The following is a 113,034-nucleotide window of genomic DNA, read 5'->3' as shown; positions in this document are numbered from 1 at the left end:
CAGCGCGCGGGAGCGGCCCAGTTGCAGGCGGCACTCACCCATGGGCATCCCACCGCGCTCGCTGCGAGCGATCTGACGGCCCGTGCCGTCTTCCTGCTGGCGCGCGGCGCGGAACCCATGGGACTGGTCGGCACCCTGCGGTCCTATGCGTACGAGAACCGGACCAGCTACCACGAGCAGTGGCTCGGTCGGCTGTGGGCGCACGCGGGGGACGCCACACCCGAGGAGTTCATCGCCCGCGGCTGGGACGACTGCCTCCTTGCGCTCGACCGGGTCGCCGCGGCACTGCGCGGGCCGAGCCCCGAGACCGACCCCTGTCTGACCACGGGAGACGGTTGGATCGCCGAAGAGGCCCTGGCCACCGCACTCCAGTGCTTCCTGCTCTTTCCCGACGAACCCTTGCTGGCACTGCGACGGGCGGCCTGTACGCGCGGTGACTCGGACTCCATCGCCGCATTGGCCGGGGCCCTGGCGGGAGCGCACCTGGGTGCCGGCGCGTGGCCCGGCGCGTGGGCGGACCGGATCGAGTACCGCAACGAACTGCTCTCGCTGGGGGCGCTCTGGGATGCTTGATCCATGAACGAACCCTTGGCGGTGGATCTCACGACCGTCGTAGCCGAGCAACCCGACCGTCTGCTCTTCGCCACCGTCTCCGGGGCGCACCTGTACGGCTTCCCGTCCCGGGACTCGGACGTGGATCTGCGCGGTGCCCATCTGTTGCCGGCGGCCGAACTGCTCGGCCTCGACGAACCGACGGAGACCCGGTCCAGGATGTGGGACCAGGACGGCGTCGAACTCGACCTGGTCTCACACGACCTACGGAAGTTCGTCCGCTTGATGCTTCGGCGCAACGGCTATGTGCTGGAGCAGTTGCTGTCCCCGCTCGTCGTCCACACCACCGATGTCCATGCGGAGATGATCGCGCTCGCACCGGACGTCCTCACCTTCCACCACGCACACCACTACCAGGGCTTCGCCGGCACGCAGTGGCGGTTGTTCGACAAGAGCGGCGAACTGAAACCGCTGCTCTACACCTTCCGCGCCCTGCTGACCGGCATCCATCTGATGCGCAGCGGGACCGTACAGGCCCATCTGCCCACCCTGATCGAGGCGATCGACGCACCTTCGTACCTGCCGGAGTTGATAGCGGCCAAGGCGGCGGCGGAGCACGCTCCGGCGATCGGACTCGATGTGGCCGCGGTCCACGACGACGTGGAGAAGTTGCACGACGTCCTGGAGCAGGCCCAGCGGGATTCAGCGCTGCCCGGTGAACCGCTGGCCCGCCGCGCCCTCTCAGAGCTGGTCGTGCGGGTCAGACTGGAGGGCTGACCTGCGGCGGACGCGGATCAGAAAGTCTTCGACCCGGGCCAGGTCCGGCCCCTTCGGGAGGGCGGTGGTCATCCCGGCGGCGGCCACTTCCTCGCTGATCCGGGCCATCCTGGCTTCGAGTTCGGACCAGGACACCTCACCGCGACGGACGGCGAGGAGCCAGTCCCGCTCGTCGCCGACGTCGAGGACGAGCTCCCCCGTGCGCAGCAACTGCCGACAGCTCATCAGCAACCGCGCCAGATGCATCGCGGGCTTCCAGCGCGGGGCTCCGCTCAGACGCACACCGGCGGTCAGCTTTGCGTACTGCCCCTGGGCGTAGCGGACGAAGGTGCGCTGGACCTCCTGGGACAGGAACGCGCTCCGCAGCGAGAGCAACTCCCGGCCCGTGTCGTCGATGTGCTCGACGAGGGGGGAGTGGAGGCACTCCAGGATGTTGGGATTGGCGCGCAGGGCCAACTCACAGAACCGCTCCAACTCCCAGGAGAACTGTTCCTCCGCGGGACCCTCCACATGGGTGGGCGGTTTGACCAGCCGCCAGTAGAGCGGGGTGGGTGCGAGGAAGATGCCCCGGCGGTCGGTGTCACTGTCCTCGGTGGCCAGACCGAAGGCCCGCGACCCCATCACACAGGAGTAGATGGTGTGGTGGCGCACCAGGTCCTCAGGGGTCATGGCCCCAAGGCTACGGGCCCCTTCACACAGGTCACCGAAGTGGTGCCGCCTCGGTGCGTACCCACTCGTCCGAAGCGCCGAGTCCTCGAAGAGGTCGGCAGCGGGGTCGGGGGCCGCTCCGGCTCACCGGGCCAGCAGGATCGTGTCCTGGGTGACCGTGATCTGCTCGGGCGGCAGCGGACGGGTCGCCGGGCCCCGGGCCACCGACCCGTCGGCCACCCTGAACCGACTGCCGTGGCAGGGGCAGTCGATCGTGCCGTCCGCAACTTTGTCGACAAGACACCCCTGATGCGTGCAGACGGCGGAGAACGCCTTGAACTCGCCCGCCGTCGGCTGTGTCACGACCACCTTGGGGCCGGGGAAGACCTTGCCGCCGCCCACCGGGATCTGGGACGTCCCGGCCAACTCCTGCCCGTCGCCGGTCCGCGTCGGCGTCCCGGTCGGCTCGTGGGACGGCTGAGAGGTGGAGCTGCGCTGAGCGGTGCCGGAAGGGGCGGGGGAATCATCGCCCCCGCAGCCCGTGGTCAGTGCCGCCGCGCCGGCCACCGCACCGGCTGCCAGCACCACATGTCGCCTTGTCGTCATCGTGTGCCTCCTCGGCCGTCAACCAGGGCCCCCGTGCATCTTCGCGCCCGGAGGGTCCTGGGAGAAGCGCGCCGCACAGCCGCGTCAGCACCCGACGGGGTGATGCGCCGGGCGCACGGTTGACGGCGGCGATGCTCCAGCGGCGCCCGCGCACGGCCCCGCCGCGGCGGGAGCAGGAAGGGGACATCACACGGGGCTGGTGTCACGGCGGTGATGGGCTCGTCCGCTCCGGGGCACCGTCCGCGCGGTCGCGGTGAGCTTCGATCGGCCGCGGAAGGACCGAGCGGCTACGGGAAAGGACCGAGCGGCTACGGGAAAGGACCGAGCGGCTACGGGAAAGGGCCGAGCGGCTACGGAAGGGTTGAGGCGACTTCTCGTTTCATCGCCCCATGCCCTTACCGACAAGTCACCGACCCGCCTCCACCCCGGGGCCGGGGCACACCACCGCACTTATCGACATACCGATCACATCGGTCGCCACTTCGCCCCCTGTGACGCCCAGCCCCCTGTCGGCTCTCGACCCCGGCTCTCGACCCCGTCTCGCGAGACGGTCGCCGCGGCGTCCCACCGGCCGGCTGACTACCCTGGAGGGAGCTGCCGCACCAGCGGTGGAGCCAAGGGAGATGATGTGGCGGTACGAGCGGTCCGTGGCGCCGTCCAGCTGGAACGGGACGACGCCGGACACATGAACGAGCAGGTCAGTGAGCTGCTCACCGCCATACTGGAGCGGAATGCGCTGGTGGCCGACGATCTGATCAGCGTCTGGTTCACTGCCACCCCCGATCTCCACAGCGACTTCCCGGCCGCAGCGGCCCGCGGCCTGGGCATCGTGGACGTACCCCTGATCTGTGCCCAGGAGATCGACGTCGACGGTGCGATGCCCCGGGTCGTACGGGTGCTGGCGCACATCGAGTCGGACCTGGACCGCGCCGAGGTCAACCATGTGTACCTCGGCGCCACCTCCTCCCTGCGCAAGGACATCGCCCAGTGAGAACCGCGCTGGTGATCGGCACCGGACTGATCGGCACCTCCGTGGCGCTGGCCCTGGCCAGCCGCGGGGTGATCGTCCACCTCACCGACCACGACGAAGAACAGGCCCGGACCGCAGCCGCCCTCGGCGCGGGCACCGACGAGCCGCCCGAGGCGACGGTCGACCTCGCGATCGTCGCCGTACCACCGGCACACACCGCCACCACGCTGGCCGCCGCCATACGGACCGACACCGCCCGCGGCTACCTGGATGTGGCCAGCGTCAAGGGCGGGCCGCGCCGCGAGCTGGAAGCCCTCGGCCTCGACCTCTCCGGCTACATCGGCACGCACCCCATGTCCGGCAAGGAGCGATCCGGCCCCCTCGCGGCGACGGCCGATCTGTTCGAGGGGCGCCCCTGGGTGCTCACCCCCACCCCCAGCACGGACACCGAAGTCCTCAACCTCGCCCTCGAACTCGTGGCGCTCTGCCGGGCCGTCCCGGTGGTCATGGACGCCGACGCCCACGACCGTGCCGTGGCCCTCGTCTCGCACACCCCCCAACTGGTCTCCTCCATGGTCGCCGCCCGGCTCCGCGAGGCCGACGAGACCGCCGTTCGCCTGTGCGGCCAGGGGATCCGTGATGTGACCCGCATCGCCGCGTCCGACCCGCGGATGTGGGTCGACATCCTCTCCGCCAATCCGGGCCCGGTGGCCGACGTGCTGTCCGGGGTCGCGGCCGACCTCGACGAGACGGTGAAGGCGCTGCGGGCGCTGGAGTCCGCCGACGAGTCGCGACGCAAGGACGGTGTGGAGGGCATCGAGGACGTGCTGCGCCGGGGGAACGACGGTCGGGCACGCGTACCTGGCAAACACGGTGCCGCGCCCACCTCGTACGAGGTCGTCGCGGTGCTCATCGGCGACCGACCTGGCGAGCTGGCGCGGATCTTCGCCGACGCGGGCCGGGCCGGGGTCAACATCGAAGACGTCCGCATCGAACATGCCACCGGGCAGCAGGCCGGTCTCGTGCAACTGATGGTGGAGCCGGCGGCGGCGACGATCCTCACCGCAGCCCTGCGGGAGCGGGGCTGGTCCATCCGCCAGTAGCTCGCCTCCCTCGGATCGCCTGGGGACCTCAGGTGTGGATCGGTGTGGATCGGTGTGGATCGGTCGAGGAAGCCGGGCGTGCCGTGGACGAGCCGTTCCGGACACCGCCGAAGAGGTTCCCCGCACAGCCGCTGCCCACGGTCCGGGGCGGCGGACATCGGCGTGTCCTTGACGGGTCCGGGCAATCGGTAACCTTGTCCGGGGCACGTCGGCATTCTCGCCAGGCCCGATCCATTACCTCAGGAAGGTGTCCGCCACCGTGGAATCCGTGATCGTCGCCATCGACGGCCCTGCCGGCACGGGCAAGTCGAGCACGTCCAAGGCCGTGGCCGCCGCACTGGGGCTCAGCTATCTGGACACCGGCGCCCAGTACCGCGCGATCACCTGGTGGATGATCACCAACGGCGTCGACGTCGCGGACCCCTCCGCCATCGCCACGGCCGCGGACAAGCCCGCCATCGTCTCCGGCACCGACCCGGCCGACCCGACGATCACGGTCGACGGTGTGGACGCGTCAGGCCCCATCCGCACCCCGGAGGTCAGCGCCAAGGTCAGCGCGGTCAGCGCCGTGCCCGAGGTGCGGACCGCGATCACCGACCTCCAGCGCACCATCGCGGCCTCCGCGGTCATGGGAATCGTCGTCGAGGGCAGGGACATCGGCACCACCGTCCTTCCCGACGCGGATCTGAAGATCTTCCTCACCGCCTCGCCCGAGGCCCGCGCGGCCCGGCGCAGCGGTGAGCTCAAGGGCGCCGATGTGGCCGCCACCAAGGAAGCCCTGATCAAGCGGGACGCGGCCGACTCCAGCCGGAAGACGTCCCCGCTGGCCAAGGCGGACGACGCCATTGAGGTGGACACGACGGAGCTGACCCTCCAGCAGGTCATCGACCGTGTGATCGCCCTGGTGGAAACGAAGCGGGCCGCCCGGTGAGCGTGCCGTCCGCCAAGGGCGCGGCCGTCGGGCGCCGCATCGGCATCGGACTGATGTACGGGCTCTGGAAGCCGCGGGTGCTCGGCGCCTGGCGGGTGCCGGCGGCCGGTCCGGTGATTCTCGCCGTGAACCACTCGCATATCCTCGACGGACCCATGCTGATGGGGACCGCCCCCCGACCGGTGCACTTTCTGATCAAGAAAGAGGCTTTCGTCGGTCCGCTCGACCCCTTCCTCCTGGGGATCGGCCAACTGAAGGTGGACCGTTCGAGCACTGATCGCACGGCCATCACCGGTGCGCTCGGCGCACTGGAGGCCGGTGGCGTCCTCGGCATATTTCCCGAGGGCACTCGGGGCGAGGGCGACTTCGCGTCGCTGCGTGCCGGACTCGCGTACTTCGCGGTGCGCACCGGGGCGCCGATCGTCCCGGTCGCCGTCCTCGGCAGCGCCGGGCGCGCCGGGCGGCTCGTCAAGGCCCTCCCCCCGTTGCGGGGCAGGGTCGACGTGGTCTTCGGAGACGCCTTCGAAGCGGGTGACGGAAGCGGCCGGCGCACCCGCAAGGCGCTGGACGAGGCCACCGTACGCATCCAGGAGCGGCTCGCCACCCATCTGGAAAACGCCAGGCGCGCCACCGGGCGCACCGGTTAAGACTTGAGCAGGGACCGCACGAACGCGGTCCGCCACGCGGCGGTAGCCGCACGATGATCTCGTGAGGAACGGACTTCATGAACGACCAGCACGACCACGGAGCGCTCGGCGATGCCGAGTACACGGAGTTCATGGAGCTCGCCGCGGAAGAGGGCTTCGACGCCGAGGAGGTCGAGGGCGCGATCGACGAGGCCGGTCATGGACCGCTGCCCGTACTCGCCGTCGTCGGCCGCCCCAACGTCGGCAAGTCGACTCTGGTGAACCGCATCATCGGTCGCCGTGAGGCCGTCGTCGAGGACCGTCCCGGAGTCACCCGCGACCGCGTCACCTATGAGGCGGAATGGGCGGGGCGCCGATTCAAGGTCGTCGACACGGGCGGCTGGGAGCAGGACGTCCTCGGGATCGATGCGTCCGTCGCCGCCCAGGCCGAGTACGCCATCGAGGCGGCCGACGCCGTGGTGTTCGTCGTGGACTCCACGGTCGGGGCCACCGACACGGACGAGGCCGTCGTCAAGCTGCTGCGCCGCGCCGGGAAGCCCGTCGTGCTGTGCGCCAACAAGGTCGACGGACAGAGCGGCGAGGCGGACGCCACCGCACTGTGGTCGCTCGGTCTCGGCGAGCCGCACCCCGTTTCCTCGCTGCACGGACGTGGTACGGGCGACATGCTCGACGCCGTCCTGGAGGTGCTGCCCGATGCGCCCGCACAGACCTTCGGCGTCGCCGTCGGCGGCCCGCGCAGGATCGCCCTCATCGGCCGCCCGAACGTCGGCAAGTCGTCCCTCCTGAACAAGGTGGCGAACGAGGAGCGGGTCGTCGTCAACGAGCAGGCGGGCACCACGCGTGACCCGGTCGACGAGCTCATCGAGCTCGGTGGCGTCACCTGGAAGTTCATCGACACCGCAGGCATCCGCCGCCGGGTGCACCTCCAGGAGGGTGCGGACTACTACGCGTCTCTGCGCACCGCTGCCGCCGTGGAGAAGGCCGAGGTCGCCGTCGTACTGATCGACGCCAGCGAGTCGATCAGCGTCCAGGACCAGCGCATCATCACGATGGCCGTGGAGGCGGGCCGTGCCATGGTCATCGCCTTCAACAAGTGGGACACCCTCGACGAGGAGCGGCGCTACTACCTGGAGCGCGAGATCGAGACCGAGCTGGCCCAGATCGCCTGGGCACCGCGGGTCAACGTCTCGGCCCGTACCGGCCGCCACATGGAGAAGCTGGTCCCGGCGATCCAGACGGCGCTGGGTGGTTGGGAGACCCGGATCCCCACAGGACGGCTGAACGCCTTCCTCGGCGAGATCGTCGCCTCGAATCCGCACCCGGTCCGTGGTGGCAAGCAGCCCCGCATCCTCTTCGGCACCCAGGCGGGCATCGCGCCGCCGCGGTTCGTCCTCTTCGCCTCCGGCTTCCTGGAGCACGGCTACCGACGCTTCATCGAGCGCCGGCTGCGCGAGGAGTTCGGATTCGAGGGCACGCCGATCCACCTCTCGGTCCGGGTCCGGGAGAAGCGCGGTCGCAAGAAGTGACCTTCGCCGCTCCGACGGCATGACAGAGCATTGCCCCGGACCCCTGAGCAGGGGGCCGGGGCAATGCTCGTGCCGGCCTGTTGGGTGTCGGCGCCTCAGACGCCCCGGCGTGGCCCGGGCGGCAGGGCGGCCGGATAGTGCCCGACGTGGGCGGGGCGAGGGAACGGGTAGGGCTGCCATCCGGTGCCGGGATAGTGCTGACCGCCACTGGGGAGGGCGCGCGTACTGGTCAACCCGGTTCCGAAGGACTCGAATCCGAGGTGCTCCTCGCCGGTCCGGTCGCCGGGCAGGGCCCGGAACGACCGGCGGTACTCGGCGTACAGCGCGTCATAGATGGGCGTGGGGGAGTGGCCCGTGTAAGCCTCACGCGCGGGACGCATCCCGGGGATATGGCTCTGGTACGGCTGACGAGAGGGGTCGTATGAGTGCACGTTACGCAAACGACTCATAGCGCTCCCCGTCACTGCCCACACCCCCCAGGGGTGGTCAGGTGCCCGCGAGCGGCATCGCCGCGGCCACCAGTCGACCGCCCGCCGCCGCCTTCTCCAGCGCGTCCCGCAGCAGGTCCTCCCGCGGCTGCTGACCGATCGCGCCGACCGGTGCGGCGAAGACCAGTACGGTGTGCGACTTATTGGCCGCGGTGCGCCAGCCCTCGGTGACCTGGAGTGGCTGGTGCGCCTGCCACCAGGCGGCCGGGCTGCTCCCGGTGGTGCCGGGCTGGAGCACGGCGTGCAGTTGACCCATGGCCAGCAGGACTGACCAGCCCTGGAGCTGACCGGGCAGCCGGTTGACGTCGTGCACCGGCTGGAAGCCCTGTTCGATCAGCAGCGGCAGGAACTCGTCGCCGTTCGTGCCGAGGGTGCCTGGGCGGGCGATGGGCCCGGTCGGTTCGACGACCAGGGCGGGATGGAGGTTGTCGTCGATCAGGATCAGACCGCTGGTGACCCCGAGCACGGCCTGCCCCGGGGCGGCATCGGTCGAAGGGGACGCCAGGGAACCCGTCTCCTCGCCGGTGATCGATCGGACGGCGCCCTGGAGCTCGGCTTCGGCGACCTGGACCACCTGGGAGGGGATGCAGGTGGCATGGGCGAAGGCGAGGACGGCGGTCTCCTCGCCGACGAACAGCACCGTGCTGGTGCGCTCGCGGCCGGTGTCGCCCGGGGTGCGGCAGGAGGTGCAGTCGTAGCTGCCCGGGGCGTTCTCGCCGGCGAGCAGCCGATCGGCTTCTTGGTCTCCGATCTCGGCGCGTACGTCCTCGCTGACGTCGAGCATCACGGGTGGCTCCTAGGACTCGATCGGGTGTGCCGGGCGGTTCCCGGCTCATAAAGAGTTCAACGGTGAGGTGTGGTCGGAGTCACGCTCGATGTGGACATCGGTGGGAGATCGGAGGGAACCCGCCCCAATCGACTCCGTCAACGATCAGAAATATCGACGAAATTGCCTACGCTGCGTCAACCATGGGTAAACGCAGAGAGTTTTGGTCAGTGAACCAACTCACAGGGGTGCGCGTGAACGGGGCGGTATTTCGGCACATCCAACGCCGAAGTGGGTGGCCTGAAAGGGCTGTTACCTGAGGTAATCGGCAACTGGCCTGCCCTGACCGCCGATTCATTGCCGCCCGCCCGTCGCGCTCTCTAGATTCCGCCCTGTGCAAAGCGCACCGCCCGGGACAGCCCGCCTCGACCGCATTGCCAGTGCGGCCCATCGCTGCAACACCGGAGAGTCGAACGGAGCTTCGGCCCCCTCGACGACCACCGCCTTCGGCGGGCTGGGCGGGGCGGTTCCCGACGCCGGACGCGTCGTGGGGCCGCGCCGTCGCAAGGCACCCCGGCGCCTTTGAGAGGGATTCGATGTTCACGAGTTCCCGTTCGACGCCCGCTTCCCCGCGCACTCCCCGGCGGGTGGCGGCACTGGTCGCCACCGCGGTGGCGGCGCCCCTGGCACTGCTCAGTGCCACAGCCGGACAGGCCAACGCCGCGGACAGCGGCGTGTGGGACCGCATCGCCCGCTGTGAGAGTGGCGGAAACTGGCACATCAACACCGGCAACGGCTACTACGGCGGCCTTCAGTTCTCGCCCTCCACCTGGCGGGGTTTCGGCGGGGCCGCGTACGCACCCACGGCGGACCGGGCCAGCAGGGCCCAGCAGATCGCGATCGCCACGAAGGTCCAGCGGGTGCAGGGTTGGGGCGCCTGGCCCACCTGCTCGGTCCGGGCCGGTGCCCAGGGCAGCCCTCCCTCGGCCGTAGCGCAGCAGAAGCAGCAGAAGCAACAGAAGTGGCAGCCGGCCAAGACCAAGTCCCAGAGCGGGACCGTGAAGAAGTCCGAGTTCAAGCCGCGGCCGGTGTCCGATGTGCGAGCGGTGAACCGGGCGGCCGACCGCAGTGGGCGCGACGGTGCACGCAGCGGTGACTACACCGTTCGCCCCGGAGACACCCTGGGGGCCATCGCCGACGCCCACGGGCTGTCCTGGCGGGCCCTGTACGCCGGCAACCGGGCGGTGATCGGAGCAGATCCCGACTTCATCCTGCCGGGACAGCGCCTCACGTTCTGACGTGTCGTCACCGTCTTCCGCCCGATCCTCGCCGGTTGAAGACGGTGACCGTCCAAGAAGTGGTGGCAGCGCCGGGATCCCTCCGCTGATCGACGAGGCCGGTCGCCCGGGAGGTTGGCCGGTCGACCGGGAGGCTGCGGTACGGGTCCTGTGTGACGGCAGGGCTCGGCTTCGGCGTTCTTCGTCTCGTTAAAACACCCTGACAGAAGTTGTTTTGACGATGAGTGGGTAACCGCGGCCGGCGCGGTGGGCGACAACTCACCGATCCCCCCAGCGACTCCATCAAAGGTGACGCACCAGTAAAGTCCATTCCTGACCGCATTTGATATCTGGGGGAACGGACGCTACGGCGTATGCGCATCTCTTTTCTGCTTCACAACGCCTATGGGATCGGCGGCACGATCCGTACAACTTTCAATCTTGCTGAGGTCCTTGCCGAACGTCATGACGTCGAGGTCGTATCCGTCTTTCGCCATCGTGAGGACCCGCTGATGGGGTCGCCCGAGGGCGTCACGATGAAACACCTCGTCGACCTCAGGAAGAAGAGCCCCGACTACGACGGCGACCACGCCGACTACACGAGGCCAGCACGGCTCTTCCCACGGGGGGACGGACGCCACAAGCAGTACAGCGTCCTCACCGACACCCGCATCGGGGAGTACCTGCGCGGCCTTCAGGCCGATGTCGTCATCGGGACCCGCCCGGGGCTCAACGTCCACATCGCCAGGGAAGCTCCCCGCGGCCCGATCCGGATCGCCCAGGAGCATCTGACGCTGGACAGCCACAGCTATCGGCTGCGCCGAGAGATCGGCTACCGCTATCCCCTCCTGGACGCCGTCACCACCGTCACCGAGTCGGACGCCCGGGCCTACCGGGCGCTGCGACTGCCAGGGGTGCGGATCGAAGCGGTGCCCAACGGGGTTCCCGCCCCCGCCGTGCAGCCGGCCGACTCCACCGCCAAGTGCGTGGTCGCGGCCGGCAGGCTCACCCGGGTCAAGCGGTACGACGTCCTGGTGGAGGCATTCGCCCGCGTTGTGGTGGAGCAGCCGGACTGGAAGCTGCGCATCTACGGCAGCGGCGACGCGACCGGCAATGAACGTGACGCGCTCACCGCACTGATCGAACGCCATCAACTGGGCGACCACGTCTTCCTGATGGGCAACGCCAACCCCTTGGAGAAGGAGTGGGTCAAGGGGTCGATCGCCGCCGTGACCTCGGCCCGGGAGTCCTTCGGCATGACGATCGTCGAGGCCATGCGCTGTGGACTGCCCGTGGTCTCCACCGACTGTCCGCACGGCCCGCGCGAGATCATCTCGGACGGGGTGGACGGCCGGCTGGTCCCGGTCGGTGATGTGGAGGCCGTCGCCGACGCGCTCCTGGAGCTGATGCGCGACGAGGACCTGCGCAGACGTACGGGAGCCGCCGCGCTCGCCGCATCCGAACGCTTCGACCCCGTACGGATCGCCGCCCGCCACGAGGAACTCTTCACCCGACTGATGGCCGAAGCCCGCGACAACGGTTCGCGCAGCGCCCTGAAGGACGCCGTGCACCGCGGTCGCGGCGTGCTCTACAGCGCCGCGTACGCTCTGCGGCACTTCGTGGGGGACGTGGTGCGCCGGGCCAAAGGGGCCAGGAGGCCGGCCAAGACCGCGTGACCACTCGGGCCTGTGAACAACCGCTCCCGACGGCCGTGACCCGTCGTCCCCTGCGATTCGGCGGGCCACGGCGTACGTCCGGCGCACATCCGGTTCTCATGGCGGGTCCCCCGTACGAGGGGGCAGCCACAACGAGCCGGTGAGATCTCCCGGCCTTCGCCCTTGCGGACTGAAGCTGTCCGCAAGGGCTGGCAGACTCTGCCCCATGCTGGAGACCTCCGCACGGCTGCTGCGTCTGCTCTCACTCCTTCAAGCCCACCGCGAATGGTCCGGGGCCGATCTCGCGGATCGACTCGGCGTCACGCCCCGAACCGTCCGACGCGATGTGGACCGGCTGCGCGAACTCGGCTACCCGGTGAACGCGAGCCCCGGCACGGGCGGTGGCTATCAGTTGGGCGTCGGCGCCCAACTGCCTCCGTTGCTGCTCGACGACGAAGAAGCGGTAGCCGTCGCCGTGGGGCTGCGGGCCGCCGCCGGGCAGGGCGTCGAAGGCATCGGCGAGACCTCCGTCCGCGCCCTGGCCAAACTGGAACAGGTCCTCCCGCACCGGCTGCGCCGCCAGGTGGGCGCCCTCAACGCCTTCACCGTGCCGATGATGCGATCCCCCCGCTCCCCGGTGGACGCCTCCGTCCTCGTCGAGTTGGCGCACGCCTGTCGGGACAGCGAACGACTGCGCTTCGAGTACCGCGACCACGCGGGGGCGACCACCCGGCGTACGGTCGAGCCGCACCGTCTCGTCTGTACGGAACACCGTTGGTACCTCGTCGCCTGGGACGTCGACCGGGCGGATTGGCGTACCTTCCGGGCGGACCGCATCACTCCCCGACCGCCGCACGGCCCGCGGTTCTCACCCCGGCCTGCCCCTGCCGAGGACCTCGCCGCCTATGTCTCCGCCGGGGTCTCCACCCGCACGTACGCGGCGCAGGCCATCGTTCGATTGAAGCTGCCGATGGCCGAGGCGGCGCAGGTGGTCGGTCCGTCCGACGGCGTCCTTGAGCCCATCGACGACCGGAGCTGTCTGCTGCGGACCGGGGCGGCGAGCCTGGAGGTGCTGGTGATCCACGTATTGCTGATGGGCGTGGACTTCGAGGTGATCGAGCCGGCCGAGCTGACCGAGTACATCAGACGGGCACGGGACCGGTTCTCCCGCGCGCTGGGGGAGGGGCCCTCCGTCGACGCGGAGGTCGATCGAGCGGTGGCCACGGGGGATGGGAGCGCGGCGCGACCGTGAGCGGTTCCGGGCCCGATACAAAGAGGGGAAGCTGTGCGGAAGGCGTGAATTCTCTGTGTCTCCACGGAGATGCCCCGGGGTCTCCCCGGTCGAATTCCACGTGGTAATTCCGCCCGCCACGCAAAGCGGTCTGAATTTCGGCGTGAATGGTGTTTGCTCACATGTTCGATTGAGTGTGCGCAGTACGGCCGTATGTCGGCGTCCTGTGACAGAAGCGTGACCACCGGGGGACCTGGGGCGGACCAGGCGGTTCCACTGCTCCGCTTCCGTCACCGTCCGCTGCCGCCTACGGTGGATGCCATGGCATCCATACCGTCTTCCGCCCCGCGCCCTGACGACGCGCCCGACTCCTATGTCGGCCTCCTGGTCGAGAATGCGCAGGAGCGAGCCCGGCAGCGAGGCTGGACCAGCGTCAGATCACTGCCGCCCGGGACGGTGATCACGCTGGAGTACGTGGCGGGTCGGCTGAACTTCGTTGTGCTTTAGGTTGGTGTCATGTGGTGCGGGGGGGTTGTATCTTTCCCGCGCAGCGCCGGGCGATGCTTGTGGGGTTGCGGCCGCCCCCACCTGTGGTCGGGCCCTCACCCCTTACTGCTCGGCGCGCGGTGTGCCGTTTCAGCCGCCGCGCGTGGCACGTGAGGCCGGTGGACGACGCCCGCCCGACGGTGAGACCGCGCCGCGCTCGGCCCGCCCCGCGTGCTGTCTGGGCTGGCTGAACTGCGTGGTGGACCGGCTGCTGGGCGCCGAGGGAACCACCATGCCGCCCGCCGCGACCGGCGAGCGCACCGGGGTCTCCGGGACCCCCGCGGAGCCGGGAGCCGGCCTCCGGGGCACCAGGGCGCCGCGCGGGCCGCCGGATGCGACCGGCAACGAGGGGGCGAGCCGTCGACGCGCACGCCACTGCTCGCGCTGCCCGAAGATCCAGGCTTCGGTCCGCCCGATCAGTGGCTCGCACCAGGGCAACGCCAGCAAGATCAACAAGCCGGCGGCCCAACCGAGGAGAACATCGCTCAGCCAGTGGGTGCCGAGATAGACGGTGGTGAGACCGACACCGAGGGATACCGTGGCGGAGAGCGCCGACAGATATCGCCTGGTCTTCGGAGTGGTGGCCAGATAGGCCAGGATTCCCCAGGTCACCACCGCATTCGCGGTGTGCCCGGAGGGAAATATATCGCCGCCGGCGAAGAGTTCGGGCGATCCGATCTGGGTCGCGTAGTGGGGTCCGAGTCGGCCGAGGCCGATCTTGACCGCGCCGACGGTCGTGTTGAGCAGCAACAGCGACACGCCGAGCACCAGCAGGGGCCGCAAGGTGTGCTGACGCCAGGAGCGCCAACCCAGCCACGCGGCGACCATCACGGCCGTGGGCCCGCGCTGGCCGAGTACCACGAAGTAGTCGAGAAACGCATGCAGCTCCGGCCACTGCTGATACGGCCGGAACAACATCACCTTCCAGTCGATGATCACCAGCCAGGTCGAGGCCAGCACGGCCACGACGATGGCGAGGTAGAACGCAGACGTCCCGCCGAAGAGGGCGAGACGGGTGCGGCTCATCCGCGGGATCTCTATCTTCGGCGGTTCCGGCTCCCGGTCCAAGCGGGCGAAGATGTCGGTACGCACCTAATCGACGTTACAGCGAGTGAGCTGTTGGCTAGCCCGATCCAGCGTCTTTGTGATGACGATGTGATGTGGAGTGGGTCTCACTCATGAGGGATATTCAAGGCCATCGGGAAAATCCCCCAAGGGTCACGTCTCATTTGCACTGACCCTTCTGTCGAATGTCCTTTCTGCGGTGTAAATCAGCGCCCCTGGGTAGTCGTATGAATTCTTTCTCATCTTGGGTGATGCTCTTCTCGGGCGCTCTCGGCGCCGTCCCGTGGCGGCGCTGTCGCCCTCTACCCCTACGGCCGGGGCTCGCACGGCACTGTCGGGGCGGCGCTGTGCAAGGCCGGGCCGTGTGACGACCGACGGCGTGGGCACCCGCGTGGTGGAGGCCACATACCTCGTCCCGGACGGTTCGGGAGCGAGCCACATGTCTTCGGCTGGAACTGGCGTACGCTGACGGATCACTCGCCCGTCGATGCCTGGACCGCCTGAGGGATGTCCCCGTTCCCGGCTGGCCCGCCGAGCGCGAGGGAACCACGGGAGGTAGTGCATGTCCGGGACGACGACGGCCGTGGCGCGTCTGCGTGTCATCGGCGGCGGTGGGAGCCGCTGGGTCGTCCTGCTCGTCCTGTGCGTGAGTCTGCTCCTGGTCGCGGTGGATGCGACCGTGCTCCACGTCGCCGTTCCCGCCGTCACCGAAGACCTGCGCCCCAGCGGAGTCGAACTGCTGTGGATCGTGGATGCCTACCCCCTGGTCTGCGCGGCCCTGCTGATCCTCTTCGGCACCCTCGGCGACCGGATCGGCCGCCGACTGGTCCTGCTGATCGGCTACGGGATCTTCGGTCTGGCATCCGCCCTGGCGGCGATGGCCGAAACCCCCGAGATACTCATAGCGGCGCGCGCCCTCCTCGGCGTCGGCGGCGCAATGATCATGCCGGCGACCCTGTCGATACTCCGGACGGTCTTCCCCGATCGGCGTGAGCGGGCGACCGCGATCGGGATCTGGACCGCGGTGGCCGCGGTCGGCGCCGCCACCGGTCCGGTCCTGGGCGGCTTCCTGGTCGAGAACTTCTGGTGGGGCTCGGTCTTCCTGATCAACATCCCGTTGATGCTGGTGATACTGCCGCTGGCCCGGTGGCTGCTGCCGGAGTCCCGGGGTGGCTTCGACGGCCCCTGGGACGTACTCGGCGCCTTGATGGCCGCGGTCGGCGTCCTCGGAGTGGTCCTCGGCGTCAAACGCCTCGGTGTGGGGCAGGGCCCGTTCGACATCGCGACGGCGGCGCCCCTCCTGGTGGGCGCCGTGCTGCTCGCGCTGTTCGTCCGCCGCCAACGCCGCCGCACCCAGCCGCTGATCGACGTGCGGATGTTCGCCACGGCCACCTTCTCCACCTCCGTGGGCTGCATCGTCCTCGCCATGCTCGCGCTGGTGGGACTGGAGCTGATCGCGGTCCAGTACCTCCAGCTCATCCTGGGGCTGGGTCCGATGGAGACCGGGCTGCGACTGCTACCCCTGACGTTCGCCGCCATGGCCGCAGGGGCCACCGGTTCGTACACCTTGCGGCGGGTGGGGCCGCGCCAGATGGCCGGGTGGGGATTCGTGCTCACCGCCCTGGCCGTGCTGCTCCTGATGATGATGGGACAGCAGGATCGTCCCCTCCTGCTCACCTCGGGCTTCATCCTGCTCGGCTTCGGACTCCAGACCACCCTGTTCGCGGCGTACGAGTCGATGCTCAGCGAGGCTCCGCCCGAGCACGCGGGCGGCGCGGCGGCCATCGGCGAGACCTCCTACCAACTGGGTGCGGGGATGGGCATCGCCCTCCTCGGCAGCGTCATGAACGCCGCCTACGCTCCTGCCTTTGAGTCGCTGAACGGAGTCCCGAAGCCGGCGAGCGAAGCCGCGTCCCATTCCCTGGGCGGTGCGTATCGGATGGCGGACCAGCTCGGAGGCACGGCCGGCGAGGTGCTGCGCACCACGGCCAGGGAGTCCTTCGTCCACGGTCTCCACGTCACCCTGCTCGTGAGCGCGGGGCTCCTGCTCCTCGGTGCGCTGGCCGCGCTCAAGCTGCCCCGGTTGATGGACTGCACCCAGGCCCAGCCGCACTGTCCGCCGCCCCGGCGATCCGATGCCATCGATCGGCGGTCGGCGGGCGCGCAGGTGCCCACCCGCCGCAACGCCCCCGATGATGTCGGTGCGCCCTGGCCCGGCACGGAGCCGGCACAGGTCCCGCGCCCCGGGAGCGACTCCGAGGCCGACGCCGCCGCGGCAGGCAAGGGAGCCAGGGACGCCAGGGACGCCAAGGGTGCCAAGGGTGCCCAGCGCATCAGGGCTGACAAGGGTGCCGCGCACATCAAGCACGCCGAGCACGCCCAGTACGGCGAGCAAGCCGACCACACGGAGTGCACGGGATGCGCCGATGAAACAGAGGTCAACGGTGCCTCGGAGCACGAGCCCTTCGAGGTGACCTGGTCTGGACGGACGACGCGCTGACCCGTACCGTCGGCCCGGAGACTAGCACTGCTAGTTTTTCTCCGTTCCGCTGTTTCCGAGTCCCTGTGAGTGTTGCCGGAGGCCGTCCGATGTCCGCACCGTCCAAGCCCGCCCCCTTCGATCCCCGCGATCCGCTCGGCCTTGACGAGCTCCTGAGCCCCGAAGACCTGGCGATCCGCGACACCGTCCGCACCTGGGCCGCGGATCGCGTACTGCCGTCCGTCGCCGACTGGTACGAGCGCGGGGAACTGCCCGACATCCATGAGCTGGCCAGGGAACTGGGCGCGCTCGGCGCGCTCGGGATGTCCCTGGAGGGCTACGGCTGCGCCGGTGCCAGCGCCGTCCAGTACGGACTGGCCTGTCTGGAGTTGGAGGCCGCCGATTCGGGCATCCGGTCCCTGGTCTCCGTCCAGGGCTCCCTGGCGATGTACGCGATCCACCGCTTCGGGTCCGAGGAGCAGAAGCAGCACTGGCTGCCTTCGATGGCGGCGGGCGAGACGATCGGCTGCTTCGGGCTCACCGAACCGGACCATGGCTCCGACCCCGCGGCCATGCGCACCCACGCGAAGCGGGACGGCACGGACTGGGTGCTGACCGGGCGCAAGATGTGGATCACCAATGGCTCAGTGGCCGGCGTGGCGGTCGTCTGGGCCCAGACCGACGACGGCATCCGGGGCTTCGTGGTCCCCACCGACGCCCCCGGATTCTCTGCCCCGGAGATCAAGCGCAAGTGGTCCCTGCGCGCCAGCGTCACCAGCGAGTTGGTCATGGACGAGGTCCGGCTGCCCGCGGATGCCGTACTCCCCGCAGTCACCGGCCTCAAGGGCCCGCTGAGCTGTCTCAGTCATGCCCGCTACGGCATCGTCTGGGGCGCCATGGGCGCGGCCCGCGCGAGCTTCGAGTGCGCTCTCGACTACTCCCGTACGCGGGAGCAGTTCGGCAAGCCCATCGGCGGCTTCCAGCTGACGCAGGCCAAGCTCGCCGACATGGCGCTGGAACTCCACAAGGGCATCCTGCTCGCCCACCACCTGGGCACGCGGATGGACGCCGGTCGGCTCCGTCCGGAGCAGATCAGCTTCGGCAAGCTCAACAATGTGCGGGAGGCGATCGAGATCTGCCGTACCGCCCGCACGATCCTGGGGGCCAACGGGATCTCCCTGGAGTACCCCGTGATGCGCCACGCGACCAATCTGGAGTCGGTTCTCACCTATGAGGGCACGGTGGAAATGCACCAACTCGTCCTCGGCAAGGCGCTCACCGGCCTCGACGCCTTCCGGTGAGCCCGTGCGCCACGCCGCTGCGACCGGCCGGCTCCCAGCGGCGCCGCGAAGCGCCTGTCGGGGGCCGATCGGCGTGCGACCGCGGCGGCTCGGGGACCGGCCGGCGAGGCCCTGCTCAGCTCTGGTTGTAGAAGCCGTCCTGCGCGCGTCCCGCGGGCTCGGCGTTGACGACATCGGTGTGCGCCGGGCTCAACAGGAAGACCCGGGCGGCCACCCGCTCGATGGAACCCTTCAGGCCGAACGTCAGCCCCGCGCAGAAGTCCACGACGCGCTTGGCGTCGGGGGAGTCCAGTGCGGTGAGGTTGACGATGACCGGCACGCCGTCCCGGAACAACTCCCCGATACCGCGGGCGTCCCGGAAGCAGGAGGGCGAGACCGTGGCGATCCTGCGGCTCTGTTCCTCCTGGACGGACTCGGAGGCGGCCACCCGCACCCGGGGGTCGGTGACCCAGGCATCACCCGTATCGGCGTACTCGGCGTAGTCATCGCCGTAGTAACGCTCGTCGTTGTCTTCGACGAGTCCCAGCCAGGCGCTGGCCTTGCGCACAGATCCCATCGACGCCTCCTTCCACTGCGGTCCGCTCACTAGCGGTCTCTTGTCTTTCCTGTCCCCATGCTCGTCCATCATGCGGATGGAGCGCCAAGTGGATAGTCGCCGCGCAGAGGTTTCGTGACGGTACTGGTGCAGAAGATGTGGTGATTCGTCAGAGTTCTTCCTGTACAAGGGCGGTCATCAGCTCAAAATATAAATCTCGGGCCAGATGGGTGATGTGGGGGACGGATGGGTGAACCGACCGTTCGGCCCGCTGGTTACGATGCGTTCGCACTGCTGAAACGATTCACGGGGGATCGCCATGTTTGGCATAGTCAGGCCCTGTAGCCACCGTCTGACGGAACGGCTCAAGACGGAGTGGATGGCGCATCTGTGCGGGCTCTGCCTGGCACTGCGCGCGGACCACGGTCAGTTCGCCCGGGTGGTCACCAACTACGACGGTCTGATCGTCTCGGTTCTGACGGAAGCTCAGTCCGAGCGCACGCCGGACGCGCGCCGTACGGCGGGACCCTGTCCCCTGCGCGCCATGCGGACCACCTCCGTCGCCCGTGGCGAGGGTGCGCGGCTCGCCGCCGCCGTCTCCCTCGTACTGGCCTCGGCCAAGGTGCGCGACCACGTGGCCGACCGGGACGGGCTGCTGGCGCGCCGACCCATCGCCGCCGCCGCGCGCAAGGTCGCCCGCGGGTGGGACCGCGCAGGCGCCAAGGCCGGCGCCGACCTCGGCTTCGACACGGCCGTCCTGCTCGACGCCGTCGACCGACAGCCGGAGATCGAGGCGCTCGCCGGCCCCGGCACCTCCCTGCTCACCGTCACCGAGCCCACGGAGACCGCCACCGCCGCCGCCTTCGCCCACACCGCCGTACTCGCAGGACAGCCCCACAACGCAGCACCGCTGGCCGAGGCGGGACGGCTCTTCGGTCGCCTCGCCCATCTGCTGGACGCGGTGGAGGACCAGCAGGCTGATGCCGCGTCAGGAGCGTGGAATCCCCTCACCGCGACCGGCACTCCCCTGACGGAAGCCCGCAGGCTCGCCGACGACGCCGTCCACGGGGTCCGCCTGGCCCTACGGGATGCCCGGTTCGCAGACGACCGACTGGTCCATGCGCTGCTCGCCCATGAGTTGGCCGCCTCCGTGGACCGTGCCTTCGGCACGGTCTCCTGCTCCCACCAGGGTCAGTCGGCCGTGCCCGGCTCGGGGCGCCCTCAGGACGGCTACGGCGCCGGTCCGTACGGAGGGAACCCGTTCGCGGGCGGCCCTGCCGGCGGTGCGCACGGCGGCGGAGCTCCGGGCGGTCCAGGCGGTCCGGGCGGTGGCTCGTCCCCGTACTTCGGTGGGGAGCCGCCCCGCCCAGGCCCCCGCTCGTTCCTCCCCGGCTGCGGCATGTTCGCGTACCTCTTCTGCACCTGCCAGATCTGCTGCGCCAAGGAGTACGAGGGGCCCTGGTCGCGCAAGAAGCGCCAGGGGTGCTGTCGGGACTGCGACTGCCCGGACTGCAACTGCGACGGTTGCTGCTGCCCCTGCGACTGAAGGACCAGCGACAGTCGAGCCAGTCGAGCCACGCGGGCAGGCGAAGGCCGCCTACCGCGTGGTGGACCCGTGGCGGGCGGTTGCCGATCGAGCCGGCATGAGCTGAGGGGAGGGGAGGGTGCGCGTCGTGTGGTGGGTGAAGTACGAGCATCCCGGGGCCGGTCCAGAGGGAAGGGGCGCCGGACCGTCACCGTCGAAGAGTACGAACGGCATCGATCACGGACGCTGGACGACACAGGGGACAAGGCGGCCATAGCGGCGCCTAATGAGACAACACGGTGGGGTCAACAGGACGCGGACCACACATGACCGAAGTCGATGTGGGAGCGCCTGACCAGCAACCGCTGTCGATACATGGCCCAAGTGGAACAGGCATCCCACGGTGCGTCAACTGTCCTGAGACAAACCGCTCACAGTATGGACAGCCTTGACAGCGGACCGTCGCCACCCTCAGCCTCGGACCAGGTCGTGCTGAGGGGCGCGGCCCATCGCGCGTCGTTCCACGGCACCGGTTCCACCCGGTGCGCAGGCTCCACGCTGCCCGTGTGCTGGGTGAAGACGAACTCCGAGATCGGTCCCGTATCGACGGAGCCTTTGCCATGGCCGTGTTCCCCGTTCTCCCTCCAACAGCTCTGCCAAGCAGCAGACTCCGATGCGCCCACCCTCATCGGTCCGTCGATCGGTCCGTCGGCTCGTGCCAGCCGGTGCGTCCGGTGGCCGACCGATGACCGAGGGGCGTGCGGTCGGCATCCGGCGTCCGATCAGAAGCGCCGGGCGACCGCCTCTCGCCGCGTGTTCGGAAACCCTGACGGCACACCGCCCGGCTGAACGACCGCATCCACGCCGGTGCTCACTATCCCGGCGCCACCCCGGCGTCCCCACCGCAGGGCGGACCCCGGCCCGGGCGTCGGGAACGCCGCCCTCGACCCGTGCGACGGGGGAGCCCCTCCCACCAGGTGAGACGACGCCGGCCCCTGGCCGTGTAGCGCCGCCACGGCCGAGGCGCCGTCGCGCTCGACCCACCGCCTGAGGCGAACCGCACCACCCGCCGTGCCTCGGGCTCTCCCCGGCCCGCGTCTCGTTGAGCCACCCCGAGTCCCATCGCTCTCTCAGTGCAACCCCAAGCCACGTAGAGCAGTTCAGGGCAGTTCAGGGCAGCTCAGCCATGTAGAACGTCTCCCCGCCCCGACCAGGCGCGGGAGTCGAGCCACCCCCTGTCTCCGTACACCCGTCGTTCCCTCCCGCACCCACGGGGCTGAACGACGGACCGGCGACCCCGTACGTCCCGGGACGAGCCCCCAGCCCGATCCCGGCAGCACGACCTTCGCTTCCACGCCCGTCCTGGAACGACCATCCGGAAAGGCATCCCCATGTCACGCACCCGTTCGCTGCACCTGGCCGTCGCGCTCGACGGCCCGGCTCGGTACGACGCCGACCACTACACCGATCTCGTCACCCTCGCCGAGCGCGGCACCCTGGACTTCGTCACCCTCGGCGACTCGTTCGCCCGCCCCGGCCTCGACGCCCTGGCCGTACTCGCCCGTGTCGCCCCCGCCACCCGGCGCATCGGCCTGGTGCCCACGGTCACCACCACACACACCGAGCCCTTCCACGTCTCCACGGCCGTGGCCACCCTGGACTGGGTCAGTCGCGGCCGGGCGGGGTGGGGGGTGGGGGTCTCACCGACCCAGGCGGAGGCCCGTCTCTTCGGCCGCCGCCCCGCCGCCCCCACCGACGAACTGTGGCGGGAGGCGGGTGAGGTCGCCGACGCCGTGGCCCGGCTCTGGGACAGTTGGGAGGACGGCGCCGAGATCCACGACAAAGAGACCGGTCGATTCGTCGACAGATCGAAACTGCACCACGTCGACTTCGAAGGCACTCGGTTCAGTGTCCGCGGCCCCTCCACCGTGCCCCGGCCGCCCCAGGGCCGACCGGTCACGGCCGTTGACATCACCGGAGCGGGCGACGAAGGCCGTCGTACGGCCGCCCGGCACGCCGACGTGGTCCTCATCAGGGCCTCGTCGCCGGAGCAGGCAGCTGCTCTGCGGACCGCGCTCCACCAGGACGCTGAAACGCATGGGCGTGACCCGTCGTCCCTGCGGGTCCTGCTCTCGCTCGCGGTCGACCTCGGCGAGAGCGAACCGAGGCCGGAACCGGGACTGGGCGGCTACTCCTGCGGACCCCGGCTCACCACCCCGGGCTCGCACTACAGCGGCGGTCCGGTGGAACTGGCCGAGTTGATCGCCCGCTGGTACGCCGCGGACGCCGTGGACGGATTCCACCTGGCCCCCATCGCACCCCACCGCGATCTCGAACGCATCGTCAACGGAACCGTCGCGCTCCTCCAGCACCGCAGTGTGTTCCGCACCTTCCACCCCGGCGGAACCCTCCGTGAACACCTCGGGCTCGCTCGGCCGGCCAATCGCTACGCACTCAGCAAGGGAAGCTCATGACCGACGAACGCCGCCCCACCCTCCACCTCGCCGCGCACTTTCCCGGGGTGAGCAGCAGCACCGTCAGGAACAGTTCCACCTCCGGTAGCCACATCGACTTCGCCACCTTCGAGCACCTGGCCAGAACCGCTGAGCGCGGCCTGTTCGACTTCTTCTTCCTCGCCGAGGGGCTGCGCTTACGGGAGCACAAGGGACTGATCCACGACTTGGACGTCACCGGGCGCCCCGAGTCGATCACGCTGCTCAATGCCCTGGCAGCCGTCACCGACCGGCTCGGTCTGGCGGCGACCGTCAACGTCAGCTTCAACGAGCCGTACGAACTCGCCCGCAGGCTCTCCTCGCTCGACCATCTCAGCGGCGGGCGGGCCGGCTGGAACGTGGTGACGGCGGCCGATGCCTTCACCGGCGAGAACTTCCGCCACGGGAGCTGTCCCGACCGGGTGGACCGCTACACCCGTGCCGCCGAGTTCGTGGCGACCGCGCGGGAGCTGTGGGACTCCTGGACACCCGATGGTCGGGCCAGACCCGTCGCCCGAGCGGGTCGGCACTTCGCGGTCGAGGGTGAGTTCACGGTGCCCCGCTCTCCCCAGGGACACCCCGTCGTCATCCAGACCGGAGACTCGGACGAGGGGCGGGAGTTCGCCGCGGCCTTCGCGGACGTCGCCTTCACCCGCCACGGCGATCCGAAGGCCGGCCGGGCCTTCTACCGCGATGTGAAGGCGCGGCTCGCCGCCTACGGCAGGGAGCCGGACGACCTCAAGATCATGCCCGGAGTGACCTTCGTCCTCGGGGACAGCGACGAGGAGGCACAGGAGCGGGCCGCCGCCGTCCGCCGCGAACAGGTCTCCCCCCAGCGCGCCATCCTCGTTCTGGAGCAGGTCTGGGGCCGGGACCTGTCCTCGTACGACCCCGACGGCCCGCTGCCCGAGATCGCCCCGGACCCCGAAGCCGTCCTGGCACAAGGAGGAGCTGGGGCCGGTGATCCCTGTCGCACCGCGACGCGCTGGCGGGAACTGTCCCGGCGAAAGGGACTGTCGATCCGGCAGACCGTGATCGAGGCGACCTCGGGGCAGTCCTTCATCGGCACGGCCGGGCGCGTGGCCGCCGAGATGGCCGGGTACGCCGGCTCCGGCGCGGCCGACGGGTTCCTGCTCGTCCCCCATCGCACCCCCGGTGGGCTGGACGAGTTCGTGGACGAGGTGGTGCCCCTGCTCCAGGAGCGCGGTGTCTTCCGTACGCGGTACTCCGGCACGACGCTCCGCTCGCATCTCGGGCTGACCGAACCGGTGTGGAAGGGTTGACGGCATGAGAGCCGATGAGCGAGCGGGCGACGGGGACGGGCGGGGCGGATCGGGCGGGACGCACGAGCGTTCCCCCGCTGGGGGCGGCCCCGGCACACCGGGCGCCCGGGTCGGCCCCGGCGGCCCGAGCGGCTCCGCAGGGACGGGCGAGCAGTCCGGTCGGCCCGGGGAAGCGGCGGGCGTCGATCTCCGTGCGCCGAACGAGTGGCAGCACTGGCACGAGCGGCGCACCGACACGATCTCCGCACCCCATGGACCGCTCTCGCTCACCGGCACCCACTGGCTTGACGATCATCCGGACGGTCATCTCCCGGGCGTTGCGGGGCACTGGAGCGACGACGGTGACCAACTGGTGCTCACGGCCACCGTGACGGACGGTCTCACCGTCGACGACAAGCCCTTCGCCGGCAGTGTCGGGCTCACCGCCGACCATGGGCCGATCGACGGCTCCCGGGTTGCCCAGGGCGCGCGACGACTGGTCGTGCTGCGCCGTGAAGGACTGTGGGCCGTACGTGACTTCGACCCTGACGCACCCGCGCGACGCTCCTTCCGCGGTATCGACACGACCGCCTACGACCCCCGCTGGGTGCTGCCAGGGCGCTTTCGCCGCTATGAGCGGACGCAGAGCATCCGTGTGGAGAACGCCGATGGACAGCAGCGCGGTCTCGGCCTCGACGGCGAGATCTCCTTCACCCTGGACGGACAGGCCCAGACCCTGCATGTGGCCGTGGAGGACAACGGTTCCCTCTGGGCGGTCTTCGCGGATGCCACCAGCGGGAGCAGTAGCTATCGCTTCCGCTTTCTGCGGCCGGCGGCTCCGGCCGCGGACGGGTCCGTGATCGTCGACTTCAACCGGGCCCAACTGCCCCCGTGTGCCTTCGCCGACCACTTCATCTGTCCCTTCCCACCACCGGGGAACACCTTGTCGGTGCCGGTCGCCGCAGGGGAGCGAAACCTCCTGGCCGACTGAGCCTGCGCCGCGTCGCAGGGGCGTTGCGCCCTCGTCCGCCGCAGCTCACCGGGGGCTCGACGGCGCATCTGCTTCTGGGACGATGTACGGGGCATCAGGTGCCGCGGACGAGGGGGTCACCCAGGAGTGAAGCGCATCGGAGTGACCGGTCATCGGAACATCCCCGTCGAGGCCGTGGGGCATGTGCGGACGGAGATCCTCGCCGTCCTGCACGAGCACGGCGGCGGGTTGGAGGCCCTGTCCAGTCTTGCCGTCGGCGCCGACCAGATCTTTGCCGACCTCGCGCTCGACTGCGGCGCCGAGTTGACCGTGGTGGTGCCGAGCGGTGACTACGCGGACGGGTTCGCCGCGCCGGGGGAGCGGGCGGGCTACGAGGCCCTGAGGCGGCGGGCCACCCGGGAAGTCCGACTGGAGTTCGCCCACGCCACCGATGAGGCGTACTACGCGGCGGGGGCGTTCATCGCTGACAACTGTGACCACCTTCTCGCGGTGTGGGACGGCTGTCCGGCCCGTGGTCTGGGTGGGACGGCGGACATCGTCCACTACGCCCGGCGGCTGGGTCGCCCGGTGACGGTCATCTGGCGCGAGGGGCTCGTACGGGACTGAGGCGGCGTGCCCTCGGCCGCCTCCGAGGGGGCGGCCGAGGGCCGAGGTGGTGTGCCGACCGTCGCCAAGTGCGGCGCGGGTCCATCGCGATCAACTGCGGTGCCGTGCCAGCCAGTCCGTGTGCTGCGGTGAGACGATGCGCTCGGTCTCGTACACCGCCGAAGGCCACTGCGCCTCCGTGACGGAGGACTCCATCGCCGTGTGCATGGCGGCCAAGTCCTCCTCCACGAGTGAATGCGCGGCGATCAACGGTTGGTGTCGACGCACCTCGCTCCACGCCAGAGAGCCCGCCGCAGCCGCGGACAGCGCTCCTGCGATATGAAGAGAGCCAGTCAGCGAAAAGGTGTGCAAAAGCGAAAGGAACAGTGCTGCCAGAGTCAGCAGACCGATCGACAACGACCATAATCGGGTGGCTCGTCGGGAGTTCACGGTGCTGCGGTGGTACCAGTTGCGCTGTTCAATCAAGCGGTCCCTGACATACGTCTCTTTGCGAATGCTGAATGGTTGGGATCGCAGCCGTCGCATCGCCTTCGTGATCATTTCCCCGTCCGTCATCGAGTTCCCATCGGTGCGAGGGTCTTCCCAGCCGACTTTCACCAGCTCCCGAAGTCCTTCTTCCAAGCGGTCGGCGAACAGTTCGTCCGATTGGGTGGCCGCCGTGGTGAAGGGTGCCCCGTGCACCGCGTAGCGCCAGCACAACGACTTGATGAACTCGGCTGCCGAACGATTGAGTTGCCAATGCGACTTTGCGCTGTGCCTACTGGCCCGGTAGCCGACGAGAAGTACCCCGGCATACGCCAATACCGCTAAAACACCCGAGAGTTGGATGGACTCTCCCACTTTCGTCGAGGCGGGCAGCGTGGAGGCGGCGGCACCCAGTACGAGGAGGAGGAGTTGGCGCTTCGTGGAGCTGACCGCCTGCCGCTGGTGGGAGATGGCCATGGCGTCGGTGTGATGGAAGAGAGCCGGTAGATCCCTGTTACGGAACACGATGCTGCCCGTTGGCCCGGGAATCCCGGTCATGTGCCCCCCGTCTGCGGTTATGACCTTCACCCTTTAGGCGGAATGACTTGATCCGCCCTCGGTTCAGGGAATGTGACGCAACTCTTTTGTGCCGTCACGTCGACCTGAGTTGCTGCGAGTGGCCATGAGAGTAAAGTCGTGCCGCCACCACCGCAATGGTGCGTGGTGATTCGCGTACGACACACGATCAAGGACGGCCCCCCATGGCAATTCACACCTCCGCATCCTTCGCATCTGCGAAGATCTCCCGCGTCCCGCTGGCGCAGATCGACGCCCGGGGCGGCGAGGCGGCCAAGAAGCTCGCGCGGATCATCCCCGTCACCGCCGACCGCGTCCTTCGGGCGTCGACCTTCAACTCGGCGCTCTAGACTGGCCGAATGACAGGACCACTGGTCCCATTCCGCGAGATCGTCCTGAAGGTACACAGCAGGTGCGATCTCGCATGTGACCACTGCTACATCTACGAACACGCTGATCAGAGCTGGCTTACCCGCCCCAAGGCAATCTCTGACGAAGCGATTTGCTGGACAGCTCTGCGACTGGCTGAGCATGTTAAGAGCCATGCCCTGCCCTCCGTGTCAGTGATCCTGCACGGAGGGGAGCCTCTACTGGCCGGGCCCGCTCGATTGCGACGTGTGTGTGAAGAGCTCACCCGCGCCCTCGATTCCCTTGCGGAACTCGATCTGCGCATCCACACCAACGGCTTACAACTCAGCCCGCGATATCTCGATCTGTTCGACGAATTCCACGTCAAGGTCGGCATTTCACTCGACGGCGACCGCACCGCGAATGACCGCCACCGACGTTTCGCCGACGGCCGCACCAGCCATCCACTGGTCCTACGCGCCGTCGACCTCCTGCGCGAGGACCGCTACCGCCATCTGTACCTCGGCCTCCTGTGCACCGTGGATGTGGCCAACGACCCCGTCGCCGTCTACGACGCCCTGGCCGCACTGGACCCGCCCCGCATCGACTTCCTGCTGCCGCACGCCACCTGGGACGCGCCCCCGGCCCGCCCGAACGGCTCGCCCACGGCCTACGCCGACTGGCTGCTGACCGCCTTCGACCACTGGGACGCCCTGGGCAGACGCGTACCGGTACGCCTCTTCGAGTCGGTGCTCTCCACCCTCGCCGGTGGTCCGAGCCTCACCGAATCGCTGGGCCTCGCACCCACCGATCTGGTCGTGGTGGAGACCGACGGCACGTTGGAACAGGTCGACTCCCTCAAGAGCGCCTACGAAGGAGCCGCCGCCACCGGCTTCGACGTCTTCCACCACACCTTCGACGAGGTCGCCGCGCACCCGGGGGTCAAAGCCCGTCAACAGGAGCTCGCCGGAGTGAGCGGAACCTGCCGTCGGTGCCCCGTCGTACGCTCCTGCGGCGGCGGGCTCTACACCCACCGCTACAGCGAACACCGGGGCTTCGACAGTCCCTCCGTCTACTGCTCGGACCTCGAAGGGCTCATCCGCGGCATCGAACGCCGGACCGCCGACGCCCTGGTACCCGCCGCGCTCACCGACCCCGGCGCACTGCTGGCCGAGCACCGGGAGCTGACCCGTACCCTCCTCGCCCGTCTCCACGGCGAACTCGACGGTCGCGGGGGGCCGGCTTGGGACCGGGCCTGGCAGTTGACGCTCGATCTGGACGCGGACGGCGAGGTCCTCGACTCCGTCTGGAGCCATCCCTACACCCGCACCTGGCTCGGCGACGCCCTGCAAGCGCTGCTCACGGGACGGCCCGACGCCGTGGCCAAGGCCCTGCGGCTGCCGTGCTACCTGGCCTCGGCACTGGTGGCAGCCGGCGTTCCCACCCCGGTCCCCGTGCCGTACGACGACGGTCTGCTGCACCTGCCCGGGCTGGGCGTGCTGCGCATGGGAGACGACCACGAGAACGGGATCCAGGAGCGGGGCACGGCCGAGGTGGAACCCACCGCGGACGGGTTCACGGCGACGTTCCGCGGGATCTCGCGCCGGGTGCGGCTGGCGGTCGCCGACGACCACTGGCGACCCGTGCGCACGGTCGGTGGCACCGCGGGCGCGCCCCTGCTGCGCCTCGATGACCTCGACCGCTACCGGGACTGCTTCGGGTCTGCCGCCCTGCCCCGACTGAGCGCCGCAGAGGTCCGTGACTGGGACGAAGCGCTCATCGACGCCTGGAAGGCCATCCGTGCTGTCGCACCCGAACAGTCAGCGGAGGTGGCCCTCTGCCTCGGCACCCTCACCCCCCTCGCCCCCGAAACCCCCTCCGTACCAGCGGTTTTTGGCCGGTCGTCCACGCGTGAGCAGGCCCTGCGCGGGCACGGTTATGGAGCGCTGGGCCTTGCACTCGCACCCCGTCCCGAACAGCTCGCGATCGAGTTGCTGCGGAGTGCGCGGCGGGCGAAGCTCAACGCCCTGCTCGACATCACCGATCTCTACGCACAGGACGGCTGGTGGCGTCACCCGGCGCCGTGGCAGGACGAGGAGGTACCGGTGTCCGAACTGCTGGCGGGGGTCAGCGAGAGGGTGGCACTGGCCGCCTTCGACCCCGAGGGGGCGCATCAGGCCGCTCGTGCACTCGACACCCTGGAGCGGGCCGCGGAGCTGACCGTGGGCGGCCGTCGTCTGCTGGCCCAACTGCGCCGGGAGTTGGCGCATCATTCCGGCCTCGATCATTCCGGCCTCGATCACCCTGGGCGCTCAGGCCCTGATCTTGCGGGTCCTGATCTTGCGGGCCCTGCTCAGGGGGGCTCCGCTCACGGGCGCCCGGACCGTGCAGACCCTGATCGTGCAGACCCTGATCTTGCGGGTCACGGTCACTCGACGCGTCTCGCGCCCCCACCGAGGAATGCCCCGGATCCGACCGGGCCCCGCCCGGCCGGACGATCGCCGTTGCCCTTCATCGGTGCCGCCGGCCATCACGGCCGGGAGTGCTGCGGCCAACAGGGCCACGGCCAGGCGGCCCACGGCCAGAAGGAGCAGAGGCAGCAGGAGCAGGGTCAGAAGGAGCAGGGCAGGCAAGACCAGAGCTGCTGCCATGGTTGAGTCAGGGACACCGGCACATGCACGACTGGTGCCGTCCCTGCGCGCCGTCGGCGTCCGCCCGGGGATGACCCTGCTCATCCACGCCTCCCTGCGGTCCACGGGACTCCACAGCGACACCCTGCGGGACGCCCTGCTGGAGGCGGTCGGCACGGACGGGACCCTCGTGGTGCCCGCCTTCACCGCGGGGAACTCGGACACCTCCGACCTCCACCGCGCCCGAGTGCGTGGAATGACACCCGAGCAGGCGGCGGCCTTCCGAGCGGACATGCCCGCCTTCGATCCGGCCCGTACTCCGAGCCAGGGCATGGGCCGGTTGGCCGAGTCGATCCGCACCGCTCCGGGCGCCGTGCGCAGCACCCATCCGCAGACCTCGTTCGCGGCCATCGGACCTCGCGCGGGAGAACTCCTCAACGGCCACATCCTCACCTCCCACCTCGGTGAGAACTCCCCGCTCGGCGCGCTGTATCGGGTGGCCGCCCATGTGCTCATGATCGATGTGGATTTCGACGTATGCACCGCATTTCATCTCGCCGAATACCGGACGAAAGCCCCGCTGCGGTCGTATCGTTGTGTAGTTGGCCTTCCTGACGGCGGGAAGGAATGGACGGAGTACGAGGACGTCCAACTCGACGCGAGCGATTTCGGCGCGATCGGTGCCGCCTTCGGCTGGGGAGTGGAGCAGAAGGGACAACTGGGAGGAAGGCCCGCAAGATTGTTCTCGGTCAGGGCCGCCGTTGATCACGCCGTGGAGTGGATGACCGAAAAGCGGCGCTGATTGACTGAACGGCAGGGGGGTGGAGCGTGCCGGGCTCGGCAATGATGAATTCGCCCGCGGCCCATGACCAGGTCGGCTGGGGAAGCGGGCGTTCACACAGGACGGGGGTCGTGTGTCGGATTCAGCGCAGCGTACGGCGGACCATCGCCCATACTTCTTCCTGAGCTACGCGCACACCCCCCGCTACGGGGCGGGCGGTCCCGACCCCGACATGTGGGTGGAACGGCTGTTCCGCGATCTCTGCGGCCATGTGATGGCCATGACCGACCTCCCGGCCGGGGCCCAGGCCGGATTCATCGACCGCGAGATCCGTTCGGGAGAGGGCTGGTCGGAACGGCTCGGCGAGGTCCTGGCCAACTGTCGGGTCTTCGTCCCCCTCTTCTCCCCCCGCTACTTCGCCAGCGAGATGTGCGGCAAGGAGTGGTACGCCTTCGCCCAACGCGCCATCTACCACCAGGCCAAGAGCAACCGGTCCGCCGAGGCGATCGTCCCGGCCCTCTGGGTTCCCATGCCGCCCGAGCAGTTACCCGGCCCCGCCGAACGACTCCAGTTCAACCACGGCGCCTTCGGCGACCGCTATGTCACCGACGGCCTCTACGGCCTGATCAAACTGCGGATCTTCGCTGAGGAGTACGAAGCCGCGGTCTATGAACTGGCCAAGCGCATCGTCAGCGTCGCCGACACCACCCGCATAGCCTCCGGCAGTCCCGTCGACTACCGCCATGCGCCCAGTGCCTTCGGCAAGGCCACCGGCGGCCCCCGTCCCATGCATCTGATGATCGCCGCCCCCACCCGGCACGATCTGCCCGACGGTCGCTCTCCCGCCTACTACGGCAAGCAGTCGCAGGACTGGAACCCCTACCACCCCGAGTCCGCGCGCCCCCTCGCGTACGTGGCGCAGGACCTGGTCCGCTCCCTCAACTACCAGGCCACGATCTCCTCGTTCGACCACGAGGTGCCCCCCGATCCCCATCAGCCGCCCACCCGCCCCGAGATACTCCTCGTCGACCGCTGGGCGCTGGAGGACGACGATCGCTGCGCCCGGTTGGCCGCCTTCGACGCGGAACCCCGGCCCTGGGTGAGCGTCGTCGTCCCCTGGAACCGCGATGACCCCCAGAGCCGGACCTCCGAGGCACAACTCGTCGAGAAGTTGGAGCGGACCATGCCGCACCAGATGAGACAGGGCCGGGCCGCCTGTCGGGCCGCGGCCAAGGGCGTCCTCAGCATGGAGGCGTTCGGGCAGATGCTGCCACAGGTCGTGGAGGCGGCGGCCCAGGAATACCTCCGGCACGCCGCGGTCTATCCGCCGACCCCGCCCGCCGGCACCTCGCGGCCCGAGCGCCCCAGACTCCGCGGCCCGATGGCCGAGTACGGCACCACCCACTTCGCCCCACCGACGCGTGGAACAGCCCCCGATGCGGAGGACACGGATGACAGCCAGTCGTGACGGACGCATCGTCACCTTCTACTCGTACAAGGGAGGCACGGGGCGCACCATGGCCCTGGCCAACACGGCGTGGATCCTGGCGGCCAACGGCAAGCGCGTCCTGGCCGTGGACTGGGACCTGGAAGCACCCGGCCTCCACCGGTTCTTCCACCCCTTCCTCGATCCCTCCACCCTCGGTGCCACCACGGGCGTCATCGATCTGATCACCGAGTACGCATGGGCCGCCATCACTCCGGAGACGGCGCGCCGTGACGACTGGCACCTCGACTACGCCCGCATCCAGCCGCACGCCGTCTCCCTCACCCCGGAGAACCTCGGCTGGGAGTTCCCTGACGGCGGCACCCTCGACTTCGTCTCAGCGGGTCGGCAGAACCGCGAGTACTCCGCGACGGTGTCCACTTTCGACTGGGACAACTTCTACGATCGACTGGGCGGCGGACTCTTCTTCGACGCGCTGCGCGACGACATGAAGGCGAACTACGACTACATCCTCATCGACAGCCGCACCGGGCTCAGCGACATCGCCGACATCTGTACGGTGCACCTCCCCGACATCCTCGTCGACTGCTTCACCCTGAGCGACCAGTCCATCGACGGCGCGGCCTCCGTGGCCCGGCAGATCGACGAACGGTACGGCGGCCGGGGCATCAAGATCTATCCCGTGCCCATGCGGATCGACGAGGGGGAGAAGGAGAAGGCCGACGCCGGGCGGGCTCTCGCCCGGGTGAAGTTCGACGGCTTCCCCAGCGGTCTCGCGGGTGAGGACCTCACCTCGTACTGGGGCGCGGTGGAGATTCCCTACCGGCCGTACTACGCCTACGAGGAGACCCTCGCCACCTTCGGCGACGAGACGGGACTCACCAATTCCCTGCTCTCCGCCTTCGAGCGACTGGCGACGGTGATCACGGAGCGGGAGATCACCTCCATGCCCGCGGTCAGCGATGAGATCCGACTGCGCATCCGCGATGCCTTCACCCGGCGTCGGCCCGCACTCCCCGCCGATCTCTTCCTCAGCTATGCGGCGGAGAACCGCATGTGGGCGGATTGGATCGAGTCCGTCCTCTCCCGGGCCGGCTTCCGCGTCATTCCGCGCGATGTCACCGCCGAACCGCACCCCGACGACGAGGCGACGGCCGACTCGGCGGCGCGAACGGTGATCCTGCTGTCCGGCTCCTACCTCAAGTCGACCCGGGCCACGGAGTTGTGGCAGCGGGCGGCGGCGGAGGACCCGACGGGCGGTCGCCACCATCTGTTGCCCATCCGGGTCGGCGACGTACGACTGACCTCGCCCTATCTCGACCGCAACCCCGTGGACCTCTTCCGGCTCGACGAGGTGCAGGCGTCCGCCGCCCTGCTGCGGGCGCTGGACCGGCCGGCGCAGCTGCCGGACACCGCCTCGCCCGGTCCCCGCTTCCCCGGCACGGTGCCCAAGATCTGGAACGCCCCACCCCGCAACCCCGGGTTCACCGGGCGGTCGGTGGCGCTGGAACGGATGCGCGACCGGCTCGGCGGCGGAATGACCGTGGCCGCCGTGCTGCCCCAACCGCAGACCCTCTACGGGCTCGGTGGCGTGGGCAAGACGCAGGTCGCCATCGAGTACGTCCACCGGTTCATGGCGGACTACGACCTGGTGTGGTGGATTCCGGCGGAACAGCCGGACGATGTGATCGCAGGGCTGGCAGAACTCGCCGTGCGCCTAGGGGCCCAGGGCGGCGAGGACATGGCCTCGGCGTCGCGTGAGGCCATCGATCTGCTGCGGCGCGGTGTGCCCTCCTCCCGCTGGCTGCTGGTCTTCGACAACGCCGACGACCCCGAGCACCTGAAACGGTTCTTCCCTCCGCAGGGGCCCGGCCACATCCTGGTCACCTCCCGCAATCAGACCTGGTCCCAGTACGGGGACGCCCTCCCCATCGACGTCTTCACCCGCGAGGAGTCGATCGAACACCTCCAGCGCAGGGCCCGTGGACTGACGCTCGCTGACGCCGACCAGGTGGCCACCGCGGTCGGTGATCTTCCGCTGGCGGTGGAACAAGCCGCTGCCTGGATCGCCGAAACGGCGACCCCGGTCGCCGACTACCTCGAAGAACTGCGCGTGCAAGCCACCAGCGTCCTCGGGCTGAACCAGCCGGCCGGCTACCCCCAACCCGTCGCCGCCACCTGGAACGTCTCCATCGAACGGCTCAAGGAGCGATCACCGGCCGCGGTGCGGCTGCTGCAACTCTGTGCGTTCTTCGCCCCCGAGCCCATCTCGGCCAACCTCCTGTACAGCAAGGAGATGATCGAGGCCCTCAAGCCCTATGACGCCTCTCTCCAGGAGAAGCTGGTCCTCGGGCGGGTCATCCGGGAGATCGGCCGTTTCGCGCTGGCCAAGGTGGACCAGGTCAACAACAGCATCCAGGTCCACCGGCTGGTGCAGGCCGTGATCCGGGCGCAGTTGACCGAGGAGGAGCAGCGGGATGCGCGGCACGCCGTCCACCGCGTGCTCGCCGGAGCGCGCCCCGACGACGACGAGCCCATCGACAATCCCGAGACCTGGCCCCGGTTCGCCACCATCTGGCCGCATCTGGGCACATCGGAGGCGTGGGACTGCAAGGAGCCTGAGACCCGCCGACTGATCATCGACCGGGTGCGCTACCTGTGGAAGCGCGGTGACTGGTCCAGCGCTTCCACGCTGGCCAACGAGGTCCGTACGGTCTGGCGGGCCAAGCTGGGCAACAAGGACCTCCAGTACCTCTACCTGCGTTTCCACATCTCCAACATCTACCGTTCGCAGGGCCGGTATGTGGAGGCCAAGGAGTTCGACGAGGTGACCTTGGAGCGCCAGCGGGAGGTGCTCGGTCCCACCCATCCGCACACGTACATGACCACCAGCGGTCTGGCCATGGACTTCGGCACGCTCGGCCGGTACGCCGAGGCCATGGAGTTGGCGACCGAGGCCCACGAGGGCTTCAGCCAGATCTTCCACGAGTCCCACCCGCGGACCCTGGCCGCCGCCAACAACCTGGCGCTGAACCTCCGGATGACCGGTCTGTACTCCCGTGCGCTGGAGATCGACCAGGAGGTCTTCGACCGTCGGACCGAGGTCCTGGGGCCGGAGCACCCGTACACCCTCTCCTCCGCCATGAACCTCGCCAGGGACCTGCGGGAAGTCGGCCGGTACGAGGACTCCGTCTCCCTGCTGAGCCGGACCTACGAACTCCACAAGGAACAGTTGGGCCGTACCTTCCCCGGCACCCTGGCCGCGGCGAAGAGCCTCGCGGTCTCCCTGCGCCGTGCCGGTCGGCTGGAGGACGCCCGCCGACTGACCACCGCGACCCGCAACCGCTACCGTGCCCGCTACACCTCGGCCAATCCGGATCTGCTCGCCTGTGACCTCAATCTGGCGGCGGACCTCTTCGCGGCCAATGAGCCGGTCGCCGCCCGAGATCTGGCGCAGGAGGTGGTGGACGAGTACATGTTGGTGCCGGGGGAGCGCCATCCGTACACGTTGGCCGCCATCAACAACCTGGGCATCTTCCACTGGGGCTGCGGCGATCCGGAGACCGCGGAGCAGCTGTTGCAGAAGGTGGTCAAGACGATGACCGAGGTACTGGGGGAGGCGCATCCCCACACCCTCTACAGCACCATCAACCTCGCCAATGCACAGGCGGACCTGGGCGGTCTTCAGCACGCCCTCCAGATCGAGCAGCGAACCGTCACCCGGCTGCGCGAGGTCCTCGGCCCCTACCACCCCGAAGTGCTGGGCATCGCCTCGAATCTCGCGGTGACGCTGGGGATGCTCGGGCGCAAGGACGAGGCCACGGCCCTGCGCCTGGAAACCGTGGAGGAACTGCAGCGACAGGTGGGGGAGGACCATGCACTGACCCGGATCGCCCGGGATGAGCGGCGGGTGCACCGGGACCTGGAGCCGCTCGCCGTGTGATCGCCGCCGACCCGGCCGAAGTCGCCAACGCCGATGACTCCCGACGAACGCCTATGAAGCCGATGGACGCCGACGAACGCCGACGAACGCCGACAAACTCCGACGACGCCGAGGTGCGGGGGCGGACAGCGCCCCCGCGTCCCTGTTGCCCCCGCGTCCCTGTGCCTCTGTTGGCACTGCGTCCTCGCGGACTTGTCGGCCTGAGCGGGGCCTGCGACGCCCTCAGTCGTCCAGCAGCCAGGTGAGGATGCCGGGCAGCGCGTGCAGGGCGTCGAAATGGGCCGCGGTGGGCTCAAGGACCGCTGTGGCGCCGGGAATCCGCTCGGCCAGCCAGCGCGAGTGCCCCACGGGTGAGAAGACGTCCTGCTCCCCGTGCCAGAGCATCACCTGTCCGCTGATGTCCGCGGGATCGAAGCCCCAGGGGCTGCTGAAGGCGAGCGCGTCGTCGATCCATCCGTAGGCGGAAGTCCGCAGCGCCTCGTGGTAGTTGCGGAGCAGCATCGACCGCACCCCGGCGTCCTTGACCACCATCCGATCGGATTCGGTCAACTCCCGCCGAAGGTCGTTGAGGAGCCGTATCGGGTCCTTCCGGATCTCGGCGGACCGCAGGATGAACCGTTCCGTCAGTCCGGCCGGGTCGGTGACGGCCGAGGTGTACTCCAGGACGTTGGACGCCGCCATTCCCTCGAACCAGTCGAGGCCGTCGGCATCCCGCGGGGCGAGGGTGACCAGCGCTGCGGTACGGGTGACCCGGTCCGGCATCAGGGCCGCGCACGCCAGGGCGTGGGGCGCGCCACCGGAACGGCCGACCACGGCGAAGCGTTCGAGCCCGAGTTCATCGGCGATGGCGCGGACGTCCTCGGCGACATCGCAGACGCTGCGCCCGGCGAGCCGGTCCGAACCGCCGTACCCGGGGCGGTCGTAGGCGATCAGTTGCGTACGGCTCTGGTAGAGGACCATGCCGCGCGGGGCCGGGCCGAGTCGGCTGCCCGGTGTGCCGTGCAGAAGGAAGACGGGCCTGCCCCGCGGATCGCCCAGTCGCTCCACCATCAGATGCCGCCCGTCCGCCGCGCGCACCCGACGTCGCACCCCCGCCCCCTCCGATCCATGTGATCCCCACGTGTCCTGTGTGGCCTTCCATGCGTCTGTGGCATTCCCCACCTCATGATGATTACCCATCAGGGGGCCGCACGGCGGGAACCTTTGTCGACATTTAGTCACGACATTCCCCATGATGTGACAACCGCCGGGGTGGACGACGTGAAGGCGCGGTGAACGCCCGCGCATGGTCGTGTGACCGTCCGGTAACCAGTCTTGTGTGCCTTACATCGGTCTCGCCATAGTGGGCGCCCCATCCTCCGTGTCCCGGGACCCTCTTCGCCCGGACACGGCCCCACAGGAGGTCGATGTTGAAGCACCGACGCATATCCCGGACGAGAATGGCAGCCGTGTGCGGAGCTGCCGTCGCACTGACCGGCGCGACCCTCACCATCCAGAGCGCGGGGGCGAGCGAGCCCACGGTACAACCCGTCGTGAAGAAGCTCTCGGCGACGACGGCCGGCAGCCTCGGGGAGACGCTCACCGCGAAGCTGGGCCCGAGCGCCTCAGCCGGAAGCTACTACGACACCGATGCCCGAGCCCTGGTGGTGAACGTCGTCGACGAGAAGGCCGCCCGGGCCGTCCGCTCGGCCGGCGCCCGGGCCGAGGTGGTGGCCCACAGCCTTGACCAACTGGCGGCGGCCCGTGCGGTCCTGACCGACAAGGCATCCCTGCCCGGTACCTCCTGGGCGGTGGACCCCGTGACCAACAAGGTTCAGGTCACCGCTGACCGTACCGTCACGGGAGCCGACTGGAAGCGACTCTCAGCGGTCGTGGCCGACCTCGGCGAGCGCGTCGAACTCAACCGTACGGCAGGAGAGTTCACTCCCCTGATCGCCGGTGGTGACGCCATCCACTCGGGCGGCGGACGCTGCTCGCTCGGCTTCAACGTGGTCAAGGACGGCGCCCCCCACTTCCTCACCGCCGGACACTGCGGGGTTGCGGGCAGTTCCTGGTCCGCTTCGGCCGGCGGATCGGCGCTGGGCACCATGGCCGACTCGCGCTTCCCCGGCGACGACTACGCGCTGGTGAAGTACAACGGCAGCGCCCAGCAGCCCAGCGAGGTCAACCTGTACGACGGCAGCGCGCAGTCGATCAGCTCGGCGGGCGAGGCCACCGTCGGCATGCAGGTGCGGCGCAGCGGGTCCACCACTCAGGTCCACGGCGGGCGGGTCACGGCGCTCGACGCCACCGTGAACTACGGGAACGGCGACATCGTCAATGGTCTGATCCGTACCGACGTGTGTGCGGAGCCCGGTGACAGCGGCGGTTCGCTCTTCGCGGGTTCCACCGCCATAGGACTCACGTCCGGTGGTAGCGGGAACTGTTCGGCGGGCGGCGTGACGTTCTTCCAGCCCGTGACCGAAGCGCTTCAGGCGTACGGCGCACGGATCGGCTGACCCGGCACCGGCATCGGCTCAGGCCCCGGTCCGGTCCGCCGTCGGCGGACCGGACCGTTCGGCCGGCTCGGGTGTCGGTTCCCGGCGCAGCCGGGCGCAGAGCAGGGTCAGGAGGGCGCCGCCCACCGCCCAGGCGGAGAGCACCAGCATCGGACCGGTCATCGCCTGGCCCCGGAAGTAGGTGATCGAGCGCGCCGCGAAGGTTCCCGCCCCCGGCGGCAGCGCGGGCCCGATCGCCTTCCAGAACGGCGGCAGCAGCGGGTAGGGGTAGGCGCCCCCGGCGCTCGGGTTGCCGAGGACGACGACGAGCAGGATCGCCAGGCCGATGCCGACGATCCCGGCGAGCCCCTGGAGCGCCAGCGTGATCGCGCCCACGGTGAACACCAACAGCGAGCCGAGCCCCCACAGCGCGGGAACACTGCCCGTCAGAGCGCCCAGGATCGGGCCGGCGATCACCGTACCGAGCAGTCCGGCGACGATGGAGTACACGAGCAGGACACCGAGACGGATGAGCGCCCGATGGGTGTTGGCCGGCCGTGCTCCCGCACTGATCGCCAGGACCGCGGCACAGAGGTATCCGCCCACGCACCAGCCGATGACCAGATAGAAGGACGACAGGCCCCGGGCGTCACCGGGGGAGTCGGGAACGACGTCGACGACCGTCAGGGACCGCCGCTCGGCCCGTTGGGCGTCGGCCACGGTCTCCTCGATCGCCTGGGCGAGGGACGCGCCCGACGCACTGGCCACCAGGAGGGTGTCACTGGTGCTCCGGGGCCGGACGACGAGGGCGCCGTCGATCTCGCGGTTCTCGATCTGCTTGCGTGCGGTTGCTTCGTCGGTCACCACACGAGTGTCCAGTGGGTCTCCCGGCAGGTCCGCGAGTCGCCTGGCGGCCTCCTGGGCCACCGGCTGCGTCGGGGCGACGACGGCCAGCGGGACCTCGTGCGGCGTCGGTTCGTGGAAGGCGCCGATGTAGGAGGTGATGAAGGCCAGTTGCAGGGCGAGCACCCCGAACACCAGCACAGCGGCACGCAGCGTCACCGCGTCCTTGGCCTCGGCGAGAAATCCCGGACCTCTGTGGACCGGGGGAGGGGGGTCGGGTGTGCGCGTCATGGCCCCACGTTCGGGGCGGGGCGGCGAAGGCGCAGTCCGGACGGGTCCGAATGGTCGCGGAATTGCGCCCGTCCGGGTGTCGGGCCCCTCGGTTGCCCAACAGGTCGGGGGAGGCGGGGTTGATGCTCGCCGGGCCCCCCGTGCCCGGCGAGCCGCTGACGACGCACCGCCCGCACGCCCGCCACCAGGGCGGACGTGCAGGCGCATCACCGGTCAGTGCGTCGTCAGACGGTCATCAGCGGCCGTTCCGCGCCGCGCGACGGCGGGTCGTGCCGAACATCGCAGCGGCGCCGAGCGCGAGTGCCGCGGCTCCACCGATCGCGACGTAGGTGGTGTTGCTGTCGCCACCGGTCTCGGCGAGGTTCTCGGTCGCACCCTGGGCCTCGGGGGCGTTGACCGGGGCCTCTTCCTTTGCGGCGGGCGCCTCGGCGGCGGGCTGCGAGCTGTTGTCGCTGCCGGTGTAGGCGGCGTTCTTCTTGACCTCGGTCGGGGTGTCCCCGCCCTTGCCGTTGTGGTCGACGTCGGACTTCGCGGCGCCCTGCTCGATGGCAGCGTCCGACGGAGCCTTGGCGGGCGCCGGGTTGGACGCGTTGCCACCGCCACCGCCGAAGACCACGTCGGAGCAGGTGTAGAACGCCTCGGGCGAGTCAGAGCGCTGGAGGATGGAGTAGATCAGGTGACGGCCCGACTTGTTCGGGACGGTTCCGTTGAAGACGTACGAACCGTTCTCCAGCGGCGGGTTGGTCACCGAAGCGAACGGCTGGGCCTCCAGGTCCGACCACTTCAGGGGCTGGGTGGGGTTGTAGCTGTCCTTGGTGATGTACAGCTCCAGCGTGCCCCGGTGGGGGGCGGTCGCACGCCAGCGGAAGGTGTTGCTGCCGGACGTCATCGCGGTCGACGGCCAGTCGGCGCGCGGTGCGTCGAGACCCTTGTACTTGTCACGGCCGACGCTGCACAGCTTGCCGTCCGGGATCCGCGTCTTGTGCGCGCCTGCCACGTCACCGATGTTGACCTCGTTCCAGTCGTACAGCGGCTGGGTGCCACCGGCGGCGACGAGTGCCTTACAAGCGTCGGTGTCCGGGTTCTCGGGGCCCTCGGCGAAGCAGGCCGCGATCCGGCTGACCGGGTCCTTCATGGAGCCGTGGCCGACAGCGGGCGCGGCGGCCAGCGCGGTCAGGGCGATCGGTGCGATACCGAGTGCGGCGACCATGGCGACCTTGCGGCGAGCGGTCATCGTGTCGTTCTCCTCATTGAGGGTTATGGGGGGATACCGGATCGATCCGTACGGGAGTGGCCATCCCGAGCACCGGTGGAGCGGTTGTTCGAATCGACCTCGGCGGTACGCAAGTTAGCCCCTCGCAAACCCGAAGAAGGCGCGGACGGCGGAATGTCCGAGATCCTTATCCTTGTTTTAAGGAGGCGCTAAGCGGTGGCTGAGGAAGGGTGTTGCCCCTCTCGGCCATCGGGTACCCGTCCGTCCTGAGTGAAGGAGCTGTTGTGGCCCTGACCCGCGAAGAGCGAGAGAAGTTCCTGGCCGAACCGCATATCGCGGCCTTGGCGGTCGCCGAGAGAGACGCGCGGAGAGCACCGCTCACGGTGCCGATCTGGTACCAGTACGCACCCGGCAGCGAGATCGGAGACCTTTGGGTGATGACCGGTCGGGACTCCCGAAAACACCGACTGATCACCCACGCCGGGCGGTTCTCCCTGATGGTCGACCGGGTGGAGCCGACGGTGCGCTACGTCTCGGTGGAAGGTCCGGTGGTGGACACCACCCCGGCCACCCATGAGCAACTGGTGGAGATTGCAGCGCGTTACCTTCCTGAGGAAAAAGTCGATGGCTATGTCGACTTCGCGCTCAAGGAACTCGGCGACCAAGTGGTGTTGCACATGCGTCCCGAGCACTGGCTCAGCGCGGACATGGGCGCGGTCTGAGGCGCCTTCAGCCCGCATCACTTCGCCCCTGGTCGATTCTTCGGCCAGGGGCGTTCTCATGTCTTTTCGCTGTGTCGATGCTTCCATGGAGACTTCGGCGCTGAGGTAAAACTCCTGTTCAGGCGCGTTTCGCGGCAGTTTCGTCGCCAGGCTTGGGCCTGCTGTGGGGCCTGGATGCCAGATCGCCCGCACCCGGTATCCGGCAGTTCGACGGCTCCCGCGCCTCGCTCCCCGAACCGGTTGCCGAGGCACCCGTGCCGGCCCGTTCGACAGATCGGGACCGGGGGATGTGCCTCACACCAGCCGGTAGCGGCGCTCGGGTCGTCCCGTACCTCCATAACGCAGAGTGACTTCCACCCGTCCGGTCTCCACGAAGTACTCCAGATACCTGCGGGCGCTCACCCGGGACAGGGAACCGAGCTCCGCGCACTCGGTTGCGGACAGATCGCCGGGATGCTCCCGCAGGACCCGTTCGACGAGCTCGGCCGTGTGGGCGGCGAGCCCCTTCGGTAGTTCTCGGGAGCCCGGCGGCCTGGTGCCGAAGATCTGGTCCACGTCTTCCTGGCGGGCCTCACCGAGACGGTCGAAGCGCGACCGGAGCGACGCCACGTGCCGCAGCTGCTCCTGGAGGGCCGCCTGGTTGAAGGGTTTGATCAGGTAGTGCAGCGCACCCGCCCGCAGAGCGGCTCGCACCACCCCGGCGTCCCGGGCGGCGGTGATGAACAAGGCGTCCACGCTGGCCCGTGTCGCATCCCGCTCCTCGGCGGCCCGCAGTTCCCGCAACACCGACAAGCCATCCATATCGGGCAGATATATATCAAGGAGGACCAAGTCGGGTCGAAGTCGCTCAGCTGCACGCAGAGCCTCGGAACCGCTGTGTGCCACTCCGACGACTCGAAAACCATCGGTCGCGGCCACATAGCGGCTGTGCAGCTTGGCGACCATGAAGTCGTCGTCCACTACCAGCACATTCATCACGGACACACGCTATGGCGCGACCACAATGACCACAACGTCCGTTGATTCCGGAAGAGAGACACTTTCTTAACGCACAGGCAACATGTGGGCCACTTCACACATCCCTACCGAGAGGCGGCTCACGTGCGATTGCGCACTCCCCTCGCCCTGCTCGGGGCAGCGCTGCTGGTGTTCGTGGGGCCGCCCCTGCTCAGTGCGGGTGACGGTTCCGAGACCGGCACGCAGATCCCCGGTTTGCGCTTCATGGTCCCCAATACTCCCGGCGGCGGTTATGACATCACTGCCCGCACGATGGCAAAGAATGCCGAAGACGCCGGACTTACTCACAACATCGAGGTCTTCAACCTCCCCGGCGCGGGCGGCACGGTCGGTCTGACCCGTCTCGTCGGCGAGCACGGCAACGGCAAGCTCGCCATGTCGATGGGCCTCGGCGTGGTCGGCGCGGTCCACTCGAACAAGTCCGAGAAGACGCTCGCCGACACCACCCCGATCGCCCGGCTCACCGAAGAGCAGGACATCGTCGTCGTCTCGAAGACTTCCCCGTACGAGACGATCGACGAGTTGATCGCCGCGTGGAAGAAGGACCCGGGCAAGGTCACCGTCGGCGGCGGCTCCTCTCCCGGTGGCCCGGACCACCTCGCGCCCATGCTGATGGCACGGGCGGCCAAGATTCCCCCGAAGGACGTCAACTACATCCCCTTCGACGGCGGTGGCGAACTCCTCGCCTCGATCCTCGGCAACAAGGTCGGATTCGGCGTCTCGGGTGTCAGTGAGTACCTGGACCAGATCAAGTCGGGCGAGCTGCGACTGCTGGCAGTGACCGGAAACGAGCGGGTTCCCGGCCTCGACGCCCCCACCCTGCGCGAAGCCGGACTCGACGCGGACTTCACCAACTGGCGCGGCATCGTCGCCCCGCCCGGCATCTCCGACCGTGAGCGCGAGAAGCTCGTCACCCTGATCGAAGAACTGCACGAGTCCAAGGAATGGCAGGCATCGCTGAAGAAGAACGGTTGGACCGACGGCTTCATGGTCGGCGACGACTTCAGCGACTTCCTCAAGGAGCAGAACGAGCGCGTGGACACCGTGCTGAAGGAGCTGGGACTGTGAACACACGCGACACCCACACGCATGTCCCGCGACCCTCTGACAACCGCTCCTGGCTCCGCGACCACTCCGAGCTCGGCGTCAGCGTCATGCTGTTCGCCCTGGGAGTGCTCGTCCTCACCGACGCCCTCACCATGGACGTCGACATCGCCCAGCGCGGCCCCATCGGTCCCACCACGGTGCCGATCGTGGTCGGCATCGGCCTGCTGGTGATCGCCGCACTGCTGGCGTTCGACGTGATGCGCGGTGGCCGCGGTGAAGCCGAAGGCGGCGAGGACATCGACCTGAGCGAGCCGAGCGACTGGCGTACGGTCCTCCTCCTCGCCGGTGTCTTCCTCGTCTTCGCCATCCTGATCAACCCGATCGGCTTCCCCGTCTCCGGCACCCTCCTCTTCTGGGGCGCCGCCTACGCCCTCGGCAGCAGGCACTTCCAGCGAGACCCCCTGATCGCCGCGGTCCTCTCCGTGGTCACGTACTACCTCTTCAACAATCTGCTCGGCGTTCCGCTCCCCGGTGGCCCGCTGATGGGGGTGCTCTAGTCGATGGACTCTCTCAATTCACTGATCGACGGCTTCGGCACAGCGCTGACGCCGATCAACCTGATGTGGGCGGTGATCGGTGTCCTCCTGGGCACGGCGATCGGCGTGCTGCCCGGCATCGGCCCCGCGATGGCGGTGGCACTGCTCCTCCCGGTGACCTACGGCCTTGAGCCCACCGGTGCGTTCATCATGTTCGCCGGTATCTACTACGGCGCGATGTTCGGTGGCTCCACCACCTCGATCCTGTTGAACACCCCGGGTGAGAGCGCGGCGGTGGTCGCGGCCATCGAAGGCAATCCGATGGCGAAATCGGGCCGCGGCTCCCAGGCGCTCGCCGCCGCCGCCGTCGGTCACTTCGCCGGTGGTCTGATCGGCACCATCCTGCTGGTCGCCCTCGCCCCGACCATTGCCGACATGGCCGTGGACATCGGTGCTCCGGACTACTTCGCCATCATGGTGCTCGCCTTCATCGCGGTCACCTCGGTGCTCGGCTCCTCCCGCATCCGCGGTCTGGCCTCGCTGCTGATCGGTCTGACGATCGGACTCATCGGCCTGGACCAGATGACCGGTCAGCAGCGTCTGACCTTCGGCTCGCTCCAACTCGCCGACGGTGTGGACGTCGTCATCGTCGCCGTCGGACTCTTCGCCATCGGCGAGGCGCTGTGGGTCGCGGCGCACCTGCGCCGCGGTGCTGCGCAGCCGATCCCGGTCGGTCGCCCCTGGCTCGACAAGTCCGACGTCAAGCGCACCTGGAAGCCCTGGCTGCGCGGCCCGTTCATCGGATTCCCCTTCGGCGCGATCCCGGCGGGCGGTGCGGAGATCCCCACCTTCCTGTCCTACGTCACGGAGAAGCGGCTCTCGAAGAACAAGGACGAGTTCGGCAGGGGCGCCATCGAGGGCGTCGCCGGTCCCGAGTCGGCTGCCTCGGCCTCCGCCGCGGGAACGCTCGTCTCCATGCTGACCCTCGGTCTGCCGACCACGGCGGTCGCGGCCGTCATGCTCGCCGCCTTCCAGCAGTACGGCATCCAGCCCGGACCGCTGCTGTTCGAGCGCGAGCCCGACCTGGTGTGGGGTCTCATCGCCTCGCTCTTCGTCGGCATGGTGCTGCTGCTCGCGCTCAACCTGCCGCTCGCCCCCGTGTGGGCGAAGCTGCTGCGGATTCCGCGTCCGTACCTGTACGCCGGCATCCTCTTCTTCGCCGGAGTCGGTGCGTACGCCGTCGGTGGCGAGGCGATCGACCTGGTCATCCTGCTGATCATCGGTCTGATCGGTTTCGGTATGCGCCGCTACGGGCTGCCGGTCCTGCCGGCCGTCATCGGTGTGATCCTCGGCCCGGCCGCCGAGCAGCAGTTGCGCCGTGCGCTCCAGCTGAGCGACGGCAGCGTCTCCGGACTGGTCAACACGCCGTTCTCGGTGGTCGTCTACATCATCATCGCGATCCTGCTGGCCTGGCCCTTGATCAAGAAGCAGTACCAAGCTCGACGTAACGTATCTGCATGATCGAGAGCATTCGCCCCGCCATCGCCGCCGATGTGACCGTGGTGAAGGCCGTGACCGACGCGGCCTACTACCCCTACATCGAACGCATCGGAGTCGTTCCCGCCCCCATGGAGGCGGACCACGCGGCCGATGTGGCGGCGGGGCGAGTGTTCGTCGTGGGAAACCCGGTACAGGGAGTGATCGTCCTGCTCCCCCAGGACGATCACCTCCTCCTGGAATCGGTCGCGGTGCACCCCGAGGCCCGTGGGAAGGGCCTGGGGCGCGCTCTGTTGGGCTTCGCCGAGAGCAGGGCCCGGGAGTTGGGGCTCCCGGAGATCCGGCTCTACACGAACGCCCTGATGACCGAGAACCAGGCGCTCTATCCGCGCTACGGATACGAGCTGGAAGGGCGCCGGGTGGATGGGCCCTACGATCGCCTGCACTACCGCAAGCGGCTCCCCTCGTAGGTCAGCAATCCACCCAGCGCCCCGACGAGCGCCGTACGTTCCAACGCATTCAGCGCCCCGATGGCTGCCTCGGCAGCCTCGGGGTCGCGTTGTGCCAGGCCGCTGGCGGCGAACTCGTCCTCGTCCAGCCTCAGCACCGCGGAACCGTCGGCCGACACCCAGAGGTCGAGCTCCAGGTCCTCCACCAGAAGCTCGCCGCCGTCGAACAGGGCCGGCCTGGTGATGTCGCAGTACCAGCCCTTCAGCCGCCCCTCGCCCGTTCGGACCTCCTTCACCGAGTACCAGCGATCCCGCCAGTAGTGCTCGGTGAACACATCGCCCGGCTCGAAGCGCACGAACCCGAAGTCGCGGACGCCCTCGCCCGCCCACGGCGCCCGGACCACCAGCTGCACACCGTCGTCGGCGAGCAGCACTGCCGGATACCGGATCTTGGTGGTCCCCGCCTTCACCAGTCGTACGGCGACGGTCTGCTCACCCGAGGGTGTGGGCACGACGAACCTCCTTCGCACGGGCCTCGTAGCCGAGCTGGCCGGTGGAATCGCCGAACGGGCAGCTCACGTCGCTCGGCTCGCCCGTTGAACTCCCGGCGAGGGCCTCGCCGCGGTGGAACGCATCGATGGTCACTGTCATGTGCCGTCACGCTACGGGCGCGCGTTCCGTGTCGCCTCTCCATTTCCTCCGTGCGGACCCACCGGGTGGGAGAGAATCACCCGGTGACCTTGAAGATCGACATCGATACCGGTTCGGGCATCGCCCCCTTCGAACAACTCCGCTCCCGCATCGCCGAGCAGGCGCGTACCGGAGCCCTCCCGGTGGGCTACCGACTGCCGACCGTGCGGGGGTTCGCCGAGGAGCTCGGCCTGGCCGCCAACACCGTCGCCAAGGCGTACCGCGCGTTGGAGGCGGACGGAGTGATCGAGACCCGGGGCCGCAACGGCACATTCATCGCGTCGGCGGCGGACGCGGCGGCCCGTGAACTGGCGACGGCGGCGCAAGGGTTCGCCGACCGGGCCCGACGGCTCGGGGTCACCCGCGATGCGGCACGCTCGGCGGCCGAGGACGCCCTACGGGCCGTCTACGGCGACTGAGCCCCAACCGCCGGTGCGTTGACCGGTGGTGCGTTGACCGGTGGTGCGCGGGCCGCTCGGATCGTCGGGCCGCTCGCCTCCCGTCGATTCCTCCCGCTCGGCGCACCCGTCCTGAGCGGCTCAGTAGCCGTCAGCCGCGAGCCGGCTCGCCTCCTGCCATGACATCAACTCCCGCACCCCCAAGAAGTACGGGGCCGCTTCCGCCGGGGTCAGCACCGCTTCGAGTTCCAGCCGGGCCGACACCCGGGGGAGGAAACGTACGGTCGCGTAGTCATGACGGAAGACCGGCGCGTCCAGGACCAGTTGCCGCACTCCGTCGACGACGGGTATCCGGCTCGGTGTGGTCGCGCTCCAGATCCAACGGCCGGACGGTTCGGCGAAGTTGAACGATTCGAGCCGATGGGGCGGCTGCTGCCGACCTGGGTCGAAGGGCGCATCGGTGCTCAGGGCGACGGCCTCCGCACCGGGGGCGTCCCCCGGCAGCTGCCCGCCGCCGATGAGCACCGCCGCCAACAACGTCTGCAACTGGTAGTTGTCGGCGATGCCGCTCATGCGCAACCGAAAGCCCTGCCCGGAGGCGCGGTCGAGGACCAACAGTGGTTCCTCGTCGAGGAGCAGCAGGGCCTTCTGCACGCACTGGAGATCACCGATCTCCGGCTCCAGCCGTTCGGTGAGCGCCACCAACTCGTCACGGTTGCCCAGCGAGCGGCGCACCGCGGGGTCGGCGAGCACGGCGACCGCCGCGCTCTCCCACTTCGCCACGGTGAGCCAACCGAAGTAGGGCGCGTGCCAGACGTCCGCGTAGTCGTCGCCGAACGCCTTCTGCTGCGCGGGGCTGGGCAGCCCGGTCGGGTCCGGCGGTTCCTCGTCCTCGCCATGCGTCTCGCCCCACAACCGGGCGAACTCGATCCCCTGCTCCAGGCTCTCCCGCAGTCCCTCCAGCAGGGGAGGGGCACAGACACCCGCATCGGCGTCCCACTCGACGAGGGCGCCCACCAGGACCGCGTACACGGCGGCGTGCCAGGGCGGCATCTCGGGCAGATGCCGGGCCAACCGGGGGCCTATCTCGGCGGACCGGTCGGCCAGTGCCTCCTTCGGCGCGGAGGCCAGTGCACCGTAAGCGGTCTGTAGTTTGGGCAGATCCCGCTGCGCGATCGCTGCGTCCACGGCTGCGACGGCGGCGTCAACCGCACTGCCAGATGTAGTCATTGGCGGATTTTATGCGATATGGCTGATCTTGCTCGTAGACGGGTACGCGATAGCCGGGCGGTTCACAGCCGCCCGGTACCCCCGCTAGCCCCAACCGCACAGGACAGCACCGGGGAGCGCCTTCCCCCGGGCGCTGATACCCGGGAGAAGACGATCACAGATAGAGACCCGCGTCCGAGCCGGTGGGCTGCTCGGGGATCGAGGCCGGTCCGCTTCCCCTGCGCAGGGCGAACAACTCGGCCAGGGTCGAACCCTCGCGCCCCACACCGTCCTCGGTGCCGAGCCACTCCACCGACTCAGTGCGCGTCAGCGCACCGATCTCGATGCGGGCCAGACACCGGCCCGGCCGGACCACGGCGGGATGCAGACGCTCCAGATCCTCGTTGGTGGTCACGCCCACCAGGACGTTGCGCCCCTGCCCCAGCAGTCCGTCGGTGAGATTGAGCAGTCGCGAGAGTGCCTGACCCGCGGTGTGCTTGGCCTCACCGCGGATCAACTCGTCGCAGTCCTCCAGGAGCAGCAGCCGCCAACGGCTCTTGGCCGTGCCCTCGTCCTCGCCGATCGCGATGTCCATCAGATAGCCGACGTCAGTGAACAGCCGCTCCGGATCGAGTACGCAGTCCACCTGGCACCAGTCCCGCCAGGAGCGGGCGAGCGTCCGCAGTACCGATGTCTTGCCCGTGCCGGGCGGGCCGTGGAGGAGGAGCAGCCGACCCGAGATGTCCTCGGGGGTGACCTTCATCAGTCGGTCCATGGCATCCGCGACGGGGGCGGTGTAGTTGGGCCGCACCTCGTCCCAGGTACCGGCCGAGATCTGTCGTGTCGTGCGGTAGGGGCCGCGCCGCGGGGACACGTACCAGAACCCCATCGTCACATCGTCCGGCTGCGGCTCGGGCTCGTCCGCCGCGTCCTGCACGGCGTCCTTGACGATCTTCTCGGCGAGCTCCGCGTCGACGGCCGTCACGGTGACGTCGGCGCCACGGTTCCAGTGGGAGATGAGCAGGGTGTAGCCGTCGCCCTCGGCGAGTACGGCGCTTCGGTCGTCGTCACGCGAGGAGCGGAGCACCCGTGCACCGGGCGGCAGCATGTTGAACCCGGGCTTGACCCGGTCGATCTGATGACTGTGGCAGTAGGGCTGCTCGCCGTTGGCGAAGCGGCCGAGGAAGAGTGCGTCGATGACATCCGTTGCGGAGTCGCTGTCGTCGATGTTGAGCCGGATCGGCAGTGCGTCGTGGGGAGGTACGGCTGACATGCGCTCCATCTGAGGTCGTACGGCTGACATGCGCCCCATGATCCGGCACGGATCCCGATCCCGCACGGAGTTTTGTCCGGTGGCGCGGCTCCCGACCTGGGCGCCGCGCCACCGGACTTCGCGTCAGCGTCCGCCGCCCCGCAGCAGGGTCGCGGCCCTCCGGGTACGACGCACCATGGCGTACGCCTTGGTGAGGACACGGTCCTTGGCGAAGTTGCGGCCGATCGCGCGGCCCTCGATGAGCCGCTCGAACTCCTCGATGTCCGTCGAGCGCCGAACGGTGACCCGTTCGATGGCGTACGGCCCCTGCACCGGCCGGGCGAGCGCGTTCCCGACGGCGAAGGACTGCGCGAACCCCGCCGTCTTCACCATCTCGCGCACCCGCCTGCTGGAGTACCCGAAGGGGTACGCGAACGAGGTCGGCGCGGCCCCCAGCTCATCGGCGATGATGTCGCGGCAGCGGACGGTCTCGTACCGCAGTGCTTCGTCCCCGAGCTGATCCATCTGGGGATGGCTGTGGGTGTGGCCACCGATCTCCATGCCCGCTGCGGCCAGTTCCCGCACCTGGTCCCAGTCGAGCATGGTGTCGATCGCGCCCCCCTCGTCATGGGCTCCGCGCAGCCAACCGGTCGACACGAACAGGGTCGAGGCGAAACCGTGCTTGGCCAGAACGGGGAGCGAGTACCGGTGCACACCCTCGTAGCCGTCGTCGAAGGTGATCAACACCGGCCGTGCGGGCAGCGCGCGAGCACCGCCGGATCGCCAGCACTCACCCAACTCCGCCGTGGTGATCGGGGTGAAACCGTGCTCGTCGAGCGCCGCCATCTGCTCGGCGAACGCCTCCGGGGTCACGGACAGTCCCAGGGTCGCCTTCGCCGGCTGAGGGGCCACCGCGTGGTACATCAGGATGGGAACGGGCCCGCTCATCGGCTCTCACCACCGGCCGGAGCGGTCGCGGCGGGCGCCGAACCGGTCGCTGCCAGCGGAGTGATCGGCTCGGACTTGAAGGTCACCGACCCCTTGCGGGCCCGGGCCGTGCCCACCACATAGCCGCCCGCGGTGGTCACGAGCCCCACGACGATGGCACCGGCGCGCCCCGCCCCGCCCTTGCGACCGCGCAGGGCGTCGCCCATCCCGCGTGCCACACCCGCCGGCAGTACCCGGGTGGTGTAGCTCCGCTCGGAGGACAGCCCGTCGCCCGCTCCCACGCTCTGCGAGACGAGGGCCTTGGAGAGGCCCTCCGCGTAGCAACGGGTGCGGAAGTAGGCGAACCGCTCACGGGCGGCCGGGACCTTGTGGTGGATCACCGCGCGGTCGTCGATGAGGAGCACGGCGTCCGGGAGCGCGTTGCCCATGCGGATGCAGAGCTCCGTCTCCTCGCAGCCGAGGGGGCGCTTGTCCCCGTCCCGGCCGATGCCGGTGGCGAAGCCACCGGACGCGTCGAACGCGGTACGGCGGAAGGAGGCGTTGCCCCCGAGGACGTTGCGCACCTGCACCTTGCCGGGTGCCATCCCGCGGTAGGAGGCGCCCACCACCCAGTCGAACTCCTCCGGGAACCAGGCCGGGCGCCGCCCTGACGCCCAGGCGGGCGCGGTACGGCCACCGACCGCGACCACCTTCTCGTCGTCGAAGCCCTCGGAGAAGTAGCGCAACCAGTCGGGCTCGGCCACCGCGTCATCGTCGAGGAAGGCGACGAAGTCGCCGCGGGATGCGGCGATACCGGTGTTGCGGCCGGCTGAGAGGCCGCGGGGGCCCGCGTTGGCGAGCACCCGCACCTCCTCACCGCGTGCCACATCGGAGCCGTCGGCCCCGTACTCCCGGTACTCCTCGGCCAGCCGGTCGAGGAGAACGGGGTTGTGATCGACCACCAGAAGTGTTTCCAGGGCCGGATGTGACTGATTCCGCACCGATGCGACGGCCGCGAGGATGTCGTCCCAGCGGTCCTCGGTATAGGCGCAGATCACCACCGAGAAACGGCGGTCGCTCAAGACGTCTCTCCCCGGGCGATGCGCACGTCCACACCTGCTCCACCGCGTCGGGCACCGCCGCGGCGTACGCCCTTCTCCTTGAGGATCACCTTGAGCACTCTGATCCCGTCGCGCACGGCGCTGAGGTTGGACACACCGTGGATGCGGTTGTACTCGTGGCTGGGGACCTCTTGCACCCGCAGTCCGGCCTTGACGACCCGGATGTTCATCAGGGTCTCGATCTCGAAGCCGGTGCAGTCGAGGGTGATGTCGTCGAGGCAGTGCTTCCAGAACGCGTTGTATCCGTAGCAGAGGTCGGTGTAGCGCGCGCCGAACTTGGCGTTGACCACGGAGCACAGGGCCCAGTTGCCGAGCTTGCGGATGAACGTCATGTCGTCGGTGCCACCGCCGTTGGCGAAGCGGGAGCCCTTGGCGAAGTCGGCGCCGGAGACGAGTGCTGAGACATAGGACACAATCTCATCGCCGTGGGCGGAGCCATCGGCGTCGACCATCACGATGATGTCGCCCGTGCAGGCGGCGAAGCCGCTGATCAGAGCGTCGCCCTTGCCCTTGCCGGACTGCTTGACAACCTTGACGTCGGGCCACAGCTCCCGCGCGACCTCGACGGTGTTGTCAGTGGAGTTCCCGTCGACCAGGACGACTTCGTGAATCCAGTCGGGCAGCGTCTTGAACACATAGGGAAGGTTCTCCGCCTCATTCATGGCAGGAATCACAACGCTCACGGGCGGAGTGATGGCCAGATGGGAGGAGATGGGTCGGTAGGCACCTTCTATTCGACTGGATTCCACCGAAGCGATCGACGGATCTTGCCCCGGAGCGGCCGGGTGCAGGACAGAACTCATGGGTTTGTTTTCCCTCTCCACCGGTGGACCGCCCGCCCCCGGGCGATCCGGATGAGTGTCCGGTTTGAAAGGGGGGTTACTTCATCACCTGGCCATGGCGGAGCTACCCTCCGACCTGGCCTGGGTGAGCTACTGAACTGGCCGCACGGTGTTACGGCTCGGTACGAGCACGAAAACCGAGCACGGCACCCCCCTACCGCGCCCCGCAGCGGGATCATCGCGACGCTTGAGCCCTCCCCTTGAGCCGCTTAGCTGATGAACCGTTGCGGGTTGTACGACGGTATTGATGTTTAGGACTGTATGGCAAGTCCCGGATCGTGGTTGTGCTTTTTACATTCTTGGTACCTATTCAACGGCCAGGTCGGGGATCGTACTGACCGCTTCACCTTGATCTTTTCCCGGAATCGATCACTTGGAGCGTTCGGTTCCGGATGATCTTGCAGCGCCTTGCGAACCGTTTCCTCGGAAGCTCCTCCCGAAGGAAGGAACGGTTACCCCGGAGAGTAACCGGAGTCCGCCGGTCCGGCGTCCGGCCGACCAAAGAAAGAGTAGTGCGGTGATCGCCGCGACCATGGCGATGCCGCCACTCGCCATGGGGATGCCGAGAGATGACACCGTGCCGGCCACGGCCAGATCAATTCCGGCCGAACCTGTCGCGGCCGTTGCGGCGCGCGTCACCCGGTCGAGCCCGGGCAGTACGGCGTAGAGCCCACAGGCCGGTCCGGTGAACAGGAAGAAGATCACGAACGGCGCACGGAGCGGTGACTGGGCATCGGTGAGGGCCAGCGCGACCCCTACGCCCGAGACGGCGAAGGCCACACCCGCGAGGACCGGAGGCAGATCCGTCCCGACCGCTGACGGTCTGTCTCTGCTGCTCTGCATGGCCGACTTTGCTCCCAGGGCCCGAATGCCAGTTCCCCATGCTGCTCAGGGTGGGGACTTCAGTCAAGCTGGCCCGTGCATGTTTGGCATGGACATTTCGAGTGAAGTATGCGGTCTGCGCCGAAAGTTCAGGCAGCGGACCTGCTAAACGGAGATGTCATGAAACTCTCTCGCATCGCGGCTCTTTCCTCCTCCCTCGTCCTCACCACCGCACTCGCCCTCACCGGAGCGAACACCGCACAGGCCGCCGAAAGCGCGGCTGCCCTTGACTACGTAGCACTGGGCGACTCTTACTCATCGGGAGTCGGAGCGGGTAGCTACGACAGCGCCAGCGGCGCCTGTAAGCGCAGCGCCAAGGCATACCCCCGGCTCTGGGCAGCCGCGCATTCACCCTCGTCCTTCTCCTTCACCGCTTGCTCAGGCGCTCTTACGAGTGATGTCACGGCCAACCAACTCGCTCCCCTGAACGCTTCGACCGACCTCGTCTCCATCTCGGTCGGCGGCAACGACGCCGGCTTCGCGGACACCATGACCACCTGCGTCCTCCAGTCCGAGGCGAGCTGTGTGAACAAGGTGAACCAGGCCCGCGCCTACATCGACAACACCCTGCCGGCGAGACTGAACAGTGTGTACTCCGCCATCCGCGCCAAGGCCCCGTCCGCACGGGTGGTCGTCCTCGGCTATCCCCGCTTCTACAAGCTCAACGGCAGCTGTGTCATCGGCCTCAGCGAGGGGGAGCGGGCCGCGATCAACGGAGCTGCGGACCATCTGAACACCGCCATCGCCAAGCGCGCGGCCGACCACGGCTATGCCTTCGGCGACGTGGTCCCCGCCTTCACCGGGCACGAGATCTGCTCCGGTGCCTCCTGGCTGCACTCGGTCAACCTGCTCAACCTCACCGACTCCTACCACCCGACGGCCGCCGGTCAGTCCGGCGGCTACCTGCCGGTCCTCAACGCCAACGACTGACGCCGACGACGGCACCGACCGCACCGGCCGTGACGCCCGAGGTGCCGGAGGGGGAGGAGGCTCCACCCGCCGGGGTCTCGGGCGCGCAGTCGACCGAGAATGAGACCCACGCCGAACGGACCTGCACCGGTTGCCGAACCTCCACCCGGATCCGGTCGCGATGCATCTCCCGAGGTCGGTGCGTCACCTCGGTATGGTCGAGCAACCGTTCCCGAGGACCGTCCGCCACGAAGCGCAGTGACTGCCAACCGGGGGCCGACGTCCGTCCGCGCCGGGTCATCCAGCGGTACTCCACGACCGTCGGCGCACGATCGACTGCGACCGCGGCCCGGAAGGCGGGAGCCTGGTCGGGCGCGGGCGCACAGGGGCCGGCGTAGTCGTCCCGGACTGCCCACACGGCCACTTCGACGCGCTGAGGCCGTGGCGATCCGGCTGAGGCCGATGAGCTGCCGGCTCCGCTGCTTTGTGGAGAGGGAGCATCGGTCGCAGGGGTCGTCACCGTCGAAGGAGTACGACTCGGCTTCTGCACACCACCCCCGGGTGTCGAAGTTCCACTCGTGGTGGCCGCCGGCTGTACGGGCCGCTCGTCGTCGGTGGCAGCACGTTCGCGGGCGTCGTCGATCAGCGCCCACACCAGTACGGCGACCACGAGCAGCAGCAGCGCGATGCCGGCGGCCAGCACCGCAACCGCACGGCGGGGCTGGCCGCCGTCGGCTGCCGGTGCTCCTGCCGTTGTGTTGGAGACGGTCGACGGGAGCGCGCTCGCACCCGTACCGGCGCCTGCCGTGTCCGCCCTCGAAGCGCGGCTCGCATCAGGTGTGCCACCCGCGGAGCCTGGCAACGCTCCGCCGGGGCGACCCGTACCGCCGGCGGCCACCACGCGCAGGAGGCGGTGCGCCGCGGCGGCCGTGAGTCGCTCGTCCGGGTTCTTGCGCAACAGCCCCGCGATCACGGGGGCGAGTTCTCCCGCGAGGTGCGGTGCCGACGGTTCCTCGTCCACGACCGCTCGTAAGGTGTTCAGCGCGTCATCACGGTGAAAGGGCGCAACGCCCTGGACCGCTGTGTAGAGGAGTACGCCGAGGGACCACAGGTCCGCCGCGGGGCCGGGGGCGCGGCCCTGAGCCCGTTCGGGGGCGAGGTACTCGGGCGAGCCGATCAGCTCGCCGGTCATCGTCAACGCGGAGGTGCCAGCCACCTCGGCAATGCCGAAGTCGGTGAGCACCACCCGGCCGTCGTTGGCGATGAGCACATTGCCCGGTTTGACATCACGGTGGAGGACGCCCGCTTCGTGCGCGGCGTTGAGGGCGGTCAGGACATCCGCCCCGATCTGCGCCGCCCGCTGCGGAGCCAGCGGACCGTCCGACTCCAGCACGTCGGAGAGGGCGAGGCCGCGGACGAGTTCCATCACGATCCAGGGCCGACCCCCATCGGTGACCACGTCGTAGACGGTGACCACGCCACGGTGGGAGATTCGCCCCGCGGCCCACGCCTCCCGCTCCAGGCGTTGGTAGAGCCGACGCTCATCGGCGAGCGAGAGACCGACCGGGGATCGCACTTCCTTGACCGCGACCTCGCGGGCGAGCACCTCGTCCCGGGCGCGCCACACCACTCCCATTCCGCCCTCGCCCAACGGGCCGAGCAGTCGGTAGCGCCCTGCGATCAGCTGGTTCTCGGGCATGCGAGCCCCCATCCGTTAAGGCGCGGCACAGCACGACATCCACAGCAAGGCAACTCATGGAATCTCGGTGGAAACCCTTCCAAGTTAGCTCAACCAACCGCTTTTGCAGCCCTCTTGAGCGTGACCTGGCTTCACGGTTGCGGTGAACGGCCAGCACGAGGGTGAAGGTGTGATTCCTGTGTTCTCTGGTGTGAGTGTGGTCACTCCTTCGAGGGGACGCCGATGAGTCGGGGTGCTCGGGAGTGCGCTCCCGCGGGGAGGGGAAGGCATGGGGATGGACTCGATGTCGTATGACGGAACCGACCGGAAGCGGACTGAAGGGGCGAAGTGATCGACGGGCACGGGAGCGGGAGGCGGGCGGGCCGGCCGTGTCGAGCTGTCCAACTCGCCCTGGAATCGAATGGATTCGGAGAGTGATCGTCAACTCGCGTACAGCAGTGGTGAATCCTCAGGACGGGATACACGGGTGTCCCGGCGGGGCGATAGGGTTAACCTGCCCGGGCCGGGTGCGTCGTACGGGTGGGGAGTGACATGGAACAGATAGCAATGCGAAGCAGGCCGCGCGTGCCTGCGATCACCTGCGGGAGTAGCGCGACGAGCTCGCGTCTCGACCGACATCTCTCGGTGCTCGGCGGTCCCGCCTTGCCACAGCGGGAGACGGTCGAGGCCACCTCACTGATGCGCGAGTTGACCTCGCGCGATGTGGCGCACGACCGTGCTGCCAGCAAGAGCGGGCGTGTGTCGCTCTTCGCGCCGCTGCGAAGGCTGCGCCGCACTCTCTTCGGTAGCCGCCGCTGACTCCTGGGCCTCCGCTCGGCCATGGCGCCCCCCGGGGCGCGCACCACATGTCACGTGTCACCGCCTGTGCGGCCCCGCGCTCAGGCGACCACGCCCTCCCGGTGTAGCGCTGCTGTCTCCTCCATCGTCATTCCCAAGGACGCCAGCAGCGCATCGGTGTGTTCACCCAGTGCGGGTACCGCTCCCATCAGGGCCTCCGGGCCACCCGGCAGGGTGATCGGAGGCAGGAGCGCCCTGAGTGGCCCGACCGGCGAGTCGATTTCCCGCCATCGGTCACGCGCCGCCAGTTGGGGATGTCCGGCCACATCCCTCACGGTGTTGAGACGGGCGCTGGCGATTCCCGCGGCGTCCAGCCGTTCCACGGCCTCCTCGGTGCCCAGTCGTGACAGTGCTTTGGCGACCGTTTCATCCGTGAGCTCGCGGTTCGCGGTACGAGCCGTGTTCGACGCGAATCGGGGATCGTCGGCGAGGGCGGGTTCATCGAGGACCTGCTCGGTCAGCCGACGCCACTCGCGGTCGTTCTGCACCGACAGCAGTACCTGTCCGCCGTCGGCGGTGGCGTAGGCGTCGTACGGTGCGATGACGGCATGAGCGACACCGGTGCGCACGGGCGGTTCACCACCGTGCATTCCATAGTGCAGTGGGTGGCCCATCCATTCGGCGAGGGACTCCAGCATGGAGATCTCCACCGGGCCGCCGAGGCCCGTGGTGCTTCGGCGGAGCAGGGCCGCGAGGACCCCGGAGAACGCGTACATCGCGGCGGAGATGTCGGCTGCCGGGATGCCCGCCTTGGCCGGCTCGTCGTGCGTACCCGTCACCGACACCAGTCCCGCTTCGCACTGGACGAGCATGTCGTACGCGCGCTTATGGGCGTACGGGCCCCCGGCGCCGTAGCCGGAGATGTCCACGGCGATCAGGCGGGGATGGGCGGCGCACAGGGTCGGCGCATCGAGGCCCAGCCGGGCCGCCGAGCCCTGGGCGAGATTCTGGACGAACACGTCCGCACCCGCGATCAGCCGTTGCACGATGGCGAGGCCGCGGGCGTCCTTGAGATCGACTGCCAGCGACTCCTTGCCCCGGTTGCACCAGACGAAGTGGGAGGCGAGCCCCCGTGCCGCCGTGTCGTAGTCCCGGGCGAAGTCACCGCCGTCCAACCGCTCGATCTTGATGACACGTGCACCTAGATCGGCGAGTTGACGCGTGGCGAACGGGGCCGAGACGGCCTGTTCGATGGCGACCACCGTGATGCCGTCGAGCGGCAGGGGTTGAGTGCGCATGGCCCGTCTTATCGCGTGTACCACCCAAATGTCATCAGACATCCGCTGTGAGGTACGTCCCGGACCTTGTGCGCATGGTGTGCCTCGCGCCCTAAATGGGGCCATTGCGTAGGCGCCCCCACGTCTGGTGCCTCATGTCCCGCGTATGAGGGGAGGGCTACCGGGGTCGTTCCTTTGCATCCTTCGGAAACGACCTAGAGCAGGGCGAACTGTCCCTCCGGGCCCTCCTCGCAGTGGTCGAGGACGGACGCGGGGCGGCGTGCTTCCGTAGGCACGGGCAGCACCTCCGGCACTTCGATGAGATCACTGCCTGCCAGCTCCCGCAGAAAGTCGTCGCGGTCCGAGCCCACCTCGCTGAGCAGGCTCAACACCGTGATCAGTGCCAAGAGCTCGGACGTCCACTCCTGGGGCCAGACCGTTGGCCGAAGAGCGTCCAGCGTCCCCGGTTCGACCGGAGAGGTGCGGTTGTCGAACCAGAGGTCCAGGACCCGCACTCCGCCCTGCTGGAACTCCCACGCACCGATCGGAACAGGAGAGATCCGACCGGTGCCGACCTCCAGCGTCTCCTGTGCACGGTCATAGACCAGCGCGCTGGGCCAGGACGGAAGTGCGGTACGCACATAGGGACGACGGCCCCCAGGCAACCTCGGTCGCTGTCTGCCGTGCACTCCCCGGAGTTGGATCTCCATCAGTCGGCGGCCGATGTCGATGCCCAGGGACCAGAGCGCGGGATCGGCGGGCAGCGGCACCGCACAGCCCGTCGGGGAGTGCTCGCTCGCCGCGGTCACCCAGGCGAGTGCGTCCTCCGGCGCGACCTGCTGGCCGTACCGGCGTTCCAGGGCGTTCAGGAGGCCGGGGGCGAGGTTCGGTTCGACGCCTCCGGGGCGACGGTAGAACGGTCGGATGCGGCCGGGGCGTCCCGCAGGCGCATGGCCGTCCGGCAGCAGCCCGGACACGAGTACGGCCGGTCCCCGGTGCTGCTGGGGCCCGGGCTGTTCCAGGACGAAGACCTGCCGTTCGTCCGCCACGCGCCACAGTTCTGGCCGTGCGGAATCGATGAGCCGGTGGTCGGGGATCAGCCACTGCTGGTCGAAGGGACCGTGCAGGATCCGCACCGGTTCGGGGCAGCGGCCGTCCTCCTGGGCGAAGCGCCCGGTCGCGGTGCGCTGGCCCGGGAGTTGGCCCACGGCGGTACGCGGCGTCCGGCCCCTGGTGCAGCCGAAGAGGGCGTCCCGCTCGGTGCCCCGTGTCGTCACCAGCCTGTCCCAGCGGGCCCTGAGGGTCTCCGGATCCGGAGCGAGCACCCAGGAGCGCCCCGTCCGCAAGGGGCGTACGCCCCACGGCATCAGGTCGTCGAGCATCGGCATACGGACATCCTCCCCGACGCGCCCTCCGCGCACTCCATGGACCAGGAGCCGACGGCCGCCTGCGCGGGCCCTACTCGGCGTCGACGGTCACCGAGAAGGAGAAGCGGTCGCCCCGATAGCGGATGCGGGCCACATCGACCACTCGGCCGGTCACATCACAGGTCACGCCCGTGTAGTGCAGGATCGGACTCAACAGGGGCACTTGGAGGAGTTCCGCCGTCTGTGGGTCCGCGAGCCGCGCCTCCACCGTGTCCGTGATCCGCCCGATCCGGATGCCCACCACGTCCCGCAGCACCTTGGTCATCGGCCAGCGCTCCAGGTCCTTCACATCCAGCCGAGCGGCCACATCCGGTCGTACCGCGTTCTGGGCCCAGTTGGTCGGCTCACCGCTCTCCCCGTCACAGCGCAGCCGCCGGTAGCTGACCACTTCGGTCAGATCGGGGAAGTGTTCGATGAGTTCCCCCGGCACCGGTTCGGGGCCGTGGCCGAGGATCGTCGTCAGCTCGCCGGACTGCTGGGCCACGATCGCGTCGATCGACCCCAGCAGTCGGCGGGGTGCTCCTCGACGGGCGCCCGGTTCGATGAAGGTGCCCCGCCGACGATGCCGGCTGATGAGCCCCTCCTCCTCCAACTCCTTCAGGGCCTGCCTCATGGTCAGCACGCTCACCCCGTAGTGCGCGGCGAGCTGTTCTTCCGTGGGCAGGCGCAGTGACGCATCGGGCGTGCGCCCCAATATGGAAGCGCGCAGCGACTGCGAGACCTGGTACCACAACGGCAGCTTGCGGTTGAGGACCAGTGAGTCGGGAGCGAAGGAGGAGGGCACGGGGACTCCGTATCAGGACCTGAAATGACGCTCAAGACCCTGCCACACCTCGTCGTAACCCTTCTGGAGATGGGGGGCGTTGGCCGCCTGCTCGGTGGCGGTCACGGGCCAGCGGGTCTCGAACATGAAGGCGAGTCCGTCGTCGATCTTCTGGGGCTTGAGCTCGGCCGCACTGGCTCGGTCAAAGGTCTCCCGGTCGGGGCCGTGGGCCGACATCATGTTGTGGAGCGAACCGCCGCCCGGTACGAAGCCACCTTCGCCGGCCGTCTTGGCATCGTACGCACCTTCGATCAGGCCCATGTACTCGCTCATCACATTGCGGTGGAAGTACGGCGGCCGGAAGGTGTCCTCACCGACCAGCCAGCGCGGCGCGAAGACCACGAAATCGACTCCCGCGAGACCGGGGGTGTCCGACGGGGAGGTCAGCACGGTGAAGATCGAGGGATCCGGATGGTCGTAGGAGATCGTGCCGATCACATTGAAGCGCCGCAGGTCGTAGACGTACGGGACGTGATTGCCGTGCCAGGCCACCACATCGAGCGGTGAATGGGGATAGGTCGCGGCCCACAGGTTGCCGCAGAACTTGGTGACCACCTGCACCGGGTGGTCGACGTCATCCTCGTACGCCGCGGTGGGGGCGAGGAAGTCGCGGGCGTTGGCGAGTCCATTGGCGCCGATCGGGCCCAGGTCGGGGAGTTGGAAGGGCTGACCGTAGTTCTCGCAGACGTAACCGCGTGCGCGGGCGTCCAGGAGCTCCACCCGGAAGCGGACTCCGCGCGGGATGAGCGCCACCTCCCCGGGACGCGCTGCCAGTCGACCCAGTTCGGTGACGAGCAGCAGTCCACCGTCTTCGGGGACGATCAGCAGCTCGCCGTCGGCGTTGCTGAAGACCCGGTCCATGGGGGCGTTGGCGTGGTAGAGGTGCACGGCCATGCCCGAGCGCTGGGTTGCGTCGCCGTTTCCACCGAGCGTCCACAGTCCGGTGAGCCAGTCGGTGTTCGGCGCGGGGTCAGGCTGGGGGCTCCAGCGCAGCCGGTTGGGGTCGGGCACGGTCTCGGTGAAGGGGGCGCTGCGCAGCGAACCGTTGTCGATGCGGCTGAAGCGGGGATGGGCTGCCGAGGGGCGGATGCGGTACAGCCAGGAACGGCGGTTGCCGGCGCGCGGCTCGGTGAACGCGGAGCCGCTGAGCTGTTCCGCGTACAGCCCGAGGGCGGCGCGCTGCGGGGAGTTGCGGCCCTCGGGGAGGGCTCCCGAGACGGCCTCGGAGCTGTGTTCATTGCCGAAGCCGGTGGAGTACGTCAGTGAGGCGGCGGTCTTGCGTGCCTGCTCGGTCCTCACGGGCTGCGCCCCTGCCCGTCCGGACTGCGTGTGCTGGGTCTGCCCGATCCCGTTCATCATCCGCTCCCGGTGCCGAAAGAATCCTATGGACAACCGTAGGATTGCAGGAGTGTTACGTCAACGGCATCGCAGTCGCAGGATGCACCGCGAGTCTCATGAGGCGCTTGTGGCCAGAGGTGCGACATTCCGAGGAAAGTGTCCATATCGTGGACTGTCGGGCTCGGTCTGCGGAATGAACGCGGTGTGACGAGCGATCTGAGGGCGCCTCCCACGACAGAGAGGGATGCTCCATGGGGCTCGCTGCTCGGCGGCTCGGTGTCCCTGCGGGAACGACCGGGTGTCGTCGGCCGTTCGGGTCAGGCGGGGGAGCGAGAGCCGCCGGCCGCGAGAGGGTGTGGCGGCCCGTGGGCGTGCGATGTGCCGGGGGTGGACTGGAAGCCATCGGGGCAGTAAGAGAGCAGTAAGAGAGGAGGTCAACGCGCTCACTGGGTTGACCTGGTGTTTTGCTCGTATTGCTCGCATGTCAACACCTTGTTAACAGCTTTTGGTGCCACCTAACGTCGTCCGGACCGCCGAACCGGTGGGAGTTCAAGGATGAACGTGAGGTTCCCCCCATGCTGACAATCCTCGGCTTCACCATGATCGCGACCTTCCTGGTCTTGATCATGATGAAGAAGATGTCGCCCATCGCGGCACTGGTCCTGATCCCGGCCCTGTTCTGTGTGCTCGTGGGCAAGGGCGCGCACCTCGGTGACTACGTCATCGAAGGCGTCGGCAACCTCGCACCCACCGCGGCGATGCTGATGTTCGCGATCGTCTACTTCGGCGTGATGATCGACGTCGGCCTCTTCGACCCGATCGTCCGGGCCATCCTGCGCTTCTGCAAGGCTGACCCGATGCGGGTCGTGGTCGGCACGGCCCTGCTCGCGGCGATCGTCTCGCTCGACGGCGACGGCTCCACCACCTTCATGATCACCGTTTCGGCGATGTACCCCCTCTACAAGCGGCTGAAGATGAGCCTGGTCGTCATGACCGGTGTCGCCGCCACCGCCAACGGAGTGATGAACACGCTGCCCTGGGGTGGCCCCACCGCCCGCGCCGCGACGGCGCTGAAGCTCGACGCGGCCGACATCTTCGTACCCATGATCCCCGCGCTCGCCGCCGGACTGCTGTTCGTCTTCGCCCTCTCCTACGTACTCGGCATGCGGGAGCGCAAGCGCCTCGGCTACCTCTCGCTGGACGAGGCACTGACCCCCGAGTCGGACACCGTGTTGGTCGGCGCCGGTGGCGGGTCCGACACCCTGACCAAGGGCCGCAAGGGCAAGGGCAAGGGCACGGGCGGTACGGCCGACGCACCCGGTGCCTCCTCCGGTTCGGCAGCACCTGATGCCGATGCCGATGCCGACGAGGGCTTCCAGGGGCTCGACCCCAACCGTGAGACCCTGCGCCCCCGCCTCTACTGGTTCAACGCCGGGCTCACCATCACCCTGCTCACGGCCATGATCATGGAGTTGCTGCCCATCCCGGTGCTCTTCCTCCTCGGCGCGGCCCTCGCACTGACCGTGAACTACCCGAACATGGCCGACCAGCGGGCCCGCATCGGTGCGCACGCGGAGAACGTCCTGAACGTCTCCGGCATGGTCTTCGCCGCTGCGGTCTTCACCGGAGTCCTCACCGGCACCGGCATGGTCAAGCACATGGCCGACTGGTTGGTGGGCGCCATCCCCGAGGGCATGGGCCCCCACATGGCCATCGTCACCGGACTGCTCAGCCTCCCGCTCACGTACTTCATGTCGAACGACGGCTTCTACTTCGGCGTGCTGCCGGTGCTCGCGGAAGCCGGTGCCGCCCATGGAGTCTCCCCGCTGGAGATCGCCCGCGCCTCTCTCGTCGGCCAGGCGCTCCACATGTCCAGCCCCCTGGTTCCCGCGGTCTACGTACTTGTCGGCATGGCCAAGGTCGAGTTCGGGGACCACACCCGCTTCACCGTGAAATGGGCCGCGCTCACCTCGCTCGTGGTGCTCGCGGCGGGCGTCGCCATCGGGATCATCTGACGGCTGAAGGCCCTTAGGGACACCCTGTGGATAGGGGCCCGGTGCACACAGAACCCGGCAAGATCCGGAAGAAGCCCTAGAGCGTCAGGGGTGTGGGAACCGATTCGATCACATCGGTTCCCACACCCCTGACGCATTCGTGCTCCGCTGTACACGGGGAACTACTCTCCGTCCCCTTCAGGGGAAGCCGTCCAAGGGGGCACCCGGTCGTATCGCCTGGTGAGATGCCCGAGGTGGCGACGTCTGCTTTTGTCACGCTTGGCGTGCTCCTGGCGGCGGCGATGGCTTCGATCAGGTGTACGGAAGCCAACTCACGGGGAATACAAAGCCGTTCAAGATTCCACCCGCTCAAGGCCGCGGAGAGCCGCTCCGGACCGAAAGCATTGTTTCAATTTGCGTCCATGTCATTCCCCGCCCGGGAGTATTCGACTATTTTCAAGCCCCCAGCCGCTCCCCACATCCCCCGGCGGAACATATGACTCGCGCTATTACCCTGCAGAGTGTCAGCAAGCGATACGGACGAGCTGCCCGTGCCGTCGACCGATTCAGTCTCGACGTCAAACCGGGCGAATTCGTCGTCCTCCTGGGCCCCTCGGGCTGCGGGAAAACGACCGTTCTCCGCATGATTGCCGGACTGGAAGCGATCACCGACGGCGAGCTCCTCCTCGATGGAGAACCCGCCGGACATTTGTCCCCGGGCGATCGATCCATGGCCATGGTGTTCCAGAACTTCGCCCTCTACCCGAACATGACGAACCGCGACAACATCGGCTTCCCCCTCCGGGTGGGCGACCCCCGCGGGGACCGCCGTCCCCACGTCGACGCCACCGCCCGCATGCTCGGCATCGAGGATGTCCTCGACCGCTACCCGTACCAACTCTCCGGCGGCGAACGGCAGCGGGTCGCCATGGGGCGGGCCATCTCGCGGCAGCCCTCGGTCTTCCTGATGGACGAGCCCCTGTCCAATCTGGAAGCCAAGCTGCGCAACCGGCTGCGAGCGGAGATCGCCCAGCTCACCAAGGAGATGGGCGTCACCACCATCTACGTCACCCAGGACCAGGCCGAGGCCATGTCGCTGGGGGACAGGGTCGGGGTGATGCGCGGAGGGGTCCTCCAGCAGGTCGGGAGCCCGCGCGACATCTACGCCGTACCGGACAACGTGTTCGTGGCCGCGTTCATCGGCACCCCCCGGATCAATCTGCTCCAGGCCGTCGTCCATGCGCCACTGGACGGCGGGATGTCACTCGACCTCGGCCGACAGCGGCTGACCATGCCCGAACCGCTCAGCGTGGACCATCAACTGCTGCGCATCCAACAGGGGCGGCAGATCATCGTCGGACTGCGCTCCGAGGCCACCAGGATCGCCGTCCCCAGCCAGGCCCGCCCGGGCGAGGTGCCGCTGACGGGCACGGTCGAGTACACCGAGTACCAGGGGCACGAGGCCCTGTTGTACGTCAACATCGGCTCACGGTCGGCCATCGTGCCCAATCTGGAATCGCCTCGACCCGCCGTGTCCCGGCGCCGACTGCGCAATGCGTCGAAGGACAGCGGCAGCTTCCTGACCAGGTGGAAGGAGAAGATGAACACCTACGTCTCCGGCCCGCCCGCCCTCTTGGAGGAGTCGGGACCCCAGCCGTACGGGCCGCCTGCCGGATACGGACCGCACGACCCGGGGCGTCCCCCCGCCCCCGCGAGTTCGCTCGTCGTCAGGACCAGCCCCAACCTCTGGCTCCAGCCCGGTGCCCGGGTACCGCTGCTGGTCGATCTCGCCCACCTCTACGTCTTCGACCACTACGGCAGACGCATCTGTCCTGCTCCCGCGGAAATGCTCGACATCGAAGGCTGAGGTTGATGGGCCCCTGAGCCCACTGGGGCCGGGGCCCATGGCACCGGAGAGCCCGTAGCCACGACCCGAGCGCATCCGCCCGAACTGCGGGAAGGCGTTCTGGAGACCGACAGCACCACCCCTCTGCACGGCCGAGTGGAGCCACTCGCCACGGCGTTGCGCTACGGCAGTGTGTCCCGCCTCTGGCCCGGGACGATGGAACGGAACGGAAGGCCGCACCGCTGGGACGCCGACCCCCTGCGGCAAGCGCCACCGCAAGCCATGAGCCGAGCCCACCCGTGAAGGGGACCCTTGGTGTGCTCCCGTCCAGCTTCAGTTGCTCATCGACTCCGCCGCTGGTCAAGGTACGGATGTCGCCATTGCTCCCCTCACCACCGGGCTCCCTGTGGCTGCTGTCCCCCGATCGCGCCGCTGGTCGGCGCGGAGATGAGTGCTGGCCGGTATGCATGGCAGAGAACGGACGGTCGTACGGTTCCGATCGGGGACTTTCGCAAGACCCTTTCGTTCCCGGTCTGCGTTTATGTGAATTGCCGGCCATGCTGCGCCGGCCAACTTCCATGGCCGTGCACGTGCGTCGCGGCTTGATTTCGAGGGTGCTGCCACTCGGCATCAGGGAGTGAGTGTGATTGCAGTGACGATTTCACAGCCCTTCGTCGGGCGGCATCGACAGAGGGAACTGGTGGAGTTCTAGCCATTTACCGCACTACGCGAATCGATGCCGATGTGCTCGGTTGCCTAGGCGTTCAGACGGTCCGGCGCGGTTTTGGGGGGAGGTCGCGACGGGAGGGATTTTCGGCTGTATCCATAAATGAAAGAACGTTGTATTTACCGGAGCGCCAAGGTGAAATGGGTGTCATATGCGCTGGGATGCGGTGGCCTCGAACTGAATCCTCAGCCCGTCGATGATCGCCCGCAGACCCGTCTCGAACGCCCGCTCGTCGACCTGCTCCTGTCGTTCCGCCAGCAGGTGCGCCTGCCCCAGGTGCGGATAGTCGGCGGGGTCGTACGCCGCCTGGTCGTCGACGAAGCCCAAGGCGAAGGAGCCGAGGGCCGAGCCGGTGATGAAGTACCGCATCAGTGCGCCGATGGAGGTCGCCTGCGCCGGTGGCCAGCCCGCCCGCACCATCGCCCCGAAGACCGCGTCGGCCACCCGGAGTCCGGCGGGTCGGCGGCCCGGACCCCGTGCGAGCACCGGGACGATATGCGGATGGGTGGTGAGGGTCGTGCGGTAGGCGACCCCCCAGGCGTGCAGCGCGGTGTCCCAGCTCCAGTCGCCGGGGTGCGCGGTCGCCCGTTCGTCGAACATCGAGAGATCGACCTCGGCCTGGACCGAGTCCGCGACCGCCTCCAGGATTTCGTCCTTGGTGCGGAAGTGGTGGTACAGCGAGGGGCCGCTCACGCCCAGCTCCGCCGCCAACCGCCGGGTGGAGACGGCCTCCACGCCCTCCGCGTCGACGAGTGAACCCGCCGTCTCGACGATGCGTTCTCGGCTCAGGAGGGGCTTGTGCGGTCGGGCCATGCGCCACATCGTAGGGCCTGCCCGGCTGCGTCCGGCCGTCGCCGCCGACCAGCGGGCTGCCCGGTGGGTGCGCGGGTGGGATCGCCCGGTCGCCTTCGGATGTGGTCGGCCCGGTGCGTTCGCTTCACCGCGGGCGGACTCGATCCGCAGAGCTGTCCGCTCGGCCCCCAGTCCGTCTCTAAGCGCTTGCTCATGGGTGCGGGTATGGTTTCCTCCAGCGGATAGGAAGGGGCGCGCGATGACTGCGGCCGAGGAGATGACCTGCGACGACGTGCCGTGGGGAGAGGTCTCGCCCGAGGCGGCGAGGAAGCTCCTCATCGCCGCGGTGGAAGCCTTCGCCGAACGCGGCTACCACGCCACGACGACGCGGGACATCGCGAGCCGGGCCGGGATGAGCCCCGCGGCGCTCTACATCCACTACAAGACGAAGGAAGAACTGCTCCACCGCATCAGTCGCATCGGGCATGTCCGGGCCCTGGCGGTCCTGGCCACCGCGGGCGAGCGCGAGGGGACACCCCGGGAACGGCTGGCGGACGCCGTCAGCTCGTTCGTGCGCTGGCACGCCGGTCGTCATGACACCGCCCGGGTGGTGCAGTACGAACTCGAAGCGCTCTCGCCCGAGCACCGTACGGAGATCGTGGAGCTACGGCGGCGCAGTGACGCCGTCATCCGCGGCATCCTGCGGGACGGGGTGGAATCCGGCGAGTTCGACGTGCCCGACGTTCCCGGAACCACACTCGCCGTGCTCTCCCTCTGCATCGACGTGGCCCGGTGGTTCAACTCCAAGGGGCGCCGCACCCCGGAGGAGGTCGGGGAGCTCTACGCCGATCTCGTACTCCGCATGGTCTCGACGCCTGCGGGGCCCGGCGCGGACCGGTGAACTGTTCGGTTCGGTGACCATCTGTTTCCCGCCTGCGGCCGGGCCGTCCTCGATCGCCCGTGGATGCCCCAGGGGCAAGCGGCCGCGGGCGGGCGCAGGCCGCATGGGTCACGGGGCCAACCGTGGCGACTCCTGTGACCCACATCACTCTGGCTCAATCGATGACCTTTGCCTTCCTCCGCGGTCAAACCCACAGGACCACCGCGATGCCCACGTCCCAGCGGGGCACCAACCGCATCGCCCACACTGACTGCACTGACTGCACTGACTGCATCGACTCAGAGGAACCAGCGATATGACGAACGCAGCCAACGGACCCGCCAGCTACTTCCCGTCCATCGAGAAGAAGTACGGGCGCCCGGTGGTGGAGTGGAAGGAACTGATCCGCTCGTCACCCCTGACCAAGCACATGGAACTCGTCGCCTGGTTGAAGGCGGAACACGGGCTGGGCCACGGTCATGCCAACGCGCTCGTCGCCCACACCCTCGCCGAGGACACCGGACGGTGAACGCGCCGGGCCGGGTGAGGCGGCGACCCGTCCCCACCCTCCTTGCGGGTGCCCGGCACCCAGCCCGGACGGTCCGCGTCTGCGAACCGCTCAGGAGTAGTAGCGGAACTGCTCAGAAGTAGTAGCGGGAGACCGAGTCGGCCACGCACACCGGCTTGTCACCGCCCTCGCGCTCGACCGTCACCCGAGTGGTGACCTGGACCCCGCCACCGGCCTCCGTGACGTTCTGCACGACTACCGTCGCCCGTAGCTGCGACCCCACCGGAACCGGCGCCGGGAAGCGCACCTTCTCCGTGCCGTAGTTGAGGCCCATCTTCGCTCCGTCCACCCGCATCACCTGGGGTACCAGGACAGGGAGCAGGGAAAGGGTGAGATAGCCGTGGGCGATGGTCGTCCCGAACGGACCGTCCGCCGCCCGTACCGGATCCACATGGATCCACTGGTGATCGCCGGTCGCCTCGGCGAAGCGGTCGATCCTCTGTTGGTCGATCTCCAGCCAGTCGCCCGGTCCCAACTGCTCGCCGACCGCGGCGGCCAGCTCGGCTGCGGAAGTGAAGGTCCTCGGCTCGGCCATGGCCCTGATCCCTGCCTCTCACGTACTGGCTCCCCTGGAAGCCGCCACGGTCTCACCGTACAGAACCGCGGACACAGGGTCCGGTCGGCGCGATGTGGGGATGTCCTCGGCCCGCCGGTGTAGACGGGGCGGTGCGGACGGGCCGTGCCGGCGGTTCGACGGGCGGTCGCACGAGGGTGTCCGATCGCCGTTCGCGGCCAGGGGGCAGCGGTCGGCGTTCAGGGGGTCAGGGGCGGCCCCGGTGGACCGTGCCATCCCGGGTGCGTCCCCGGCCCAGTAGGGTCGCCGGGTGCCCCAGTTTTCCGAGACCACCCAGGAGCTGACCGTCGGCCAGCTCTCGCAGCGCAGTGGTGCGGCCGTGTCCGCACTGCACTTCTACGAGTCCAAGGGGCTCATCAACAGCCGTCGTACCACCGGGAACCAGCGGCGCTACTCCAGGGACACCCTTCGTCGGGTCGCCTTCGTCCGTGCCGCGCAACGAGTCGGCATCCCGCTGGCGACCATCAGGGACGCGCTGGCCGAACTGCCCGAGGAGCGCACCCCGAATCAGGACGACTGGGCGCGGTTGTCACAGGCGTGGCGCAGCGAGTTGGACACCCGCATCAAGCAGTTGGCGCGTTTGCGCGATCATCTGACCGACTGCATCGGCTGTGGCTGTCTGTCGCTGGAGAACTGTGTCCTGTCCAACCCGGACGACACCTTCGGTCAGCGGATGGCGGGCTCCCGACTCCTGCCCGTGCGCCGCGAGGCTGAGCACACCGAGACCGCCCAGAACACCGCGACCGCCCAGAACGCTGCGACCGCTGGGAACGCCCAGAACGCCGCGAACGCTGGGAGCACAGGGAACACTGGCTGAGTTCCGCACCGCACCCATGGCGTACCGATGCCGACCGGGGGCGGCGTGCCGGTGAGTGCCCCCGTGCACTCACCGCGGGTGCGGACGGCGGTCCACGCGGTACCGAAGGGCGGTCCGCGTTCGATTCCCGCTGCGTGCCGCTCAGGCGACCGACGCCCATGCCACTCGCCCGACGGCCTTGGCCGCGGCCACCGCATCGGACGTCAGTACGGGTCGGGGCACCACGATTCCGCAGCCCAGGCAGACGGGTCCGCTCCAGGGCTCGTGTGCGAGGTTCTTGCGCCACTCGATCTCCCTCGCTCCGCAGGCCGGACAGGACTCACCCGGCTCCCTGCCCAATGCCTCGATCAGCCGGCGCAGCACCTCGTCGAGCGGTGCCGTGGGGTGGACGCTCGGGGTGTCGCAGCGTGCGACTCCATGACCGCCCCAGGTGCGCCGGTGCCAGTCGTCGAAGGACGACGGCCGTCGCAGTCCACCGTGCTTCTCCCGTTTGCGGCGGTCCGCGAAACTCTCCTCGTACGCGAGCCAGACCGCACGCGCCCGTTCCAACTCCTCCAGTGCGGCCACCAGCCGCGCTGGGTCGGGAGCCCGGTCCTCGGGCTCGATGCCGTGCCGGGCGCAGAGGTGATCCCATGTCGCCCGATGCCCATAAGGGGCAAATCGCTCAAGGCACTTACGCAGTGAGTAGCGCCGGAGCGCCAAATCACACCGCGCATCGCGCACCTGTCTCGCAAGACTCCTGAAGCCGGCCATGCACTGCCACCTCCGTCGCTGGTACATCGGCGTTGGTGTATGGACGTACGACTGCCCGATCCGGCTCCATCGAAAATCCGATGGGGCCCATTAATGAAACGTTCCTACGATGGCGGGTGGGGTCGCACCTGCGCCGATGTCCTGTTGTCCCGTCCGTCTCGGAGCCCGAACTGCCCATCCGTGCCCCGAACCCATCGTGGGAAGACTGCCCCTGAAGACTGCCCCGAATGCCCGTGGGCAAGGGAGCGAGTTGCCGGACGTTTCCCATCGCACCGCGCACTTCGGGTCCGTACGGCTCTCGTCGATCGCCGTGCGCCCCCCGACCTTCCATGGGCGACCCGGCACCCGACGGGCTCAGACCCGGCACCCGTCGGGCTCACAGGAGTGCCGAAGCCGCGACCGGGTACCCGGAGTCACGAAGGACCGCGCCCGCAGCCCGGCACAGTCCGCGGTCCGCCCGTGTTCCACGGTTCGTCCGGTGCGGTCCTGCCGGGCTCAGCGGCCCAGACGCCCCGCTGAGACGACCACACGGGCCAACTCCTCGTGGCAGATGTCACTGTGCGCGCCGGACGGCGGCCCCCCGCGCCGCACCACCTCCGCGCAGTCGACGCTCACACAGCCGGAAGCGGGAACTCCGCGCGCCAGGGCCTGGGCGAGCGACAGCCGTACCGAGGGCGAGCGCACGGCCTGGACGCCGTTGTACCCGACCGCCCACCAGCGGCGATCGAGGCCGATCGCATGGCGGTCGTCCCCGGCGAGTCGGGAGGCCAGGGGGTAGATCACGCCGAGCGCACTGTCGTGTCGGGAGTGGCAGGCCACCAAGGGCCCGTCGATCCGCTGTTCCATGCTGCGCAGCGCGCCCGCGTTGTGCGTGGCGTGGGGGAGGCTGGGAGCGAAGGCGTAGTGCGAGAAGGCGCCCTGGAGCAGAGTCACCGACTTCACGGAGCGCACCCCGTCCGGAAGCCCCTTCAAGGCGAAGGACACCAGTCGCGCGCCTTGGCTGTGGCCCACGAGATGGACCCGTATGCCCGGTCGGGTACGGGCCAGTTGGCCGAGGAGCGGACCGAGCCCCAGTTCGCCGACCGCACCGGCCCGGCGCTTCATGGCGTAGTAGGTGGTCTGGCGCAGCAGTTCCTTGGCGCCCTTCCAGGTCTTCTGGAACCCCTCGCCCAGGGAGTCGACGGAGAGTGTGGCGATGTCGGCGGGGTCCTTCTGGTCGCGGGCGAGGGCGAACAGTTGGCACAACTCGAAAGCGTCCTCGAAGTACAGGGCGGGCGGCCCCTGCTCGTCCTGCGGGAGGTCGGTGGTGAAACACGTCTCCAGCCCGCCCGCGGGTGCCTCGGTCAACTCCCGGGCCAGCCGTCCGAACTCGGCGAACGCCTCCCGGGACGCAGGGCGCTCGGTGAGGAGGCCCGCGAGCCGGGCCACGGTGGACTCGTGTCCGGGGAAGACCGCGTTCAAAGCGGTCTGGCTGGGTCCGTCCAGCGTGGTCGGGTCCGTCGCCGCGATCCGGTGTGCCACCGTCTCGGGGGCGGCGAACAGCGAGGGGTCGAAGTTGGGGACGGGTTCGTCGGTGAACCTCATGGAGGGCCAGACGATTCCCCCGTACCCCAACCGTATTTTCGGTCCCAGCAGGGCCGGGAAGGGTGCGAAGAAGGATGAGTACAGCCGCTGGGCGACCGAAGGCGAGTTGTTCCAGCCGTGTGCGAACAGCACGAGATCCGTGACGTCCATCCGCAGCAGCCGATCGCGCTGCGCGGTGTTGACATCCCCGTCCTTGTCGAAGGTGATGTCCTGATAGGGCGCAACGCTCATCCCCGCCATACCGTCCTCCCCCGGGTGGGCCTGCCTGTGTAGGAAGCATCCTGCGTACCGGAGGGAACGGCCAGCCCTCCGACCGGGACAGTCCCAGGTAGTCGACTTCGAGCGGGCCGAAGTCGGCGCGAAGTCGACGAAGTACTGCGGGACGCCCCGTCGCAAACGTGGTTGGACCGACCGGCGGAACTCCTTCCGCCCTGGTCAGAGCAGATCGGCCGGGGCGATCCTGGGGAGGTGGATCAGTACGTCGTACGACGGAGCCAGCCGTACCGCCTGGGGCGGATCGGGCCACACGGCGCCGATGCTGCGGACCGGACGGGCGGTGTTGAGCCAGGTGCGCGCGATGGACGGCACCGTGCGCAGGCCGATCGTGTCGCTCTGCCGGGACACCCGCTCCAGCACCACTTCGGCGCTGCCCGCCTCGGGCAGTCACACCGAGAAGGTGCGCACGGGCTCGGCCGGATCGGTCAGATCAAGGGCGCGGAGAAATCCCTGTCCGAAGGTGAAGCCCACGTTCACGTACACGTCGCCGACCAGGTCCCGAAGGAAGGCACCCTGCACCTTCGGATACTGCGCGGTGTTGCTGGATTCGTCCCACCTGTCCGTTGTGCGCTGACAGCAGTACGCGACGCCCGGTCTGGCGCTGTCACCACACCGTGCCCACTGGGGGCGCCGGGGCCGCGCGGTGATCGAACTGGCACGCCCCCTGGAATTCGCCAGGTAGGTGGGGCCATCCCCCGTGTCAGTACCGCAGATACCTCCTGCGGACCCGGCGGAACGCGGCCAGTTCATCCCGCCAGGACCCCACGACCTCATCGGTGTCCGCTCCGGCGTCGATGAGCGTGCGGACCTTGGTCGATCCGGTGAGCTTGTCGATCCAGTTGTTGTTGACCCACTGGAATCCGGGCCAGACGGCCCGCGCGGTCACCAGGAGGCCGATGCCGGTGCGCACCGGATCGAAGGCGTCCCGGTCATGGACGTGGAGTTGGAGACCGCCGCAGGTCTTGCCGACGTGCTTGTTGAACGTGGGGGTGAAGTACGCCTCGCGGAAGTGCACTCCCGGCAGGGCCAATGACTGCGCCGCCTGCGCCCAGCGGCGATCGACCCCAGGCGCCCCCAGCAGTTCGAACGGGCGGGTCGTCCCGCGCCCTTCCGACAGGCTGGTGCCTTCGAAGAGACAGGTTCCCGAGTAGACCAGCGCGGTGTCCGGGGTCGGCATGTTGGGGCTCGGTGGTACCCACGGCAGTCCGGTGTCCCCGAAGTGGTCCGAACGCCGCCAGCCCGACATCCGTACGGTGGCCAGGTCCACCGGATCGTCCTTGAGGAACTCGCCGTTGAAGAGCAGGGCCAACTCGGCCACGGTCATACCGTGTGCCTGGGCGATCCGCTGGCGGCCGACGAACGAGGCGAAGGCCGGTTCCAACACCGGTCCCAGGGCTGCCCTGCCGCTCACCGGGTTTGGTCGGTCGAGCACGACGAAACGTTTACCCGCGAGCGCCGCCGCCTGCATGCAGTCGTACAGGGTCCAGATGTAGGTGTAGAAGCGGGCGCCCGCGTCCTGGATGTCGAAGACGATCGTGTCCACGCCCGACGCGGTGAAGACGTTCGCCAGCCGCTGCCCGCTCTGCTGGTAGGTGTCATAGACGGGCAGCCCGGTTGCCGGATCGTCGAAGCGCCCCTCCGAGCCGCCCGCCTGGGCCGTCCCCCGGAAGCCGTGCTCGGGTCCGAAGACCGCGACCAGGTCGATCCGTTCGTCACCGTGCATCACATCGACGATGTGGCGCACATCGGAGGTGACGCCGGTCGGGTTGGTGACCACGCCGACCCGCTGCCCGGACAACAGGGCGTACCCGTCGGCCGCGAGCCGGTCGAACCCGGTGTGCAACCGCCTGCGCACCGATGCGTGTGCGGTGGTGGCGTGTGTCCCGGCGGCCAGGGCGCCCACAGCCCCACCGGCGGCCAGTAGTCCCCTTCTGGTCAGCCCCATGTGCTTCCTTCCCAGCCGATTCCTGTCATGCTCACGCACGCTAGCGCTCTTGGTGACGGTAGGGAACGACCCGGTCGAAGCCGCGTCGCCCCCGGTCACGCCGCGCCACCCGGGTGGGCAGAACCAGTGGCCTGCCGGTGTTCGATCGGCCCTGGCGTCGACCCCGTCGTCCGTACGCCCCCGTCGGCGGAGGCGCGACCGTGACCCCCGATGGGAAGATCCCGGACAGATCGGCTGTTGTCCTGCCAGACGAATGCCGCAGACGAATGCAGCAGACGAAATGCCGCGGACGAACGCAGGAAACGGACGAAGGGCCGGTGGCGCACCATGGCCAGGACGACGGACGGGGACCACGGACCCGTACCGCAGAGACTGCTGGCCACCGCCACCCGGCTCTTCGCCCAACGCGGCTACGACCGCACCTCGGTCCAGGAGGTCGTCGAGTCCGCGGGGGTCACCAAGGGGGCCTTCTACCACTACTTCGACTCCAAGGAAGACCTGCTCCACGAGGTGTACGCCCGGGTGCTGCGCCTACAGCAGCAGCGGCTGGACGGCTATGCGGACGCGGGCGGACCGGTGGAGGACCGACTGCGGGAAGCGGCGGCGGACGTGGTGGTGACGACCATCGAGAACCTCGACGACGCCGAGATCTTCTTCCGTTCGATGCACCACCTCGGCCCCCAGAAGCGTCAGCAGGTACGGGCGGAACGCCGGCGCTATCACGAACGGTTCCGGGCGCTCGTGGAGGAGGGGCAGCGGAGCGGAAGGTTCTCCACGGCCACACCCGCCGACCTCGTCGTCGACTACCACTTCGGCTCGGTGCACCACCTGTCCACCTGGTACCGCGCCGATGGGCCCCTGAGCCCCCGCCAGGTCGCCGACCACCTGGCCGATCTGCTGATGCGGGCCCTGCGTCCCTAGCCGCGATGGACGCATCCCCTCCGGTCTGTGGCGACCGAGAAGTAGTGCTCCCGACCGTCCGAGCCCTCAGTGGTCGTCCCAGTGCCCCTCGTGGGCCGCGTGTCGATGCCCGTCGTGGAGGTAGTCGATGTGATCGCCGTGCTCCACGGCGGGGTGTCCACAGCCGGAGCCGTGTTCATGGGCGTGCCCGCTGTGCGAGATGTGCTCGCCCGGTTCGCACTCGTCCCAGTGGCCCGAGTGCTCGCGGTGGAGATGACCGTCGTGGGCGTAGTCGATGTGATCGCCGTGCAGGATTCCCGTGTGGTCGCAGGCCGGTCCATGGGCGTGCTCGTGCGCGGGATGCTGTTGGTGGAGTACGGCCATGACCCTCACCCTTGCCTAGGTTTCATGATGTTTGTGCCGTTCTGCTTACTTCCAGGTTAGTTCCCGGAGCGCGCTGCGCCCGGTGAGCAGCCATTCGGCGGTTCATCCCGTTTCGGCGGTCCATCGCCCAGCTGTTCAGCTGGTGGGCGCTGTTCATCGTCAGAGGACCATCGTGCTGGCGAAGGCGGCCAGGGCCACTGTGCACCCGGCGGCCAACAGGGCCGCCCCGGGCGACAGCGGCGCGGGGTGGGCGTTGCCTCCCAGCACCCTTATCCGTCGGTGGGCCGCCCGCAGGAACACCAGCGAGATCAGTACGCTCAGCGCCACGACGACCGTTCCCGCAGCATCCAGCCCGCCGTGCTCGCTACTGGCCACCTGCCGCCCGGCGAGCACGGCCGCCACGGTGAACGCCAGTGTCGTCCTGCGCCAAGCGAGCCGGGTGCGCTCCGGTTGCAGACCCGGGTCACGGTCCCCGTCCCACGGAAGGCTCCGCTCCGGAGGCCCCGAGCCGGGAGGCGGAGCCGGGGCCGCACCGGACGGCGCCTTCACCGGCCCTGCTCCCACCCCAGGAAGACCACCACGATCATCGCCACCGCGACCACGGCGATCACCAGGCTCACCAGCGCGGGGAAGCGCGACACCGGAAGGTCCTCACCGCGCCGCATCGCGCGCTCGCAACGCACCCAGTGGTTCACCGCGCGCAGCGCGCACAGCACTCCCGCCCCCAGCAACCCAAAGGCCAACCCCGCCCGTACGCCCCAGCGCAGATCGGGCAGGAACTGGTCCACGGCGAAGCCGCCGCCGATCAGCGCGAGCGCCGTACGCAGCCAGGCCAGGAAGGTGCGCTCGTTGGCGAGCGAGAAGCGGTAGTCGGGGGTGTCGCCCTCCTCCCGGACCCGTTGGGGGGCGAACCACAGCCGCAGACTCCGCAGAAAGCCGCTCACTCCACCGCACCTCTCATCGGACCGGGCCTCATCGCGCTCGTCCTCGGTGGGCCTTCAGCCGTTCATACGCAAACGAGCCGTCGGGTACCCAATCCCACTGGTCGAGTCGCTGTTCCAACTCGTCCTCCGTGAGGAAGGAGTGCCAGGCCACCTCCTCGGCCTGCGGGTTCACCGGGCCCTCGCAGCGCACCTGGTAGACGGCCGACCACCAGCTCTGGCCGTCGTTCTCGTAGAGGAAGCGGAACAGGGGCTCGGGCCGGGGGAGAGCGGCCGTGCCCAACTCCTCTTGGGCCTCCCGCAGGGCGGCGTCGTCGTACTCCTCGCCGGCTCCCACCACTCCGCCCACGAACATGTCGTACAGCGAGGGGAAGACCAGCTTGGTCGCCGTCCGGCGGTGCACGAAGATCCTGCCCCGGGCGTCGGTGGCCAGGACGAAGACGCAGCGGTGGCGCAGCCCGCGGGCGTACACCTCGGCGCGCGTGGCCCGGCCGATGACCCGGTCCCGCTCGTCGACGATGTCCAGCACCTCTTCAGCAGGATTCATGTGCGCCATACAACCACCGTCCCGGGCGGGGTACCCCTCGTACCCCTGTGCGGCCCCGCCCGCCCGTAGCTGTTGACGCGGTTACCGGCCCGTACCGAAGATCGGGAGTCCAACCGCCGCCCCCTGCCCACGAAGGACGGAAACCATGGCGTACGACGCTGATGTGATCGTGATCGGGGCGGGGCTCGCGGGACTGGTCGCCACCGCCGAACTCGTCGCCGCCGGACGCAAGGTCATCCTGCTGGACCAGGAGCCCGAGCAGTCGATCGGTGGCCAGGCTCACTGGTCGTTCGGTGGACTCTTCCTGGTCGACTCGCCCGAGCAGCGCCGGATGCGGGTCAGGGACAGCCGGGACCTCGCCCTCCAGGACTGGCTGGGCACCGCGGGCTTCGACCGCCAGGAGGACCACTGGCCGCGCCGCTGGGCCGAGGCGTACATCGACTTCGCCTCCGGGGAGAAGCGCGCCTGGCTCCACACCAGGGGAGTCCGGTTCTTCCCCGTCGTCGGCTGGGCGGAGCGCGGCGGCTACGACGCCCGTGGCCACGGCAACTCGGTACCCCGCTTCCACATCACCTGGGGAACCGGTCCCGGCCTCCTCGCCCCCTTCGAGCGCCGGGTGCGTGAAGGAGTCGACCGCGGCCTGGTCCAGGTGCGGTTCCGCCATCGCGTCACCGCTCTGAGCGGCAGTGGTGGCACCCTCGACACCGTCAGCGGCGAGGTGCTGGAACTGTCCGACGCACCGCGCGGCACCGCATCCGGTCGGGAGGTCGTCGGGGCCTTCGAACTCCGCGCGCAGGCGGTGATCATCACCAGCGGCGGCATCGGCGGCAACCACGATCTGGTCCGTGCCCAGTGGCCCGGCCGGCTCGGCGCACCACCGGCGAGGATGCTGTCCGGAGTCCCCGCCCATGTCGACGGACTGATGCTCGGGGTGGCGGAACGGGCCGGCGCCCACCACATCAACGGCGACCGGATGTGGCACTACACCGAGGGCATCGAGAACTGGGACCCGATCTGGGCCCGGCACGGCATCCGGATCCTCCCCGGCCCGTCCTCGCTCTGGCTCGACGCCCGGGGCCGTCGGCTGCCCGTGCCGCTCTTCCCGGGCTTCGACACCCTCGGCACCCTGGAACACATCATGCGTTCCGGACACGATCACACCTGGTTCGTCCTCGACCGGAAGACCATCGGCAAGGAGTTCGCACTCTCCGGCTCGGAACAGAATCCCGATCTGACGGGCAGGTCGGTCCGCGGAGTGCTGAATCGGGCGCGGGTCGCCGTGCCCGCCCCGGTACAGGCGTTCATGGACAACGGCGTCGACTTCGTCGTCGAGGATGACCTTTCGGCACTGGTGCGGGGGATGAACGCCCTCACCGATGAACCGCTGATCGACGAGGAGGAACTGCGGCGGGAGATCACTGCCCGCGACCGGGAGATCACCAACCCCTTCACCAAGGACCTCCAGGTCATGGCCATTCGGGGCGCGCGCCGCTATCTGGGCGACAAACTCATCCGCACGGCCGCCCCCCACCGCATCCTCGATGCCCGGTCCGGGCCGCTCATCGCCGTACGACTGAGCATCCTCACCCGCAAGTCGCTCGGCGGACTGGAGACGGACCTGTCATCGCGGGTGCTCGACGGGCGGGGGAACGTGCTCGCCGGGCTGTACGCGGCCGGTGAGGCGGCCGGGTTCGGAGGCGGTGGGATGCACGGCTACCGCTCGCTGGAGGGGACCTTCCTCGGCGGTTGCATCCTGTCGGGGCGGACGGCGGGACGGGCCGCCGCCCGATCGGTGGACTGAGGCCCGGCCTCAGCGGGCGGCGATGGCCGGCGAGGACCAGCGGACCGGGGTGGTCGGGATCCCGGCACGCGGAACGCACGCGGACGGGCCCCTCTCGACGAGAGGGGCCCGCGCCATGGATGGGACCTGCGCTACAGCACCAGTGAGAGCAGCAGGACGAAGACGATGCCGACCACCGAGATGATGGTCTCCATCACCGACCAGGTCTTGATCGTCTGTCCGACGGTCATGCCGAAGTACTCCTTCACCAGCCAGAACCCGGCGTCGTTGACATGGCTGAAGAAGAGGGAGCCACAGCCGATCGCCAGCACCAACAGCGCCGACTCGGTCGTGGTCATGCCGGCAGCCAGCGGTGCCACCAGTCCGGCGGCCGAGATCGTCGCCACCGTCGCCGAACCGGTCGCCAGTCGGATCGCCACCGCGATCAGCCAGGCCAGCAGCAGGGTGGGTATCGACCAGTTCTTGGAGAAGTCCAGGATCATCTGGCCCACACCGACGTCGATCAGGGTCTGCTTGAAGCCGCCGCCCGCACCGACGATCATCAGGACGCCCGCGATCGGGGCGAGCGACTTCTCGACCGTCGACGCCATCCGGTCCTTGGTGAACCCGGCGGCCCGGCCCAGGGTGAACAGACCCACGAGCACCGCGGCGAGCAGCGCGATCAGCGGGGAACCGATGACCTCGGTGACCTTCTGGACCGGGTTCTCCGGGTCGTCCACGACGATCTCGACCAGTGCGTTGGCCAGCATCAGTACGACGGGCAGCAACACCGTGAACACGGTCGCACCGAACCCGGGACGCTTGTCCAGGTCCTCGGAGGGGCGTGCCGGAATCATCTTCTCGGGCGCCGGGATGTCCACCCAGCGGGCGGCGTACTTGGAGAAGATCGGACCGGCGATGATCACGGTCGGGATGGAGACGAGCACACCGAGCGCCAGGGTCACACCGAGATTGGCGTCGAGGGCATCGATGGCGACCAGCGGACCGGGGTGCGGCGGAATCAGTCCGTGCATCACCGACAGACCGGCCAGGGCGGGGATGCCGATCCGCATCAGGGAGTAGTTGCCGCGCTTGGCGACCATCAGGACGACCGGGATCAGTAGGACGATGCCGACCTCGAAGAAGAGGGGCAGTCCGATCACGGACGCGATCAGCACCATGGCCCAGGGCATGGTGCGCCCGTTGGCCTTGGCGAGGATCGTGTCGACGATCTGGTCACCGCCGCCGGAGTCGGCGAGCAGCTTTCCGAGGATCGCGCCCAGCGCGATCAGCACACCTACCCCGGCGACCGTGGCGCCGAGCCCCTTGGAGAAGGACTCGATCGCCTTGCCGATGGGCGCCCCGGCGAGGGCGCCGAGCGTCAACGACCCGATGGTCAGGGCCAAGAAGGCGTGGAGCTTGAACTTGGTGATGAGCAGGACGATGACGGCGATGCCCGTCAGGACGGCTATGCCGAGCTGGGCGTTGCCCGCCGAGGTGATCGGCGCTGTGGCGTCCGCTGCCAGCATCTCGACACTGAGACTGGTCACGGTGGTTCCTCACAGAAGGGGGACGGGTGCACGGGTGGGGAGAGGGCGGAGCGGGTTGGTCAGGCGTCCAGTCGGCGCAGTTCGACCACTGCCCTGCCGGCGATGTCCTCGGGGGTGCCCGACACATCGACGGCGACACCCCGCTCGTCCTGCTCCAGCGGCTGGAGGGTGGCGAACTGGGAGTCGAGGAGTCTCGTCGGCATGAAGTGGCCCTTGCGCTCGGCCATCCGCTGCTCGATGAGCGCCCGGTCGCCGGTCAGATGGAGGAAGACCGCGTTCGGGGCAGCCGCGCGCAGCCGGTCCCGGTAGGCGCGCTTGAGGGCCGAACTGGAGACCACCCCACCCGACCCGGCCCGTTCGTGCGCCCAGCTTCCGATCGCGTCCAGCCACGGCCAGCGGTCGGCGTCGTCCAACGGAACGCCGGCCGACATCTTGGCTATGTTCGCCTCGGGGTGGAAGTCGTCGCCTTCGGCGTAGGGAACGCCCAGCGCATCGGCGAGCAGGGGACCGATGGTGGTCTTGCCGGTTCCTGCGACGCCCATCACCACGACGACGTGGGGGGTGGTCATCTCATGCCTCGCTGTCTTGAGTCGACGCCGGTGTCGACATCTGTCCGTCGCGCTACTGAAACCTATTACGTACGACATATTCAAGAGGTCGAGATCTAAACGTCATACTTTTTCTGCGTGAGGGATGCCACGTACTCTTGCCCCATGACCACAGCGGGCCAGACGGCCTCGGCGGGCCAGGGCCTGCACACGCATGTACTCGACACCCTGGGCCTCGCCATCACGGCCGGCGAGTATCCGCAGGCCAGCGTGTTGCGCACCGATGAGATCGCCCAGCGCTTCGACGTCTCGCGCACGGTCGTCCGCGAGGTGGTCCGCGTCCTGGAGTCGATGAGCCTGGTGGAGTCCCGGCGTCGGGTCGGGGTCACCGTCCGCGCCATCGAGGAGTGGAACGTCTACGACCCGCGCGTCATCCGCTGGCGCCTCGCCGGAGTCGACCGCCCACGGCAACTGCGCTCCCTCACCGTGCTGCGCTCGGCCATCGAGCCGGTGGCCGCCGGCCTCGCCGCACGCCACGCCACCCCCGAACAGTGCGCCGAACTGACCGCCTGCGCGCTGGGCATGGTCGCGACCTCGCGCGGACACCAACTCGACGGTTACCTCAAGCACGACATCGCCTTCCACCGGGTGGTCCTCAACGCCTCCGGCAACGAGATGTTCGCGCGGCTCGGCGATGTGGTGGCCGAGGTCCTGACCGGGCGCACGCATTACCAGGTGATGTTCGACGACCCGGATCCGGCGGCGGTGACCCTGCACGTCCAGGTCGCCGAGGCGGTTCGCGCGGGGGACGCCGAACGGGCCGAGCGGATCACCCGTGAGATCGCCGTGGGTGCGCTGGCAGAGCTGGACGTTCTGGCACCCGACCCGTCCGGGTGACGTCCGCGACCCCGGCCGAATGAGCCCGCACCCGTTCCCTCCCAGCCCGAAGGGCCCCACGGGGTGACCCGCGGAGCCCTTCGCCCACTCGATCGATCACTCAGGCGTGATGGCCGCCGTGTCCGGCGCCGTGGTCGAACTTCAACGCCTCGGGAGGCATCACCACGAAGGGCCGCATCATTCCCATGTCCTCGTGCTCCAGCAGGTGGCAGTGGTACATGAAGCGCCCGTACGCCCCGTCGAAGTGCCCCATCACCTTCACCGACTCCGCGGCGGTCACCCGGAAGACGTCCTTCCAACCCTGCTCGTTGGGCGGCACGGCAAGCGGTCGGCCCGGATCGAAGGTGATGGGACGACGGGTCCCGCCGAGCACCGGATCGAAGCCCGTCACGTCGTACGCCTCCCGGGCCAGCACCTGGAAGTCCGCCAGATGGATGTGCATGGGATGCACCACGACGCTCAGATTGAGGAAGGACCACTGCTCGTAGCTGCCCTCGCCGATGGTGAACCCGAGCCCGTCGTTGAAGGTGCGCGACGTGCGTCGATAGGTCCGCAGCTTCCCGTCGGAGCCCTTGACCTGGACGATGCCCTCCGTCGGCGCCGTGATCGCGGCGGCCTCCACGTCCTTCAGCTCCGCCATCTCCCAGATCTCGGGATGCCCACCGCCGCCGACCGTCGCCGGTGGGGTCAGCACGATCAGCCGATGACCGTGGTCGACGTGGTCATGGTCGAAGCGGCGGAAGGAGCCCGAGATCATCGAGGGCAGCGAGAACCGGCTCGGCCGCTCGCACTTGTCCACCCGGAACTCCATCACCTGCGGATGGGGAATGCTGTCCGCGAGGTCAGGCACCCCGGGCGGCTGATTGCGCCCCTTGTTGACCAGTCGCACCTTGCGTCCGGCCAGCTTGCGGAAGTCGATCAGCAGGTCGAACCGCTCGGCGGGCGCCGCGATCAGGGGCGCGCCGCCGATGAAGTCGTGTGTCACCGTTCGGGGCAGCAGCCCGCCGTCGCTACCGATCTGGTGCACCACCCCCGGCACCGGGTCGCCGTCCTCGTCGACCAGGACCAGGTTGTAGACGCGTGCGTTCGATGCGTTCACGAGCCGGAACCGGTACCAGTCGGCATCGACGTCCAGATGCGGCCAGATCACCCCGTTCACCGTGGAGTACGGACCCACGAACGGCAGCGTCACCGGCTTGCCCGTCTCCGGGTGCTTGGCCACCAGGATCGAGGTCTTGTGGAGCAGCCGTCCGTTGAGCCTCCCGTCGGAGTCGGTGTCGATGTTGCGGTCGGCGAGGATCAGGGGCATTTCCCGTTCCCCGGACGGCAACCCCAACGCCTCCTCCTCGTCATCCCTGATCAGATAGGTGCCGACCAGCCCCGCGTAGACGTTCCAACGGGTGATGTTCATCGCGTGGTCGTGGTACCACCACTGTGCGGCGGCGTGGTCGTTCGGGTACTCCGACAGTTGGGCGTCACCGAACCCAACGGCGTTGTCGGCCCAACCGTCGTTGCCGCCGCCGGTCTGTGCGCCGTGCAGATGCGTCACCGACCATGCGGGCAGGGCCGCGACCTCCTTACTGGGCTCCACTCCCTCGCGTCCCGGCCGGTTGTGGGGGAGCGGCTGCCCCGGACGGGCGGGCCCCACCTCCACGGCGGTCACCGGGAACTCGCTGCCCAGGGGAATGCGGTTGGTCCAGGCGATGCGGATGCGCTGTCCGCGCCGCACCTCGATGGTCGGGCCGGGCACGCTTCCCTCGTAGCCCCACATCAGGGTCGGCGGCAGTTGGGAGTGCATCCGCACCCAGGTCGGGCGCAGCGCGATCTCGATCTCCCGGCGGACGTCCGGCTCGTCGGGCCGCAGTACCGGGGGCACCGGCATCGCGTCCAGATAGGGCGTCAGCTCCCGGCTGCCCCCGGCCGTGGCCTGCTCGATGATGCTCTCGGTGATGGCGTGGGCTGGGATGCCCGCCCATGCGGCGGCGCCCGGCCCGTCCGGTGTCGTTCCGCGCTGCTGTTCGACCGATGCGCCTGGTCCTGACGCGGCCTGCTGTACGGTCTCGGTCACTTCGGTCATACGTTCCCCCGTAGTCCCGTGTGTCGTGTGAACGGCTGCTGTGTCGTCGGTTCGCACTCCAAGACTTGTCCTGATCTGCTGGAGTTGCCCGTTCCGGACAATCTGGCCGATATAACACCCGTATGGCCCAGTGTGTAACGTGCATACGAGCCATCGCGGCGCGCCGCCGTGACGGGCCGTAGGGTGGCCTGTCGACGCGTGAAGAAAGGCAGGTCTTTGATGTCGCAGCAGGTGTTGGGTGTCATTGCCCCGGGCAAGAACGAGCCGGTGCGGGTGGAGACGATCGTCATCCCCGACCCGGGCCCGGGCGAGGCCGTGGTGAAGGTGCAGGCGTGCGGCGTCTGCCACACCGACCTCCACTACAAGCAGGGCGGGATCAACGACGACTTCCCGTTCCTGCTGGGCCACGAGGCGGCCGGTGTCGTCGAGTCGGTCGGTCCCGACGTCACCGATGTCGCCCCCGGGGACTTCGTCGTCCTCAACTGGCGCGCCGTCTGCGGCCGGTGTCGTTCCTGTCTGCGCGGCCGTCCCTGGTACTGCTTCGACACCCACAACGCCCGTCAGAAGATGACCCTCCTCGACGGCACCGAACTCTCACCCGCGCTCGGGATCGGCGCCTTCGCCGAGAAGACCCTGGTCGCGGCGGGCCAGTGCACCAAGGTCGACCCGGAGGTCTCTCCCTCCGTGGCGGGCCTCCTCGGCTGCGGCGTCATGGCCGGCATCGGCGCCGCGATCAACACCGGCGAGGTCGGCCGCGGCGACTCGGTCGCCGTCATCGGCTGCGGCGGAGTGGGCGACGCGGCGATCGTGGGCGCGCGGCTCGCGGGCGCGGCACGGATCATCGCCGTCGACATCGACGACCGCAAGCTGGAGACCGCCCGGACCATGGGCGCCACCCACACCGTCAACTCCCGCGGAACCGACCCCGTCGAGGCGATCCGTGAGCTGACCGGCGGCAACGGCGCCGACGTCGTCATCGAGGCCGTCGGCCGCCCCGAGACCTATCAGCAGGCGTTCTACGCCCGTGATCTGGCGGGCACGGTCGTCCTCGTCGGCGTTCCCACGCCCGATATGAAGCTGGAACTGCCGCTGATCGACGTCTTCGGCCGCGGCGGCTCACTGAAGTCGTCCTGGTACGGCGACTGCCTGCCCTCCCGGGACTTCCCGATGCTGATCGACCTCCACCAGCAGGGCAGGATCGACCTCGGAGCCTTCGTCACCGAGACCATCGGACTCGGCGATGTGGAAGCCGCGTTCGACCGTATGCACCACGGTGACGTGCTGCGTTCGGTGGTGGTGTTCTGATGGCGCAGGGACCCGCCCGCATCGACCATCTGGTCACCGCAGGAACCTTCTCCCTCGACGGGGGCACCTGGGACGTCGAGAACAACGTCTGGATCGTCGGGGATGACACCGAGGCCATCGTCATCGACGCCGCACACGACGCAGCGGCGATCGAGGCCGCGCTGAACGGCCGTGCGCTCCGTGCGATCGTGTGCACCCATGCGCACAACGACCACATCGATGCCGCTCCCGCGCTCGCCGCGGCCACCGGGGCACCGATCCTGCTCCACCCCGACGACCTGCCGCTGTGGAAGATGACCCACCCCGACCGGGCCCCCGACGGTGAACTGTCGGACGGTCAGGTCCTGACCGTGGCCGGTGTCGAGCTGACCGTGCTGCACACCCCGGGCCACGCCCCCGGCGCCGTCTGCCTCTACGCCCCGGCCCTGGGGACCGTCTTCACCGGCGACACCCTCTTCCACGGAGGACCGGGAGCCACCGGGCGCTCCTTCTCCCACTTCCCGACGATCATCGACTCCATCCGGGAGCGGCTGTTCTCGCTGCCCGAAGAGACCGTCGTACGCACCGGGCACGGGGACTCCACCACCGTCGCGGACGAGTCACCGCACCTCGCGGAGTGGATTCACCGGGGCCACTGAGCCAGTCGCAGCCGGCTCTCGAAACGACGCGCCCCACCCGTCACCGGATCGGTGAACTCCAGCACCTTCGCCAGGAGCTGGAGGGGGCGGTCGTATTGCTCGTGATCGCCGGGGCGCTGCTCGTGCACCGTGGGATACAGCGGATCGTTCAACAGGGGCAGTCCGATGCCGCTCATGTGGACCCGCAGTTGATGAGTGCGCCCGGTCGTCGGCAACAGCCGGTATCCGCCGAGCTGTCCGCTGTGGGCCACCAACTCGATCCGCGTCTCGCTGTTCGGCTCGCCGTCCTCCTCATAGGCGGCGAGCACCCCCGGCTCCTTGACGATCCGATTGCGCACGGTCTGCGGCAGCACCACCCGCGGGTCGTAAGGAGCCACCGCCTCGTACTCCTTGCGTACCCGTCGATCGCGGAACATCGTCTGGTAGGCGCCACGGTCATCGGGGCGTACGACGAACAGCACGAGACCCGCGGTCAACCGGTCCAGTCGGTGCGCCGGTTGGAGCAGGGGCAGCCCCAGATCCCGGCGCAGCCGCGCCACCGCCGTCTCCGTGATGTGGCCTCCCCGCGGGGTGGTGGCGAGGAAGTGCGGTTTGTCGACGATCAGCAATCGCTCGTCCCGATGGACCACCGTCACCTCGAACGGCACCCGTTCCTCGCCGGCGAAGTCCCGGTGGAACCAGAGGTACCGACCGGGGGCGTACGCCTCGTCCGCGGCCACCGGCCCGTCGGCGTCGACGACACGTCCCCCGTCGAAGAGCGCCCGCACCTGCTCCGGCCCGATCGCCCGCGCGTACCGCGCCACGAAGTGGTCCAGCACGGTCGCCCACGCGCCCTCCGGATCAGCAGGCAATCGGACCCGCACGGGGTCGATGCCCTCCCGCTGGGGGAGCGGGGCGGGCGGGGGCGCTTTTCTCCGTCTCACCCCGTGACCCTATGCGTCCGCCCGATGGGCCCCGCCCAGCCGGGACCGAGCGGAACCCCGGCCGACTAGGCATCGCGCGGTTCCGTGTCGAACGCCACGGTCGACCGGGCCGCAAGGAACACCGGCCGCCAAAAACAGAAGAACCCCAGATCAACTGGGGTTCCTACTGGTGTCCGAGGGGGGACTTGAACCCCCACGCCCGATAAAGGGCACTAGCACCTCAAGCTAGCGCGTCTGCCATTCCGCCACCCGGACAAGGTGTCTGCCGCCTGGCCCGTGGCCGCTGCGACGTGGAAAACCATAGCAAACATTCGGAGTGCTCGATCACGCCCGTCCGTCCGCAGTGAGGGCCCCGTACGGGCGTCCCGTGCGACGCGGTTGGCCCCGCTCGCCCGGCACCACCCGCCCGCGGGGGGTGCGACCCTTGGGGACCTCGATCCGTCGCGGGAGGATGGGTCGGAACCACCAGCAGCGAGAGCGGGAGGAATCAGCGTGAGCGAGTCCGTGAGCGAGTCGACGGCCCGTGCCGTCTCGGGCCAGGACGAGGTCGTCGACCTCTGCCGTGAGCTGATCCGGATCGACACCAGCAACTACGGGGACCACTCGGGTCCCGGCGAGCGAGCCGCCGCCGAGTACATCGCGGAGAAGCTCGCCGAGGTGGGGCTCGAACCGAAGATCTTCGAATCCCATCCGGGCCGTGCCTCCACCGTCGCCCGGATCGAGGGCGAGGACCCTTCCAGGCCCGCGCTGCTCATCCACGGCCACACCGACGTCGTACCGGCGAACGCCGACGACTGGACCCACCACCCCTTCTCCGGCGAGATCGCGGACGGCTGTGTCTGGGGGCGCGGCGCCGTCGACATGAAGGACATGGACGCGATGACGCTCGCCGTGGTGCGCGATCGGTTGCGCACAGGGCGCAAGCCCCCGCGTGACATCGTGCTGGCCTTCCTCGCCGACGAGGAGGCCGGCGGCGCCTACGGAGCGCGTTACCTCGTCGACAAGCACCCCGACCTCTTCGAAGGCGTCACCGAGGCGATCGGCGAGGTCGGCGGCTTCTCCTTCACCGTCAACGAACAGCTGCGCCTCTATCTGGTGGAGACCGCCCAGAAGGGCATGCACTGGATGCGGCTGACCGTCGACGGCACGGCGGGTCACGGTTCCATGACCAACAACGACAACGCCATCACCGAACTCTGCGAGGCCGTGGGCCGCGTGGGCCGCCACAAGTGGCCGGTGCGGATGACCAAGACCGTACGGTCCTTCCTGGACGAACTGTCCGACGCCCTCGGCACTCCGCTCGACCCCGAGGACATGGACGCCACCCTCGCCAAGCTCGGCGGCATCGCCAAGATGGTGGGCGCGACCCTGCGCAACTCCGCCGCGCCCACCATGCTCGGCGCCGGCTACAAGGTGAACGTCATCCCCGGGCAGGCGACCGCCCATGTCGACGGCAGGTTCCTGCCGGGGTACGAGGAGGAGTTCCTCGCCGACCTCGACCGGCTGCTCGGCCCGCGCGTCAAGCGGGAGGACGTGCACGGTGACAAGGCACTGGAGACCAGCTTCGACGGCGACCTCGTGGATGCGATCCAGTCGGCGCTCAGGGCCGAGGACCCGATCGCCCGGGCGGTCCCGTACATGCTGTCCGGCGGCACGGACGCCAAGTCCTTCGACGACCTCGGCATCCGCTGCTTCGGCTTCGCGCCGCTCAAGCTTCCCCCGGAGCTCGACTTCGCGGGGATGTTCCACGGGGTGGACGAGAGGGTCCCGGTCGACGGCCTGACCTTCGGGGTTCGGGTGCTCGACCGCTTCATCGACGCGAGCTAGGCGTACGGCCCCGTGAGGTCGGGGAACCGCATCCGCGCCGGGCGCCGGCCTGGCCGGGGGCGGTGTGCTGAAACGACACTCCCATAATCGTCAATGTGTGCGTGACTGACTGAGAAGAGTGAAAGGCCCCGACGGCTGGTAGCCCCATCCGTCCCTCCTCGTTACAGGTGATGCGGTCCGCGGCTGGGACCGCATTGCCAACGAGGAGGAATAATGATCAAGAAGATCGTCGCCGCTGCGGCTGCCACGGGTGGCCTGGTTCTCGCGGGTGCGGGCGTGGCAATGGCCGACGCCGGTGCCCAGGGCGCTGCGGTCGGTTCCCCCGGTGTGATCTCGGGCAACGTCATTCAGGTTCCCGTCCACGTGCCGGTCAATGTGTGCGGCAACACGATCTCCGTGGTCGGGCTGCTCAACCCCGCCTTCGGCAACACCTGCATCAACTCGTGACGTTCTGAATCGACCCTCAGGGTCTGGGTTTGAACCCGGGCGGTCCCGGAGTGCTCGCCATGCACCCCGCGACCACCCGGGCTTTCCGCTTTCGGGCGACGGGCCCGGAGGCAGACCACAAGAAGGCAAGGAAACAACCTATGCGACAGGTCACGCGCAAGGGCCTGATCACCATGGCCGCCGCAGGCAGCGCCATGGCGCTCGGCGGATACGCACACGCGGACTCCGGAGCTTTCGGGGGAGCGTCCAACTCCCCGGGCGTCGCCTCCGGGAACTCGGTCCAGGTGCCGGTGAACGTTCCCGTCAATGCATGTGGGAACTCCGTCAACGCGGTCGGCATCCTCAACCCGACCTTCGGCAACACATGCCGCAACGACTCCTCGTCCCAGGGCCGACCCGCGCCCGGCAACACCTCCCCGGGAGGCGGTGTGCAGACGGGCGAAGGCCAGACCACCGGCGGTGGCGCGGTGGCCAGCGGCGTCACCAGCAACTCTCCGGGGGTGCTCTCCGGCAACAACGTCCAGGCCCCGGTCGATGTGCCGGTCAACGTCTGCGGCAACTCCGTGAACGTGGTCAGCGCACTCAACCCGACCTTCGGCAATGACTGCACCAACGCCTCGTCCGTGAGCCGGCCGGGCAACCCGCAGCAGCCGCCCGTGACCCCCGTGACACCGGCGAAGCCGCGGCCCGTCGAGCCGCGCCCGGGCAACCCCGTCGAACCCAGCAAGCCGCGGCACGTGCCCCCGAACACCGGTACGCAGACCAAGCCCGAGGCGCCCCAGGAGCGGACCGTCAAGCCTGCGACACACTCCGTCGCGGACAACGACGACTCGGGCACGCTGGCGGCGACCGGTGTTCACACGCTGGGAGTGGCCGTTCCGGCCGGTGCGGCGATGCTCCTGGCCGGAGCGGTGCTGTACCGGCGCAACCGCGCCGCCTGAGAACGGGACAGCCCTTGAGGATGCCCGGGTAGCGCCTTCCCGACGGAGGGCGGTCCCCACCACGGCCGTCGGCGCGTACGACACTCATCCCCGTCGCTGCGCGCAGCCGTAGGGAACCTCCGGGCAGACGAGCGAGAAGGAGCGGAGCGGGTTCCGGGGTGCCGGGGCCTGCTCCGTACTGATGCGGTGCTCACCAGGTGGCGCGCACCTGGCGGATGATACGGCGGCGCAACCGCACCCTGCGGCTGCCGTCGCGGTGCAGGGTGAGTCGGTCCAACTCCCAGTGTGCGTACTCGGCATGGTCGGTCAGCAGGCGGGTCGCCTCCTGGCGGGAGACCCCGCGCGGGACATACACATCGACAAATTCGTATTCCGGCATCGCATCTATTGTGCGGGCATGGGCCCGGTACGGATAGCGTCTGCACTATGTCTGATGCTGCGCAGCCCACCGCTGCCGAGGTACGTGCCGCCGCCGAGGCCGTCAAAGCCGCACTGGACCGTCACCTCGCGGCGGTCGAGAACCGCACGGGAGACGACGATCCTGCCGTCTACGACGCGTTCAACGCTCTGGCCGTGGCGGCGGAGACGTACGACGAGCGCCTCTACGACCGCTACGACGAGGTGACACCCTTCGAGATCCCCGGGGCTGACGAGTCGCTGCCGCCGTACACGGGCCCGGACGAACCCAACGCCCTCAGTGTGCTGATCCGCCGCGACTACGCGGTGGTGGAGCCCCAGCGGCTCCTCGCACAGGCACAGCGCATCACCGCGGCCGATCCCGACGAGGGGCTGACGCGGGACGGCCGGTCCGCGGCCGGCAGTGTCCATGCGGCACTCGGCGTGCTCTTCGGTGAGTACGAGCCGGACGAGATCGTCTCGCAGCACAAGGAGTTCGGTCTCGAAGAGGGCGACTCGACCCTGTGGGTGTCCGCCCTGGACGAGCTCCCGGAGGCGGGGGAGTGGCTGACCAACCCCTTTGAGCAGGCGGACCCGCAGCGGGTGGTGATCCGCTTCGACGTCAGTGCCGTCTTCGACGAGGACGACCTGGGCGAGGACCTCGACGACCTCGACGAAGCCGGCCTCTGACCCGCCGCCCGCCCCGCCGGGCCGGTCGCCGCGCCGTCCGCTGAGGGTCCGATCCCCCGTGCGTTCGCGGGACCGGACCCTTTGCGCATCCTTGGGCTATGCGCCCGCGGTCTCGTCCACCCGCTCCGGCTGGAGCAGCCCTTCGAGCAGGGTCCGTAGCCGTGTGGTGCGCTCCTGGGCGGGGACCTGGGCAACCGCGTGCGACAGCGCCTGGTCCACCCCGTGCACCACGGAGAGATGGCGCGAGGCCCGACCGAAGGCCGTGTACACCCAGGGCCTGCTCAACCCCGGGGCGGCGTCCTTGGACAGGACCACCACGGCAGCGGGCCACCGCATACCGGCCGCCTGGTGGGCCGTCATGGCCCAGCCGTGGCGCACGACGGCGTCGACCCGCTCCCTCGGCACCGTCACCCGTGCTTCCCCGCACTCCAGCCGCAGACCTTCGGCGTCCGCCGAGACGACCGTGCCCGGCAGGGTCCGGCCGATGGCCGGGGCATAGGCGATCCGATCGCCCGGATCGAAGCCCCCGAACCGACCGGGGCCCGGATTCAGCCGTTGCTTCAGCGCCGCGTTCAACACCCTGGTGCCGGCCGCGCCGCCGTGGCCGACCGTGATGACCTGGGTCTGCTCGGTCGGCACCCCGATCGCCCGCGGTACGGAATCGGCGACCAACTGCACCGTGCGGTGCACGGCCTCGCCCGCATCCCGCACCGGCACGATGACGACCTCCTTGTCGGGTGCCGCCACGGCGCAGAGCTCCCCGGCACCGATCCCGGAGACCAGCTCACCGAGCGGGCCGGGATCGGGTGTCCGCGAAGCCACGGTGGGGCACACCCGAGCCGCCAGCAGGTCGGCAAAGACCCGCCCGGCGCCGGCCGAGCCCAATTGGCCCGGGTCGCCGCTGAGCAGCAGCCTGCTCCCGTCCGGCAAGGACTCCACCAGCATCGCTGCCGTCTCCACGTCGAGCAGAGGGGCGTCCAGCACCACCAGGAGGTCGAGTACCAGCGCACCGTCCCCGTCCCGGCCCGGCCCTTCGGCGCCGGAGAGCAGCCCGGCGACGGTGACCGTGTCGCCCTCCTCGACACCACGACCGTGTCCGCTGTGGAATGCGACGACGCAGCGCAGCCCCAATCCGGTCGCGGCGGTGGCCAGTGCGAGCGGCTCGGCGCGTGCCGCCTCCGCGCCGGTGTGAACCACCAGACCGCTCGCCGCCAGTGCCCGGGCCAGCTCGCCCGGCGCTGCCTCCCAGCGGTCGTCCCCCTCCGCACGGGCCAGTCGGGCCAGGCCGTCCGCAAGGCTCTCCTCCGCCAGCGCGTAGCGGTCGAGCCCCCACAGCACCGGGGTTGCCGCAACGGTCTCGTCGGCGGTCTCGGCGTCCTCCGGTGCGCCCTCTTCGGAGAAGTCGTCTCCGGAGTCGTCGAAGAGCAGCACCACCCCGTCGGCCGCCGCGCTCCGCAGGGCCTCCTCCGGTTCGGGCACCGCGTGCTCGGCCAACGCAGCACACAGGGCCGAGGACTCCAGGGCGGTGTGTCCCCGCAGGGCGGAGCGCTCCAGCTGCCAGACCACCAGAGCAGCGGTCCGACGCTCGTCTCCCGGACCGCACGCATCGCCGAGCAGTGCCCGGGCGAATCCATCGGCCTGCTGGGGCAGCACACCGGGCACGGCCAGCAACTGCCAGGGATCGTCCTTGAGCCGTGCGGCGGCGGTGTCCCCGAGCACATCCGCGACCTGTACGGCGAGGCCGTCGGGTGCACCCTCGCCGAGCACGGCCCGGACGGCCGCGACGGTCTCGGGTGTGCTCGGTCGCCCCGCGGCGGCCGGTGTAGACGACGACGCCGATCCCGGCGCCCGGACGGACGGGGTACGCGATGGATCGTCCGCGGGTGTCCTGGCCTGGGCGGGGGAGGGGAAGAAGGCACGCCCGGTGGACTCCCCGCTCTCGACCGCCCGCACGGCGGCCAGCAGGTCGGCCGCCTGTCCGCGGAGCTTGGTCCCGCTTGCGATGGGCCCCTCCTTCTCGGCCTTGCGCTGCTCGATGCGCTCCCGCAGCTCCTGCTGGGCGAGCAACTCGGCCGCTGCCTCAGAGGTCTCAGCGCTCGCGGTGCCGGTTTCGGGGGTATCAGTTTCTGCCGCTCCGGTCTCTGCAGCCCCGGTCTCCGTCGCCCCGGTTTCTGCCGCGCCGGTTTCTGCTGTGCTGGTCGCCGACGTATCGGTCTCCGGCGTTTCGGGAGTGTCGGTCGGTTCGCTCGGCGCTGACTCGTCCGCACCGGGGTCGGCCGCCTCCGCCACGGTCTCCGGATCGCCCGCTTCGGTGCCGGTCTCGGTGCTGATTTCGGTGGGCCCTTCGGTGACCGTCGCGGCGGCGGGGTCGCTCGGCGCGGCTTCGGACACCGCCGCGGGTGCGTCGGTGGAGGCGGGCTCAGCATGGGGACCGGGGCCCTGCCCCTGGGATGACGCGGTCACAACATGCTCCAGTCCTGGTCGGGATAGCGGTGCACGGGCGCCGACACATCGTCGAGGGCCCGCCGGATCTCGTCAGGAAGCGTAAGCGCCTCCACTGACAGTGCGGCGACGAGTTGCTGCGCGTTGCGCGCGCCGACGATCGGGGCCACGACTCCCGGCCGGTCCCGCACCCAGGCGAGTGCCACCTGCAACGCCGTCGTCGCCAGCCCGTCCGCCGCGGTCAGCACGGCCTCCACGATGCCGTCCGCGGTCTCGTCGAGATACGGCTCCACGAAGGGACCGAGGACCTCTGACGCGCCCCGTGAGTCCGACGGCGTGCCGTGGCGGTACTTCCCGGTCAGCACACCCCGACCAAGTGGTGATGACGGCAGTAGGCCGACGCCGAGATCGAGCGCCGCGGGCAGTACCTCCCGCTCCACTCCGCGCTGGAGCAGCGAGTACTCCATCTGGGTGCTGGCGAGTCGGGTGCGCGGCCCCGGCGATGCGAGCTGCCAGGTCGCCGCCTTTGCCAACTGCCAACCGCAGAAGTTCGACACGCCGGCGTAGCGGGCCCGGCCGCTGCTCACCGCGATGTCCAGCGCCTGCAACGTCTCGTCCAACGGGGTCAGTGGATCGAACGCGTGGACCTGCCAGAGGTCGACGTAGTCCGTCCCCAGCCGGGCGAGGGAATCGTCCAGTGAGGCCAGCAGATGCCCGCGCGAGGTGTTGAAGCGGCGGTCGGGGTCGAGCACGCTGCCCGCCTTGGTGGCTATCACCAGATCGCGTCGGGGCACGAGCCGCTCGATCAACTGCCCGAGCAGATACTCCGCGTCCCCGCCCCCGTACACATCGGCGGTGTCGACCAGCGTCCCGCCCGCCTCCCAGAACGCCTTCAACTGGTCGGCGGCGTCGTGTTCATCGGTGTCCCGGCCCCAGGTCAGGGTGCCGAGACCGATCCGGGACACGCGCAGGCCGGTGCGGCCGAGATGCCTCTGCTCCATGAGCGCTGAGATTACTGGCCGGGCGGCGACATCGAGAGACCCTGTGGATAACCCACCCGTCGCCGACCAGCCCCATCGCCCCCTGACGGATCGCCGGTCCGGGCGCTAGAGTCCCCGGAACAGAGAAGTTACTGATCGGTAAGAGGGAGTGTTATGCGACTCGGCATCAACCTCGGCTACTGGGGCGCGGGGATGGACGGCGACAATCTGGCAGTCGCCCAGGAGGCCGACCGGCTCGGCTACGACGTCTGTTGGGCAGCGGAAGCCTATGGATCCGACGCCCCAACCGTCCTCGCCTGGGTCGCGGCACACACCGAGCGCATCGACGTCGGCTCCGCCATCCTCCAGATCCCGGCCCGCCAGCCCGCGATGACGGCCATGACCGCCGCCACCCTCGACTCGCTCTCACGCGGCCGGTTCCGCCTCGGCCTCGGCGTCTCCGGTCCCCAGGTCTCCGAGGGCTGGTACGGCGTGAAGTTCGACAAGCCCCTCGCCCGCACCCGGGAGTACGTGGAGATCGTCCGCAAGGCCATGGCCCGCGAGCGGCTCTCCTACGAGGGTGCGCACTGGACGCTGCCCCTGCCCGACGGCCCCGGCAAGCCGCTCAAGCTCACCGTCCACCCCGAGCGCGAGCACATCCCCCTCTACATCGCCGCGATCGGACCCAAGAACCTGGAACAGACCGGTGAGATCGCCGACGGTGCGCTGTTGATCTTCCCGTCGGCAGACCATCTGGAGGAGACGGCGATCCGCCACCTCCGAGCCGGACGGGCCAAGGCAGGCAAGACGATGGACGGTTTCGACGTCTGCCCCACCCTGCCGCTCGCCCTCGGCGACGACCTCGACGCGCTCGCCGATGTGTTCCGCCCCTACACCGCCCTGTACGTCGGCGGCATGGGCAGCCGCCAACAGAACTTCTACAACCAACTGGCCCGGCGCATGGGGTACGACAAGGCTGCGGCGGAGATCCAGGACCGTTACCTCGCCGGCGACAAGGACGGTGCCGCCGCTGCCGTCCCGAGGGAACTGATCGACTCCACCACCCTGCTGGGTTCCGTCGAGCGGATCGCGGACCGCATGCAGCAGTACGCGGCGGCAGGAGTGACCACCCTGACCCTGGCCCCGGCCGGGTTCACCCTCGATGAGCGCCTCGCCGCGCTGCGCGCGGGCACCGCCGCCCTGGAGCGCTCGGGCCTCGCCTGAAACCGCCACCCGGTCCCCGGGGACCTCGCGGGAGCACCGTACGCCCGGTGCTCCCGCGAACGGCCTCCGTCCGACACACTCCGGATGGCACTGACGACACGTACGACACCGCTGGCCCTGACTGCAACCGACCGCAACCGACCGCAGGGACCGCACGGACCGCAACCGACCGCACCGACGGGTACCGGTACCACTGATGGCCTCACATCGCCTCTGATGAGCCTCCACGACCCCTGATGTCGTCCGTTTGGCGCAGTTGGCCGACGCAGATGTTGCCCCGCACCCGGTACCGCACTTGACTCCTTCTTTGCGGACCCTTGCGGACGCCTTCAGGAGGTGGCAGTGATGCTTTCGGCTCGAAGCCTTTTCCAGGAGATCATCGACCACGACGACTCCTTCCAGCTGTTCTGCTCCATCGCCGCCAGCGGCGAGGCCCAGGGAGGTTGGGAGAACGGCCGCATCGCAGCCCTGGTGCCCGACGCGATGGCCGATCTCGCGCCCAAGATCGCCCGGCACGGCGCGGACGAGGACAAGCACGGCCGGATCTTCGACGCGCTCCTGCACAAGCGGGGGCTCGAACCCGTGCCCGTGCCCCCGGAGACCGACTACACCATGCTCCTGGAGCGCCACGGCATCGGCCTCCCCCATGACAAGCTCCGTCGTGAGGAGCCCCTGACCGAGAAGGACATCGTGGTCTACCTGGCACACAGCCGGGTCACCGAGCAGCGTGCGGCCGACCAGATGGACATGCTGGTCAAGCACTTCGGCAACCACCCGGAGTTGGGCAAGGCCATCCGGATGATCTGCAACGACGAGGACAACCACCTCGCGTACTGCCATGAGGAACTGCTCCGCCTCGCGGCTGCCGGACACGGGCGCACCATCCAGGGCGTGCTGCGTGAGAGCGCCCTGACCGAGATCAAGGTCTACCGTGACGTCAGCCTCGCCGTGATGGCCGAGATGGGTCGGGTGCTGCGCTGGCCACGCGCCAAGTCGGCGGCACTCACAGCCGGCATCCAGGCCATGTACGGCTACGAGAGGTTCGGCGGCTGGCATCGAATGATCAGCCTGCGGATGCCGGAGCGGCGGGGAGCCCTCGATGGACCCCCCACCGTCGCCCCGGCATTCTGACCTGCCCGGTTGTCCCTGGTGGACGCTCCGACCGGCCCGCCGAGCCGGTCGGAGCCCGCACGCCCCGGCTCCCTGGCTCCGGCCTACAGCCAGCCTCGGCGTTTGAACAGTCGGAAGAGGCTGTAGACGGTTCCGCCCATCAGGACCAGCACCGCGGGATAGGACCACACCCATCCCAGTTCCGGCATATGCGCGAAGTTCATCCCGTAGATCCCCGCGACCATCGTCGGTACGGCCGCCATGGCGGCCCAGGCCGAGATCTTGCGCATGTCGTCGTTCTGCCGGACCCCCTGTTGGGCGAGGTGCGCGGCGAGGATGTCGGAGAGCAGTCGGTCCAGTCCCTCCACCTGTTCATTGGCCCGGGTCAGATGGTCGCTGACGTCCCGGAAGAACGGCTGTGAGCGCTCGTGGACGAACGGCACCCCCGCCCCCGACAACCGGGCCATGGGGGCGGCCAGCGGACCGGTGGCCCGACGGAACTCCAGCACCTGCCGCTTGAACACATAGATCCTGGCGGCCGTGGGCGGGCCGGCCGTTCTGTCGTCGCCTGCCCGGATCCCCGCGGCCTGCTGTGCCTTCTGTGCCTTCCGCGCCCGCCGGGAGTGATGGACCTCCTTCCGGGCCGGGGCGAAGACCTCGGCCTCCATCTCCTCCAGGTCCACCTGCAACTCCGCCGCCACCTCGATGTACTTGTCGACCACCGCGTCACTGACCGCGTACAGCACGGCGGTGGGGCCGTGCGCCAGGACCTCGGGCTCCGCCTCCAGACGTTGGCGTACGGCGGCCAGCGGAGAGCTCTCCCCGTGACGGACCGTGACCACGAAGGAGTCGCCGACGAAGACCATCAGCTCGTCGGCGGTGACGGTGTCCGATTCCGGCTCGTACGCCACCGGCTTGAGCACCATGAACAGGGAGTCGTCGTAGACCTCCAACTTGGGCCGCTGATGGGCCCGCAAGGCATCCTCCACGGCCAGGGGATGCAGCCCGAACTCCTGCTTGACCAGGTCGAACTCCTTGTCGGTCGGCTCGTGCATACCGATCCACAAGAAGGCGTCGCCACTCGACCTGGCCTCGGCGAGCGCATCGGAGAGATCGGCCGGGCCCTCGGTGCGGCGCCCTTCGCGATAGATGGCGCAGTCGACGATCACGGCGCGTATTCTTCCGCGCGGACCGCCCCTGCGCACCCCGGCGTCGGCCTTCGCCTGCCGTGCCCCGAAGGGTCGGGTCGGCGCCGACACGACCTAGGCTTGCGGACATGGCCACGTTGATCCTGGTACGCCACGGACGCTCCACCGCGAACACCGCAGCGGTACTCGCGGGCTGGACCCCGGGTGTCCATCTCGATGAACACGGCGCCGCCCAGGCCGCCGCCCTGCCCGAGCGCCTTGCCGCGCTGCCGCTCGCCGCCGTGGTCAGCAGCCCCCTCGAACGCTGCCTCCAGACTGTGCAACCCCTGCTGGACGCCCGTCCCGAACTGCGGATCCAGACCGACGAGCGGGTCGGCGAATGTCACTACGGGGACTGGTCGGGGCGCAAACTTCGTGAACTGGCTGACGAACCGCTGATGCAGGTGGTGCAGCAGCATCCTTCTGCGGCGGTGTTTCCTGGTGGCGAGTCCATGCGTGCGATGCAGGCGCGGGCCGTCGACGCCGTACGCGACTGGAATGAGCGCATCGACGCCGAGCACGGTGAGGACGCGGTCTATGCGATCTGCTCGCACGGGGACATCATCAAGTCGATCGTCGCGGACGCACTCGGCATGCATCTCGATCTCTTCCAGCGGGTCCATGTGGAACCTTGTTCCGTGACAGCGATCCGTTACACCCGTACGCGGCCATTTCTTCTGCGCCTGGGGGACACGGGTGAACTGGGCTCGCTGGCGCCGCGCGACAGGGACCACCGAGAGGCCGGGAGCACCGGCGCCGCCGGTGATGACGGCGAGGCCGTCGTCGGTGGCGGCACGGGCACCGCGTGATCGCCTGGCAGTAGGGTGGACGGGCTGAGTGCGCCCGCACCACCCAAGCGCCCCTCAGCCCGTTCGTACAGCTCGTTGCAGGTCAATGCCAGGTCGTTCCCGAGTCTTGAGGGAGTTAAGAGCGTGTCCCGTCAGGTGTTCCTCTATGACCCGCCGGACCGGTTCGTGGCCGGTACGGTCGGGCTGCCTGGACGCCGTACGTTCTTCCTCCAGGCATCGGCCGGAGGACGCGTCACCAGTGTGGCCCTGGAGAAGACCCAGGTGTCCGCGCTCGCCGAACGCATCGACGAGCTCCTCGACGAGGTGGTCCGCCGCACCGGGGGCAATGCGCCCGTGCCCGCGGTGGCGCCGACCGACGTCGCGGACACCGCCCCGCTGGACTCGCCCGTGGAGGAGGAGTTCCGGGTGGGCACCATGGCCCTGGCCTGGGACGGCGAGGAACAGCGCATGATCGTCGAGGCGCAGGCCCTGGTCGAGCTGGAGGCGGAGTCCGACGAGGACCTCGCCGACGCCGAGGAGCGGCTGTTGCGGGACGAGGAGAACGGCCCGCCCATGCTGAGGGTGCGACTGAGCGGGGCGCAGGCCCGGGCCTTCGCCAAACGCGCGCTGGACGTGGTCAACGCCGGTCGTCCGCCGTGCCCGCTGTGCAGCCTGCCGCTCGACCCGGAAGGACATGTGTGCCCGCGCCAGAACGGATACCGCAGGGGAGTGTGACCGCCCTCGATCTCCTGGCGAAGGGGGAGCTCCGAGTACGCGGTCAGGTCCGGGAGGCGTCCAACGCGGTCCTGTTCTGCTCGATCGTCCTCGACGGCGAGGAGACGGCCTGCGTCTACAAACCGGTCGCCGGCGAGCGCCCGCTCTGGGACTTCCCCGACGGCACGCTGGCCCAGCGCGAGGTCGCAGCCTACGAGGTCTCCGAAGCACTGGGCTGGGGGCTCGTGCCCCCGACGGTGCTACGGGACGGACCGCACGGAGAGGGCATGGTCCAGCTCTGGATCGAGGCCGAGGCCGAGGCACCGCTCCTGGCACTCGTGGAGGGTGAGGAGCCGGGCGACGGCTGGAAGGCGGTCGGCTTCGCCGAGGTGGGCGAGGGGCGCACCGCCCTACTGGTCCATGCCGACGACCCGCGGTTGCGCAGGCTGGCCGTGCTCGACGCAGTGATCAACAACGGTGACCGCAAGGGCGGCCATCTGCTGCCCGCCGCGGGCGGTGCGCTGTACGCCATCGACCACGGCGTCAGCTTCCATGTGGACGACAAGCTCCGCACCTTGCTCTGGGGGTGGGCGGGGGAGCCGTTGCCCGATGAGGCCCTGGAGGCCCTGGAGGGGCTTTCATCGGCCCTGGCCGCTGGTGGGCCCCTCGGTGCCCGGTTGGAGCGGTTGCTGACCCCGGCCGAGGTGACGGCTGTCCGCGGCAGGGTGTCGGCGCTTCGGGCCACGGGCCGACATCCGGTGCCTTCCGGCGAGTGGCCGGCGATCCCCTGGCCACCTGTGTGAGGGGCGCGCCGGACGACTGACCGAGAACGGTCGGGTGTCGGCCCGGTCGGCCCGGTCGCGCCGTGCTCGACGGACCGATGACCGGTCGTCCGATCCCGATCGGTCTCCTTCGCGAGCCGACCGGGTGCTGATGGCGTTCCGGCAGTGTGCGGTCTGGTCGCCCGATCCCGTGTGGCTCGTGTGGACCGGGCATCGCCCCGGTACTGACCGGCATCGATTTATCGATTCTGCGGGCTCTCCTGGCTGGCCATGCACAGGGCACGAGGAATTCACAAGAGCGCACAACCGGCCAACCGGCGTGATCCGGTTCGTATCCGGATCACCCGTCCGGTTAGGCTCAGATCATGTATGCCTGGCCCGCTTCTGAGGTCCCCGCCCTGCCTGGCACGGGCCGCGACCTTCGGATTCACGACACCGCAACCGGCGGTCCACTCACCCTGGACCCCGGCCCCGTCGCCCGTATCTACGTCTGCGGCATCACGCCCTATGACGCCACCCACATGGGACACGCGGCGACCTACAACGCGTTCGACCTCGTCCAGCGCGTGTGGCTCGACACCAAGCGCCAGGTCCACTACGTCCAGAACGTGACCGACATCGACGATCCGCTCCTGGAGCGAGCCATCCGCGACGGGGAGGATTGGACCGGGCTCGCCGAGCGGGAGACCGCACTCTTCCGCGAGGACATGACCGCGCTCCGCATGCTCCCGCCGCAGCACTACATCGGAGCCGTCGAGTCGATACCCGGCATCGTTCCGCTGGTGGAGCGGCTCCGCGACGCCGGCGCGGCCTATGAACTCGAAGGGGACGTCTACTTCTCGGTCGAGGCGGACCCCCACTTCGGCGAGGTGTCCCACCTCGACGCCGAGGCGATGCGGCTGCTGTCCGCCGAACGCGGTGGCGACCCCGAGCGCCCCGGCAAGAAGAACCCGGTCGACCCCATGCTCTGGATGGCCGCCCGGGAGGGCGAACCCAGTTGGGACGGGGGCAGCCTCGGCCGTGGCCGGCCCGGCTGGCACATCGAGTGCGTCGCCATCGCCCTCGACCACCTCGGCATGGGCTTCGACGTCCAGGGCGGCGGGTCGGACCTCGTCTTCCCCCACCACGAGATGGGTGCCTCACACGCCCATGCCCTCACCGGGGAGCATCCCTTCGCGCGGGCGTACGTACACGCGGGAATGGTCGCCCTGAACGGCGAGAAGATGTCGAAGTCCAAGGGCAACCTGGTCTTCGTCTCCACCCTGCGCCGGGAGGGCGTCGACCCCGCCGCGATCCGCCTTGCGCTGCTCTCCCACCACTACCGGGCCGACTGGGAGTGGACCGACCAGGTGCTCCAGGACGCGCTGACGCGACTGGAGTGTTGGCGTGCGGCGGTCTCCCGACCCGACGGACCCTCCGCCGACGCCCTCGTCGAGGAGGTCCGTGCGGCCCTGTCCGACGATCTGGACGCCCCCAGCGCACTGCTCGCCGTCGACCGCTGGGCCGAACGCCAGCGCACCGAGGGCGGCACGGACGAAGGGGCGCCCGGACTGGTCTCCCGTACGGTCGACGCACTGCTGGGAGTGGCGCTGTAGGGCTGGCTGAGCCGAGGTAGGCCCGGTCGGGATCGTCGTCGGTACGGCCGAGGGCGTCGGACCACCGACACCCTCGGCCACAGCACCCCAGCAGCCATGTCCGTGGTGCCACGCCGGTCGGCGTTCCCTGAGCCACAGCAACGCCGTGAGGGGCGGCGCATTCGATGCGCCGCCCCTCACTCAGGTCCGGGGGGCACCGGTCGCCCCCACAGCCGCTCACCGCCCGGGAGGGTCCTCCCCGGCGGCATTCTCGGCATCCCCGCTGTCCCCGGCATCCCCGCTGTCCCGGGCGGCCCCGCTGTCCCCGGCGGCCGACCCTTCCGGCCCGCTCTCGCTGGGATCCGAGTCCGGGTCATCAGAGCCCGTGTCCGAGTCCGTGCCGGACCCCGCGCCCGAATCGTCGGCAGGCGCCGAGGAGTCCCGCTCTGCTGTCTCCGCCGCGCTGTCCGCATCCGGATCGTGCGCGGCACCCGGTTGGGACGCACCGTCCGCACCCGGACCCGTCTCAGCACCCGGACCCGGCTCAGCACCTGGACCCGGACCCGGCTCAGACTCCGGACCAGGTTCCGCTTCCGCGTCTGCTTCCGTGTCCGGTTCCTGCTCGGTGCCCGGCCCTGTGTCCGGTTCCGTACGGGCTGCCTTCGACGGCCGGTTCAACCCGCCCGACGGATCGCGGAGGTAGGTGCCGCTGTCACCGCCGTCGGTCGCCAACCCCGGTCCGCTGCCCGGCCCCCCGTCCCGCCGCCGCAGATAGCGCTCGAACTCGCGGGCGATGGCCTCGCCCGACGCCTCGGGCAACTCCGCCGTGTCCCTGGCCTCCTCCAACGTCTGGACGTACTCCGCCACCTCGCTGTCCTCGGCGGCCAGTTGGTCCACGCCCAGTTGCCACGCCCGCGCGTCCTCGGGCAGTTCGCCCAGCGGGATGCGCAGCCCGATCAGATCCTCCAACCGGTTCAGCAGCGCAAGTGTGGCCTTGGGGTTGGGCGGTTGGGACACATAGTGCGGCACCGCGGCCCACAGACTCACCGCGGGCACGCCCGCATGGGTGCACGCCTCCTGGAGGATGCCCACGATTCCGGTGGGACCTTCGTAGCGCGTCTCCTCCAGGTCCATGGTCCTGGCCAGGTCGGGATCGGACGTGATGCCGCTGACCGGCACCGGCCGCGTATGAGGCGTGTCCCCGAGCAGCGCACCGAGGATCACCACCATCTCCACCCCCAACTCATGGGCGAATCCGAGGATCTCATTGCAGAACGAGCGCCAGCGCATGGACGGTTCGATGCCCCGAACCAGCACCAGATCGCGCGGTTTCTCACCCCCGACACGGACCACGGACAGTCGGGTCGTCGGCCAGGTGATCTTCCGTACTCCGCCGTCCAGCCACACCGTGGGCCGGTTGACCTGGAAGTCGTAGTAGTCCTCGGCGTCAAGGGCCGCGAACACCTCCCCCTTCCACTCCCGGTCCAGGTGTGCGACCGCGGTGGAGGCGGCGTCGCCGGCGTCGTTCCAGCCTTCGAACGCGGCCACCATGACCGGGTCGATCAGCTCGGGTACCCCCTCGAGCTCGATCACCCAGTGCCTCCTTCCGAAGTTCCCTCGCGTACGCACCAACCTTACGGGTTACGAGGTGCCCCGCCGCAGCCCTCGTGCACGGGCGGGTGAACTTCGATGACATGCGTAGCGGCTGGAAAGAGCTCGTGCGTGCGCACTGCCGTCCGCTACCTCCCACCAGCGACGCAGCCATGCCACGGGCCACGATGCGCTCCACCGCCCGAGACGGCGTACGCCCCCTTGGCGATCACGCCCGGCGGTCCCCGGGGGAGCGATCGCGGCGTGATCGTCAAGGGGCCTGCGGCGACCGGGCCCCGGACGAGCACCGCCCGCGTCCCGCGCCGTGGTTCAGCGTCGGTGCCGGAGCAGCCCCTCCACCCGGTCCCGTATCCCATCGGTGGCCAGTCCCCGCACCGTGAGCGTGGTGCGCCGCCGCAGCACGTCGTCCGCGGTCTCGGCCCACTCGTGGTCCCGGGCGTACACGACCTGGGCCCAGATCTCCGGGGCGTCGGGGTGGATGCGCTCGGCCAGCGCGGGATCGTCGTTGGCCAGCCGAGCGATGTCGAAGGAGAGCGAGCCGTAGTGGGTGGCGAGGTGGCGTGCGGTGTCTGCGGACATCCGGGGGCCGGGCGCCGGTCCGTCGGCCATCAACCGGTGGGCGACCGCGTTCGGATTGGCGATGCCCGGCAGTGGCAGCTTCCTGGGCAACTGGTCGATCGGTTCCATGTCCTCGGCCAGCGGCTGCCCCGGCAGCGCCGCCAGTTTGTTCATCACCGTCCGACCGATATGGCGGAAAGTCGTCCACTTACCGCCCGCGACCGACAGCATCCCGCCACGGCCTTCGGTCACCACCGTCTCCCGTTTGGCCTGTGAGGTGTCCCCGGGGCCCCCGGGGAGCACCCGCAGACCGGCGAACGCATAGGTGATCAGATCGCGGGACAACTGCTGGTCCCGGATGGAGAACGCCGCCTCGTCCAGGATCTGGGCGGTGTCCTGCTCGGTCACCGAGACCTCGCCCGGGTCCCCCTCGTACGCCTCGTCGGTGGTGCCGAGCAGCAGCATGTCCTCCCAGGGGAGGGCGAAGGTGATCCGGTACTTGTCGATCGGCGTCGCCAGGGCCGCCTTCCACGGCGAGGTGCGCTTGAGCACCAGGTGTGCGCCCTTGGAGAGTCGGATCGAGGGTGCGGCGCCCGCGTCCTCCATCCGGCGCAGATGATCCACCCATGGGCCGGTGGCGTTGAGCACCAGCCGCGCGTTCACCCCGAACTCGGTACCGTCCGTACGGTCCTTGAGCTCCGCACCCGTCACCCGGCCCCGGGTGAAGCGCAGTCCGGTGACCTCGGCGTGGTTGAGCACGGTCGTCCCCGCGTCGACGGCCGCGCGGACCGTCATCAACGCCATCCGGGCGTCGTTCATCTGGTCGTCCCCGTAGACGGCGACGGCCTTGAGATTCTCGGTGCGCAACTCGGGCACGTCCCGCTGCGCTTTGGCCGGGCTGATGACGTGGCCGACGCCGTCTCCGAACGCCGAGAGCGCCGAATAGGCGAAGACTCCGGCTCCGAGCTTGGCCGCGCCGTGCGGTCCGCCCTTGTAGACGGGCAGGTAGAACGTGAGCGGATTGGCGAGGTGCGGGGCCACCTCACGGGAGAGGGCGCGGCGCTCGAAGTGGTTCTCCGCGACCAGTTTGACCGCACCGGTCTGGAGGTAGCGCAGTCCGCCGTGCAGCAGCTTGGAGGAGGCGGACGAGGTGGCGCCGGCGAAGTCGCCGGCGTCCACCAGGGCCACCCGCAGTCCGGACTGCGCGGCGTGCCAGGCGGTGGAGATGCCCAGGATGCCGCCGCCGATCACCAGGAGGTCGTACGAGGCTTTGGAGAGCTGCTCCCGGGTCTCGGCGCGGCTCGGGAGAAAGCCGGATGCCGGGTGCGTCCCGAGGGTCGGAACGCTCTGCAGGGTGGTCATGTCCATTGCTCCTGTCAGTCTTCCTCTTCGAGCCAGCCCATGGTCCGCTGTACGGCCTTGAGCCAGCTCTTGTACTCGCGCTCGCGCTTGTCGGCGTCCATGCGCGGGGTCCATTCGGCGGCCCGGCGCCAGTTGGCGCGCAGCGCGTCCGTGTCCGGCCAGAACCCGACGGCCAGACCCGCGGCGTAGGCCGCGCCGAGGCAGGTGGTCTCGGCGACCATGGGGCGCACCACCGGTGCGTCCAGGAAGTCCGAGAGGGTCTGCATCAGCAGGTTGTTGGAGGTCATCCCGCCGTCGACCTTGAGCGTGGTCAACTCGACGCCGGAGTCCTTGGTCATGGCGTCGCTGATCTCACGGGTCTGCCAGGCGGTGGCCTCCAGCACGGCACGGGCGATGTGGGCCTTGGTGACGTAGCGGGTGAGACCCGCGATCACACCGCGGGCGTCGGGGCGCCAGTAGGGGGCGAACAGCCCGGAGAACGCGGGCACGACGTACGCGCCGCCGTTGTCCTCCACGGTCAGGGCCAGCGTCTCGATCTCCGGTGCGGAGGAGATGAGACCCATCTGGTCCCGCATCCACTGCACCAGCGAGCCGGTGACGGCGATCGAGCCTTCGAGGGCATAGACCGCTTGCTCGTCGCCGATGCGGTAGCCGACGGTCGTCAGCAGTCCGTTGTAGGAGTTCACCGGTGTGTGTCCGGTGTTCATCAGCATGAAGGTGCCGGTGCCGTAGGTCGACTTGGCCTCGCCCTCGGCGAAACAGGTCTGCCCGAAGAGCGCGGCCTGCTGGTCGCCGAGCGCGGAGGCGACCGGGATGCCGTCGAGTACCCCGCCCTTGGCGGTGCCGTACACCTCGGCGGAGGAGCGGATCTCGGGCAGGATCTCGGCCGGTACGTGCATGGAGCTGAGGATCTTGGGGTCCCAGGCCATGGTGTGGAGGTTCATCAGCATCGTGCGCGAGGCGTTGGTGACATCGGTGACGTGCACCCCGCCGTCGACCCCGCCGGTCAGGTTCCAGATGACCCACGAGTCCATCGTGCCGAAGAGGATCTCGCCCCGCTCGGCGCGCTCCCGCAGACCCTCGACGTTGTCGAGGAGCCAGCGCGCCTTGGGGCCGGCGAAGTAGCTGGCGAGGGGCAGACCGGTCTCACGGCGGAACCGGTCCTGGCCGACGTTGCGGCCCAGTTCGCGACAGAGGGCGTCGGTACGGGTGTCCTGCCAGACGATGGCGTTGTGGACGGGTTCGCCGGTGTTCTTGTCCCACAACAGGGTCGTCTCGCGCTGGTTGGTGATGCCGATCGCCTTGACGTCGGCGGAGGTGATGCCCGCCTTCTCGATGGCGCCCGCGACGACCTCTTGCACATTGGTCCAGATCTCGATGGCGTTGTGCTCCACCCAGCCGGGCTTGGGGAAGATCTGCTCGTGTTCCTTCTGGTCGACGGAGACGATCCGGCCGTCCTTGTCGAAGACGATGCAACGGCTGGACGTGGTGCCCTGGTCGATAGCCGCGATGAACGGGCCGTGCCCATGTGAGGCGGCGCCGGTGGTGTGTGCGTCAGTCACGGGGTGCTCCTGCTGGTGGTCGATGGGAGACGGCTGTGGCTCCACCCGTACGGCGTACGGGCGCACGGTCAAGCGAACGCGAGGTTGTAGATTCCCGCGGCGAGTGCTCCGCCGGCCATCGGGCCGACGACGGGGATCCAGGCGTAGCCCCAGTCGGAGCCGCCCTTGTTGGGCAGTGGCAGCAGGGCGTGGACGATGCGGGGGCCGAGGTCACGGGCCGGGTTGATGGCGTACCCGGTGGGTCCACCGAGCGAGAGGCCGATGCCGACGACGACGAGGGCGGTGATGAGGGCGCCCAGTGTGCCCAGCCCGTCGCCGTCGGCGTTGAGGCCCTGGGTGAGCACGGCGAGCACCAGGACAGTGGTGCCGATGATCTCGGTCGCCAGGTTCTGCCAGACCACCCGGATCTCCGGGCCGGTGGAGAAGATGCCGAGGATGGGGCCGGCCTTGCCGCCGCCGCTGTGGCTGCCTTCGATGGGCTTGTCGGCGGGGTCGCCGATGATCGCCCGGTCGGTCAGATGCGTCATGAACTGGCCGTAGTAGGCGACCACGAACAGCGCGGCGCCGATCATCGCGCCCAGCATCTGGCCGGCGAAGTAGATGGGGACGGTCGACCAGGTCCCGTCCTTGATGGCGATGCCGAGCGTGACGGCGGGGTTGATGTGCGCGCCGGAGAGAGCGCCCGTCATATAGACGGCCGTGAGGACCGCGAAGCCCCATCCGAACGTGATGGCCAGCCAGCCCGCTCCGCGTGCCTTGGAATTCTTGAGGGTGACGGCGGCGACCACGCCACCGCCGAGGAGGATCAGAACCGCGGTTCCGATCGTCTCGCCGATAAAGATGTCGGAGTTGGACACCGCGACTCCTTCGTCCTTCGTCCAGGGGAAGGCGAACCCCGGGCGCGCCGGTGGTCCGTGCCCTCAGGTGAGGGCCTTCGGCCTTTGGCGCTGCCACACTCTAACCTGCAATGCCGGTAGGTGTTCGACAATGCCGACCGCTAGACGGCAGTTTTATCCCTGGTCAACACGCCGTCAAGACGCTTTGTCTCGTCACCTGCCCAAAAATCCGCGAAATCCACGAAGAGGGCAGATCGATAACGATGATGCGCCAGAGCGGTCAAAACCGCCCGGCGCCGAGATCCCGCGAAACCGCCCTGGCGCACTGCCGCACCGCTGCGACCAGCTCGGACCTCAGTTCCTGATCCGAACAGACCCGCTCCACCGCTCCCGTGATGGCGACCGCCCCCACGGGCATCCGGCGGCGGTCGTGGATGGGGGCGGCGACCGCGGCCACGCCCTCCCAGGTCTCCTCCACGTCCGCCGCCCAGCCCCGGGCCCTGGCCTGGTCGAGGAGCGACTCGAAGGCGGTCAGCTCCGTCACCGTCCGCGGGGTGAACTGCTCCCGGACAGCCTCGACCGCCTCGCTGTGCGCCACCGGGTCGTAGGCCGCCAGGACCTTGCCCAGGGCGGTGGAGTGCAGGGGTTGCATCGCGCCCACTTCGAGCACCTGGCGGCTGTCGTCCGGCCGGAACACATGGTGGACGACGAGTACGCCGTGCTGGTGCAGTACGCCCAGATGGACGCTCTCGCCGCTGGAGCGGGCGAGATCATCGGTCCACACCAGGGCCCGGGCGCGCAGTTCGTGGACGTCGAGGTAGCTGTTGCCCAGGCGTAGCAGCTCAGCGCCGAGCTGGTAGCGCCCGGACGCGGGGTCCTGCTCCACGAAGCCCTCCGCCTGGAGGGTGCGCAGGATGCCGTGGGCCGTTCCCTTGGCCAGGTCCAGCGAGGTGGCGATGTCCGACAGGCCGAGCCGGCGCTCCCCGCCCGCCAGCAGCCGCAGCATGGCCGCAGCCCGTTCCAGCGACTGGATGTTCTTCGCCATCGGATCGGCCTTTCTGGCTGCTGTTCGACAATGCTGAACGATAGCGGTCGATGTCGACCTAGTGCTCTGAGTGAGTATCTCGTGGGCATCCGATCCACGGGAACCAAGGCGCCAGCTCAGGGACAGGGCGCGGCCCAGCGGTTTCCCGTGCACCCGCGCCCGCCCGAGCGGCCCTGTCCGCGGCCTTCGACCCGAGCCGCTAGGAGGCGGGGAAGGGTGTCCTGTCGGCAGGCCGCGTAGTCCGTCCCGTGGGACAGCCCGCCCCTCGACGCCGTCACCCGGCTACTCTGGCTCCGTGCGCCCTCCGCCGAGGACGCAAAGCCGACAGCCGTCGCATCCCAGGGAGCCCGTCCATGGCCTCGTCGCCTTCCCCTTCCGTACCCTCCGCCGACAGCCGGACCCGCATCGCGGCACTCCGTGAGGCGCTCGCCACGCGGGTCGTCGTTGCCGACGGTGCCATGGGCACCATGCTTCAGGCTCAGGATCCGACTCTGGAGGACTTCCAGGACCTCGAAGGCTGCAACGAGATCCTGAATGTGACCCGCCCGGACATCGTGCGGTCGGTCCACGAGGAGTACTTCGCCGTCGGTGTCGACTGCGTGGAGACGAACACCTTCGGCGCCAACCATGCGGCCCTCGCCGAGTACGACATCCCCGAGCGGGTCCATGAGCTGTCCGAGTCGGGTGCTCGCATCGCCCGTGAGGTGGCCGACGAGTTCACCGAGCGCACCGGGCAGCAGCGGTGGGTGTTGGGCTCGATGGGCCCGGGGACCAAGCTCCCCACCCTGGGGCACGCCCCCTACACCCTGTTGCGCGATGCCTATCAGAGCAATGCCGAGGGCATGATCGCGGGTGGTGCGGATGCGCTGCTCGTCGAGACGACGCAGGACCTCCTCCAGACCAAGGCCGCCATCATCGGTGCGCGCCGCGCCCTGGAGATCAGCGGTCTTGAGCTGCCGTTGATCTGTTCGGTGACGGTGGAGACCACGGGGACGATGCTGCTCGGCTCCGAGATCGGTGCGGCCCTCACCGCGCTGGAGCCGCTCGGGATCGACATGATCGGCCTGAACTGTGCGACCGGCCCGGCCGAGATGAGCGAACACCTTCGCTACCTCGCCCGCCACTCCCGCATCCCGCTCGCCTGCATGCCCAACGCCGGCCTTCCCGTCCTCGGCAAGAACGGTGCCCACTATCCGCTGACCGCGCCCGAGCTGGCGGATGCACAGGAGACATTCGTACGCGAATACGGGCTGTCCTTGGTGGGAGGCTGCTGCGGTACGACCCCGGAGCATTTGCGCCAGGTGGTGGAGCGGGTCCGCTCGCTCACGCCGGCGGTGCGCGATCCGCGCCCCGAACCGGGGGCGGCCTCCCTCTACCAGACGGTTCCCTTCCGTCAGGACACCGCGTACATGGCGATCGGGGAGCGCACCAACGCCAACGGGTCGAAGAAGTTCCGCGATGCCATGTTGGAGGCCCGTTGGGACGACTGCGTGGAGATGGCGCGCGACCAGATCCGTGAAGGCGCGCACATGCTCGACCTCTGCATCGACTATGTCGGCCGCGATGGCGTCGCCGACATGGAGAAGCTGGCCGGTCTCTTCGCCACCGCGTCCACCCTGCCGATCGTGTTGGACTCCACCGAGGTGCCCGTGATTCGAGCCGGGCTGGAGAAGCTCGGCGGCCGTGCGGTGATCAACTCGGTGAACTACGAGGACGGCGACGGCCCGGAGTCCCGTTTCGCCAAGGTCACGCAGTTGGCCCAAGAACACGGCGCCGCGCTGATCGCCCTCACCATCGACGAAGAGGGCCAGGCCCGCACGGTCGAGCACAAGGTGGCCATCGCCGAGCGGTTGATCGACGACCTCACGGGCAACTGGGGCATCCATGAGTCGGACATCCTCATCGACACCCTGACCTTCACCATCTGCACGGGTCAGGAGGAGTCCCGCAAGGACGGCATCCACACCATCGAGGCCATCCGGGAACTCAAGCGCCGCCGCCCCGACGTCCAGACCACCCTCGGCCTGTCGAACATCTCCTTCGGCCTCAACCCCGCCGCCCGCATCCTGCTCAACTCCGTCTTCCTCGACGAGTGCGTCAAAGCCGGACTCGACTCCGCGATCGTCCACGCCAGCAAGATCCTGCCCATCGCACGCTTCGACGATGAGCAGGTCACCACCGCACTCGACCTCATCTACGACCGCCGCGCCGAGGGGTACGACCCCTTGCAGAAGCTGATGGCGCTCTTCGAGGGTGTCAACACCAAGTCGATGAAGGCGGGCAAGGCCGAGGAACTCCTCGCCCTGCCGTTGGAGGAGCGGCTGCGGCGCCGGATCATCGACGGCGAGAAGAACGGCCTGGGGACCGACCTCGACGAGGCCCTCCAGGAGCGTCCGGCGCTCGACATCGTCAACGACACCCTCCTGGAGGGCATGAAGGTCGTCGGTGAACTCTTCGGCTCGGGCCAGATGCAGTTGCCGTTCGTCCTCCAGTCCGCCGAGGTGATGAAGATCGCCGTGGCCCATCTGGAACCGCACATGGAGAAGTCGGACGCCGAGGGCAAGGGCACGATCGTGCTGGCCACCGTCCGCGGTGACGTCCACGACATCGGCAAGAACCTCGTCGACATCATCCTCTCCAACAACGGCTACAACGTCGTCAACCTCGGCATCAAGCAGCCCGTCTCCGCCATCCTCGAAGCCGCCGAGGAACACCGCGCCGATGTGATCGGCATGTCCGGCCTGCTGGTCAAATCGACGGTGATCATGAAGGAGAACCTCCAGGAGCTCAACCAACGCCAACTCGCCGCCGACTACCCCGTCATCCTCGGCGGCGCGGCCCTCACCCGCGCCTACGTCGAACAAGACCTCCACGAGATCTACGAGGGCGAAGTCCGCTACGCCCGCGACGCCTTCGAGGGCCTACGGCTCATGGACGCCCTGATCGCCGTCAAGCGCGGAGTCCCCGGCGCCACCCTCCCGGAGCTCAAGCAGCGCCGGGTGCGGGCCAGTACGAACGTCGTCGTGGAGGAGCGTCCGGAGGAAGGTGCCGTACGCTCCGACGTCTCCGTCGACAACCCCGTCCCCACCCCACCGTTCTGGGGCACCCGCGTCATCAAGGGCATCCAACTCAAGGAATACGCCTCCTGGCTCGACGAAGGCGCACTCTTCAAGGGGCAGTGGGGCCTCAAGCAGAACCGGGCCGGCGACGGACCGACGTACGAGGAGCTGGTGGAGAGCGAGGGCCGACCGCGGCTGCGCGGCTGGCTCGACCAACTGCACACCCAGGGGATGTTGGAGGCGGCCGTCGTCTACGGCTACTTCCCGTGCGTCTCCAAGGGGGACGATCTGATCCTCCTCAACGAGGACGGCTCCGAGCGCACCCGCTTCTCCTTCCCCCGCCAGCGCCGGGGCCGAAGGCTCTGTCTGGCGGACTTCTTCAAGCCGGAGGAGTCCGGCGAGACCGATGTCGTGGGACTCCAGGTCGTCACCGTCGGATCCAAGATCGGTGAGGCGACCGCCGAGCTCTTCGCCTCGGACTCCTACCGCGACTATCTGGAGCTGCACGGGCTGTCGGTGCAGCTCGCCGAGGCGCTCGCCGAGTACTGGCACGCCCGGGTCCGTGCGGAGCTCGGTTTCGCCGGGGAGGACCCGGCGGACGTCGAGGACATGTTCGCCCTGAAGTACCGGGGGGCGCGGTTCTCCCTCGGCTACGGGGCCTGCCCCGACCTGGAGGACCGGGCGAAGATCGCCGAACTGCTGCAGCCCGAGCGGATCGGGGTGGAGCTCTCCGAGGAGTTCCAGCTCCACCCGGAGCAGTCCACCGATGCGATCGTCATCCATCACCCGGAGGCGAAGTACTTCAACGCTCGGTGACGCCG

101 protein-coding genes and 1 tRNA gene (1 of these 102 cut by a window edge) are annotated in these 113,034 nt (G+C 69.1%); 53 read left to right on the top strand and 49 right to left on the bottom strand.

Going from position 1 to position 113,034, the window contains the following annotated elements:
* Together ACFXJL_RS23355 and ACFXJL_RS23350 are read left to right on the top strand one after the other, a co-directional pair.
* On the top strand, positions 1-573 hold the 3' portion of the coding sequence (locus ACFXJL_RS23355; protein WP_384695304.1) for an ADP-ribosylglycohydrolase family protein. It extends 465 nt beyond the left edge of the window; only the last 573 of its 1,038 coding nucleotides appear in the window; its start codon lies off the left edge, out of view; its stop codon occupies positions 571-573.
* A gap of 3 nt (positions 574-576) precedes the next feature.
* Positions 577-1,329, top strand: a complete 753-nt coding sequence (locus ACFXJL_RS23350; RefSeq protein ID WP_358881453.1) for a DNA polymerase beta superfamily protein — start codon at positions 577-579, stop codon at positions 1,327-1,329.
* On the opposite strand, the gene ACFXJL_RS23345 is transcribed toward ACFXJL_RS23350, so the two are convergent.
* Together ACFXJL_RS23345 and ACFXJL_RS23340 are read right to left on the bottom strand one after the other, a co-directional pair.
* Positions 1,294-1,998 carry a DNA polymerase beta superfamily protein gene (locus tag ACFXJL_RS23345; protein ID WP_384695301.1) on the bottom strand — a complete coding sequence of 235 codons (705 nt, stop codon included), beginning with the start codon at positions 1,996-1,998 and terminating at the stop codon, positions 1,294-1,296. The two genes, ACFXJL_RS23350 and ACFXJL_RS23345, sit on opposite strands and share 36 nt — an antisense overlap.
* A gap of 123 nt (positions 1,999-2,121) precedes the next feature.
* Positions 2,122-2,583 carry a Rieske (2Fe-2S) protein gene (locus tag ACFXJL_RS23340; RefSeq protein WP_384695298.1) on the bottom strand — a complete coding sequence of 154 codons (462 nt, stop codon included), beginning with the start codon at positions 2,581-2,583 and terminating at the stop codon, positions 2,122-2,124.
* Positions 2,584-3,211: 628 nt separating this feature from the next.
* On the opposite strand from ACFXJL_RS23340, the gene aroH reads away from it, so the two are divergent.
* From aroH to der, 5 genes are all read left to right on the top strand, one after another.
* Positions 3,212-3,574: a chorismate mutase gene (gene aroH, locus ACFXJL_RS23335; protein WP_329016647.1), complete on the top strand. Its 363-nt coding sequence runs from the start codon at positions 3,212-3,214 to the stop codon at positions 3,572-3,574.
* Complete coding sequence (locus tag ACFXJL_RS23330) at positions 3,571-4,656, top strand: prephenate dehydrogenase (protein WP_384644024.1); 1,086 nt, start codon at positions 3,571-3,573, stop codon at positions 4,654-4,656. Before aroH ends, ACFXJL_RS23330 begins: the two co-directional genes overlap by 4 nt.
* A 247-nt stretch (positions 4,657-4,903) precedes the next feature.
* Complete coding sequence (cmk, locus tag ACFXJL_RS23325; RefSeq protein ID WP_384644022.1) at positions 4,904-5,587, top strand: (d)CMP kinase; 684 nt, start codon at positions 4,904-4,906, stop codon at positions 5,585-5,587.
* 53 nt (positions 5,588-5,640) lie between these two features.
* The gene (locus ACFXJL_RS23320; RefSeq protein ID WP_384644066.1) at positions 5,641-6,234 is read left to right on the top strand and encodes a lysophospholipid acyltransferase family protein; all 594 of its coding nucleotides are present in this window, start codon (positions 5,641-5,643) and stop codon (positions 6,232-6,234) included.
* Positions 6,235-6,311: 77 nt separating this feature from the next.
* A complete protein-coding gene (der, locus tag ACFXJL_RS23315; protein WP_358881447.1) occupies positions 6,312-7,760 on the top strand; it encodes a ribosome biogenesis GTPase Der in 1,449 nt (482 codons plus the stop codon).
* A gap of 95 nt (positions 7,761-7,855) precedes the next feature.
* Here der and ACFXJL_RS23310 read toward each other — a convergent pair whose 3' ends face one another.
* Positions 7,856-8,209: a hypothetical protein gene (locus ACFXJL_RS23310; RefSeq protein ID WP_383543069.1), complete on the bottom strand. Its 354-nt coding sequence runs from the start codon at positions 8,207-8,209 to the stop codon at positions 7,856-7,858.
* 37 nt (positions 8,210-8,246) lie between these two features.
* Positions 8,247-9,032: a hypothetical protein gene (locus ACFXJL_RS23305; protein WP_358881446.1), complete on the bottom strand. Its 786-nt coding sequence runs from the start codon at positions 9,030-9,032 to the stop codon at positions 8,247-8,249.
* Positions 9,033-9,610: 578 nt separating this feature from the next.
* On the opposite strand from ACFXJL_RS23305, the gene ACFXJL_RS23300 reads away from it, so the two are divergent.
* The 4 genes from ACFXJL_RS23300 to ACFXJL_RS23285 all read left to right on the top strand — a co-directional run bounded on the left by ACFXJL_RS23300 (position 9,611) and on the right by ACFXJL_RS23285 (position 13,684).
* Positions 9,611-10,312 carry a transglycosylase family protein gene (locus ACFXJL_RS23300; protein ID WP_384695292.1) on the top strand — a complete coding sequence of 234 codons (702 nt, stop codon included), beginning with the start codon at positions 9,611-9,613 and terminating at the stop codon, positions 10,310-10,312.
* A 353-nt stretch (positions 10,313-10,665) separates the two neighbouring features.
* Positions 10,666-11,967 (top strand): glycosyltransferase family 4 protein, encoded by a 1,302-nt coding sequence (locus ACFXJL_RS23295; RefSeq protein WP_358881444.1) that lies wholly within the window; start codon positions 10,666-10,668, stop codon positions 11,965-11,967.
* Positions 11,968-12,172: 205 nt separating this feature from the next.
* Complete coding sequence (locus ACFXJL_RS23290) at positions 12,173-13,198, top strand: helix-turn-helix transcriptional regulator (RefSeq protein WP_384695289.1); 1,026 nt, start codon at positions 12,173-12,175, stop codon at positions 13,196-13,198.
* A gap of 300 nt (positions 13,199-13,498) precedes the next feature.
* Complete coding sequence (locus ACFXJL_RS23285) at positions 13,499-13,684, top strand: I78 family peptidase inhibitor (RefSeq protein WP_384695287.1); 186 nt, start codon at positions 13,499-13,501, stop codon at positions 13,682-13,684.
* A 129-nt stretch (positions 13,685-13,813) separates the two neighbouring features.
* Here the strand turns inward: ACFXJL_RS23285 and ACFXJL_RS23280 are convergent, their stop codons facing one another.
* Positions 13,814-14,815, bottom strand: a complete 1,002-nt coding sequence (locus ACFXJL_RS23280; protein WP_358878317.1) for a phosphatase PAP2 family protein — start codon at positions 14,813-14,815, stop codon at positions 13,814-13,816.
* A gap of 535 nt (positions 14,816-15,350) precedes the next feature.
* On the opposite strand from ACFXJL_RS23280, the gene ACFXJL_RS23275 reads away from it, so the two are divergent.
* Both ACFXJL_RS23275 and ACFXJL_RS23270 read left to right on the top strand, forming a co-directional pair.
* Positions 15,351-17,288, top strand: coding sequence for an MFS transporter (locus ACFXJL_RS23275; protein ID WP_384695284.1), 1,938 nt, complete (start codon positions 15,351-15,353; stop codon positions 17,286-17,288).
* An 89-nt stretch (positions 17,289-17,377) separates the two neighbouring features.
* Entirely contained in the window at positions 17,378-18,568 is a 1,191-nt protein-coding gene (locus ACFXJL_RS23270) for an acyl-CoA dehydrogenase family protein (protein WP_384695281.1), read from the top strand.
* A 115-nt stretch (positions 18,569-18,683) separates the two neighbouring features.
* Here ACFXJL_RS23270 and ACFXJL_RS23265 read toward each other — a convergent pair whose 3' ends face one another.
* Positions 18,684-19,124 carry a cell division protein SepF gene (locus tag ACFXJL_RS23265; RefSeq protein ID WP_384695279.1) on the bottom strand — a complete coding sequence of 147 codons (441 nt, stop codon included), beginning with the start codon at positions 19,122-19,124 and terminating at the stop codon, positions 18,684-18,686.
* 298 nt (positions 19,125-19,422) lie between these two features.
* Between ACFXJL_RS23265 and ACFXJL_RS23260 the strand changes: the two genes are divergently transcribed.
* The 5 genes from ACFXJL_RS23260 (at position 19,423) to ACFXJL_RS23240 (ending at position 25,979) form a co-directional block, all read left to right on the top strand.
* On the top strand, positions 19,423-20,649 hold the full coding sequence (locus ACFXJL_RS23260; protein WP_358878313.1) for a DUF5685 family protein: 1,227 nt from the start codon (positions 19,423-19,425) through the stop codon (positions 20,647-20,649).
* 1,370 nt (positions 20,650-22,019) lie between these two features.
* Positions 22,020-23,102, top strand: a complete 1,083-nt coding sequence (locus ACFXJL_RS23255) for an LLM class flavin-dependent oxidoreductase (RefSeq protein WP_358878312.1) — start codon at positions 22,020-22,022, stop codon at positions 23,100-23,102.
* Positions 23,099-24,403 (top strand): NtaA/DmoA family FMN-dependent monooxygenase, encoded by a 1,305-nt coding sequence (locus ACFXJL_RS23250; RefSeq protein ID WP_384695276.1) that lies wholly within the window; start codon positions 23,099-23,101, stop codon positions 24,401-24,403. Before ACFXJL_RS23255 ends, ACFXJL_RS23250 begins: the two co-directional genes overlap by 4 nt.
* Positions 24,404-24,407: 4 nt before the next feature.
* The gene (locus tag ACFXJL_RS23245) at positions 24,408-25,373 is read left to right on the top strand and encodes a DUF1684 domain-containing protein (protein WP_384695273.1); all 966 of its coding nucleotides are present in this window, start codon (positions 24,408-24,410) and stop codon (positions 25,371-25,373) included.
* A gap of 126 nt (positions 25,374-25,499) precedes the next feature.
* Positions 25,500-25,979 carry a hypothetical protein gene (locus ACFXJL_RS23240; protein ID WP_358878309.1) on the top strand — a complete coding sequence of 160 codons (480 nt, stop codon included), beginning with the start codon at positions 25,500-25,502 and terminating at the stop codon, positions 25,977-25,979.
* Positions 25,980-26,069: 90 nt separating this feature from the next.
* On the opposite strand, the gene ACFXJL_RS23235 is transcribed toward ACFXJL_RS23240, so the two are convergent.
* On the bottom strand, positions 26,070-27,002 hold the full coding sequence (locus tag ACFXJL_RS23235) for a DUF4231 domain-containing protein (protein ID WP_384695270.1): 933 nt from the start codon (positions 27,000-27,002) through the stop codon (positions 26,070-26,072).
* A 203-nt stretch (positions 27,003-27,205) separates the two neighbouring features.
* Here ACFXJL_RS23235 and ACFXJL_RS23230 point away from each other — a divergent pair, with 203 nt between their 5' ends.
* The 5 genes from ACFXJL_RS23230 to fxsT all read left to right on the top strand — a co-directional run bounded on the left by ACFXJL_RS23230 (position 27,206) and on the right by fxsT (position 36,169).
* The gene (locus ACFXJL_RS23230; protein ID WP_358878307.1) at positions 27,206-27,370 is read left to right on the top strand and encodes an FXSXX-COOH protein; all 165 of its coding nucleotides are present in this window, start codon (positions 27,206-27,208) and stop codon (positions 27,368-27,370) included.
* A 9-nt stretch (positions 27,371-27,379) separates the two neighbouring features.
* A complete protein-coding gene (gene fxsBH / locus ACFXJL_RS23225) occupies positions 27,380-30,025 on the top strand; it encodes a radical SAM/SPASM protein FxsBH, inactivated beta-hydroxylase extension form (RefSeq protein WP_384695267.1) in 2,646 nt (881 codons plus the stop codon).
* Positions 30,018-30,800, top strand: a complete 783-nt coding sequence (locus ACFXJL_RS23220; RefSeq protein ID WP_384695264.1) for an aminoglycoside N(3)-acetyltransferase — start codon at positions 30,018-30,020, stop codon at positions 30,798-30,800. The genes fxsBH and ACFXJL_RS23220 overlap by 8 nt, the downstream gene beginning before the upstream one ends.
* Before the next feature lie 112 nt (positions 30,801-30,912).
* The gene (locus ACFXJL_RS23215) at positions 30,913-32,247 is read left to right on the top strand and encodes a TIR-like protein FxsC (protein WP_358878304.1); all 1,335 of its coding nucleotides are present in this window, start codon (positions 30,913-30,915) and stop codon (positions 32,245-32,247) included.
* Positions 32,231-36,169 (top strand): FxSxx-COOH system tetratricopeptide repeat protein, encoded by a 3,939-nt coding sequence (fxsT, locus tag ACFXJL_RS23210; RefSeq protein ID WP_358878303.1) that lies wholly within the window; start codon positions 32,231-32,233, stop codon positions 36,167-36,169. The genes ACFXJL_RS23215 and fxsT overlap by 17 nt, the downstream gene beginning before the upstream one ends.
* Positions 36,170-36,391: 222 nt before the next feature.
* On the opposite strand, the gene ACFXJL_RS23205 is transcribed toward fxsT, so the two are convergent.
* Positions 36,392-37,258: an alpha/beta fold hydrolase gene (locus tag ACFXJL_RS23205; RefSeq protein WP_358878302.1), complete on the bottom strand. Its 867-nt coding sequence runs from the start codon at positions 37,256-37,258 to the stop codon at positions 36,392-36,394.
* Between the two features lie 320 nt (positions 37,259-37,578).
* Here ACFXJL_RS23205 and ACFXJL_RS23200 point away from each other — a divergent pair, with 320 nt between their 5' ends.
* A complete protein-coding gene (locus ACFXJL_RS23200; protein WP_384695348.1) occupies positions 37,579-38,667 on the top strand; it encodes a S1 family peptidase in 1,089 nt (362 codons plus the stop codon).
* Positions 38,668-38,685: 18 nt separating this feature from the next.
* On the opposite strand, the gene ACFXJL_RS23195 is transcribed toward ACFXJL_RS23200, so the two are convergent.
* Both ACFXJL_RS23195 and ACFXJL_RS23190 read right to left on the bottom strand, forming a co-directional pair.
* Positions 38,686-39,780, bottom strand: a complete 1,095-nt coding sequence (locus ACFXJL_RS23195) for a DUF3533 domain-containing protein (RefSeq protein WP_384695259.1) — start codon at positions 39,778-39,780, stop codon at positions 38,686-38,688.
* A 235-nt stretch (positions 39,781-40,015) separates the two neighbouring features.
* A complete protein-coding gene (locus tag ACFXJL_RS23190) occupies positions 40,016-41,014 on the bottom strand; it encodes a lytic polysaccharide monooxygenase (RefSeq protein WP_384695256.1) in 999 nt (332 codons plus the stop codon).
* A gap of 263 nt (positions 41,015-41,277) precedes the next feature.
* Here ACFXJL_RS23190 and ACFXJL_RS23185 point away from each other — a divergent pair, with 263 nt between their 5' ends.
* Entirely contained in the window at positions 41,278-41,715 is a 438-nt protein-coding gene (locus ACFXJL_RS23185; protein WP_384695253.1) for a pyridoxamine 5'-phosphate oxidase family protein, read from the top strand.
* 294 nt (positions 41,716-42,009) lie between these two features.
* Here the strand turns inward: ACFXJL_RS23185 and ACFXJL_RS23180 are convergent, their stop codons facing one another.
* Positions 42,010-42,690 (bottom strand): response regulator, encoded by a 681-nt coding sequence (locus ACFXJL_RS23180; protein WP_329027350.1) that lies wholly within the window; start codon positions 42,688-42,690, stop codon positions 42,010-42,012.
* 126 nt (positions 42,691-42,816) lie between these two features.
* On the opposite strand from ACFXJL_RS23180, the gene ACFXJL_RS23175 reads away from it, so the two are divergent.
* Genes ACFXJL_RS23175 through ACFXJL_RS23160 form a run of 4 tightly spaced genes read left to right on the top strand, consistent with a single transcriptional unit; the run spans position 42,817 to position 46,282 of the window.
* Positions 42,817-43,800: a Bug family tripartite tricarboxylate transporter substrate binding protein gene (locus ACFXJL_RS23175; protein ID WP_384637493.1), complete on the top strand. Its 984-nt coding sequence runs from the start codon at positions 42,817-42,819 to the stop codon at positions 43,798-43,800.
* On the top strand, positions 43,797-44,336 hold the full coding sequence (locus ACFXJL_RS23170) for a tripartite tricarboxylate transporter TctB family protein (protein WP_384695250.1): 540 nt from the start codon (positions 43,797-43,799) through the stop codon (positions 44,334-44,336). Before ACFXJL_RS23175 ends, ACFXJL_RS23170 begins: the two co-directional genes overlap by 4 nt.
* Before the next feature lie 3 nt (positions 44,337-44,339).
* Entirely contained in the window at positions 44,340-45,836 is a 1,497-nt protein-coding gene (locus ACFXJL_RS23165) for a tripartite tricarboxylate transporter permease (RefSeq protein ID WP_329016555.1), read from the top strand.
* Entirely contained in the window at positions 45,833-46,282 is a 450-nt protein-coding gene (locus ACFXJL_RS23160; protein WP_384637487.1) for a GNAT family N-acetyltransferase, read from the top strand. The genes ACFXJL_RS23165 and ACFXJL_RS23160 overlap by 4 nt, the downstream gene beginning before the upstream one ends.
* Here ACFXJL_RS23160 and ACFXJL_RS23155 read toward each other — a convergent pair.
* Positions 46,258-46,773: a DUF402 domain-containing protein gene (locus tag ACFXJL_RS23155; protein WP_384637484.1), complete on the bottom strand. Its 516-nt coding sequence runs from the start codon at positions 46,771-46,773 to the stop codon at positions 46,258-46,260. The two genes, ACFXJL_RS23160 and ACFXJL_RS23155, sit on opposite strands and share 25 nt — an antisense overlap.
* The gene (locus tag ACFXJL_RS23150; RefSeq protein WP_384695245.1) at positions 46,754-46,912 is read right to left on the bottom strand and encodes a hypothetical protein; all 159 of its coding nucleotides are present in this window, start codon (positions 46,910-46,912) and stop codon (positions 46,754-46,756) included. Before ACFXJL_RS23150 ends, ACFXJL_RS23155 begins: the two co-directional genes overlap by 20 nt.
* An 83-nt stretch (positions 46,913-46,995) precedes the next feature.
* On the opposite strand from ACFXJL_RS23150, the gene ACFXJL_RS23145 reads away from it, so the two are divergent.
* Positions 46,996-47,370, top strand: coding sequence for a GntR family transcriptional regulator (locus ACFXJL_RS23145; protein ID WP_329016545.1), 375 nt, complete (start codon positions 46,996-46,998; stop codon positions 47,368-47,370).
* Between the two features lie 120 nt (positions 47,371-47,490).
* On the opposite strand, the gene ACFXJL_RS23140 is transcribed toward ACFXJL_RS23145, so the two are convergent.
* From ACFXJL_RS23140 to ACFXJL_RS23115, 6 genes are all read right to left on the bottom strand, one after another.
* A complete protein-coding gene (locus ACFXJL_RS23140) occupies positions 47,491-48,579 on the bottom strand; it encodes a hypothetical protein (protein WP_384695242.1) in 1,089 nt (362 codons plus the stop codon).
* A 154-nt stretch (positions 48,580-48,733) separates the two neighbouring features.
* Entirely contained in the window at positions 48,734-49,861 is a 1,128-nt protein-coding gene (locus ACFXJL_RS23135; protein ID WP_358878291.1) for a DUF5925 domain-containing protein, read from the bottom strand.
* A 93-nt stretch (positions 49,862-49,954) separates the two neighbouring features.
* Positions 49,955-50,758: a polysaccharide deacetylase family protein gene (locus ACFXJL_RS23130; RefSeq protein WP_358878290.1), complete on the bottom strand. Its 804-nt coding sequence runs from the start codon at positions 50,756-50,758 to the stop codon at positions 49,955-49,957.
* Complete coding sequence (locus ACFXJL_RS23125; protein ID WP_384695239.1) at positions 50,755-51,819, bottom strand: glycosyltransferase family 2 protein; 1,065 nt, start codon at positions 51,817-51,819, stop codon at positions 50,755-50,757. The genes ACFXJL_RS23130 and ACFXJL_RS23125 overlap by 4 nt, the downstream gene beginning before the upstream one ends.
* Entirely contained in the window at positions 51,816-52,661 is an 846-nt protein-coding gene (locus ACFXJL_RS23120; RefSeq protein ID WP_329016533.1) for a glycosyltransferase family 2 protein, read from the bottom strand. The genes ACFXJL_RS23125 and ACFXJL_RS23120 overlap by 4 nt, the downstream gene beginning before the upstream one ends.
* Positions 52,662-53,069: 408 nt before the next feature.
* Positions 53,070-53,543: a hypothetical protein gene (locus ACFXJL_RS23115; RefSeq protein WP_384637468.1), complete on the bottom strand. Its 474-nt coding sequence runs from the start codon at positions 53,541-53,543 to the stop codon at positions 53,070-53,072.
* A gap of 159 nt (positions 53,544-53,702) precedes the next feature.
* On the opposite strand from ACFXJL_RS23115, the gene ACFXJL_RS23110 reads away from it, so the two are divergent.
* On the top strand, positions 53,703-54,512 hold the full coding sequence (locus ACFXJL_RS23110) for an SGNH/GDSL hydrolase family protein (RefSeq protein WP_358878287.1): 810 nt from the start codon (positions 53,703-53,705) through the stop codon (positions 54,510-54,512).
* Here ACFXJL_RS23110 and ACFXJL_RS23105 read toward each other — a convergent pair.
* On the bottom strand, positions 54,496-56,190 hold the full coding sequence (locus ACFXJL_RS23105) for a protein kinase (protein WP_384695234.1): 1,695 nt from the start codon (positions 56,188-56,190) through the stop codon (positions 54,496-54,498). The genes ACFXJL_RS23110 and ACFXJL_RS23105 overlap by 17 nt on opposite strands.
* Positions 56,191-56,721: 531 nt before the next feature.
* Between ACFXJL_RS23105 and ACFXJL_RS23100 the strand changes: the two genes are divergently transcribed.
* Positions 56,722-56,988: a hypothetical protein gene (locus ACFXJL_RS23100; protein WP_358878285.1), complete on the top strand. Its 267-nt coding sequence runs from the start codon at positions 56,722-56,724 to the stop codon at positions 56,986-56,988.
* Positions 56,989-57,068: 80 nt separating this feature from the next.
* On the opposite strand, the gene ACFXJL_RS23095 is transcribed toward ACFXJL_RS23100, so the two are convergent.
* The 4 genes from ACFXJL_RS23095 to hmgA all read right to left on the bottom strand — a co-directional run bounded on the left by ACFXJL_RS23095 (position 57,069) and on the right by hmgA (position 61,793).
* The gene (locus ACFXJL_RS23095; RefSeq protein ID WP_358878284.1) at positions 57,069-58,265 is read right to left on the bottom strand and encodes a CaiB/BaiF CoA-transferase family protein; all 1,197 of its coding nucleotides are present in this window, start codon (positions 58,263-58,265) and stop codon (positions 57,069-57,071) included.
* A gap of 194 nt (positions 58,266-58,459) precedes the next feature.
* A complete protein-coding gene (locus tag ACFXJL_RS23090; RefSeq protein ID WP_384695229.1) occupies positions 58,460-59,632 on the bottom strand; it encodes a type ISP restriction/modification enzyme in 1,173 nt (390 codons plus the stop codon).
* Positions 59,633-59,702: 70 nt separating this feature from the next.
* Positions 59,703-60,455, bottom strand: a complete 753-nt coding sequence (locus ACFXJL_RS23085) for a GntR family transcriptional regulator (RefSeq protein ID WP_358878282.1) — start codon at positions 60,453-60,455, stop codon at positions 59,703-59,705.
* Positions 60,456-60,467: 12 nt separating this feature from the next.
* Positions 60,468-61,793, bottom strand: coding sequence for a homogentisate 1,2-dioxygenase (hmgA, locus tag ACFXJL_RS23080; RefSeq protein WP_384695225.1), 1,326 nt, complete (start codon positions 61,791-61,793; stop codon positions 60,468-60,470).
* A gap of 614 nt (positions 61,794-62,407) precedes the next feature.
* Between hmgA and ACFXJL_RS23075 the strand changes: the two genes are divergently transcribed.
* Both ACFXJL_RS23075 and ACFXJL_RS23070 read left to right on the top strand, forming a co-directional pair.
* The gene (locus ACFXJL_RS23075; protein WP_384695222.1) at positions 62,408-63,847 is read left to right on the top strand and encodes a CitMHS family transporter; all 1,440 of its coding nucleotides are present in this window, start codon (positions 62,408-62,410) and stop codon (positions 63,845-63,847) included.
* A 475-nt stretch (positions 63,848-64,322) separates the two neighbouring features.
* The gene (locus ACFXJL_RS23070) at positions 64,323-65,693 is read left to right on the top strand and encodes an ABC transporter ATP-binding protein (RefSeq protein ID WP_358878279.1); all 1,371 of its coding nucleotides are present in this window, start codon (positions 64,323-64,325) and stop codon (positions 65,691-65,693) included.
* 853 nt (positions 65,694-66,546) lie between these two features.
* On the opposite strand, the gene ACFXJL_RS23065 is transcribed toward ACFXJL_RS23070, so the two are convergent.
* The gene (locus ACFXJL_RS23065) at positions 66,547-67,212 is read right to left on the bottom strand and encodes a TetR/AcrR family transcriptional regulator (RefSeq protein ID WP_358878278.1); all 666 of its coding nucleotides are present in this window, start codon (positions 67,210-67,212) and stop codon (positions 66,547-66,549) included.
* 238 nt (positions 67,213-67,450) lie between these two features.
* Between ACFXJL_RS23065 and ACFXJL_RS23060 the strand changes: the two genes are divergently transcribed.
* Both ACFXJL_RS23060 and ACFXJL_RS23055 read left to right on the top strand, forming a co-directional pair.
* On the top strand, positions 67,451-68,092 hold the full coding sequence (locus ACFXJL_RS23060; protein ID WP_384695218.1) for a TetR/AcrR family transcriptional regulator: 642 nt from the start codon (positions 67,451-67,453) through the stop codon (positions 68,090-68,092).
* 295 nt (positions 68,093-68,387) lie between these two features.
* Positions 68,388-68,600, top strand: coding sequence for a DUF4287 domain-containing protein (locus ACFXJL_RS23055; protein ID WP_384695215.1), 213 nt, complete (start codon positions 68,388-68,390; stop codon positions 68,598-68,600).
* Positions 68,601-68,712: 112 nt separating this feature from the next.
* Here the strand turns inward: ACFXJL_RS23055 and ACFXJL_RS23050 are convergent, their stop codons facing one another.
* Positions 68,713-69,174, bottom strand: a complete 462-nt coding sequence (locus ACFXJL_RS23050; protein ID WP_384695212.1) for a MaoC family dehydratase — start codon at positions 69,172-69,174, stop codon at positions 68,713-68,715.
* 289 nt (positions 69,175-69,463) lie between these two features.
* Between ACFXJL_RS23050 and soxR the strand changes: the two genes are divergently transcribed.
* Complete coding sequence (soxR, locus tag ACFXJL_RS23045; RefSeq protein WP_384695209.1) at positions 69,464-70,030, top strand: redox-sensitive transcriptional activator SoxR; 567 nt, start codon at positions 69,464-69,466, stop codon at positions 70,028-70,030.
* A gap of 141 nt (positions 70,031-70,171) precedes the next feature.
* On the opposite strand, the gene ACFXJL_RS23040 is transcribed toward soxR, so the two are convergent.
* The 5 genes from ACFXJL_RS23040 to ACFXJL_RS23020 all read right to left on the bottom strand — a co-directional run bounded on the left by ACFXJL_RS23040 (position 70,172) and on the right by ACFXJL_RS23020 (position 74,588).
* Complete coding sequence (locus tag ACFXJL_RS23040; RefSeq protein WP_384695206.1) at positions 70,172-70,783, bottom strand: hypothetical protein; 612 nt, start codon at positions 70,781-70,783, stop codon at positions 70,172-70,174.
* A 495-nt stretch (positions 70,784-71,278) separates the two neighbouring features.
* Entirely contained in the window at positions 71,279-72,598 is a 1,320-nt protein-coding gene (locus ACFXJL_RS23035; RefSeq protein ID WP_384695345.1) for a serine-threonine protein kinase, read from the bottom strand.
* A 204-nt stretch (positions 72,599-72,802) separates the two neighbouring features.
* Positions 72,803-72,991 (bottom strand): hypothetical protein, encoded by a 189-nt coding sequence (locus tag ACFXJL_RS23030; protein WP_384637432.1) that lies wholly within the window; start codon positions 72,989-72,991, stop codon positions 72,803-72,805.
* Positions 72,992-73,030: 39 nt separating this feature from the next.
* Positions 73,031-73,162, bottom strand: a complete 132-nt coding sequence (locus ACFXJL_RS23025) for a hypothetical protein (protein WP_384695203.1) — start codon at positions 73,160-73,162, stop codon at positions 73,031-73,033.
* A gap of 181 nt (positions 73,163-73,343) precedes the next feature.
* Positions 73,344-74,588 (bottom strand): DUF1343 domain-containing protein, encoded by a 1,245-nt coding sequence (locus tag ACFXJL_RS23020; RefSeq protein ID WP_358878269.1) that lies wholly within the window; start codon positions 74,586-74,588, stop codon positions 73,344-73,346.
* Positions 74,589-74,915: 327 nt separating this feature from the next.
* Here ACFXJL_RS23020 and ACFXJL_RS23015 point away from each other — a divergent pair, with 327 nt between their 5' ends.
* Positions 74,916-75,509: a TetR/AcrR family transcriptional regulator gene (locus tag ACFXJL_RS23015; RefSeq protein WP_384695200.1), complete on the top strand. Its 594-nt coding sequence runs from the start codon at positions 74,916-74,918 to the stop codon at positions 75,507-75,509.
* A gap of 66 nt (positions 75,510-75,575) precedes the next feature.
* Here ACFXJL_RS23015 and ACFXJL_RS23010 read toward each other — a convergent pair whose 3' ends face one another.
* From ACFXJL_RS23010 to ACFXJL_RS22995, 4 genes are all read right to left on the bottom strand, one after another.
* Positions 75,576-75,872, bottom strand: coding sequence for a hypothetical protein (locus ACFXJL_RS23010; RefSeq protein ID WP_384695198.1), 297 nt, complete (start codon positions 75,870-75,872; stop codon positions 75,576-75,578).
* Between the two features lie 159 nt (positions 75,873-76,031).
* Positions 76,032-76,328 carry a DUF202 domain-containing protein gene (locus tag ACFXJL_RS23005; RefSeq protein WP_358878324.1) on the bottom strand — a complete coding sequence of 99 codons (297 nt, stop codon included), beginning with the start codon at positions 76,326-76,328 and terminating at the stop codon, positions 76,032-76,034.
* Positions 76,329-76,417: 89 nt separating this feature from the next.
* The gene (locus ACFXJL_RS23000; protein ID WP_329016466.1) at positions 76,418-76,816 is read right to left on the bottom strand and encodes a DUF202 domain-containing protein; all 399 of its coding nucleotides are present in this window, start codon (positions 76,814-76,816) and stop codon (positions 76,418-76,420) included.
* 28 nt (positions 76,817-76,844) lie between these two features.
* Positions 76,845-77,360 carry an NUDIX hydrolase gene (locus ACFXJL_RS22995; protein ID WP_384637421.1) on the bottom strand — a complete coding sequence of 172 codons (516 nt, stop codon included), beginning with the start codon at positions 77,358-77,360 and terminating at the stop codon, positions 76,845-76,847.
* 145 nt (positions 77,361-77,505) lie between these two features.
* On the opposite strand from ACFXJL_RS22995, the gene ACFXJL_RS22990 reads away from it, so the two are divergent.
* The gene (locus tag ACFXJL_RS22990; RefSeq protein ID WP_384695195.1) at positions 77,506-79,161 is read left to right on the top strand and encodes an FAD-binding dehydrogenase; all 1,656 of its coding nucleotides are present in this window, start codon (positions 77,506-77,508) and stop codon (positions 79,159-79,161) included.
* 131 nt (positions 79,162-79,292) lie between these two features.
* On the opposite strand, the gene ACFXJL_RS22985 is transcribed toward ACFXJL_RS22990, so the two are convergent.
* Both ACFXJL_RS22985 and ACFXJL_RS22980 read right to left on the bottom strand, forming a co-directional pair.
* Complete coding sequence (locus ACFXJL_RS22985) at positions 79,293-80,690, bottom strand: gluconate:H+ symporter (RefSeq protein ID WP_358878264.1); 1,398 nt, start codon at positions 80,688-80,690, stop codon at positions 79,293-79,295.
* A 59-nt stretch (positions 80,691-80,749) separates the two neighbouring features.
* A complete protein-coding gene (locus tag ACFXJL_RS22980) occupies positions 80,750-81,259 on the bottom strand; it encodes a gluconokinase (protein ID WP_358878263.1) in 510 nt (169 codons plus the stop codon).
* Positions 81,260-81,403: 144 nt separating this feature from the next.
* On the opposite strand from ACFXJL_RS22980, the gene ACFXJL_RS22975 reads away from it, so the two are divergent.
* Entirely contained in the window at positions 81,404-82,135 is a 732-nt protein-coding gene (locus ACFXJL_RS22975) for a FadR/GntR family transcriptional regulator (protein WP_384695190.1), read from the top strand.
* 100 nt (positions 82,136-82,235) lie between these two features.
* On the opposite strand, the gene phsA is transcribed toward ACFXJL_RS22975, so the two are convergent.
* Positions 82,236-84,017 carry an O-aminophenol oxidase PhsA gene (phsA, locus tag ACFXJL_RS22970; protein ID WP_384695343.1) on the bottom strand — a complete coding sequence of 594 codons (1,782 nt, stop codon included), beginning with the start codon at positions 84,015-84,017 and terminating at the stop codon, positions 82,236-82,238.
* Positions 84,018-84,431: 414 nt separating this feature from the next.
* Between phsA and ACFXJL_RS22965 the strand changes: the two genes are divergently transcribed.
* Complete coding sequence (locus tag ACFXJL_RS22965) at positions 84,432-85,517, top strand: S-(hydroxymethyl)mycothiol dehydrogenase (protein ID WP_358878260.1); 1,086 nt, start codon at positions 84,432-84,434, stop codon at positions 85,515-85,517.
* On the top strand, positions 85,517-86,155 hold the full coding sequence (locus ACFXJL_RS22960; RefSeq protein WP_384637411.1) for an MBL fold metallo-hydrolase: 639 nt from the start codon (positions 85,517-85,519) through the stop codon (positions 86,153-86,155). The genes ACFXJL_RS22965 and ACFXJL_RS22960 overlap by 1 nt, the downstream gene beginning before the upstream one ends.
* On the opposite strand, the gene ACFXJL_RS22955 is transcribed toward ACFXJL_RS22960, so the two are convergent.
* Both ACFXJL_RS22955 and ACFXJL_RS22950 read right to left on the bottom strand, forming a co-directional pair.
* Positions 86,140-87,078 carry a pseudouridine synthase gene (locus tag ACFXJL_RS22955; RefSeq protein ID WP_384695187.1) on the bottom strand — a complete coding sequence of 313 codons (939 nt, stop codon included), beginning with the start codon at positions 87,076-87,078 and terminating at the stop codon, positions 86,140-86,142. The genes ACFXJL_RS22960 and ACFXJL_RS22955 overlap by 16 nt on opposite strands.
* A gap of 167 nt (positions 87,079-87,245) precedes the next feature.
* Positions 87,246-87,333: transfer RNA gene (locus ACFXJL_RS22950), tRNA-Leu, on the bottom strand.
* Between the two features lie 249 nt (positions 87,334-87,582).
* Between ACFXJL_RS22950 and ACFXJL_RS22945 the strand changes: the two genes are divergently transcribed.
* The 3 genes from ACFXJL_RS22945 (at position 87,583) to ACFXJL_RS22935 (ending at position 90,293) form a co-directional block, all read left to right on the top strand.
* On the top strand, positions 87,583-88,905 hold the full coding sequence (locus ACFXJL_RS22945; protein ID WP_358878323.1) for a M20/M25/M40 family metallo-hydrolase: 1,323 nt from the start codon (positions 87,583-87,585) through the stop codon (positions 88,903-88,905).
* Between the two features lie 213 nt (positions 88,906-89,118).
* Positions 89,119-89,352, top strand: a complete 234-nt coding sequence (gene chpH, locus ACFXJL_RS22940) for a chaplin ChpH (protein ID WP_329016436.1) — start codon at positions 89,119-89,121, stop codon at positions 89,350-89,352.
* 140 nt (positions 89,353-89,492) lie between these two features.
* The gene (locus ACFXJL_RS22935) at positions 89,493-90,293 is read left to right on the top strand and encodes a chaplin family protein (RefSeq protein ID WP_384695184.1); all 801 of its coding nucleotides are present in this window, start codon (positions 89,493-89,495) and stop codon (positions 90,291-90,293) included.
* A 190-nt stretch (positions 90,294-90,483) separates the two neighbouring features.
* On the opposite strand, the gene ACFXJL_RS22930 is transcribed toward ACFXJL_RS22935, so the two are convergent.
* Complete coding sequence (locus ACFXJL_RS22930; RefSeq protein ID WP_329016431.1) at positions 90,484-90,672, bottom strand: DUF5703 family protein; 189 nt, start codon at positions 90,670-90,672, stop codon at positions 90,484-90,486.
* A gap of 47 nt (positions 90,673-90,719) precedes the next feature.
* Here ACFXJL_RS22930 and ACFXJL_RS22925 point away from each other — a divergent pair, with 47 nt between their 5' ends.
* Positions 90,720-91,379, top strand: a complete 660-nt coding sequence (locus tag ACFXJL_RS22925) for a hypothetical protein (RefSeq protein ID WP_358878256.1) — start codon at positions 90,720-90,722, stop codon at positions 91,377-91,379.
* Positions 91,380-91,475: 96 nt separating this feature from the next.
* On the opposite strand, the gene ACFXJL_RS22920 is transcribed toward ACFXJL_RS22925, so the two are convergent.
* Entirely contained in the window at positions 91,476-93,842 is a 2,367-nt protein-coding gene (locus tag ACFXJL_RS22920) for a helix-hairpin-helix domain-containing protein (RefSeq protein ID WP_384695181.1), read from the bottom strand.
* On the bottom strand, positions 93,839-94,822 hold the full coding sequence (locus ACFXJL_RS22915) for an aldo/keto reductase (RefSeq protein ID WP_329016423.1): 984 nt from the start codon (positions 94,820-94,822) through the stop codon (positions 93,839-93,841). Before ACFXJL_RS22915 ends, ACFXJL_RS22920 begins: the two co-directional genes overlap by 4 nt.
* Positions 94,823-94,975: 153 nt before the next feature.
* Here ACFXJL_RS22915 and ACFXJL_RS22910 point away from each other — a divergent pair, with 153 nt between their 5' ends.
* Positions 94,976-96,025, top strand: coding sequence for an LLM class F420-dependent oxidoreductase (locus tag ACFXJL_RS22910; protein ID WP_358878254.1), 1,050 nt, complete (start codon positions 94,976-94,978; stop codon positions 96,023-96,025).
* A 345-nt stretch (positions 96,026-96,370) separates the two neighbouring features.
* On the top strand, positions 96,371-97,156 hold the full coding sequence (locus ACFXJL_RS22905) for a ferritin-like domain-containing protein (protein ID WP_358878252.1): 786 nt from the start codon (positions 96,371-96,373) through the stop codon (positions 97,154-97,156).
* Between the two features lie 83 nt (positions 97,157-97,239).
* Here the strand turns inward: ACFXJL_RS22905 and ACFXJL_RS22900 are convergent, their stop codons facing one another.
* Positions 97,240-98,313, bottom strand: a complete 1,074-nt coding sequence (locus ACFXJL_RS22900) for a magnesium and cobalt transport protein CorA (protein ID WP_358878322.1) — start codon at positions 98,311-98,313, stop codon at positions 97,240-97,242.
* A 98-nt stretch (positions 98,314-98,411) separates the two neighbouring features.
* Between ACFXJL_RS22900 and ACFXJL_RS22895 the strand changes: the two genes are divergently transcribed.
* The 4 genes from ACFXJL_RS22895 to mshC all read left to right on the top strand — a co-directional run bounded on the left by ACFXJL_RS22895 (position 98,412) and on the right by mshC (position 102,201).
* The gene (locus ACFXJL_RS22895; protein ID WP_358878251.1) at positions 98,412-99,131 is read left to right on the top strand and encodes a histidine phosphatase family protein; all 720 of its coding nucleotides are present in this window, start codon (positions 98,412-98,414) and stop codon (positions 99,129-99,131) included.
* Between the two features lie 123 nt (positions 99,132-99,254).
* Positions 99,255-99,845 carry a DUF3090 domain-containing protein gene (locus ACFXJL_RS22890; RefSeq protein WP_250920684.1) on the top strand — a complete coding sequence of 197 codons (591 nt, stop codon included), beginning with the start codon at positions 99,255-99,257 and terminating at the stop codon, positions 99,843-99,845.
* Complete coding sequence (locus ACFXJL_RS22885) at positions 99,809-100,627, top strand: SCO1664 family protein (protein WP_358878250.1); 819 nt, start codon at positions 99,809-99,811, stop codon at positions 100,625-100,627. The genes ACFXJL_RS22890 and ACFXJL_RS22885 overlap by 37 nt, the downstream gene beginning before the upstream one ends.
* A 344-nt stretch (positions 100,628-100,971) precedes the next feature.
* On the top strand, positions 100,972-102,201 hold the full coding sequence (gene mshC / locus ACFXJL_RS22880) for a cysteine--1-D-myo-inosityl 2-amino-2-deoxy-alpha-D-glucopyranoside ligase (RefSeq protein ID WP_384637394.1): 1,230 nt from the start codon (positions 100,972-100,974) through the stop codon (positions 102,199-102,201).
* A 216-nt stretch (positions 102,202-102,417) separates the two neighbouring features.
* Here the strand turns inward: mshC and ACFXJL_RS22875 are convergent, their stop codons facing one another.
* From ACFXJL_RS22875 to ACFXJL_RS22855, 5 genes are all read right to left on the bottom strand, one after another.
* Positions 102,418-103,773 carry a PAC2 family protein gene (locus ACFXJL_RS22875; protein ID WP_384695175.1) on the bottom strand — a complete coding sequence of 452 codons (1,356 nt, stop codon included), beginning with the start codon at positions 103,771-103,773 and terminating at the stop codon, positions 102,418-102,420.
* 327 nt (positions 103,774-104,100) lie between these two features.
* Positions 104,101-105,711: an FAD-dependent oxidoreductase gene (locus ACFXJL_RS22870; protein ID WP_384695172.1), complete on the bottom strand. Its 1,611-nt coding sequence runs from the start codon at positions 105,709-105,711 to the stop codon at positions 104,101-104,103.
* Positions 105,712-105,725: 14 nt separating this feature from the next.
* Complete coding sequence (glpK, locus tag ACFXJL_RS22865; protein ID WP_358878246.1) at positions 105,726-107,273, bottom strand: glycerol kinase GlpK; 1,548 nt, start codon at positions 107,271-107,273, stop codon at positions 105,726-105,728.
* Between the two features lie 68 nt (positions 107,274-107,341).
* The gene (locus tag ACFXJL_RS22860; RefSeq protein ID WP_358878245.1) at positions 107,342-108,130 is read right to left on the bottom strand and encodes an MIP/aquaporin family protein; all 789 of its coding nucleotides are present in this window, start codon (positions 108,128-108,130) and stop codon (positions 107,342-107,344) included.
* 259 nt (positions 108,131-108,389) lie between these two features.
* Positions 108,390-109,154 (bottom strand): IclR family transcriptional regulator, encoded by a 765-nt coding sequence (locus ACFXJL_RS22855; protein ID WP_358878244.1) that lies wholly within the window; start codon positions 109,152-109,154, stop codon positions 108,390-108,392.
* A gap of 353 nt (positions 109,155-109,507) precedes the next feature.
* On the opposite strand from ACFXJL_RS22855, the gene metH reads away from it, so the two are divergent.
* Positions 109,508-113,029: a methionine synthase gene (gene metH, locus ACFXJL_RS22850; protein WP_384695167.1), complete on the top strand. Its 3,522-nt coding sequence runs from the start codon at positions 109,508-109,510 to the stop codon at positions 113,027-113,029.
* The last annotated feature ends 5 nt before the right edge of the window (positions 113,030-113,034 follow it).

The sequence above is a fragment of the Streptomyces sp. NPDC059256 genome, assembly GCF_042753785.1.
Classification (GTDB): Bacteria; Actinomycetota; Actinomycetes; order Streptomycetales; family Streptomycetaceae; genus Streptomyces.
Note: the sequence above shows the minus strand (reverse complement) of the source record. Positions and strands in the feature narration are given on the sequence as shown.

What these genes read in the sequence shown, in the direction of transcription:
- ACFXJL_RS23195 (WP_384695259.1), bottom strand. Translation starts at nt 39,780, where the DNA reads ATGACGCGCACACCCGACCCCCCTCCCCCGGTCCACAGAGGTCCGGGA.
- ACFXJL_RS22915 (WP_329016423.1), bottom strand. Translation starts at nt 94,822, where the DNA reads ATGGAGCAGAGGCATCTCGGCCGCACCGGCCTGCGCGTGTCCCGGATC.
- ACFXJL_RS22855 (WP_358878244.1), bottom strand. Translation starts at nt 109,154, where the DNA reads ATGGCGAAGAACATCCAGTCGCTGGAACGGGCTGCGGCCATGCTGCGG.
- ACFXJL_RS23070 (WP_358878279.1), top strand. Translation starts at nt 64,323, where the DNA reads ATGACTCGCGCTATTACCCTGCAGAGTGTCAGCAAGCGATACGGACGA.
- ACFXJL_RS23230 (WP_358878307.1), top strand. Translation starts at nt 27,206, where the DNA reads ATGGCAATTCACACCTCCGCATCCTTCGCATCTGCGAAGATCTCCCGC.
- ACFXJL_RS23220 (WP_384695264.1), top strand. Translation starts at nt 30,018, where the DNA reads ATGGTTGAGTCAGGGACACCGGCACATGCACGACTGGTGCCGTCCCTG.
- ACFXJL_RS23160 (WP_384637487.1), top strand. Translation starts at nt 45,833, where the DNA reads ATGATCGAGAGCATTCGCCCCGCCATCGCCGCCGATGTGACCGTGGTG.
- ACFXJL_RS22905 (WP_358878252.1), top strand. Translation starts at nt 96,371, where the DNA reads ATGCTTTCGGCTCGAAGCCTTTTCCAGGAGATCATCGACCACGACGAC.
- ACFXJL_RS22930 (WP_329016431.1), bottom strand. Translation starts at nt 90,672, where the DNA reads ATGCCGGAATACGAATTTGTCGATGTGTATGTCCCGCGCGGGGTCTCC.
- der (WP_358881447.1), top strand. Translation starts at nt 6,312, where the DNA reads ATGAACGACCAGCACGACCACGGAGCGCTCGGCGATGCCGAGTACACG.
- ACFXJL_RS23150 (WP_384695245.1), bottom strand. Translation starts at nt 46,912, where the DNA reads ATGACAGTGACCATCGATGCGTTCCACCGCGGCGAGGCCCTCGCCGGG.
- ACFXJL_RS23115 (WP_384637468.1), bottom strand. Translation starts at nt 53,543, where the DNA reads ATGCAGAGCAGCAGAGACAGACCGTCAGCGGTCGGGACGGATCTGCCT.
- ACFXJL_RS23120 (WP_329016533.1), bottom strand. Translation starts at nt 52,661, where the DNA reads ATGAGTTCTGTCCTGCACCCGGCCGCTCCGGGGCAAGATCCGTCGATC.
- ACFXJL_RS23270 (WP_384695281.1), top strand. Translation starts at nt 17,378, where the DNA reads ATGTCCGCACCGTCCAAGCCCGCCCCCTTCGATCCCCGCGATCCGCTC.
- ACFXJL_RS23260 (WP_358878313.1), top strand. Translation starts at nt 19,423, where the DNA reads ATGTTTGGCATAGTCAGGCCCTGTAGCCACCGTCTGACGGAACGGCTC.
- ACFXJL_RS22925 (WP_358878256.1), top strand. Translation starts at nt 90,720, where the DNA reads ATGTCTGATGCTGCGCAGCCCACCGCTGCCGAGGTACGTGCCGCCGCC.
- ACFXJL_RS23290 (WP_384695289.1), top strand. Translation starts at nt 12,173, where the DNA reads ATGCTGGAGACCTCCGCACGGCTGCTGCGTCTGCTCTCACTCCTTCAA.
- ACFXJL_RS23090 (WP_384695229.1), bottom strand. Translation starts at nt 59,632, where the DNA reads ATGCCGATGCTCGACGACCTGATGCCGTGGGGCGTACGCCCCTTGCGG.
- ACFXJL_RS22980 (WP_358878263.1), bottom strand. Translation starts at nt 81,259, where the DNA reads ATGACCACCCCCCACGTCGTCGTGGTGATGGGCGTCGCAGGAACCGGC.
- ACFXJL_RS22895 (WP_358878251.1), top strand. Translation starts at nt 98,412, where the DNA reads ATGGCCACGTTGATCCTGGTACGCCACGGACGCTCCACCGCGAACACC.
- ACFXJL_RS23020 (WP_358878269.1), bottom strand. Translation starts at nt 74,588, where the DNA reads ATGGGGCTGACCAGAAGGGGACTACTGGCCGCCGGTGGGGCTGTGGGC.
- ACFXJL_RS23165 (WP_329016555.1), top strand. Translation starts at nt 44,340, where the DNA reads ATGGACTCTCTCAATTCACTGATCGACGGCTTCGGCACAGCGCTGACG.
- ACFXJL_RS23010 (WP_384695198.1), bottom strand. Translation starts at nt 75,872, where the DNA reads ATGGCCGTACTCCACCAACAGCATCCCGCGCACGAGCACGCCCATGGA.
- ACFXJL_RS23040 (WP_384695206.1), bottom strand. Translation starts at nt 70,783, where the DNA reads ATGGCCGGCTTCAGGAGTCTTGCGAGACAGGTGCGCGATGCGCGGTGT.
- ACFXJL_RS23075 (WP_384695222.1), top strand. Translation starts at nt 62,408, where the DNA reads ATGCTGACAATCCTCGGCTTCACCATGATCGCGACCTTCCTGGTCTTG.
- ACFXJL_RS23100 (WP_358878285.1), top strand. Translation starts at nt 56,722, where the DNA reads ATGGAACAGATAGCAATGCGAAGCAGGCCGCGCGTGCCTGCGATCACC.
- ACFXJL_RS23245 (WP_384695273.1), top strand. Translation starts at nt 24,408, where the DNA reads ATGAGAGCCGATGAGCGAGCGGGCGACGGGGACGGGCGGGGCGGATCG.
- ACFXJL_RS23110 (WP_358878287.1), top strand. Translation starts at nt 53,703, where the DNA reads ATGAAACTCTCTCGCATCGCGGCTCTTTCCTCCTCCCTCGTCCTCACC.
- ACFXJL_RS22990 (WP_384695195.1), top strand. Translation starts at nt 77,506, where the DNA reads ATGGCGTACGACGCTGATGTGATCGTGATCGGGGCGGGGCTCGCGGGA.
- ACFXJL_RS23060 (WP_384695218.1), top strand. Translation starts at nt 67,451, where the DNA reads ATGACTGCGGCCGAGGAGATGACCTGCGACGACGTGCCGTGGGGAGAG.
- ACFXJL_RS22910 (WP_358878254.1), top strand. Translation starts at nt 94,976, where the DNA reads ATGCGACTCGGCATCAACCTCGGCTACTGGGGCGCGGGGATGGACGGC.
- ACFXJL_RS23320 (WP_384644066.1), top strand. Translation starts at nt 5,641, where the DNA reads ATGTACGGGCTCTGGAAGCCGCGGGTGCTCGGCGCCTGGCGGGTGCCG.
- ACFXJL_RS23065 (WP_358878278.1), bottom strand. Translation starts at nt 67,212, where the DNA reads ATGGCCCGACCGCACAAGCCCCTCCTGAGCCGAGAACGCATCGTCGAG.
- ACFXJL_RS23180 (WP_329027350.1), bottom strand. Translation starts at nt 42,690, where the DNA reads ATGAATGTGCTGGTAGTGGACGACGACTTCATGGTCGCCAAGCTGCAC.
- ACFXJL_RS23265 (WP_384695279.1), bottom strand. Translation starts at nt 19,124, where the DNA reads ATGGGATCTGTGCGCAAGGCCAGCGCCTGGCTGGGACTCGTCGAAGAC.
- mshC (WP_384637394.1), top strand. Translation starts at nt 100,972, where the DNA reads ATGTATGCCTGGCCCGCTTCTGAGGTCCCCGCCCTGCCTGGCACGGGC.
- ACFXJL_RS22965 (WP_358878260.1), top strand. Translation starts at nt 84,432, where the DNA reads ATGTCGCAGCAGGTGTTGGGTGTCATTGCCCCGGGCAAGAACGAGCCG.
- ACFXJL_RS23190 (WP_384695256.1), bottom strand. Translation starts at nt 41,014, where the DNA reads ATGACCGCTCGCCGCAAGGTCGCCATGGTCGCCGCACTCGGTATCGCA.
- ACFXJL_RS23050 (WP_384695212.1), bottom strand. Translation starts at nt 69,174, where the DNA reads ATGGCCGAGCCGAGGACCTTCACTTCCGCAGCCGAGCTGGCCGCCGCG.
- ACFXJL_RS23250 (WP_384695276.1), top strand. Translation starts at nt 23,099, where the DNA reads ATGACCGACGAACGCCGCCCCACCCTCCACCTCGCCGCGCACTTTCCC.
- ACFXJL_RS23345 (WP_384695301.1), bottom strand. Translation starts at nt 1,998, where the DNA reads ATGACCCCTGAGGACCTGGTGCGCCACCACACCATCTACTCCTGTGTG.
- ACFXJL_RS23015 (WP_384695200.1), top strand. Translation starts at nt 74,916, where the DNA reads ATGGCCAGGACGACGGACGGGGACCACGGACCCGTACCGCAGAGACTG.
- ACFXJL_RS22995 (WP_384637421.1), bottom strand. Translation starts at nt 77,360, where the DNA reads ATGAATCCTGCTGAAGAGGTGCTGGACATCGTCGACGAGCGGGACCGG.
- ACFXJL_RS23275 (WP_384695284.1), top strand. Translation starts at nt 15,351, where the DNA reads ATGTCCGGGACGACGACGGCCGTGGCGCGTCTGCGTGTCATCGGCGGC.
- ACFXJL_RS23350 (WP_358881453.1), top strand. Translation starts at nt 577, where the DNA reads ATGAACGAACCCTTGGCGGTGGATCTCACGACCGTCGTAGCCGAGCAA.
- metH (WP_384695167.1), top strand. Translation starts at nt 109,508, where the DNA reads ATGGCCTCGTCGCCTTCCCCTTCCGTACCCTCCGCCGACAGCCGGACC.
- fxsBH (WP_384695267.1), top strand. Translation starts at nt 27,380, where the DNA reads ATGACAGGACCACTGGTCCCATTCCGCGAGATCGTCCTGAAGGTACAC.
- ACFXJL_RS23135 (WP_358878291.1), bottom strand. Translation starts at nt 49,861, where the DNA reads ATGTCAGCCGTACGACCTCAGATGGAGCGCATGTCAGCCGTACCTCCC.
- fxsT (WP_358878303.1), top strand. Translation starts at nt 32,231, where the DNA reads ATGACAGCCAGTCGTGACGGACGCATCGTCACCTTCTACTCGTACAAG.
- ACFXJL_RS23140 (WP_384695242.1), bottom strand. Translation starts at nt 48,579, where the DNA reads ATGACTACATCTGGCAGTGCGGTTGACGCCGCCGTCGCAGCCGTGGAC.
- ACFXJL_RS23235 (WP_384695270.1), bottom strand. Translation starts at nt 27,002, where the DNA reads ATGACCGGGATTCCCGGGCCAACGGGCAGCATCGTGTTCCGTAACAGG.
- ACFXJL_RS23310 (WP_383543069.1), bottom strand. Translation starts at nt 8,209, where the DNA reads ATGAGTCGTTTGCGTAACGTGCACTCATACGACCCCTCTCGTCAGCCG.
- ACFXJL_RS23285 (WP_384695287.1), top strand. Translation starts at nt 13,499, where the DNA reads ATGGCATCCATACCGTCTTCCGCCCCGCGCCCTGACGACGCGCCCGAC.
- ACFXJL_RS22870 (WP_384695172.1), bottom strand. Translation starts at nt 105,711, where the DNA reads ATGACCACCCTGCAGAGCGTTCCGACCCTCGGGACGCACCCGGCATCC.
- ACFXJL_RS23130 (WP_358878290.1), bottom strand. Translation starts at nt 50,758, where the DNA reads ATGAGCGGGCCCGTTCCCATCCTGATGTACCACGCGGTGGCCCCTCAG.
- ACFXJL_RS22975 (WP_384695190.1), top strand. Translation starts at nt 81,404, where the DNA reads ATGACCACAGCGGGCCAGACGGCCTCGGCGGGCCAGGGCCTGCACACG.
- ACFXJL_RS23035 (WP_384695345.1), bottom strand. Translation starts at nt 72,598, where the DNA reads ATGAGCGTTGCGCCCTATCAGGACATCACCTTCGACAAGGACGGGGAT.
- ACFXJL_RS22935 (WP_384695184.1), top strand. Translation starts at nt 89,493, where the DNA reads ATGCGACAGGTCACGCGCAAGGGCCTGATCACCATGGCCGCCGCAGGC.
- ACFXJL_RS23305 (WP_358881446.1), bottom strand. Translation starts at nt 9,032, where the DNA reads ATGCTCGACGTCAGCGAGGACGTACGCGCCGAGATCGGAGACCAAGAA.
- ACFXJL_RS23055 (WP_384695215.1), top strand. Translation starts at nt 68,388, where the DNA reads ATGACGAACGCAGCCAACGGACCCGCCAGCTACTTCCCGTCCATCGAG.
- ACFXJL_RS23340 (WP_384695298.1), bottom strand. Translation starts at nt 2,583, where the DNA reads ATGACGACAAGGCGACATGTGGTGCTGGCAGCCGGTGCGGTGGCCGGC.
- ACFXJL_RS23105 (WP_384695234.1), bottom strand. Translation starts at nt 56,190, where the DNA reads ATGCCCGAGAACCAGCTGATCGCAGGGCGCTACCGACTGCTCGGCCCG.
- ACFXJL_RS23095 (WP_358878284.1), bottom strand. Translation starts at nt 58,265, where the DNA reads ATGCGCACTCAACCCCTGCCGCTCGACGGCATCACGGTGGTCGCCATC.
- ACFXJL_RS23295 (WP_358881444.1), top strand. Translation starts at nt 10,666, where the DNA reads ATGCGCATCTCTTTTCTGCTTCACAACGCCTATGGGATCGGCGGCACG.
- ACFXJL_RS23255 (WP_358878312.1), top strand. Translation starts at nt 22,020, where the DNA reads ATGTCACGCACCCGTTCGCTGCACCTGGCCGTCGCGCTCGACGGCCCG.
- chpH (WP_329016436.1), top strand. Translation starts at nt 89,119, where the DNA reads ATGATCAAGAAGATCGTCGCCGCTGCGGCTGCCACGGGTGGCCTGGTT.
- ACFXJL_RS22960 (WP_384637411.1), top strand. Translation starts at nt 85,517, where the DNA reads ATGGCGCAGGGACCCGCCCGCATCGACCATCTGGTCACCGCAGGAACC.
- ACFXJL_RS23300 (WP_384695292.1), top strand. Translation starts at nt 9,611, where the DNA reads ATGTTCACGAGTTCCCGTTCGACGCCCGCTTCCCCGCGCACTCCCCGG.
- phsA (WP_384695343.1), bottom strand. Translation starts at nt 84,017, where the DNA reads ATGCCGGTGCCCCCGGTACTGCGGCCCGACGAGCCGGACGTCCGCCGG.